Annotated in this window: 100 protein-coding genes (2 of these 100 running past the window's edge); 58 read left to right on the top strand and 42 right to left on the bottom strand. The window is 46.8% G+C overall.

All coding sequences use genetic code 11. The features are described from left to right. The 3 genes from cysM to HGH90_RS06790 form a co-directional block, all read right to left on the bottom strand. Positions 1–232, bottom strand: the 5' portion of a protein-coding gene (cysM, locus tag HGH90_RS06800; RefSeq protein WP_410493675.1) for a cysteine synthase CysM. Its footprint begins 683 nt before the window's first position; 232 of the gene's 915 nt are visible here — the first part of the coding sequence; it begins with the start codon at positions 230–232; its stop codon lies beyond the left edge, outside the window. After that, positions 204–1,016 carry a serine O-acetyltransferase gene (locus HGH90_RS06795; protein WP_168762395.1) on the bottom strand — a complete coding sequence of 271 codons (813 nt, stop codon included), beginning with the start codon at positions 1,014–1,016 and terminating at the stop codon, positions 204–206. The genes cysM and HGH90_RS06795 overlap by 29 nt, the downstream gene beginning before the upstream one ends. A gap of 109 nt (positions 1,017–1,125) precedes the next feature. Further along, positions 1,126–1,674: a GrpB family protein gene (locus HGH90_RS06790; RefSeq protein ID WP_211092863.1), complete on the bottom strand. Its 549-nt coding sequence runs from the start codon at positions 1,672–1,674 to the stop codon at positions 1,126–1,128. Positions 1,675–1,778: 104 nt separating this feature from the next. On the opposite strand from HGH90_RS06790, the gene HGH90_RS06785 reads away from it, so the two are divergent. The 5 genes from HGH90_RS06785 to HGH90_RS06765 all read left to right on the top strand — a co-directional run bounded on the left by HGH90_RS06785 (position 1,779) and on the right by HGH90_RS06765 (position 6,078). After that, the gene (locus HGH90_RS06785; protein ID WP_168762396.1) at positions 1,779–2,963 is read left to right on the top strand and encodes a sigma-54-dependent transcriptional regulator; all 1,185 of its coding nucleotides are present in this window, start codon (positions 1,779–1,781) and stop codon (positions 2,961–2,963) included. 7 nt (positions 2,964–2,970) lie between these two features. Continuing rightward, complete coding sequence (locus tag HGH90_RS06780; RefSeq protein WP_168762397.1) at positions 2,971–3,618, top strand: alpha/beta fold hydrolase; 648 nt, start codon at positions 2,971–2,973, stop codon at positions 3,616–3,618. 172 nt (positions 3,619–3,790) lie between these two features. Further along, entirely contained in the window at positions 3,791–4,987 is a 1,197-nt protein-coding gene (gene lepB, locus HGH90_RS06775; protein ID WP_168762398.1) for a signal peptidase I, read from the top strand. Between the two features lie 121 nt (positions 4,988–5,108). After that, positions 5,109–5,594 carry a cytidine deaminase gene (locus tag HGH90_RS06770; protein WP_168762399.1) on the top strand — a complete coding sequence of 162 codons (486 nt, stop codon included), beginning with the start codon at positions 5,109–5,111 and terminating at the stop codon, positions 5,592–5,594. An 88-nt stretch (positions 5,595–5,682) separates the two neighbouring features. Beyond that, positions 5,683–6,078, top strand: a complete 396-nt coding sequence (locus HGH90_RS06765; protein WP_168762400.1) for a tetratricopeptide repeat protein — start codon at positions 5,683–5,685, stop codon at positions 6,076–6,078. Between the two features lie 186 nt (positions 6,079–6,264). Here the strand turns inward: HGH90_RS06765 and argS are convergent, their stop codons facing one another. The 4 genes from argS to HGH90_RS06745 all read right to left on the bottom strand — a co-directional run bounded on the left by argS (position 6,265) and on the right by HGH90_RS06745 (position 10,906). Beyond that, a complete protein-coding gene (argS, locus tag HGH90_RS06760; protein WP_169190706.1) occupies positions 6,265–8,193 on the bottom strand; it encodes an arginine--tRNA ligase in 1,929 nt (642 codons plus the stop codon). 138 nt (positions 8,194–8,331) lie between these two features. After that, entirely contained in the window at positions 8,332–8,913 is a 582-nt protein-coding gene (locus tag HGH90_RS06755) for a porin family protein (RefSeq protein WP_168762402.1), read from the bottom strand. 80 nt (positions 8,914–8,993) lie between these two features. Then, positions 8,994–9,479 carry a GNAT family N-acetyltransferase gene (locus tag HGH90_RS06750; protein ID WP_168762403.1) on the bottom strand — a complete coding sequence of 162 codons (486 nt, stop codon included), beginning with the start codon at positions 9,477–9,479 and terminating at the stop codon, positions 8,994–8,996. A gap of 68 nt (positions 9,480–9,547) precedes the next feature. Beyond that, on the bottom strand, positions 9,548–10,906 hold the full coding sequence (locus tag HGH90_RS06745) for an OmpA family protein (RefSeq protein ID WP_168762404.1): 1,359 nt from the start codon (positions 10,904–10,906) through the stop codon (positions 9,548–9,550). A 274-nt stretch (positions 10,907–11,180) separates the two neighbouring features. On the opposite strand from HGH90_RS06745, the gene dnaK reads away from it, so the two are divergent. From dnaK to HGH90_RS06730, 3 genes are all read left to right on the top strand, one after another. Next, positions 11,181–13,085, top strand: coding sequence for a molecular chaperone DnaK (dnaK, locus tag HGH90_RS06740; RefSeq protein WP_168762405.1), 1,905 nt, complete (start codon positions 11,181–11,183; stop codon positions 13,083–13,085). A 114-nt stretch (positions 13,086–13,199) separates the two neighbouring features. Further along, on the top strand, positions 13,200–15,812 hold the full coding sequence (locus HGH90_RS06735) for a 4-alpha-glucanotransferase (RefSeq protein WP_169190705.1): 2,613 nt from the start codon (positions 13,200–13,202) through the stop codon (positions 15,810–15,812). A 68-nt stretch (positions 15,813–15,880) separates the two neighbouring features. Then, complete coding sequence (locus HGH90_RS06730; RefSeq protein WP_168762407.1) at positions 15,881–16,894, top strand: dipeptide epimerase; 1,014 nt, start codon at positions 15,881–15,883, stop codon at positions 16,892–16,894. Here HGH90_RS06730 and HGH90_RS06725 read toward each other — a convergent pair whose 3' ends face one another. The 3 genes from HGH90_RS06725 to HGH90_RS06715 form a co-directional block, all read right to left on the bottom strand. After that, on the bottom strand, positions 16,895–17,512 hold the full coding sequence (locus HGH90_RS06725) for a hypothetical protein (protein ID WP_169190704.1): 618 nt from the start codon (positions 17,510–17,512) through the stop codon (positions 16,895–16,897). 73 nt (positions 17,513–17,585) lie between these two features. Then, a complete protein-coding gene (locus HGH90_RS06720; protein WP_169190703.1) occupies positions 17,586–17,864 on the bottom strand; it encodes a hypothetical protein in 279 nt (92 codons plus the stop codon). Next, on the bottom strand, positions 17,845–19,398 hold the full coding sequence (locus HGH90_RS06715; protein ID WP_168762410.1) for a C25 family cysteine peptidase: 1,554 nt from the start codon (positions 19,396–19,398) through the stop codon (positions 17,845–17,847). Before HGH90_RS06715 ends, HGH90_RS06720 begins: the two co-directional genes overlap by 20 nt. 143 nt (positions 19,399–19,541) lie before the next feature. Here HGH90_RS06715 and HGH90_RS06710 point away from each other — a divergent pair, with 143 nt between their 5' ends. The 8 genes from HGH90_RS06710 (at position 19,542) to HGH90_RS06675 (ending at position 29,444) form a co-directional block, all read left to right on the top strand. After that, positions 19,542–20,756 carry a PmoA family protein gene (locus HGH90_RS06710; protein ID WP_169190702.1) on the top strand — a complete coding sequence of 405 codons (1,215 nt, stop codon included), beginning with the start codon at positions 19,542–19,544 and terminating at the stop codon, positions 20,754–20,756. 232 nt (positions 20,757–20,988) lie between these two features. Beyond that, positions 20,989–21,513: a hypothetical protein gene (locus tag HGH90_RS06705; protein WP_168762412.1), complete on the top strand. Its 525-nt coding sequence runs from the start codon at positions 20,989–20,991 to the stop codon at positions 21,511–21,513. A gap of 15 nt (positions 21,514–21,528) precedes the next feature. Further along, positions 21,529–22,584: a DUF3137 domain-containing protein gene (locus HGH90_RS06700; protein ID WP_169190701.1), complete on the top strand. Its 1,056-nt coding sequence runs from the start codon at positions 21,529–21,531 to the stop codon at positions 22,582–22,584. A 399-nt stretch (positions 22,585–22,983) separates the two neighbouring features. Further along, positions 22,984–25,428 carry an AAA family ATPase gene (locus HGH90_RS06695; protein ID WP_169190700.1) on the top strand — a complete coding sequence of 815 codons (2,445 nt, stop codon included), beginning with the start codon at positions 22,984–22,986 and terminating at the stop codon, positions 25,426–25,428. Positions 25,429–25,465: 37 nt separating this feature from the next. Then, positions 25,466–25,912, top strand: coding sequence for a hypothetical protein (locus HGH90_RS06690; protein WP_168739206.1), 447 nt, complete (start codon positions 25,466–25,468; stop codon positions 25,910–25,912). A 38-nt stretch (positions 25,913–25,950) separates the two neighbouring features. Beyond that, positions 25,951–27,321, top strand: a complete 1,371-nt coding sequence (locus tag HGH90_RS06685) for a DUF5458 family protein (RefSeq protein WP_168762415.1) — start codon at positions 25,951–25,953, stop codon at positions 27,319–27,321. A 129-nt stretch (positions 27,322–27,450) separates the two neighbouring features. Beyond that, entirely contained in the window at positions 27,451–28,350 is a 900-nt protein-coding gene (locus tag HGH90_RS06680) for a hypothetical protein (protein WP_168762416.1), read from the top strand. After that, complete coding sequence (locus tag HGH90_RS06675; RefSeq protein WP_168762417.1) at positions 28,347–29,444, top strand: transglycosylase SLT domain-containing protein; 1,098 nt, start codon at positions 28,347–28,349, stop codon at positions 29,442–29,444. The genes HGH90_RS06680 and HGH90_RS06675 overlap by 4 nt, the downstream gene beginning before the upstream one ends. Positions 29,445–29,461: 17 nt before the next feature. Here HGH90_RS06675 and HGH90_RS06670 read toward each other — a convergent pair whose 3' ends face one another. The 3 genes from HGH90_RS06670 to HGH90_RS06660 are packed head-to-tail and all read right to left on the bottom strand — an operon-like array spanning position 29,462 to position 32,808. Further along, positions 29,462–31,291, bottom strand: coding sequence for a type VI secretion system baseplate subunit TssF (locus tag HGH90_RS06670; RefSeq protein WP_168762418.1), 1,830 nt, complete (start codon positions 31,289–31,291; stop codon positions 29,462–29,464). A gap of 24 nt (positions 31,292–31,315) precedes the next feature. Further along, positions 31,316–31,747, bottom strand: coding sequence for a GPW/gp25 family protein (locus tag HGH90_RS06665; protein ID WP_168762419.1), 432 nt, complete (start codon positions 31,745–31,747; stop codon positions 31,316–31,318). 8 nt (positions 31,748–31,755) lie between these two features. Further along, positions 31,756–32,808 carry a PKD domain-containing protein gene (locus tag HGH90_RS06660; protein ID WP_168762420.1) on the bottom strand — a complete coding sequence of 351 codons (1,053 nt, stop codon included), beginning with the start codon at positions 32,806–32,808 and terminating at the stop codon, positions 31,756–31,758. Positions 32,809–33,048: 240 nt separating this feature from the next. Here HGH90_RS06660 and HGH90_RS06655 point away from each other — a divergent pair, with 240 nt between their 5' ends. From HGH90_RS06655 to tssD, 5 genes are all read left to right on the top strand, one after another. After that, entirely contained in the window at positions 33,049–34,011 is a 963-nt protein-coding gene (locus tag HGH90_RS06655; protein ID WP_168762421.1) for a hypothetical protein, read from the top strand. A gap of 109 nt (positions 34,012–34,120) precedes the next feature. Beyond that, positions 34,121–34,975, top strand: a complete 855-nt coding sequence (locus HGH90_RS06650) for a TssN family type VI secretion system protein (RefSeq protein ID WP_168762422.1) — start codon at positions 34,121–34,123, stop codon at positions 34,973–34,975. A gap of 10 nt (positions 34,976–34,985) precedes the next feature. Beyond that, a complete protein-coding gene (locus HGH90_RS06645; RefSeq protein ID WP_168762423.1) occupies positions 34,986–36,161 on the top strand; it encodes a hypothetical protein in 1,176 nt (391 codons plus the stop codon). 61 nt (positions 36,162–36,222) lie between these two features. Beyond that, entirely contained in the window at positions 36,223–36,747 is a 525-nt protein-coding gene (gene tssO, locus HGH90_RS06640; protein ID WP_168739187.1) for a type VI secretion system TssO, read from the top strand. A 153-nt stretch (positions 36,748–36,900) separates the two neighbouring features. Continuing rightward, on the top strand, positions 36,901–37,287 hold the full coding sequence (gene tssD, locus HGH90_RS06635; protein WP_168739185.1) for a type VI secretion system tube protein TssD: 387 nt from the start codon (positions 36,901–36,903) through the stop codon (positions 37,285–37,287). Between the two features lie 91 nt (positions 37,288–37,378). On the opposite strand, the gene HGH90_RS06630 is transcribed toward tssD, so the two are convergent. The 4 genes from HGH90_RS06630 to HGH90_RS06615 all read right to left on the bottom strand — a co-directional run bounded on the left by HGH90_RS06630 (position 37,379) and on the right by HGH90_RS06615 (position 40,846). Continuing rightward, a complete protein-coding gene (locus HGH90_RS06630; protein ID WP_168762425.1) occupies positions 37,379–37,825 on the bottom strand; it encodes a DoxX family protein in 447 nt (148 codons plus the stop codon). Positions 37,826–37,895: 70 nt separating this feature from the next. Continuing rightward, positions 37,896–38,480, bottom strand: a complete 585-nt coding sequence (locus HGH90_RS06625; RefSeq protein WP_169190699.1) for a Crp/Fnr family transcriptional regulator — start codon at positions 38,478–38,480, stop codon at positions 37,896–37,898. A gap of 3 nt (positions 38,481–38,483) precedes the next feature. Beyond that, on the bottom strand, positions 38,484–39,440 hold the full coding sequence (gene coaA / locus HGH90_RS06620) for a type I pantothenate kinase (protein WP_168762427.1): 957 nt from the start codon (positions 39,438–39,440) through the stop codon (positions 38,484–38,486). A 50-nt stretch (positions 39,441–39,490) separates the two neighbouring features. Further along, complete coding sequence (locus tag HGH90_RS06615; RefSeq protein ID WP_168762428.1) at positions 39,491–40,846, bottom strand: NAD-dependent succinate-semialdehyde dehydrogenase; 1,356 nt, start codon at positions 40,844–40,846, stop codon at positions 39,491–39,493. Between the two features lie 113 nt (positions 40,847–40,959). Between HGH90_RS06615 and HGH90_RS06610 the strand changes: the two genes are divergently transcribed. After that, positions 40,960–42,135 carry an MFS transporter gene (locus HGH90_RS06610; RefSeq protein WP_168762429.1) on the top strand — a complete coding sequence of 392 codons (1,176 nt, stop codon included), beginning with the start codon at positions 40,960–40,962 and terminating at the stop codon, positions 42,133–42,135. On the opposite strand, the gene HGH90_RS06605 is transcribed toward HGH90_RS06610, so the two are convergent. The 4 genes from HGH90_RS06605 to pfkA all read right to left on the bottom strand — a co-directional run bounded on the left by HGH90_RS06605 (position 42,125) and on the right by pfkA (position 46,777). Further along, positions 42,125–43,531: an MFS transporter gene (locus HGH90_RS06605; protein ID WP_169190698.1), complete on the bottom strand. Its 1,407-nt coding sequence runs from the start codon at positions 43,529–43,531 to the stop codon at positions 42,125–42,127. The two genes, HGH90_RS06610 and HGH90_RS06605, sit on opposite strands and share 11 nt — an antisense overlap. Before the next feature lie 36 nt (positions 43,532–43,567). After that, positions 43,568–44,134: a TetR/AcrR family transcriptional regulator gene (locus tag HGH90_RS06600; protein WP_168762431.1), complete on the bottom strand. Its 567-nt coding sequence runs from the start codon at positions 44,132–44,134 to the stop codon at positions 43,568–43,570. A 162-nt stretch (positions 44,135–44,296) separates the two neighbouring features. After that, positions 44,297–45,784 (bottom strand): pyruvate kinase, encoded by a 1,488-nt coding sequence (gene pyk, locus HGH90_RS06595; protein ID WP_169190697.1) that lies wholly within the window; start codon positions 45,782–45,784, stop codon positions 44,297–44,299. 12 nt (positions 45,785–45,796) lie between these two features. Then, positions 45,797–46,777, bottom strand: a complete 981-nt coding sequence (gene pfkA, locus HGH90_RS06590; protein ID WP_168739170.1) for a 6-phosphofructokinase — start codon at positions 46,775–46,777, stop codon at positions 45,797–45,799. 171 nt (positions 46,778–46,948) lie between these two features. On the opposite strand from pfkA, the gene HGH90_RS06585 reads away from it, so the two are divergent. Next, positions 46,949–49,042 carry a prolyl oligopeptidase family serine peptidase gene (locus HGH90_RS06585; RefSeq protein WP_248276970.1) on the top strand — a complete coding sequence of 698 codons (2,094 nt, stop codon included), beginning with the start codon at positions 46,949–46,951 and terminating at the stop codon, positions 49,040–49,042. A 160-nt stretch (positions 49,043–49,202) separates the two neighbouring features. Beyond that, positions 49,203–50,102: an SDR family oxidoreductase gene (locus HGH90_RS06580; protein ID WP_169190696.1), complete on the top strand. Its 900-nt coding sequence runs from the start codon at positions 49,203–49,205 to the stop codon at positions 50,100–50,102. Here HGH90_RS06580 and HGH90_RS06575 read toward each other — a convergent pair whose 3' ends face one another. The 3 genes from HGH90_RS06575 to HGH90_RS06565 all read right to left on the bottom strand — a co-directional run bounded on the left by HGH90_RS06575 (position 50,103) and on the right by HGH90_RS06565 (position 55,953). Beyond that, positions 50,103–51,047, bottom strand: a complete 945-nt coding sequence (locus tag HGH90_RS06575) for a hypothetical protein (RefSeq protein WP_169190695.1) — start codon at positions 51,045–51,047, stop codon at positions 50,103–50,105. Positions 51,048–51,206: 159 nt separating this feature from the next. Beyond that, positions 51,207–52,856 carry a TonB-dependent receptor gene (locus tag HGH90_RS06570; RefSeq protein ID WP_168762435.1) on the bottom strand — a complete coding sequence of 550 codons (1,650 nt, stop codon included), beginning with the start codon at positions 52,854–52,856 and terminating at the stop codon, positions 51,207–51,209. A gap of 19 nt (positions 52,857–52,875) precedes the next feature. After that, a complete protein-coding gene (locus HGH90_RS06565) occupies positions 52,876–55,953 on the bottom strand; it encodes a tetratricopeptide repeat protein (protein WP_168762436.1) in 3,078 nt (1,025 codons plus the stop codon). A 208-nt stretch (positions 55,954–56,161) separates the two neighbouring features. Between HGH90_RS06565 and HGH90_RS06560 the strand changes: the two genes are divergently transcribed. From HGH90_RS06560 to HGH90_RS06545, 4 genes are all read left to right on the top strand, one after another. Continuing rightward, positions 56,162–56,569 carry a DoxX family protein gene (locus HGH90_RS06560; RefSeq protein ID WP_169190694.1) on the top strand — a complete coding sequence of 136 codons (408 nt, stop codon included), beginning with the start codon at positions 56,162–56,164 and terminating at the stop codon, positions 56,567–56,569. Between the two features lie 41 nt (positions 56,570–56,610). After that, positions 56,611–57,033: an acyl-CoA thioesterase gene (locus HGH90_RS06555; protein ID WP_168762438.1), complete on the top strand. Its 423-nt coding sequence runs from the start codon at positions 56,611–56,613 to the stop codon at positions 57,031–57,033. Between the two features lie 4 nt (positions 57,034–57,037). Continuing rightward, a complete protein-coding gene (locus tag HGH90_RS06550) occupies positions 57,038–58,294 on the top strand; it encodes a CinA family nicotinamide mononucleotide deamidase-related protein (protein WP_168762439.1) in 1,257 nt (418 codons plus the stop codon). Positions 58,295–58,358: 64 nt separating this feature from the next. After that, positions 58,359–59,690, top strand: a complete 1,332-nt coding sequence (locus tag HGH90_RS06545; RefSeq protein ID WP_168762440.1) for a dihydrolipoamide acetyltransferase family protein — start codon at positions 58,359–58,361, stop codon at positions 59,688–59,690. A gap of 188 nt (positions 59,691–59,878) precedes the next feature. On the opposite strand, the gene HGH90_RS06540 is transcribed toward HGH90_RS06545, so the two are convergent. Next, on the bottom strand, positions 59,879–60,196 hold the full coding sequence (locus HGH90_RS06540) for an RNA recognition motif domain-containing protein (RefSeq protein ID WP_168739159.1): 318 nt from the start codon (positions 60,194–60,196) through the stop codon (positions 59,879–59,881). A 251-nt stretch (positions 60,197–60,447) separates the two neighbouring features. Here HGH90_RS06540 and HGH90_RS06535 point away from each other — a divergent pair, with 251 nt between their 5' ends. Further along, positions 60,448–61,167, top strand: coding sequence for a hypothetical protein (locus tag HGH90_RS06535; RefSeq protein ID WP_168762441.1), 720 nt, complete (start codon positions 60,448–60,450; stop codon positions 61,165–61,167). Here HGH90_RS06535 and HGH90_RS06530 read toward each other — a convergent pair. The 9 genes from HGH90_RS06530 to HGH90_RS06490 form a co-directional block, all read right to left on the bottom strand. Next, positions 61,164–61,781 (bottom strand): DUF4230 domain-containing protein, encoded by a 618-nt coding sequence (locus HGH90_RS06530; protein WP_168762442.1) that lies wholly within the window; start codon positions 61,779–61,781, stop codon positions 61,164–61,166. The two genes, HGH90_RS06535 and HGH90_RS06530, sit on opposite strands and share 4 nt — an antisense overlap. 50 nt (positions 61,782–61,831) lie before the next feature. Then, a complete protein-coding gene (locus tag HGH90_RS06525) occupies positions 61,832–62,335 on the bottom strand; it encodes a cupin domain-containing protein (RefSeq protein ID WP_168762443.1) in 504 nt (167 codons plus the stop codon). Between the two features lie 38 nt (positions 62,336–62,373). Beyond that, positions 62,374–62,826 (bottom strand): GNAT family N-acetyltransferase, encoded by a 453-nt coding sequence (locus HGH90_RS06520; protein ID WP_168762444.1) that lies wholly within the window; start codon positions 62,824–62,826, stop codon positions 62,374–62,376. Between the two features lie 56 nt (positions 62,827–62,882). Further along, positions 62,883–63,716: a DUF6597 domain-containing transcriptional factor gene (locus HGH90_RS06515; RefSeq protein WP_169190693.1), complete on the bottom strand. Its 834-nt coding sequence runs from the start codon at positions 63,714–63,716 to the stop codon at positions 62,883–62,885. Positions 63,717–63,949: 233 nt separating this feature from the next. Next, complete coding sequence (locus HGH90_RS06510) at positions 63,950–66,784, bottom strand: alpha/beta hydrolase family protein (protein ID WP_169190692.1); 2,835 nt, start codon at positions 66,782–66,784, stop codon at positions 63,950–63,952. 53 nt (positions 66,785–66,837) lie between these two features. Then, positions 66,838–67,728, bottom strand: a complete 891-nt coding sequence (locus tag HGH90_RS06505; RefSeq protein WP_168762447.1) for a DMT family transporter — start codon at positions 67,726–67,728, stop codon at positions 66,838–66,840. Positions 67,729–67,821: 93 nt separating this feature from the next. Further along, a complete protein-coding gene (locus HGH90_RS06500) occupies positions 67,822–68,562 on the bottom strand; it encodes a polyprenol monophosphomannose synthase (RefSeq protein ID WP_168762448.1) in 741 nt (246 codons plus the stop codon). A gap of 72 nt (positions 68,563–68,634) precedes the next feature. Further along, on the bottom strand, positions 68,635–69,408 hold the full coding sequence (locus tag HGH90_RS06495; protein WP_169190691.1) for a 3'-5' exonuclease: 774 nt from the start codon (positions 69,406–69,408) through the stop codon (positions 68,635–68,637). 36 nt (positions 69,409–69,444) lie between these two features. Then, on the bottom strand, positions 69,445–70,803 hold the full coding sequence (locus tag HGH90_RS06490; RefSeq protein WP_169190690.1) for a UDP-N-acetylmuramate--L-alanine ligase: 1,359 nt from the start codon (positions 70,801–70,803) through the stop codon (positions 69,445–69,447). 313 nt (positions 70,804–71,116) lie between these two features. On the opposite strand from HGH90_RS06490, the gene ytxJ reads away from it, so the two are divergent. From ytxJ to HGH90_RS06470, 4 genes are all read left to right on the top strand, one after another. Next, positions 71,117–71,449 carry a bacillithiol system redox-active protein YtxJ gene (gene ytxJ / locus HGH90_RS06485; RefSeq protein WP_169190689.1) on the top strand — a complete coding sequence of 111 codons (333 nt, stop codon included), beginning with the start codon at positions 71,117–71,119 and terminating at the stop codon, positions 71,447–71,449. Between the two features lie 74 nt (positions 71,450–71,523). Then, positions 71,524–72,099: a UbiX family flavin prenyltransferase gene (locus tag HGH90_RS06480; protein WP_169190688.1), complete on the top strand. Its 576-nt coding sequence runs from the start codon at positions 71,524–71,526 to the stop codon at positions 72,097–72,099. Positions 72,100–72,137: 38 nt separating this feature from the next. Then, complete coding sequence (gene aroQ / locus HGH90_RS06475; protein ID WP_168762452.1) at positions 72,138–72,557, top strand: type II 3-dehydroquinate dehydratase; 420 nt, start codon at positions 72,138–72,140, stop codon at positions 72,555–72,557. A gap of 106 nt (positions 72,558–72,663) precedes the next feature. Further along, positions 72,664–73,434, top strand: a complete 771-nt coding sequence (locus HGH90_RS06470) for a hypothetical protein (RefSeq protein WP_168762453.1) — start codon at positions 72,664–72,666, stop codon at positions 73,432–73,434. Positions 73,435–73,553: 119 nt separating this feature from the next. On the opposite strand, the gene HGH90_RS06465 is transcribed toward HGH90_RS06470, so the two are convergent. The 4 genes from HGH90_RS06465 to HGH90_RS06450 all read right to left on the bottom strand — a co-directional run bounded on the left by HGH90_RS06465 (position 73,554) and on the right by HGH90_RS06450 (position 77,672). After that, positions 73,554–74,654 (bottom strand): M42 family metallopeptidase, encoded by a 1,101-nt coding sequence (locus HGH90_RS06465; RefSeq protein WP_168762454.1) that lies wholly within the window; start codon positions 74,652–74,654, stop codon positions 73,554–73,556. A gap of 44 nt (positions 74,655–74,698) precedes the next feature. Continuing rightward, the gene (locus HGH90_RS06460) at positions 74,699–75,535 is read right to left on the bottom strand and encodes a UbiA family prenyltransferase (RefSeq protein ID WP_168762455.1); all 837 of its coding nucleotides are present in this window, start codon (positions 75,533–75,535) and stop codon (positions 74,699–74,701) included. A gap of 70 nt (positions 75,536–75,605) precedes the next feature. Continuing rightward, complete coding sequence (locus HGH90_RS06455; RefSeq protein ID WP_168762456.1) at positions 75,606–77,144, bottom strand: acyl-CoA carboxylase subunit beta; 1,539 nt, start codon at positions 77,142–77,144, stop codon at positions 75,606–75,608. Positions 77,145–77,231: 87 nt separating this feature from the next. Beyond that, a complete protein-coding gene (locus tag HGH90_RS06450; RefSeq protein WP_168762457.1) occupies positions 77,232–77,672 on the bottom strand; it encodes a hypothetical protein in 441 nt (146 codons plus the stop codon). A gap of 149 nt (positions 77,673–77,821) precedes the next feature. Between HGH90_RS06450 and HGH90_RS06445 the strand changes: the two genes are divergently transcribed. Beyond that, positions 77,822–78,805 carry an acyl transferase gene (locus HGH90_RS06445; protein WP_169190687.1) on the top strand — a complete coding sequence of 328 codons (984 nt, stop codon included), beginning with the start codon at positions 77,822–77,824 and terminating at the stop codon, positions 78,803–78,805. A 1-nt stretch (position 78,806) separates the two neighbouring features. Here HGH90_RS06445 and HGH90_RS06440 read toward each other — a convergent pair whose 3' ends face one another. Then, positions 78,807–79,523, bottom strand: a complete 717-nt coding sequence (locus tag HGH90_RS06440) for a hypothetical protein (protein WP_168762459.1) — start codon at positions 79,521–79,523, stop codon at positions 78,807–78,809. A gap of 233 nt (positions 79,524–79,756) precedes the next feature. Between HGH90_RS06440 and HGH90_RS06435 the strand changes: the two genes are divergently transcribed. The 14 genes from HGH90_RS06435 to HGH90_RS06370 all read left to right on the top strand — a co-directional run bounded on the left by HGH90_RS06435 (position 79,757) and on the right by HGH90_RS06370 (position 97,469). Further along, a complete protein-coding gene (locus tag HGH90_RS06435; protein WP_168762460.1) occupies positions 79,757–80,320 on the top strand; it encodes a sigma-70 family RNA polymerase sigma factor in 564 nt (187 codons plus the stop codon). Positions 80,321–80,322: 2 nt separating this feature from the next. Continuing rightward, the gene (locus tag HGH90_RS06430) at positions 80,323–80,601 is read left to right on the top strand and encodes a hypothetical protein (RefSeq protein ID WP_169190686.1); all 279 of its coding nucleotides are present in this window, start codon (positions 80,323–80,325) and stop codon (positions 80,599–80,601) included. 71 nt (positions 80,602–80,672) lie between these two features. Then, the gene (locus HGH90_RS06425; protein WP_169190685.1) at positions 80,673–81,017 is read left to right on the top strand and encodes a hypothetical protein; all 345 of its coding nucleotides are present in this window, start codon (positions 80,673–80,675) and stop codon (positions 81,015–81,017) included. Between the two features lie 76 nt (positions 81,018–81,093). Beyond that, a complete protein-coding gene (locus HGH90_RS06420; protein WP_168762463.1) occupies positions 81,094–81,921 on the top strand; it encodes a DUF692 domain-containing protein in 828 nt (275 codons plus the stop codon). After that, entirely contained in the window at positions 81,905–82,654 is a 750-nt protein-coding gene (locus tag HGH90_RS06415; protein WP_169190684.1) for a DUF2063 domain-containing protein, read from the top strand. The genes HGH90_RS06420 and HGH90_RS06415 overlap by 17 nt, the downstream gene beginning before the upstream one ends. A 3-nt stretch (positions 82,655–82,657) precedes the next feature. Then, positions 82,658–83,083 carry a DoxX family protein gene (locus HGH90_RS06410; protein WP_168762465.1) on the top strand — a complete coding sequence of 142 codons (426 nt, stop codon included), beginning with the start codon at positions 82,658–82,660 and terminating at the stop codon, positions 83,081–83,083. A 581-nt stretch (positions 83,084–83,664) separates the two neighbouring features. Further along, positions 83,665–86,646 (top strand): SusC/RagA family TonB-linked outer membrane protein, encoded by a 2,982-nt coding sequence (locus HGH90_RS06405; protein ID WP_169190683.1) that lies wholly within the window; start codon positions 83,665–83,667, stop codon positions 86,644–86,646. A gap of 17 nt (positions 86,647–86,663) precedes the next feature. Then, positions 86,664–88,148, top strand: a complete 1,485-nt coding sequence (locus HGH90_RS06400) for a RagB/SusD family nutrient uptake outer membrane protein (protein ID WP_169190682.1) — start codon at positions 86,664–86,666, stop codon at positions 88,146–88,148. A 12-nt stretch (positions 88,149–88,160) separates the two neighbouring features. After that, positions 88,161–89,297, top strand: a complete 1,137-nt coding sequence (locus tag HGH90_RS06395; RefSeq protein WP_168762468.1) for a carbohydrate-binding protein — start codon at positions 88,161–88,163, stop codon at positions 89,295–89,297. A gap of 11 nt (positions 89,298–89,308) precedes the next feature. After that, complete coding sequence (locus HGH90_RS06390) at positions 89,309–90,343, top strand: DUF5007 domain-containing protein (protein WP_168762469.1); 1,035 nt, start codon at positions 89,309–89,311, stop codon at positions 90,341–90,343. Positions 90,344–90,374: 31 nt separating this feature from the next. Further along, a complete protein-coding gene (locus HGH90_RS06385) occupies positions 90,375–93,629 on the top strand; it encodes a SusC/RagA family TonB-linked outer membrane protein (RefSeq protein WP_168762470.1) in 3,255 nt (1,084 codons plus the stop codon). Positions 93,630–93,650: 21 nt separating this feature from the next. After that, positions 93,651–95,114: a RagB/SusD family nutrient uptake outer membrane protein gene (locus HGH90_RS06380; protein WP_168762471.1), complete on the top strand. Its 1,464-nt coding sequence runs from the start codon at positions 93,651–93,653 to the stop codon at positions 95,112–95,114. Positions 95,115–95,132: 18 nt separating this feature from the next. Continuing rightward, the gene (locus tag HGH90_RS06375) at positions 95,133–95,831 is read left to right on the top strand and encodes a fasciclin domain-containing protein (protein WP_168762472.1); all 699 of its coding nucleotides are present in this window, start codon (positions 95,133–95,135) and stop codon (positions 95,829–95,831) included. A gap of 18 nt (positions 95,832–95,849) precedes the next feature. Beyond that, positions 95,850–97,469 (top strand): IPT/TIG domain-containing protein, encoded by a 1,620-nt coding sequence (locus tag HGH90_RS06370; RefSeq protein WP_169190681.1) that lies wholly within the window; start codon positions 95,850–95,852, stop codon positions 97,467–97,469. Here HGH90_RS06370 and HGH90_RS06365 read toward each other — a convergent pair. Further along, the gene (locus HGH90_RS06365; RefSeq protein WP_168762474.1) at positions 97,456–98,469 is read right to left on the bottom strand and encodes a LacI family DNA-binding transcriptional regulator; all 1,014 of its coding nucleotides are present in this window, start codon (positions 98,467–98,469) and stop codon (positions 97,456–97,458) included. The genes HGH90_RS06370 and HGH90_RS06365 overlap by 14 nt on opposite strands. A 132-nt stretch (positions 98,470–98,601) precedes the next feature. On the opposite strand from HGH90_RS06365, the gene HGH90_RS06360 reads away from it, so the two are divergent. From HGH90_RS06360 to HGH90_RS06320, 9 genes are all read left to right on the top strand, one after another. Further along, positions 98,602–99,483 carry an inositol oxygenase family protein gene (locus tag HGH90_RS06360; protein WP_169190680.1) on the top strand — a complete coding sequence of 294 codons (882 nt, stop codon included), beginning with the start codon at positions 98,602–98,604 and terminating at the stop codon, positions 99,481–99,483. A gap of 130 nt (positions 99,484–99,613) precedes the next feature. Beyond that, positions 99,614–101,305, top strand: coding sequence for a sodium:solute symporter family transporter (locus tag HGH90_RS06355; protein ID WP_169190679.1), 1,692 nt, complete (start codon positions 99,614–99,616; stop codon positions 101,303–101,305). A 274-nt stretch (positions 101,306–101,579) separates the two neighbouring features. Further along, positions 101,580–105,014 carry an RHS repeat domain-containing protein gene (locus HGH90_RS06350; RefSeq protein WP_169190678.1) on the top strand — a complete coding sequence of 1,145 codons (3,435 nt, stop codon included), beginning with the start codon at positions 101,580–101,582 and terminating at the stop codon, positions 105,012–105,014. A gap of 21 nt (positions 105,015–105,035) precedes the next feature. Further along, positions 105,036–109,556, top strand: coding sequence for a DUF6443 domain-containing protein (locus HGH90_RS06345; RefSeq protein WP_248276969.1), 4,521 nt, complete (start codon positions 105,036–105,038; stop codon positions 109,554–109,556). 11 nt (positions 109,557–109,567) lie between these two features. Further along, positions 109,568–110,032, top strand: coding sequence for a hypothetical protein (locus HGH90_RS06340; protein ID WP_169190677.1), 465 nt, complete (start codon positions 109,568–109,570; stop codon positions 110,030–110,032). Between the two features lie 343 nt (positions 110,033–110,375). Further along, a complete protein-coding gene (locus tag HGH90_RS06335) occupies positions 110,376–110,594 on the top strand; it encodes a hypothetical protein (protein WP_169190676.1) in 219 nt (72 codons plus the stop codon). A 542-nt stretch (positions 110,595–111,136) separates the two neighbouring features. Beyond that, entirely contained in the window at positions 111,137–111,652 is a 516-nt protein-coding gene (locus HGH90_RS06330; RefSeq protein WP_169190675.1) for a hypothetical protein, read from the top strand. 26 nt (positions 111,653–111,678) lie between these two features. After that, positions 111,679–112,014, top strand: a complete 336-nt coding sequence (locus HGH90_RS06325) for a hypothetical protein (RefSeq protein WP_169190674.1) — start codon at positions 111,679–111,681, stop codon at positions 112,012–112,014. Between the two features lie 480 nt (positions 112,015–112,494). After that, complete coding sequence (locus HGH90_RS06320) at positions 112,495–112,875, top strand: hypothetical protein (RefSeq protein WP_169190673.1); 381 nt, start codon at positions 112,495–112,497, stop codon at positions 112,873–112,875. A 357-nt stretch (positions 112,876–113,232) separates the two neighbouring features. Here the strand turns inward: HGH90_RS06320 and HGH90_RS06315 are convergent, their stop codons facing one another. Continuing rightward, positions 113,233–114,186, bottom strand: coding sequence for an NADP-dependent oxidoreductase (locus HGH90_RS06315; RefSeq protein ID WP_169190672.1), 954 nt, complete (start codon positions 114,184–114,186; stop codon positions 113,233–113,235). Positions 114,187–114,286: 100 nt separating this feature from the next. On the opposite strand from HGH90_RS06315, the gene HGH90_RS06310 reads away from it, so the two are divergent. Beyond that, the gene (locus HGH90_RS06310; RefSeq protein WP_169190671.1) at positions 114,287–115,174 is read left to right on the top strand and encodes an AraC family transcriptional regulator; all 888 of its coding nucleotides are present in this window, start codon (positions 114,287–114,289) and stop codon (positions 115,172–115,174) included. A 15-nt stretch (positions 115,175–115,189) separates the two neighbouring features. On the opposite strand, the gene trhA is transcribed toward HGH90_RS06310, so the two are convergent. Next, a protein-coding gene (trhA, locus tag HGH90_RS06305; RefSeq protein ID WP_169190670.1) for a PAQR family membrane homeostasis protein TrhA crosses the window boundary here: on the bottom strand, positions 115,190–115,343 show its 3' portion. The gene runs 491 nt beyond the window's last position; the window shows 154 of its 645 coding nt (coding positions 492–645); its start codon lies off the right edge, out of view; the stop codon is at positions 115,190–115,192.

Below are 115,343 nucleotides of genomic sequence, written 5' to 3'. Positions count from 1 at the left end.
CTTCAATCAGCTTCATGCCCGGCTTAATATCCCCTCTGTCAAGCGCTCCCTTAATCATGCCATAGGCGGCCCGGTCTTTTACACTACCTGCGGGATTATTACCTTCCAGTTTGGCGAATATCTTCACTTCCGGGTTTTCCGAAATGTGCTTTAATTCTACCATCGGCGTGTTGCCGATCAACTCTATGATGGATGCCATGTGATTAATCTTGGTTTGTATCTGAATATTTATGTTCTGCTTTGTAATAAATGCGGGAAAACGGTTCTACGCTTTTAATCAACCATACATTCCCGCCAATAACGCTGTGGTGGCCTATTACGGTGTCGCCCCCCAGGATAGTGGCCCCGGCATAAATCACTACATGTTCTTCAATAGTAGGGTGTCGTTTGCTGCGCGCCATTCCTTTTTCTACGCTCAACGCTCCCAAAGTAACTCCCTGGTATATTTTTACATGAGGTCCTATGATGCTGGTTTCCCCGATGACAATACCAGTGCCATGGTCAATGCAACACCAGGGCGCAATAACGGCCCCTGGATGTATGTCCACGCCCGTGCGGGAATGGGCCAGCTCTGTAATCATACGGGGTAATACCGGTATCTTCAGGTTATACAGGGCATGCGCAATGCGGTAAAAGGCAATCGCATAAAAACCGGGATAAGCGCGGATCACCTCATACATACAGGATGCTGCCGGGTCGCCCTGGTACATAGCGCTGGCATCTTTGGTCAATTCGTCGTAAATAACCGGCACCTTGCCCATAAAGGCCTGGCTCAGGGAAGACGCATCGGTGGGCAATTGGTTGGCCATGGAATGCAACAGTTGCTGCAACTGCGTTTCCAGCTGAACGCTGTATTGCTCCAATACCTGCGGATCAGCAATTACCTGGCCCTTATGTTCCGGAAATAACCAGTTCACCAGGTTGCTGACAAAATTATCTACTGCACCGGTCGCGGGATAGGCATTAGCTGCTGCCAGCTGATGCCGCCGTTTCAACTCTTCTAGAAACTCATTCATATGCGGATGTAATTACAGGGATGGGCACTTTATATATATTGAAATTACGCATAAATCCTGTAAAGGTAGTAGACAAGCGGGGAAATGTCAAGTCAGTAGCCAGATACTATTACAGCCTTGTTCCGCTCCACTCATAAGCGCCTTCCATAATGAGGTCAAACACAGGATCTTTGATGTCGTAGTAAGCGTCTGCATTGTTCGGGAAATACCTGGCCAGTTCCTGTTTGATCACGCCATACGCCTGTGCGGCGAGCGGATGGGAACGCAGGTAATCGCGGCACAACAGCGCATAGCGCTGGTTAAACCGGCCAGCTACCCGCACATGCAGGTTGATCCGCCGTTGTTGTTTGAAATAGAAATGTTTTTCCAGCTCCCCGTCGGCCAGGTCTGTTCTCCCTGGCGGCCGGTGGTCGGCCAGGTCATATTTCCGCTCATACCCGAGTTGCTCCAGTAAGGGCTGGATAGGCTGGTCCAGCGAGGCCACCGTTACCTGCACGTCTATAACATCTTTGGCAGGCATTCCCGGCACACTGGTGGAGCCAATATGGTCAACAGCCAGGGCATAATTACCCAATACTGCTTCCAGGTTAGCCGCTATCTCCTTAAATTCTTCCGGCCAGCGGGAGCTGTACGGGGTCATCTCAATTTTATCCGACATGTTAAATGATATGATATATCCTGCAATTTTAACTGATTAATCTTTATTTTTGCCCGTTGTATAAATGGCAGGTATTTGCCGGTCGTACAAAATTAAACCTGATTATGGCTAATATTTTAATAATAGACGACGAAAAAAGTATTCGTAAAACACTCACGGAAATTTTAAGTTACGAGGGGTATAAAGTAGATGAGGCAGCAGATGGAATGGAAGGATTTAAAATGTTCCAGGCAAAGGCTTACGATGCCGTATTATGCGACATCAAAATGCCTAAAATGGATGGCCTGGAGTTCTTAGAAAAAGCCCGGGAAGTGAATGCGGATATTCCTATCATCATGGTATCGGGGCATGGTAATATCGATACTGCCGTTGATGCCGTGAAAAAAGGCGCCTATGATTATATTTCGAAGCCACCAGACCTGAACCGCCTGCTGATCACGCTGCGTAATGCGATGGATAAAACCACACTGGTGACCGAAACCAAAACCCTGCGCCGCAAGGTGAACAAGGTGCCGGAAATGATTGGTCAGTCTTCTCCCTTACTGAAGATTAGGGAAACTATTGAAAAAGTAGCACCTACCGATGCCCGCGTATTGATTACCGGTGAAAACGGGGTAGGAAAGGAGCTGGTAGCCCGATGGTTGCACGAACGCAGCAACCGCGCAGGTGCACAGCTCGTAGAGGTGAACTGTGCAGCTATTCCCAGCGAACTGATAGAAAGTGAATTATTCGGTCATGAGAAAGGGTCCTTTACTTCTGCTGTAAAACAGCGCATTGGTAAATTTGAACAAGCCAGCGGCGGCACCCTTTTCCTCGACGAAATAGGTGATATGAGCCTCAGTGCCCAGGCCAAGGTACTGCGCGCCTTACAGGAGGGTAAAATTACCCGCGTGGGCGGCGACAAGGAAATCAGTGTAGATGTACGCGTGGTAGCAGCGACCAATAAAGACCTGCTGCAGGAAGTGGAAAGCAAAAACTTCCGCCTGGATCTGTATCACCGCCTGAGCGTGATTCTTATCCATGTACCTTCCCTGAACGATCGCCGGGAAGATGTGCCATTGCTGGTAGATAGCTTCCTCGACAGCGTTTGCAGCGAATACGGTATTGCACGTAAAGCCATAGATAAAGATGCGATGAAAGCGTTGCAAAATCATAACTGGACCGGTAACATCCGTGAACTGCGCAACGTAGTAGAAAGATTGATCATCTTGTCCGGCAAAACTATTACCGCAGAAGATGTAGACGATTTTGTAGTGCCTAACCGCGATAAGAAAAAAGTAGGTTCTTAAAAGAAATATGCAGAAGCAATTGTACCTGATCAGTGGGCTGGGGGCCGATGAGCGCATTTTTAACAATCTGCGCTTTCCGCCCGCCTACCAGGTACATTACCTGCAGTGGATCACCCCATTGCCGGATGAACCCATCGGTCAGTATGCCGCCCGCATGGCGAAAGGCATCCGGGCCGATGGACCAGTAACGCTGCTGGGCGTTTCCTTTGGAGGTATTATGAGCCTGGAAATTGCCCGGCACATACCCATCGCCAAAAACATCCTGGTATCCAGCATCAAGCGTACCGCTGAAAAACCACCTTATTACAACTGGGTGAAACGCCTGGGCATTCATAAACTCCCCGACCAACTCCTCTACCAGCGCAGGAATATGATAGTGAAAAAGTTTCTCGATATTGAAACTGAGGCAGAAAGGGTACTGGTAAATGAATATCTCGCTAAAAAAGATTATGCCTATACCCGCTGGGCAGTAAATGCTATCCTGCACTGGGAAAATGAACAGGTACCCGAAGGCCTGGTGCATATCCATGGTGCTAAAGACCATCCTTTCCCTGCTAAATATCTCACCCCAACCCACCTGATCCCCGATGCCGGCCACTTTATGGTCCTCAACCGCGCTGATGTCATTAACCAGATCCTGGAAACGGTATTGTAAACTTATCCAGCCAATAAATACTGGTTATTTGATGTGTGGTATATTACATATTCGAAAAATATAATAAATTGTCTTTTAATCTATTTTTAAGAAAACTTTTGTAGCGGAATAGCTACTGGCAAACGGCAGAATATTATATTTGCCTTTTTAAGCATCTAATAAGCGAAACTGAATGAACCTGGCATTTTGGAAAAAAAACAAAGACAGTCAGCCAAAGAAGAAGAAATCTCAGGCTAGAGAATGGTTAGACGCTGGTATTTTCGCTATCATAGCAGCCACGCTTATCCGCACCTTCATTTTTGAGGCATATACGATCCCTACTCCATCTATGGAAAAAACATTGCTGGTAAACGATTTCCTGTTTGTCAGCAAGATCAGTTACGGGCCCCGTATTCCAATGACGCCGCTGGCAGTACCTTTTGTACATCATACCCTTCCCTTTACAAAGTCTACCAAAGCTTATTCTGAAGCCATAAAATGGAAGTACAGACGTTTACCAGGTTTCTCTGATATTAAACGCTACGATGTAGTGGTATTTAATTTCCCGGAGGGAGATACTGTAGCGATAGACTCGCCGGATCCAAGTTACTATAACATGGTAAGACAGAATGGCTGGCAGGCGGTTCATAACTCCTACCAGATCATTCAACGCCCGGTGGATAAACGCGAAAACTATATCAAACGCTGTATGGGGCAGGCGGGCGACACGCTCCGGATTGTTCATGGCGCCGTATATATCAATGGACAGGCAGCGCCGGTACCTCCGGGCAGTCAACACAAATATGTAGTTGAAACCACTGGTGATCAGCTGAATCCCAGCAGGCTCGAAGAATTGGGCATTGCTACTACTCCGCCGGATTTTTTCCAGATCGATGCCAATAAATTTCTCTATAACCTGACACCAGACAATGTAGCCGCCCTGAAGCAGTTTCCTATCGTGAAGAATATTACAATGTATGAAGCATCTGCTTTCTCGGATTTCAACTATAACGATATCTTCCCGCATGACTCTGCGCATTTCAAATGGACAGATGAAAACTTCGGTCCTATGTACATTCCAAAGAAAGGTGCTACGGTAAAACTGGATGAAAGCAATATTGCGTTGTACGATCGCATTATCCGTGTGTATGAAGGCAATACGCTGGAAAGAAAGGATGGTAAGTTTATCATTAACGGCCAGCCTGCCGACTCCTACACGTTTAAAATGAACTATTACTGGATGATGGGGGATAACCGTAATAATTCCCTGGATTCCCGCTTCTGGGGCTTTGTTCCGGAAGACCACGTAGTAGGTAAAGCCTGGTTGATCTGGATGAGTTATGGAGAGGGTGGTATCCGTTGGAGCCGCATCTTTAGAAATATCAAGTAAGTAATTGCCCTGAATATAATTTAAAGTAAATTACGGACCGGCCTTTTGCCGGTCCGTAGTCGTCTTTGCCCCGGCCTGCCGTCAGGAAAAGACCTGCCAGTAACCCTTTACAACTGCTCATATGGAAAAACAACAGCTGCATATCGATTACATCGTATACAATGATATTAATGGTTTGGAAGATGCGGATGCCTGGCTGCTGAAAGAAGCGAGAGAAGTAACCGCGCATGCGTATGCACCATATTCGCATTTCCAGGTAGGCGCGGTGATCCGCTTAGCCAATGGAGAAATTGTGGCAGGTACTAACCAGGAAAATGCATCGTTCCCTATTGGTCTTTGTGCAGAACGGGTGGCGCTGGCCTCTGCCGCCTCTGTATATCCCAACGTAGATATAGATACTATCGCTATCAGCTATCATAATCTTAAGGGTGATAGCGGGCATCCCATTTCGCCCTGCGGTATGTGCCGCCAGGCGTTGGCTGAATATGAAATGAAACAGGAAGGTGCTATCCGGCTTATTCTCGGTGGTTTATCCGGCAGGGTATATGTGATCAATCATGCCAATGACTTGCTCCCACTGTCCTTCAGTGGAGAAGAACTGGGTTGAGCAGCCCTTAGTTATCCTTCATATTAAAAAATATTATTTATAATTATTTTATTATATACATTTGCCGGGTATCCTTAAATGCCCGGACATGAAACCCTGTCAGCTTTTAGCCACCTGCAGCCTGTTATTGCTGTTTACTGCAGCCAGGTGTGAACCGGTAATACGTTACTTTGATACAAAAGCAAACGCCTGTCACTATCCTTTACGGTTATACGTTGATAAGGATACGCTAAAAAGTGTGTGTCATTATCAACAATTGGCACACGACTTGTACGGAAGACGGCGCTTTAAAAAAGCCATTGTACAATGGAAACGGGTATTGCACTTGCAACCTACAAATGCTTTTGCTATGTTTATGCTCGGAAAATCGTATATGGGTGCAGGTGAGCAGGAGCGTGGAGCGGCGATTTGCGATGAAGCAATTATATTAAGTGAAGCCTCAACGGCCGACAGACATATTTGCCACAGTGTAGATGGTTTTTAAAAACAGCGCATAAAGGATAGGCAAGCTCCTTTTTCGCTGCGCTGCCTGCTGTGGTATTTTCTTCGGCAACTTTCGCCACGGTGGCGGTAAGTTGTCAACGCTGCGAGCCGTCAGGCTCGCAGCGTTTTTTTATGCATAAAAAAACCTCCCACTACAGCGGGAGGCCTTCCTGTCAAATAAAATATCTTACATCCTCTCCGGTACCCGGATACCCATTAATTTCATGCACTGCGCAATGGTATGTGCGGTAATCATGATAATCTGCAGCCGTAATTTTTTCTTCTCTTCGGTGGCGGCACGCAGGATAGAGTAGGTAGGTACGCCCTCTACTTTCTCTCCATAGAAAGAGTTAAACGCCTGCGCCAGTTGGAAGGCGTAGTTGGCAATTACCGCGGGACTCAGCTCCCGGTAGGCTTCTGCCAGTACTACAGGGAATTGCTCATTCAGAATGATCAGCTCTTTCTCCAGTGGCAGCAATTCGCCGCTATAGTTAAAGGACGGTAAGTCTGCTACAGCGCCTACTTCCCGGATAATAGATTTTATACGCGCATAGGCATATTGCACAAAGGTGGCGGTAAACCCGGTCAAACTGATAGATTCTTCCGGGTTGAAGATCATTCTCTTCCTAGGATCAACCCTTAGCAGGAAGAATTTCAATCCGCCCAAACCTATTGTTTCATATAAAGTATGGAGTTCCTCTTCTGAGAATGACTCCAGTTTTTTTCCCAGTTCGCTGGTCTGTTTGGCAGCTGTTTCCACCATTTCTGTAATCATGTCATCGGCATCTACTACCGTACCTTCCCGGCTTTTCATACGGCCATGGGGTAATTCCACCATGCCATAGCTGAGGTGCAGGATGCCCGGAGCAGCCGGTTCGCCCAGCTTTTGCAGGATCAGTTGCAATACCTTGAAGTGATAGTTTTGCTCATCTGCCACTACATACACGCTTTGATCCATATGGTAATCTTCGTACTTCAGGCAGGCAGTACCCAGGTCCTGGGTCATGTAAACGGAAGTGCCATCACCACGTAGCAGTAGCTTTTCATCTAATCCATCGGCGGTAAGGTCTATCCAAACGGAATTATCTTCCTTCTTAAACAGTACGCCTTTCTCCAGCCCTTCGGCTACGATGTTTTTACCTAACAGGTAGGTTTCACTTTCATAGTACATCTTATCGAAATCGATGCCCAGGCGTTTGTAGGTTTCATTGAATCCTTCATATACCCAGCCATTCATAGTCGCCCATAATTCCCTTACTTCATGGTTGCCGGCTTCCCATTGCTGCAGCATGATTTTCGCCTGCTGCATGATCTCTGTTTTATTACGTGACATCTCTTTGATGTCGTCCATAATTTTGCCGGCCTTGTCTTTATCGTCCTTTACTTCCGGCTTGTGCAGGGCAGTTACCAGTTTCTCCAGTTTTTCAGCTTCGTTGGCGTCGAAGTCCTGGAAGTCTCTTTCCAAGACCCGGTCAATGATCACTTCCGCCTGTTCTTTTACGACCGATTCAAATTTTACGTAGTAGTCACCCACCAGGTGATCGCCTTTAATACCGGTAGTTTGCGGGGTATCACCATGTGCAAATAGCTGCCATGCCAGCATGGATTTGCAGATATGAATCCCACGGTCATTAACCAGGTTGGCTTTAATCACTTCAAAACCATTTGCTTTCATAATTTCTGCGATAGAGTATCCCAGGAAATTATTACGCAGATGCCCTAAGTGCAACGGTTTGTTGGTATTGGGAGAGGAATATTCCACCATGATCTTTTTACCATTGGCAGGTTGTATCCCGATGTTGGCGTTACTGTAGTTTTGCTGTAAAAAACGGGTCCAGTATGCATCATTAATGCTCAGGTTAAGAAACCCCTTTACCACATTGAATCGTGTAATCAATTCAGGATGATGCGCCACCAGGTATTCCCCTATGCGCTGTGCTGTTTCTTCCGGTTTTTGCCGGCTGAATTTTGTGAAAGAGAAAACTACAATGGTATACTCGCCTTCGAACTCAGGTTTGGTGGTATTTACCGAAATATCGGCTACCGTTAACGACTGGTCGTAAAGCGATTTAATGGCGGCCACTGCGGCCGTTCTGATAGATTGTACAACACTCATGCGGAAAATGATTAATGCGAGGGGCAAAGATAGTCAATTAGCGGAAAGCATAAAGCTATTGAGGAGAATGATCAATGCGAATAGATATCCGCTTATATCATTCTCCTCAATAGCTTTATGCTTTACGCTTTCAGCTTTCTAAAAAGTATAAAACACGCCAATCTGCGCTACCGAGTTCTTACTGTCTACTTTATCGGAGTCGTATACATTAGTTAATCCGAAGTTATAACGGCCGCTGATACCCAAGCCCATATCGAATTTATAGCCAAAGCCAAAGCCCAGGCCGAAATCTACCGACTTCATCTGGTCTTTTACATCCAAGGTAACGCTACCGGATTTTACTTTGGCAGCGGTGAGGATGCCCAGTTGTGGGCCGGCTTCCAGGTAAAATTCAGGAACGATGGAATATTGTACCATTACAGGGATATTCACATAGTTCAATTTGGTAGTACCGGAATTGCTGATCAATCCCCAGAAAGCGCTATGTTCGAACTTAGTTCCCTGGGTGGAGTACAACACTTCCGGTTGGATCGCCCAGTTTTTATCCAGTTCAAAGTTGACCAGTCCACCGGCATTAAAGCCAGCCAGGGTTTTAGACCCATCCGTATTCGTGAGTTTCGAAATATTCAATCCTCCTTTTACACCAAATTTTACGTTTTGTGCCTGTACTGCCAGCATCGTTCCTATAGCTAATACACCAGACAGAATAAATTTTTTCATGATATGTTATTTATGTAGCCGCATTTGGCAAGAAGCATGCCGGTTTGAGTACTACCGGAAAAGCCAAGCATACCGAAAAGCTATAAATCCTTGAGCATCCAGCTGTCACAGCCAAAATGGCCGGTGTTGCCCATGGGGCCTGTCAGGTACCTGAAGCCAAATTGTTCATATACTTTCCGGGCACGGGCCAGCTCGGGACTGGTTTCCAGGTAGCAATGCGTATAGCCGTGCTGTTTAGCATAGGAGAGGCACATCGTGATCAGCTTTCCAGCCAGTCCTTTCCCGCGGGCCTCGGGCAACAGATACATTTTTTGCAGTTCACATACCGTGTCGGGGCCGCCATCCAGCGGGTGAATACCTGCCCCGCCAATGATCCTGCCATCCATTTCAGCGATGTAATAAATGGCGCGTGGGATGTCGAACAATACAGATAAGTGGTCTGTAGTCGGATCTGAAAAAGCGGTGCCCTGCTTGTTCATGCCAAATTCTGTTAGGGTAGTTTTTACGATGTTGGCAATAATCGGGTCGTCGGCAGATATGATGGTTCTGATAGAGATGGATTCCATAAAATAAAAATAGGGATTTCGGCTTTAAACCGAAAATCCCTATTTGCTTTTATTATTAACAACTATTGCTAGAATATCGTAAACTCAACCCTACGGTTCTTCTGGCGGCCGGCAGCGGTTTTGTTGCTGGCAATCGGCTGCGTCATACCATAGCCAACAGCTTCAATTTTAGACCCATTTACGCCTTTACCCACCAGGTAAGCTTTAACGGATTCGGCTCTTTCTCTCGACAGGGCGAGATTTCTTGCCTTGCTGCCTACATTATCCGTATGGCCACTCAGTTTGAGGTTCAGGTTCTTGCGTATCAGCAGGTCGGCCACGCGGTCTAATGCCGGGTAAGAATGTGGCTTGATACTGGCTTTAGCAAAATCGAATTCCAGGTTCTGGATGGCTTCTTTTACAATACGGTTATCCTCTTCCGTAATCACTACTTTTTCTTCTTTTTTCTCTACCACCGGTACAGGCAGCGGGCAGCCGGAACCATCCACTTTGGTGTTGGCAGGTGTACCGGGGCATTTATCGAAGAAGTCGGAAACCCCGTCGCCGTCGCTGTCTTTTGTCAGTTTATCTACGTCAGCCGTCAACCTGGCATTGTTTTGATTGGCAGCGTCCAGGGAAGCCGCCAGGGTAGTCTTTTGCGCCTCCAGTTCGTCGTACATAGCCTTGGCCGGGTTATGCCATTGCAGCTGCTTTTTGCCTTTCTTGCCCAACGCAAACTCCAGCCCTGCATAGCCGTAGGAATATTTATCCTTGTTAGGACTACGGTAATACCCATCCAGGTTATCTCCATCAGTATAATACATGGTATAGCCTAAATCGAGGTTCACAACTTCGGATAATTTGAACTTCAGTCCCGCACCTACCGGTATAATCAGCTCTTTAATAGCCTTGTTATCGGCCTTATAATCCATTTTAGTCCCATCGTTCAGTTCCAGGGTAGGCTTATATCCGGCTAAACCGCCTCCTACAGAAGCATAGAGTTGTACAAAGTTTTCCCGGAACAGCCAGTTCACCGTCGTAATATTAAATACTGCATTCAGGGTAGCTGACCATGGAAGCTTGGTTTCATAAGATTTGTAAGGACTTGCCAGGGAAGCACCATTTCCCAGGGCTTTGCTGTTGTCGGCCTGTAATTTACCGCCTACATAATCGGCACGCAGGGCCAGGAAATGAAGTAACTGGTATTTAACATAGGCGCCATAGCCGAAAGAACCTTTCCACTTGGTGAAGTCGTTACTGCCACCGGTCGCCGCCACAGGTGCCAACATGCCACCATTCACCCCAATTGACCACGTTTTATAGTCGCTGGGGCCCTGGAACAGTCGAACGGAAGGTGTGGCGCCGGCAGGTTGGTTCTGAGCCTGGCTCATCATCGGGGAGAGTGCTAACAGCAAGCATGCTGACCTCCATAGAATGGATTTGTTCATAAGATTAACGTTAGGTTACACAATTTGCATGAATAAAAATGGGTAGGCCGGGAATAAAATAGGGCAAAGGAAGGCGAGGTTATGAACAATTTGTCGCTTATTTTATTTAGTTATTGGACGTTCTTACAGTATCCAATTGGTTGAACCACTAAATATTACATCAAATATAGGGGACCTGACTGACATAATTTCATATTTTTTTGCTTGGCATAATCATTGACAAACCAACGACAAACAGAAAACAACTTACAACTAAAGGATAATCTTTAATACTATGGGAAAAATAATAGGCATTGACTTAGGAACTACCAATTCATGCGTTGCCGTAATGGAAGGTAACGAACCGGTAGTGATTGCCAATGATGAGGGAAGGAGAACAACCCCATCTGTAGTGGCTTTTTTGAAGAACGGAGAAAGGAAAGTAGGTGACCCCGCAAAGCGTCAGGCTATTACCAACCCCGTAAACACCATTATGTCAGTAAAACGTTTCATGGGCCGTCACTTTGATGAAGTAACCAACGAACTGACACACGTTACATATAAAGTGGTAAAGGGTGATAATAATACTACCCGTATAGATATAGAAGGCAGATTATATACTCCACAGGAAATTTCCGCTATGGTACTTCAGAAAATGAAGAAAACGGCGGAAGACTACCTGGGACAGGAAGTAACCGAAGCGGTAATTACCGTTCCTGCTTACTTTAACGATGCACAGCGTCAGGCTACCAAAGAAGCAGGTGAAATCGCCGGCTTAACAGTTCGCCGTATCATCAACGAACCTACTGCTGCTGCCCTGGCTTATGGCCTGGATAAAAAACATCATGACAGCAAAATCGCCGTATTTGACCTTGGTGGTGGTACCTTCGATATCTCCATCCTGGAACTGGGCGACGGTGTATTTGAAGTAAAATCTACCAATGGTGATACACACCTCGGTGGTGACGACTTCGATAAAGTGATCATGGACTGGCTGGCAGATGAATTCAAAAAAGATGAAGCAGTAGATTTACACAAAGACCCCATGTCATGGCAACGTTTGAAGGAAGCTGCTGAAAAAGCAAAGATTGAACTGTCTTCTTCACAGGAAACAGAAATCAACCTGCCTTACATCACTGCAGTAGACGGCGTTCCTAAACACTTAGTGAAAAAATTAACCCGTGCTAAATTTGAGCAACTGAGCGACAGCCTGGTGGAAAGAACACTGGAGCCTTGCCGCAAAGCGCTGAAAGATGCCGGCATGAACACTTCCGAAATCGATGAGGTAATCCTGGTAGGTGGTTCTACCCGTATTCCTAAAATCCAGGAAGTAGTAGAAAAATTCTTCGGTAAAAAACCTAACAGAGGTGTAAACCCCGATGAAGTAGTAGCGGTAGGTGCTGCTATCCAGGGTGGTGTACTGACCGGTGAAGTAAAAGACGTACTGTTACTCGATGTTACGCCACTGTCACTCGGTATCGAAACCATGGGCGGTGTAATGACCAAACTGATCGAATCCAATACCACCATTCCTACCAAGAAGTCTGAAACCTTCTCTACAGCAGCAGATAGCCAGCCTAGCGTGGAAATCCATGTACTGCAAGGAGAAAGACCAATGGCTAACCAGAACAGAACACTGGGCCGCTTTATTTTGGGCGATATTCCTCCGGCTCCGCGTGGTGTTCCACAGATCGAGGTAACTTTCGATATCGATGCCAACGGTATCCTGCACGTAACTGCAAAAGATAAAGGCACCGGTAAAACACAGAACATCAAGATCGAAGCTGGTAGCGGTTTGAACAAGGATGAAATCGAAAAGATGAAAGCCGAAGCGAAAGCCAACGAATCTGCCGACAAAGAACAACGCGAAAAAATCGAAAAGCTCAATAAAGCAGACAGCCTGATCTTCCAAACTGAAAAACAGGTAAAGGAATACGGTGATAAACTGCCTGCTGATAAAAAAGCAACCATCGAAACTGCGCTGAACAAACTGAGAGAAGCACACAAATCACAAGACAGCGCACAATTGGATACAGCTACAGCTGAACTGGAAGCTGCCTGGACAGCTGCATCTGAAGAATTGTACAAAGCTTCTCAGGGCCAGCCGGACGGCGGTCAGCCAAACGGTGGCGAGCCACAAGGCCAACCTAATGCTGGCAATGATGGCGTAACCGACGCAGAATTTGAAGAAGTGAAGTAAGCGAAAGCTGAAAAATATATAAACTAATAAGCCGAAGGCCGGTGCTTCTATGCACTGGCCTTCGGCTTATTAGCTTCATCCTTTGCCTGCTTTTTCTTACTTTGCAGGAACCAGATGAGCTACAGATTACGTTTTTATCTCCGTTACCGTACCTATTACGGGCAGAATCTTTATCTGCTTGGTAACCTGCCCGCATTGGGCAACGATGTGCCTAAACACGCATATGCCATGCGCTGGCTGAATGAAGACTGGTGGTACACTGATATTCAGCTGGCCCCAGGTGAAACGTTTACCTTACAATACCAATACCTGGTCAGGGAACTGGAAGAGGTGCGTTATGAAGGACAGGTAAGAGCCTGCATGGTGACCCCCGGCAGCCACCAGGAGATTGTTTTTACGGATACCTGGAACGATGCCAGCCGCCCGGAGAATGCCTGGCTTACTGCTCCCTTTTCCCGCGTTTTTTTTAAAAGGCAGGTGGCATCGGTGACAGCGTTAAATACTGCTACCCATATATTCCGTGTACAGGCGCCCCTCCTGGATGCCGGCAAAACGATATGCCTGCTGGGAAGCAGTCATCAAACCGGTAACTGGAATACAGCTCAACCTTTGTTATTGCAGTACGACGCCCAGGGCTGGTTTTTTCTGGCCCTCCAACTTTCTGGTGTGCCCGTACCACTTTCTTATAAATACGGGATCTACGACCTGGAAGCCAAACGATTTCTATACTATGAGGACGGTGAAGACAGGCAGCTGCAAACGGTAGCCATTGCCGGTCGCCAGGTAATATTGCACGATGGTATCCTGCGTATTCAACATACTCCCTGGAAAGGGGCCGGTGTAGCCATACCCGTATTTAGCCTGCGCAGCGCTGAGGGGTTTGGTACAGGCGAGTTCGCGGACCTGCCACAGCTGGCAGCCTGGGCACAGCGCCATCACCTGCAGCTCATACAAGTACTCCCCGTAAATGATACCATCCAAACCAATACCTGGAAAGATTCTTATCCGTATGCGGCTATCTCCTCCTTTGCCCTGCATCCGCAATACATACGGCTCCAGGAGGTAGGCGTATTGCCGGATCAACATCCGTTACAGCGGCAATTCGGCCGGTTACGGCAATGGCTCAACGAAAAAGAAACCGTCGACTATGAAACGGTGATGTCCTTTAAACTGGCCTACCTGCACGCTTTATATGAACACATGGGCGCGCAGCTCCAGACACCTGATTACTGGCAGTGGTTTGCAGCCAATGAATACTGGCTCCTGCCTTATGCAGCCTTCTGCTATTTAAGGGAACAATATAAAACCAGTGATTTCAGCCAATGGCCGGAATATAACGTATACGACTATACAGCCATCAGCCGGCTGCTGGCCGGCAGCGACGCGGCAACCAGTGCGGCGCATTACCATTTCTTTGTACAGTATCATCTGCATCGTCAGCTGGCGGCAGCTACTGCCGCCATTCACCAGCATGGGGTAGCCCTCAAGGGAGACATTCCCATCGGGGTAGCCCGGCATAGCGTAGATACCTGGATGCATCCGGCATACTATCACCTGGATATGCAGACCGGCGCTCCACCAGACGGGTTTACCGCCACCGGGCAAAACTGGGGGTTTCCTACCTGGAACTGGAAACAGATGGCCACCAACGGCCTCGAATGGTGGCAGCAACGCCTGCGGCATATGTCCGTTTATTTCGACGCCTTCCGCATCGATCATATCCTCGGCTTCTTCCGTATTTGGCAAATACCTGCCGATGCCATACAGGGACTGCTGGGATATTTTCATCCGGCCATCCCCGTTAGCCGCGAGGAAATAAGACAACGAGGCATCGACTTCGACGAAGACCGGTACTGCCAGCCCTATATCACCCAGGCTATACTGGAAGAGGCTTTCGGTAACTATGCGGGCATCATGAAAGATAAACTGATGGTTCCCCTGGGAGACGGACGCTATCAGCTGTTGCCGGAATTTAATACCCAACGTAAAGTAGCCGCAGCTGCGCTGCCAGAAGCCGTGAAACATATACTCTTTCATTTGATCGCAGACGTACTGTTTATCCGGGTCACCGACCGGAATAGAACGTTGTATCATCCCCGTTATGACATGGCTGCTACCCGCTCTTTTGCCGCGCTTGGCAAAAAGGAACAAGACAGCCTGTCGGCGCTATATCACGACTACTTCTACGTACGACAGGAGAGCTGCTGGCGCAAGGAAGCCATGCATAAACTTCCCCTGATCAAACGGGCTACCAATATGCTGATCTGCGGGGAAGACCTGGGCATGGTGCCCGATTGTGTCCCCGGCGTAATGCAGGCACTGGGAATATTAAGCCTGGAAGTGGAGCGCATGCCCAAGTCGACAACAGACAATTTCACTGATTTAAATAAGGCGCCCTACCTGTCGGTACTTACGCCCGACACACACGATATGAGCACCCTCAGGGGTTGGTGGGAAGAAGATCGTACCCGCTCCCGGGAATATTACCTGGAACAACTACGCCAGGCCGGTACTGCCCCCGCAGTGGCTACCCCGGCGCTGTTGCAACAAATTATTACCCGGCATATACAAGCACCTGCCATGTGGCGTATTTTTCAATTGCAGGACCTGCTGGCAGCTGCAGGACATCATGCGGAGATACATCCGGATGCAGAACGAATTAATATCCCTGCAGTAGCGTCGCACTACTGGCGGTATCGTATAGCCAAACCCATCAACGACTACTGATCTTCTTTAAAAATGTATGCCGCTTAATCCGTAATTTGTTATTTCATCAAACGGAATAGCATCCTATTATGAACCTGTCGCTTTACCCTTATGAACTAAAGTTTCGTTATACTTTTACCATCTCCCGTAAATCAAAGAATGTGCAGCCCCTGCTGGTCGTAAAGCTGGAACAGAACGGTATCAGCGGCCTGGGAGAAACCGCCGATAATGCCTATTACAACATGACGGTGCCCCTGTTAATGCAGGCGATCGAACAGCATCGCCCATTTATTGAAAGCTATCAGCTCACCACCCCGGTAGCATTCTGGCAGGATATGTACCCGCTGCTGCAAGACAATATGTTTGCGCTTTGCGCCCTCGATATTGCCGCATGGGACCTCTACGCCAAACAACAACAAAAGAAATTGTACGAAGTATGGGAATTGGATATCCGTCATAATCCGTTAACAGATTATACAATTGGTATAGATACCGTGGAGAATATGGTGCGTAAGCTGCAAGAGTTTCCCTGGCCCATCTATAAGATAAAACTGGGCACCAAAGAAGATATAGCCATCATTAAAGAGCTCAGAAAGCATACCGATGCTGTTTTCCGTGTAGATGCCAACTGTGCCTGGGGTGTGGAAGAAACTTTGCGCAATGCCATCGCCTTAAAGGAGTTGGGCGTTGAATTTATAGAGCAGCCGATGGCTGCGGCCGACAAAGCAGGTATGAAGCGGGTATATGAAAACGTAGTACTGCCAGTAATAGCAGATGAAAGTTGTATCGTAGAACAGGATGTAGCTCAATGTATCGGCTATTTTCATGGCATCAATATCAAACTCACCAAATGCGGTGGTATCACCCCGGCGCTGCGTATGATTACCGCCGCTAAACGGGCAGGCATGAAAGTCATGACAGGCAGTATGAATGAAAGCACTGTTGGCACTTCGGCGGTGGCGCACTTGCTTCCCCTGTTGGATTACGTAGATATGGACGGTCCCTTGTTGCTGGCAGAAGATACGGCCGACGGCATTAAAATGGAACATGGCCGTATTATATATGCCAATAGAACAGGAACGGGCGCGCTGTTATTAAATTAATTATAACGCAGGATAACCGGGCCATAGCACGCTGGCATAGTCGCCCAGGGACGCATTTACCGCGTCCCGTACAGCTGGTACTCCACAACGGGGATAATCCCTGGTAACAACAATTCTGTCTGCATATGCCTGCAGTAGTGCAGGCGATGAAATGATGCCTGTCAATGATCCTTTTGCTGCCAGTTGCATACCAGTAGAAGAAAAGGGCCATTGCATGGCGGTTTCCCGTATATGCATGACCAACGCATCCTGTGCATCCAGTTTCCTGGTTAAGCAAAGCAGGTCAGGCAAATACCTCAGGCAGAGATCGGCGCTGTAAATGCTGCTGGCATTGATATCGCCGGTGTAAGGGGAAAGTCCCGGCAGAACCTTGTCGGGCTGTATGGTGCGGAGCATAATTAGCCGCACTCCCTGGTAGATATAGGTTGCTGCCCACAGGGCGGCATCCGGATCAAATTCCGGTGGGGTAGCGAACATTTCCAGTTTGTCGTGGTGATAAAAATCTATCAGTGCCTCCAGTGCACCTGCGGATGCAGCTGGCAAAAGGGGGGAGAGATCATCTACTACAGCTATTTGTCCTTCGCGTACAAGGTGGTTAATAAACGCTGATAAGTTCATAGGTTAGCATTTGGCCGTTTTCCACGATGCGGGGCAGTGGATAACGTTGAAACGACAAAATAGCAAAAAATAGTTATTCTTCCTCTTTCCAGGTTTGTGCAAGGAATACGTAATCTTCTATATACCCGGTAGCGATGATGGTTTTTCCTACGAGCGGCATCAGGGCATCGGGCATAAATGGGTTGGCGCCTGCCGGGCGTATGAGATAGTCGCCCTGATCGGAAACCAGGTATACCGCCAGGTGCTCGCTTTTGCTATGTCTGCCAAATGTACGCAACACCAGGCGCCCTGTAAGCGTCACAAAAGGATTGTCTTTATCATCCCGGTTTGTTTTACCTGCTGACATATTCACGATATCCCAGTATTTGATTGTTTTTTTCTTTTACCACCAGGACCTTGGTTAGAGGTGTGTCCCCATTGGCTGTTGATTCCGAAAATACATGAAATTTTACAGATGGCATGGAGCTATGGGCTTCTTCTTTGCCCATGTCTTTATTTTTTTTGTTGACATATATTTGCTGTGTGCGTGTTTTAGCGAAGCTTTTTTCATCGAGTAATTGATGCAGGGCGGTGTGCAGTGCGGGATCTGTGGCATGCCCGTTGTCCGAGGGCTGAGGTACAGCAATAAAATCGTCGAGCATTTTGCCGCGGGCTTCGAGGTTATCGCGGCGGTTTTGCAGGGCATTGACAAAGGGCGCCTGTGTGCCGGTGGCGCTGGGATCTTTGTCGTTGATAACCGGTTGCAGGGAAGGGTCGCCCAACAGGTAAAACTGTGCGGCTGTTTTCAGTTCATAGGGGTCCAGGGTAGGGCCCATTTCATGAAGGAACCGTTGCCTTGCTTCCAGCAAGGCCCTGCCGGTAGAGGCGCCGTTCAGCACATTGATCACAAAATACTGGGTGAGCAGGTCTGATAGTCCCTGCCCGGTGGGCGGGCCATACGCGATATTGGTAGCGCCTACAAAGGCCAGTGCATGGTTGAGCAGGTAGCTATTGGCCATACTCATCCGCCGGGCGCTGTTTTTCTTCGGGTCAAACAGTTGTCCGCCATAGCAGCATTCCGCCGCTACGATGGTGCCAAATGCAATTTTGTTGTTGAGTATATCCGACCGCAATGCCATCGGGAAATCAGGAATTTTTTGCCCATAGTAGGCAGGGTTGTTGATGGCGCCATGACAGTTGAGGAAATGCGTTTTAGCCTGTAATTGCTCCGCTGTCCAGTTGGTACCGGTAAAACCGGGGTCGCCGGGAAACAGCTGCAAGCTGCTATGGTTGCCGAAAATGCTTTGCAGGCTGTTTTGTGTTGAATCCTGCCAGTCAAAGGTGCTGAGTGAAAAGTAGGGCAGATATTCGCTCCGGCTGGAAGGAACAGCTGTTATGATATTATTGATCAGTGTATGTAAGTATGTGGGATCCCCTTGTGCCGGTACATCCGGTAAGCGCCCTACCACACGCGTAGGTGCAATGAATTTACCCGGATCTGTGTCGTACGGTGTATCACAAGCATAAGGCAGGTCGCTGGGAATAACGGCATCCGGATCGTTTTCACCTGGCAGCAGATTTTTCAGGCGTTGTAGCGGAATAATATCGGGCGCGCCCAGCAGCAGGAGATATCCAGGTGAAAAAAAACGGTACAGGTCATCAATCGCTTTCTTATGCTGGGCGTCATCATTGACATCTGTTACCGCTGTGGCCTGGTAGGATTGCATTTGTACCGCATCATCCAGGAAAATAACATGCGCATCCAGGTGACGACTGACATCGTAGGTCAGTAATGCGTTAATGTCATCCAGTACCTGTTGATGTGCATCACCATATTTAGCCTGCAGCGCTGATTTATTGGTTATTATGAGTTTGGTAGTCAGCATATTTGTATTGGGGGATGCCATTTTATCCTGATTAATCAGTCAAAAATAGGAATTAAAAGATAATAAGCTATACACCGTTATCACAATATTACCGGTGCTGTACGCAAGGTATTTGCATACTGAAAAAGTAAACCGTATTTTTCTGCAAATCTATCCACGGGCATATGAAAAAAATCCAGTTATCCATTACGTTGTTACTTTTCATGTATACAGCTATTCGGGCGCAAACGATCCGGCTGGCGGTAAAGGCCGGGGATATTATCCGGTATAACAGTATCGTATATACGACTCTTCCGGAGGGCGTCGGGGAAGTAATCATGGAAGAGGTGAGTAATGGAAAGCGTATTCCCGTTAACGTTAGTGTGCAAGACGGCCAGCTCTGCTGGATAATGACCGGTACTACGCCCGCCGGTGCAGAGCGGGTATACGAACTCAGGAAAGGCTATGCGCCCGGAGCTCCTCTTCTGAAAGCGGTGAAACAGTCGGGGCATCTGCTACTGGAGGAAAAGCAATCTCCCATTCTTCAGTATAATTACGAAACGGTGGCAGCGCCTGCGGGAAAAGACACGGTGTATAACCGCAGCGGATTTATTCACCCGCTATGGGCGCCTAATGGTGTCATCCTGACAAACATTTTTCCCAATGCAGGACATCTCCATCACATGGGAATCTGGAATCCATGGACACATACGCTTTTTGAAGGAAGGGAAACAGATTTCTGGAATGTGCAGAAAAGAGAAGGGAAGGTGCGTTTTGCCGGTCACCTGGAAACTTTTTCCGGCAATGCCTGGTGTGGCTTCAGTGCCCAACAGGACCATATTGCTTACGGGAAAGACGGAACGGAAAAAACAGCGATCACCGAAACCTGGGTGGTGAAGGCATATCCCGCTACAGATAAGGGGTCCCGCCGTTTATGGGATTTTACCAGTATGTTTACCCCCGCTTCCCCCAATGGTATTACCCTGTTGCAGTATCGTTATGGAGGCGGATTTGGCTTAAGAACCACGGCCGACTTTACCGCGAAAACCAGCCAGGTGCTTACCTCGGAAGGCAACACACGCAGGAACGCCGACAGTACCCGGGCCCGCTGGGTAAAAATAAGCGGCACCACGCCCAAAGGAAAGGCAGGATTGTTAATTATGAGTGATCCTGATAATTTCGATTCACCCGAACCGCTGCGGGTATGGCCGGAAGATGCGGAAGGCGGCGAACTCATGTTTAACTATACACCCACCCGCATGAAACCATGGCAGCTCTATGCCGGGTCGCGCTATCAGCTGAAATACCGTATCATGGTGTTTGACGGAGATATTACTGCAGAAGAAGCAGAGTCCGCCTGGCAAGATTATGCGCATCCGCCACAGGTGAACTATCGTTAATTTGCATTTGGAGAATTATCGCTTTTTCATTTATTTTATTGCCGTGAATGATCGGGCTTTCACTCGGTTAACCTCGGAGAAGCCTTTTATAACCCTTAACCGCCATCCTTCATGAAGAACTTATATGTAGAGAGAAATCAGCACCGGATGAGAACGATGTCCCTTTTCAGGGGAAGTGTGGTGGGCTAAAATCCCATAGTCATTTACCACTTTATTCTAAATACATATACTGATGAACAACCTCGCTGAACTGAAAACAACATTGCTGGAAATCCATGAAAGGGATAAAAAGCAAACCATTACTGCCCTTATCACTGCTGAAGTATTTGCTGTACTCGTTTTTGGCCTGATTGGCTATAGCATTTTTTCCGGCAGCAGTACGGAAACCCCGAAAGCGATTCTCTATATTTTATTATTTCTGCCAGTAGGGGTACTCATCCCGTATATTGTGATGCTCATACAGGCAAAGAAACGCCCGGAGAAAATCATGGAATTTGTAAACCGCCTGGAAAAAGGGGAATCTGTTAATAACGTGGACACCTATACGGATTATAAACTGACATTACCCCTGCGCATTGTCAGGATCCGCTTGTTTCCCATGGAATATGCCCACGTGAGAGTAGGCCAGAGCCGCTCTTTCTTTAAGCTGCCACTATCGGCCGAAAACGTACAACCTTTTAAAGCCCTGATCAGTCAGCCTGCCCTTCACAATGTGAGTAGCATTGGAGGCAGCTCTGCCAACTGGTCATCTAACTGATAATGAATACCGGGTATGAAGACACTGGAAGAATTTAATACCTTCCTGGATCAGCGGCTCCAACAGGAGCTGCTGGACCTGGAAAAGCGCCGTATTGCCGGCCGTAACTGGATGCGCCGGATGTGGGCAGCCATCCTGGTACCGTTTGCTGTTTTTGTTTTTTTCCTGGTGAGATATAGTCTGCATACGGCAGCGGAAACTGCCGCTACGGGGCACAATGGTTCCGGCAGCCAGATTATCCTCATGGTAGCGCTGGTAACCTTGTTTACACTTGGAGGATACGCAGTACGCTATTTTATGATGAAACAAAAAGGCGCTACGGCTGCGGTTGATTATGGACCGGATTTTAAAGAAAAGATCGTAAGGCCGGTAATTGGTTTCCTAAGCCCGTCGTATAGCTACCAGCCACTCAATTATGCCAGTTACGATGAATTTACCGAAAGCGGCCTGTTTGCCCGGAAAAATTACACCATTACCGGCAATGACCAGGTGTACGGTAAACTGGGGGATATGACTTTCCAGTGCTGTGATCTCACGGTAACGCATATGCCATTGGTGACCTTGCGGGGACAAGGCCCCGACATTGTTTTTTGTGGTAGCTATTTTATCGGCCAGTATCCCCGCTATTTCAGTACCCCGGTATATATCCTGTCGCGCAGCACCGCGCTGGAAAGCTGGTTTGGCTCCGGCGCCGCCGACAATGGATTTATTGAAACCTGGAACCTGGGTAAAAAAGTATTACCCGCCGACAGCACTTTCAACAAACTGTTTATGGTATATGCGAAAGACGAAAATGAAGCGCAACAGTTGCTCACACCTGTATTAATGGAGAAATTAACCCAACTACAGGAGCGCTCTGGGGCTAAACTGTTCATCTCGTTTTATAATAACCGGGTGTACGTGGGCATCAGCCATGGAATGGATTATTTTGAAACCACCTTGCATAAATCACTGGAAGACCGACAGATGCTGAAGAACTTTTACCTGGATTTTGTATCCGTGTTACAGCTCGCAGAGGAGCTTCAGCAAAATACCACTATCTGGACCAGCCATACCTTCTCCAGATCCTAGCCACCCGCAGCCATTATGCCTGCAATAAAGCGGCAGGAATATCTTTGTTTTTAAGAGATAGTAAGTCGATGACCCGTTAATAGGTAGATGTCCTCCCCATATTTTCCTGCCAAAGGAAGCAGCACAGGGCATCGCAGTTGTCATTTTTAAAATTTAAATAATATGTTTCGGTATTTTTTTATATTCGCTGTAAACCTTTACTGTAGTGTATTATAGGCGATGGTGCATACGAATAATATATGAGTAAGGGTTAATTATTCCATCTTATGCGAGTTTTTTTTAAGTTTGATTTCGCTGTATAGGTTTTCGCTGTATCTTTACCACGCCACGTAAGAGATGGCACCCAGTATAGAATTTGTAATTGTTAACTTAATATTAGAAAAACCTGGTATCACCCAAATGACCCTGTCAACATTGACCATATTCGGCCCTGCATTGCAATCTGCCATTAGGATAGCAACAGCCATTGCAAAAGAGTATCATCATCCGCAGTACACACCTGCGCACCTGCTGCGTGCCTGTTTGCACCGGGAAACAGGATTAACAGCTGCTTTACATGAAATGGATATCGATGTATACTACCTGGAAGAGTGGGCAGAAGTGCGTTTGGACGAAATGCCCAGGGCTTCCCGCATTCCCGATGAACCGGAACCGGATGAAGCGGCAACGGCCGTATTACAGGAAGCCATCAATATAGCGCAGGAAAGTGATCAGGCTGAGGCCGATGCCTGGAGCCTGCTGATCGCGCTCTGTACGCCTGGAGTGGGTTTTTCTTACGAGCAACTGAAAACATTTCCCTTCACCCGCGACCAGCTGAAAGCAGCCGGGAAGAAGGGAAAGGAAGGGACCCCGGCTATTTCGGCCAATGGCAACAGCATTAAGCCAGGGGCACTGAAATATGTATACCGCATTACAGATCCCCAGCTACTGAAAACTTTCCACCCGGTCATTGGCCGCGACGGCGAAATCAGGAGCATCACGGAAGTGCTTACACGAAAAGACCGGGCCAGCGTATTAATCATAGGAGAGGGAGGAGTAGGTAAAACCTCGCTGGTTGAAGGCCTGGCACGGGCTGTTGTACAAAAACAAGTTCCTTTGTCTTTACAGTCCTCCGATGTATATGCGCTGGATTATGGCGCATTTATAGCGGGGGCAGCCTATAAAAATGAATTGGAAGATCGCCTGTTGCAGGTAATTCAGCAACTGAAGCAAACTGGCAGGCATATACTTTTTATCGACAACCTTCATAGCTTGCTGGACAAGCAATCCGGTGGCGGAATGGCCAACGTGATGAAGGCTGCTTTGGGGAAAGGCGAAATTATCCTGATCGGTGCTACCACGCCGGAAGGATTTCGTAAACTAATAGAACCGGATGCCATCCTGCGGCACCGCTTTGAAACCATTGCCTTGTCAGAACCGGATGAAACCCTGGCTACCCGCATGATACAGGTGGTAATACCTGTGTACGAAAACTTCTATCAACTGAAGGTATCACCTGAAAGCATACACGAATCTATCCGCTTGTCACGCCGCTACCTGAAAGAAAGATGTCTGCCGGACAGTGCTATTAACCTGCTGGACCGCACCATGGCGGCTATACGAGCCATGCACGATACCGGCGCTACGTTATTACAAACATTACAGGCAGAGTTTACCTCACTAACTGGTAACGATCCTTTACAAATAGCCGACCTGCAATGGTTCTACCGGCAAATGACAGAACGCCTGGGTGCGCTGTTATCTGCCCGTTTATCTGCATCAGCCGATATAAGCAAGATAACCACCACGCCGGAATTACAGGCCGCTCTGCAACAACTGCTGGACCAACTGGCTACTATCACCAGCGCTCAGCAGGAAGAAGTTACCCCGGTGGATCTGGCTACGATGATAGCTTCCATTACCGGCATTCCTTTAGGGAAAGTACAGTCGGAAGAAAGAGCGCGGCTGGTAAGTATGGAAGAACACCTGCGTAAACGGGTAGTTGGCCAGGATCATACCCTCAAAGCAGTGGCAGACGCCATCCTGGAGTCCAGGTCCGGTCTGAGCAGACCAGGGCAGCCCATAGGCTCTTTCTTTTTTCTCGGACCCACAGGTACCGGTAAAACAGAACTGGCCAAGTCGCTGGCGGATTTTCTTTTCCAGGATGAACGCAGCATGATCCGCTTTGATATGTCTGAATTCAAGGAAGAACATGCCGCAGCCCTGCTGTATGGCGCTCCTCCGGGATATGTAGGCTATGAGGAAGGAGGATTGCTGGTAAATAAAATAAGGCAGCAACCTTATGCTGTAGTGCTGTTTGATGAGATCGAAAAAGCGCATCCTTCAGTGTTTGATATCTTCCTGCAGATCATGGATGAGGGAAAGCTGCACGACAGGCTCGGAAAGACTGGCGATTTCTCAAATGCGCTGGTATTGTTTACCTCCAACATCGGTAGTGAAGCCATTGCAAAATCTTTTCAGCAAAATATTATTCCCGGATCGGCGCAACTGATGGAGCTGATGGCCAAACACTTCAGGCCCGAGTTCCTGGGCAGGCTCACGGAAATTGTTCCCTTTGGCCCTATCCAGCAATCGAACGTGGAAAAGATATTCGATATCCATTTACAACATTTATTACAATTGTTACAACAGCAGGAAATTAGTTTAACCGTTACCGAAGCGGCCAGGCGCCAACTGGCACTGATGGGATATTCACCTCAGTATGGCGCACGCCCATTGCGGGAAGTGATACGGGGACAGTTGCGCAAACCGTTGTCACGCATGATTATTAATGGTAGTCTCCGGAAAGATATGTCGGTAACCCTAGATATAAAAAATGATCAGTTAGACTGGACCATAAATTGATGATTGTCAGATTCCAAAAATTTAAATTTTATCTCAAATGAATGACAACTACGGAATTGGCGGCACAGAAGTGAAGCTGGACGCCAACGAAGCCATCGCGGAAATTTCGCATAACCGTACCTTGTTTGCTGAAAAGTTAACCCAGCAGGCACCTGTTAAACCTGAAATAGTGGAAGGGCTTACTTCTGTAGAGGCTGTTTTTGAACATTTCAAACCAGCTGTGAACGTAAGCTTCCATGATGCAGAAGGCCGCACCGTGCCCGAAAAACTGCAGTTTCATCACCTGGGGGATTTTGGTGTAAAAGGTATCACCGCTCAAAGTGCTTTCTTAAATGACCTGGCTACTGAAAAAGAACAGTACCTGAAAATTATGAAGCAACTGAAAACAAACAAGATCCTCAAATCGGCCCTGGCAGATCCCGATGCCCGCAAAGCGATACTGGGAGCCATTCGTGGCATGATGAAAGACCTTAATACCAAATAATTAACAGTTCCCTATCCAGGAACATAACTTCATTGATTATGGCAGAATTACAGAAAAACCAGGAGCCGCAAAACGAAAGCCTGTCTTCACAAAAGCAGGAAGTTAACCTCGTAGAGAATATTGAAGAACTGGCAAAATACGGCGGTTTCGACCTGTTGGAAGCTGCAATTGAAGGCGCGCAAAACCTTAACCCCGATCGTAAAGCGCGTCGTAATATTTTTCTGACCGAAGCAGGAAAGAAAACAGAAAGAGATAAACTCAAGAAAGTACTGTCACTCTGGGAAAAGGTATTGTCTGAAACCAATGAGCTGCCTGAAATGGTAGACTATTGTACCTCCCATGCGGAAGAAGCAGAGAAAGTATTGTCCACCAATCTCGGGGAAGCCGTAGATGCTACCCGCGAACTGGAACAGTCTTACCGCAATGTGGCACTCTTCTTCAAAAATACAGAGTCCGACAAGGTAAAGAACGTATCGTTTATCAACGTGGAGCTGGAACAGCTGAAAGACCTGGATAATACCCGGTTTATCGATGCCGTGAGCACAGAGCTGGTCAACAATTACGATCGCCTGGATCTGCGCAGCAACTATAGCCTGCTCGTGATACCAGGATACCTCGGTTCCAATAAAGTAATAGAAAAATGGGCGAAAATAGCCCATGAAAATAAAGCTATGCTGGTAACAGATTTCGCACACCTGGATGCTCCGGATGATGTGATGGAAATGTTTGAACTGGCTAACCTCACTGGTGGTGAAATTCACCGCTCCAATGTGATCATGGCTTGTAACTGGCTGGTAGGCCGCGGTAAGTTTGACGAAGTAGGAGAGCAGGATCATCTCTATGTACCGCCATCCGGCGCACTCGCAGGAAAAATTTATAAAACCCTCATGTCGCAGGTAACTGCCGGTAAAAAATTCGGTGGTATGAACGAAGTGGATGGGGTGAAATTTGAACTGAAGAAAAGTGAAATCGCCAGCCTCGAAAAAATGGGACTGGTGCCCATGGTAAAGGAATATGGCAAGGTAATGGCCTTCAGCGCCAAAACACTGTTTAACGGCGATAACCTGGGCCTGCAAACCTATTCCGTAGTACGTGTATTCGACTTCGTTACCAAAGTGCTGATGGACTTCCTGAACCGCCGCGCTTTTGAAAACTTTAATGCCAATACACGTAAAGACCTGATGAAACAGATTATCCGCTTCCTGGATGGTATCACAGGTCCCGATAAACTCATAGAAGACTTCAACATCCGCCGTTTTGAACAGGATCCGGTACAGAAAGACCGTATCCACCTGGATATCCATCTGAAGCCCTATTTCCCCGCCAAGAACTTCCTGATCAAAATGGAGGGTCAAAAAGGTGATGAAGCTACAGATTGGGATACTACCTACGAACAGGATGGCAAATAGTCGTCAACGGTCAGCTTTAGGCTTTTGACGGCATTTTTAGGAGCGCCTGTTGACTGCCGGAAGCTGACCGCTGAAGAATCCCTAAATATGATTCAGTTAATATCTTAAGGCTAAAATGCTGACGAAACGATGAAAAGAGTGTTGTGCAGTTTACTGCTTTGTTTGTTAATTACCGGGACTGGTTTCACTGTCATGGCTCAAACGGGCACAGACAGCATCCTGACCACAAAAGGCGCTGTTACCCTTATTACCTCCGGTGCTCCCATCAGTACTTTCCAGATCGGAGATGGAAAGAACGCAGATTATGACTACCGCATTGTAGATGGAAATATGGTATTCCTGCGGCCTATTACCGCTACACCCCGGCCAACTAACCTGATTGTCAGGGAAGGAGAAAATATACATTATATGATCATCGCCTTCCGCGATAAAGTAGACCTGGCCCGGCTGAAATATACCCTGTCCGGCAAGGTCAGAACTACCGGAGCTATCACCACGCCGGAAGCCGCTCCCCAGGAGCCCCGTCCTGGTAAAGGCGAGAGGTTGTCAGATGATCTGGCCAACCTTCCGGAAGAAAGCGGCGTGAGCCTCATCAGCGTGGATACGGTGACTGTGGGCAAAATCGCGGACGACTTCGGGCACGATCATAAAGTAAATCACCAGTACGAAGTAAAAGTGGATGGCGTCAGCGTAGGCTATGCCCAGGCCATGACACTGAATAAACTGAACTATTTCAGTTTCCGTATCCGCAATAAAGGAAAGGAACCTTTTGAAATAGTGAAGGCCAGCCTGCTACATAAGGAAAAGAAAGACACTTCCCTGTTACATACCATGCCTATCCTTTACCGGAAAGGCCCTTCCGTTATCGCGCCTAAAGAGGAGGCCAGCGAAGTGTATGTGGTGCCATCCAAACAGTTTAGGAAGGAAGATGAAGTGATTGTGGTATTGCAAACCACAGAAGGCAAACAGCAACTGGTGTTATACATTCCTGTGACCGTACTTCCGAAATATATGTTGGCCAAACAATGATACAGCGGTTTGTTCTGATGATATTGTTGCTGCTGGGTATAGCAACGCCGGGCATTGCCCAGCAGATTGATTTCTGTGGAGAGGTGGTGCCCATGGAAAGAGACTTTGTTTCTTTCCGGCTGATGGATATCATTAAACGTAACCTGCGCTATCAGGGCTATCTTCCTGCATTACGCATGAAGGCAGAATTATATTTCCCGGTTATAGAACCTATTCTTCAGCAATACAACGTACCGCTGGACTTTAAATACCTGCCCATTGTAGAAAGTGGGTTAAGCAATGCTACCTCCCCGGTGGGCGCCCAGGGCGTATGGCAGATCATGCCAGGAACCGCGACAGAATTGGGACTTACTGTCAGCCCCGGGTATGACGAACGTAACCACCTGATTAAGGCCACTCATGCAGCTTGCCGCCTGCTTCGCCAACTGCATCAGCAACTAAACTCCTGGACGTTGGCTGCAGCAGCCTATAACGCCGGACCGGGCAACATCTCCAAAAACATAAAACGGCAGGGAAGCAGCGACTATTACCAGTTGGTGCTCAATAACGAAACGGCTCAGTATATCTACAAAATCATTGCGATTAAGCAGCTGTTTGAAAGTCCGGAGTTATACATGCCGGGCTTTGGCTATAATGTATTTGCCAAATCCACCAACAACGGATCCGTGTTTGCTACTCCTGCGCCAGTTAGTAAAGCGGGCGATAAGGATTTTAATAATATTCGTATTGCTATTGGCCGGTCAGCAGCTGCTCCGAAACAGGGAGTAACCGTATACGCCGCCCGCTTACAGCATTATACCACTTTCGAAGACGGGCAACTGGTCAGCATCCAGTTGCTCGATGATTTACAGGCCAACGGCGTATACATACGGAAAAATTCCAGTCTCTCCGGCAAGGGTTGGTTGGTAAGCAACCGGGTTTATGTAGATCTTGGTTTCGGTAATACTGTCGTGCTTTGTGCGGCAGACGGAAAGAAGGGTGTTCCTGCCGATCTGCTGAAAACCGGCGGTAGTGTACAGTTGCGTAGTGCAAATGATAACAGGAATTTTAGCCGGGTGAGGGATCATGCTACGGCTGTCTTAGCGGTGCGATAATATCACCTGTAAAATAATTACGGCATCAATACTTCGTTGATGAAAACCCGGTAAGGGAAAGTATTAGTGGATTTCTCTTCCAATTGTAACAGTAACTCCTCTTTCATATATTGAAGATTGGCCGCAGGATACCTATTGGTCGGTTGTGCCAGGGAAATGCGGATATCCAGGGTGCGGTTGTAACCTGCGCCGTTGCCGGGTTGCAACGCTACACCTTTGGTGATGGTGGCCGTTTTCATTTCCTCGCCATAAATGGTGCGGCACAGTGCCTTCATATCTTCCGGCGTTACAATGCGGTTGTGCGATAGCAGGTGAGAGCGGTAAAGATTTATTTTTTCATCGATATTTAACCGGTCTTTTCCTCCCTGTGTATTAGTGAGCAAAGTAATACTATTGGGACGGGTATGAATATTTCCATATTCCAGCAAGCGGGTACCCATACGGATGTTGTTGGCAGCGGTACCATTGGTGGAATAAAATTCCAGGAAAATGTATTCCGCGTTATCTTTTGGTTTTACCATCACATAGGGAATATTCCCCTTGTTGGCGCCGGGCTGCAATTGTTCTTCCAATGAAGCAATCAGCTGGTGTAGTTCCCGCATACGATTGGTTACATAGTCGTTCTTCACTTCTTCAAACAGGGAGCTTTCATCTCGGATCACTTCTACCAGGTAGGCGATCACTTCTTTGGCTTCGCGGGTGTCGAAGCGACCAATGCCGCTGCTGCGGATAACCAGTTCTCCTTCCTGCATCTGGCCGGCAGTAGAAAAATTGCGTATGTAATAATCGGTGCCTTCCAGGTCGTATACTCTTTTAATATCGAAGAAGATATCCGGTGTTTGCAGGGGGATAATATTGAGATAACGATTCAGCTTCATGGACTGCTCGTTATTTTTTTTATTGATCACCGGGAAGCAGTTGATGCTGCAGTAGAGGTCTTCCATCAGGGTATGATGCAGTGCCTCGGGGAATTCTATGCGTAGCCAGTAAACATCTTTTTGTACGCGTTGGCTGTCGGTTCCGAATATTCTGCCGAGTTGTTCCGGCAAGCTGGTGGCAACCGGGGCCTGTGTGTCCGTGATAGTTACAAAGTGGCGGCGAAACCGCTGGAGAATGTGCTGACTGTACCTGGCGTTGTTGTTGACCGCTACCTGCACCATGTTGTCTACATCTTCTTCTGCCATATTACGACTATGGGCGTAACCGCTTTTGATGGTTAGCTCGCGGTTATTGGCAAATATCCTGGCCAGGGGCAGGTAGTGATAAAACATTTCCTGCTGGTGGATATTACGAAGGTCAAAGAAGAGTGACATACCTTCCCAGGAATGGGGGACATCTTCCATGGTGAGGCCTATCCACAGGTGGTTGGGCGGGGTGTCGGGAGATAAATGTCCCTGTAATACCTGTTCCTTAAACCAATGGTCGCGGGTTTCAAATAATTTATTGCCGATGACGAGGTATTGTACCTGTCCCCGGAAGAGGCGATGATTAGTAACGGGGGAGAAGAAGATATCCCGGGTGTGGCTGCCGTTTTTGGTATGATGGTAAAACTGGTGATCGGCGTGAATGTCGGCTACTGCTTCCGTGGCCATGGCATGCAGAATGCCATAGGAGGGCTGGGCGCTGGTAATAGGTTCCGGCATCATGATTTGCGCCAGTCTTTCCACGAGGCGTGCATGTGATACGTCTACTTCGCCGGAAATTTTTTCCAGTTCGCTGGCGCAGGTTTCCAGCAACAGCTGCACAACCGGATCAAAAGAGGTTTCCACTTCCGCATCAGGATATCCCCACAGGCGGGCGGCGGTTTTTAACATTCTATCCTTTATTCGTTCTTTCTTTTCTTTCATGAGTGGCGGTTAATAAACAAATGATCAATCGTAGGATAAGGGGCTGATGTAGAAGAAACTGCTGTACTGGAACGGGTTGTTGTTTTTGCTGATGCTGCCGGAAACAGTCACGCGTATCTTCTTTTTCATTTTGCGGGTAGCCGGCAGGAGTAATTCTTCCTGGTTTACAGCGGCTACCACCCTTATCTGTGTGATTCTTTTTTCGTATCGTACAATGGATGCTTTCACTGCGTTTTCTATCTGTTCCTTCACTTCGTTGTTGGAGGCTTTGATATCAAAGTCGCTGTCCCACCACTGGCAGCCATACTGGGGATCATCTTTATTTTCTCCCAATACGGTAGTGATCAGCAGGTGGATATGCTGTTCGATAGATTCTTCCAGCGTAATGGCAGGCATGTCTTTTTTCTGCAGCAGCTGCGAAAAATCTATCGGAAGTTTATAATATTTTCCTTTCATGGATGGCATTAGAATATACCCAGTAATTTTTTACGGTCATACATGATTAGGATGCCATTTACGCAACCGTTGGCATCTTTGGTCAGGTTCACCCTTTCTATCTTGAATTTTTTCTTACCATAAATACGGGAGCAGAAGTGTTCAAAATTATCCTGGTCGTTACCGTTGAGTACCACTTTGGTACCGAGGTTATTACAGAGATACTGTGCAAAGTCTGCTGCTGTTTTTTGTTTGGTGGTTACCTGGGTGAGCAGGTATTTAAATTCGTCGTCAGAGATAGAGGGTTTAGGCTTTTCCACTACTGGCGGTGGTTCTGGTGCTTTAGGCTGTACCGGTTCGGGGTTGAATGGTACATCCTGCGTATGCTCCGGCGTAGTGGGGCGTGCGGGGAATACGGTAATGTGTTTGAGCACCATGTGAGCGCTATCGCCGTTGATGATAAGCGACAGTGTTCTTTCTCCGGGAGACGAGAATGTGTAGGTAACGGTAGCGCCTGAATGTACTTCTGCATTATCCTGCAGGAGCCGCCAGCTCCATTGGGTAGCGGAAGATGTTTTGTTGGTAAAGGTTACAGGCCTGCCGGCAAAGGCTTCGGACGGCCCCTCAATAACCGGGAAAATATCGGGCTTGCCACCGGTATTTTCCACGGGCATGGTTACGAGCACTTCTTTTGTCCAGCTGCATTTGCCGGAACTGAGGGTAACCATGTAGCTGCCAGCTTTATTGAAGGAATGGTACACCTGTTGGCCGGTGGCCCTATTGCTGGAATCGCCAAATTCCCAGGTGTAGTTGTTAGTTTTTTTATCGTGACTGGACGCGTTGAAAGTAATGACTTCGCCTACCAGGTAGGCTTTACTGTTGGTATTTTGAACATGACTCAATATAATATCGGTGTTGCTGCAATCTTCTTTGGTATCAAGCTGAAAGGCCAGCAGTGCGCCGCTGATCAGGAAGAGGGCAAAGAAAGTCCACAGTACCATGGGGTCAACATGACTGGCAATTTTTCCAAAAGGTCTGAATGAGTTAACCTTACGTTCATTTTCGGGTTTACGGGGCGCCATCGGTTTTTCAGGTTTTTACAATATTGCAATTTTAGTGTTTTTTTGGATAAATTGCTAAACTTAAACTGGCGAAAAATTTTTTCGGGGCATTAAAATTTAAGCCGGAATAATGGAGAATAATAAAAGCAATCCCCTATTTTTGCTGCTAGTTGTTAGCCCGGAACCATAGTTGAATGAACGATAGTTATGCTAACAGTCATCAGCAAATAGCAGGATAAGGAGAACCTAAATCAACACCTTATGGTAAACAATGCACAGAAAGCCGCCGTGCTGGAGGAAGTGATTGACCATGTCGATGCTTTGCCCTATGATGTGAGGGCGGAAGTAGTAGTAGGGGAATTGCTGGATAACTGTGTACGGGAAGAAGAAGTGGTAGTACAGATGCAGAATGTATTCACCCGTTCGTTTACCACAGATATTACGCAGGTAAAGCTGGATGATAGTCAACCCTATCAGCCGTTTATTAATTTAACCCTTTCCCGCGATGGTATCTATGACCGCCTGCCGCAGGGGATTTTTCATGAATTCAAGCAGGAGCCTTCTTCCAGGCAGATGGGGGTGGGAGAGATGGTGGCGCGTTATAAGCGGCAACAGCAACAGCAGCAGCAGGCCCGTCGTTTTTTTCAGCCGCTGGAGAATGAATTTTTCCTGCAGCGGGTATACCTGGAACAGCGGGAGAAGCATTTGTTATTTGATGTATTTGGTAAAGATGCCGACCAGTTGTTCCATGCATTTTGGAACCTGCCGGCGGGATTACCGGATGTGGGCGCTAACAGGCTGGTGAAACTATTGCCTTATGTGCATCGCATTGCTGGCAACAATTCATTGATTAAGCTTTGCCTGGAGCAGATATTTGAAGAAACCGTAAGTATTACGATTGACCGGAACCCGCAGCTAGTGGAAACGGGGAATGGCGTTCCCCTGGGAGAGTGTGCCCTCGGTGTAGATGCGATGGTAGGCACTTCCTGTTATATAGACATGCCTGTTATCACAGTGAGCCTTGGGCCGGTTAAACACCAACGGTTATACGATTACCTGCCATGGCGGCCTTATGGGAAGCTGCTGGAGGTATGTTACGGATACCTGTTCCCCGCCGATGCGGAAGTAAAAACTTTATTGCTACCGCCTGCCGGCGAAAAAACGGTAGTCATGGCCGATAAGCAACCTGATCAGGGATTAATGGGTTATAATTTTTTTCTGTGAGCGATAGATTCATTATATTATGGAATTATATTTGCTGTTACCCGGCATCTGAAAAACCGAAAACATGTTAGTACCCAAACCCGAAAAACCTTGACATATCATCAGAGCTATGAGATACACTGCTAAGTTTTACATTATGCTGGCCGGCGTTCTGGCCGTGGGATCTTTCATAGTGGCTTTGCTCAGCAGATACATTAAAAATTTCAGCCTTTATAAAAAGAAAGCACTGTTGTATTTAGTGTGTATGACGCTGGTATTTGCCGTTATCAGTTCTATCCCTTTCCTGTTTACCCATCAAAACCTGATGAATCAGTATTTCTTTTATGAGGTATGGTTCCTGGGACTGGGGGTTGTTCACTGTCACTTTATGTATACCCGTTTCTGGGCCAATGAAACCACGCTGGTATCGGAGCTGGCTTTTATCCTGGCCATATGGTTATTTGGCGGCGCCGGGTTTGTACTGGTCAACCGGTTTCTTGACAAGGATACTTTCCTGTATTATCCGATGCTAACCAGTATGTTCTCTTTTGTACTTCCCACATTTGTATATAAAACTTTTGAGCGGATGATGGCTATCCCGGTAAAAGTGCATAAATGGTGGCAATACCCGATGTATAAGGAAGTGCCGGAAGTAAATGAAGACGAGATGCGGGACCTGATTGTAATCGGGCTGGAAATGGAGAAAGGGCTTAAAGATAGCACCCGTACTTATTTCCGTGCAAGAACGCCAATTAAAATGGACCTGGGTGATTTATTTTATCACTTTATTAATGATTATAATGATCGTTATCCCAATACCCCCATTGATTTTGTAGATAACAACGGGCAGCCCTACGGATGGGTGTTTCACCTGAAGCCACGCTGGTTTGGCGGCGCTAAAACGCTGGACCCTCATAAGGCGGTGTTTATGAATGGCATCAAGGAAAACAGTGTGATCATTTGTAATAGAATAATGTTATCCTAAAAGCAGTATTATGGCAGAACCGTTAAAGCATTTTCCCGTTAACTGGGTAGATGGCATGAAGATAAAGAAGCAGCATTTTATTGATACGGAAAATGCGCTGCTGGATCAGATCAGGGATGCGCTGGCCTGCGGCATTCATGCACTCAACTATGGCTTATTACCTCCCAAAGGAGAAAATAAAGAATCGCTGCGTTGCTGGTTTGTGAGCGACAACCAACAGCAGTGGCGTATTAAACTGACAGAATGCAGGGCAGTAACGCCCGGTGGCGGCAGGATTGAAGTACCCGAACATACGGTACATTCCCTCAAGTACGCTACCACCTTCCCAGAAGCCACTTATACCTGGGACCCGCAGCATACAGAAAGTACCTATTACGTACTCATGCAGGTGAATCCTTTTAACCGCCAGCCCAGTGGGGAACCGTTGCTGGAAGAAGATCCGCCAAGATTGCCGTATGCTACGCCGGAATATAGCCTATACGTAGCCCCCGCGTCCCAACTGCCTTCCGGACAGTTAGGCAGCTACCAGATGGTGCTGGCACGTATCAACGTAATAGATGGCCGCCCGCTGATGGACGATGATTATATTCCACCCTGCAGTATTGTAAGTGCCCACCCATCGCTGATCGACCTGTATCACGAGCTTGATCAGTTTCTCGGACAAATGGAATTGTATGGCGTGCATATCGTGCAAAAAATTTATGGCAGGAACCAGAATAACGACCTTGCGCTGGTAGTACTTTATACTACGGAGAAAATGGTACAGTTCCTCGGTACGCGTATCACCCAGTTCAGATGGCTGGCCATGAACCAGCCGCCGGCACAAATGCTGGAAATCATTGCAGGACTGGCCCGCACCATGAAAAATGCTATTGATCAACGTGCCGGCGCCGGTAAGGAAGAGCTGCTCAACTATTTATCTGAATGGTGTGAACTCAGGCAAGGCGAACTGGAAACCCTCATGATTAATTGCGCCAATATCCGTTATAAACACCTGGATGTACGCGAATGCCTGCAACCCATGATTCCTTTCGTCAGAGCAGTGAATAAACTCTTTGAAAGCCTGAGCAGGCTGGATTATATCGGACGCAAGCAGGACAGCAATATTTTCGTGAAAGAAGAATCACAGGAGGATTCCGAGTACCTGCGTAAACATAAAGCCAAGCGTTGGTTTTTTACCGATTAAGCGCGCAACCGTTATGCGCACTTCGTTATATGATCAATTTGTAAAAGAATAATTCTGAAATATGCAAGTATTGAACAGGCAGGAAAGAAATGTTTCCTTTATTTGGTTCCTTTTGTTTTTTATCATCACCGTAGGCTTGTTTGTATTAGCCGTATTTTTTAACTACCAGGTGCCAGCCAGGGAAAATGCTGCGTTGCGTAAGGAATTGACTGCTTTCCGGGAAGAACAGGCGTTTCAAGCCACCTTTCTGCAAAAGCTGGATAAGGTGAAGCATAATCTCGATTCTATTAACCTGCCCAATCAGAACGCTACGTATATGGACCAGATCATCGCCGCTTCCCTGGCCGATATGCGCAACTCTATCCCAAAAGAAGCGGTGACGCATTTTGGCTTATATGATAATATTGTGCAAAACTGCTTGTCGCTGCAGCAAACCAAACAACAGCTGCGAGAGCTACAAAATGCGCAACAGAATATAGCAGGATTAAAAGAACAGGTAGCAGATCTCAACAGGCAGCTGGAAACCAAGAGCAGGGACCTTGATAACTGCCGCCAGATGATGCTGCTGAATAGCCGCGCGCACTAACCCAAAAGTCTATATTATCTTTTAGATATGGGTATAAAAATTATTCGTTAGGACTCTTAATTATTGAAAATTTCATCCTATATTTGAGACTTATAAATTCATAAATAAATCTTAGGTATTTTTCTTTATTGTAACCTTAAAAATTAACCCAACATGTCCTTCAAAGCAAAATTTGAAACAGGCGGACAAGAGTACAACGTACAGCACGTCGCCTACGACCTCACACAGGAAACAGATGCTACCGGTCGCCCTTCAGCCATCACCCGTGGCGGACGCATTAAGCTGACAGTAGAATCTACCGGAAAAACAGATCTCTTCGAATGGATGGTCAACAACTTCGAAAGAAAAGATGGTTCCATCACTTTCTACAAAAGAGATACTGATTCCAAATTAAAAACCCTGGACTTTAAAGAGGGTTACCTGGTTAAGTTTGAAGAGTCTTTTGACTATGAAAACAAAAACCCAATGGTAATCTCCTTTACCATTTCTGCCCGTGAAATTAGCATGGGTAATGCAAAACATGTTAATGAGTGGGTATAATAACTCCTTACATTATGCAAAAGGGCCGTCTCTACTCCGTAGAGGCGGCCTCTTTTTTTAATGCCGTTATTACTGCGATATATTCGCATGATTAATGAATTACCCACCAGATCCACCAAATATACAGCGGTTGAAATAGCAAGCGGCTCCATGTATACCAGGGCTTAGCAGGCAATCCGCCCGGAGCAGGTAATTTTTTTACTGCCACCTGGATATTAGCCGGGAACATGGCAATTAGTAATATCATCAGGCCCCAACCCGTGTAATATTGGATGGCAGGGATCAGCAAGCCTGCTCCCAGCAAGATTTCCAGGATGCCCGTGAATATTACCAGGGAGAAAGGAAAGGGCAACATACCCTCAATCATATATAGCAGTTTGCGGGGGCTTACCAGGTGCATCACACCAATCAGCACAAACATTAGCGCCGCTGCTATCCGTGCATCCATAGATAATGCCTGTAGCGATGAAACACCCAGCAGGTAACCCATCGCCCATAGCAACAACATTATGCTGCATAAACCAGAGAAAAATGCCATGCGTATAAATTTATACCGCAAAGGTCCATATCTGGTTTTGTTATCACGCTAACAAATGTTAGTTAATTCGCTACTCCGTAACACTCCTGTTTTTCCGGATACGGCTAAGACTTTCGGGCTCAATACCCAGGTAAGAAGCAATTTGTTTGATGGGAATATGTTGTATGACCTCCGGATGCTCCTGGAGTAGTTGCGCATATCTTTCCTGGGCGGAATATTGCAGGAAGGATAACTCCCGGTTGTATTTGCGGAGATATTGTTGTTCGGCTATCAACCGGCCTATTCGCTCTGACTGATGAGATGCGTGATATAATTGCTGCAGATCGGCGTAATGAAATGCATAACCTGTTACAGGCATAATGGCCTGTATATTTACCGCAGCGGGTTGCCGGGTAATAAAAGAGGCATAAGAGGCGCAGAACGACCTGGGAAACAAAAAATCCAGGCTGATTTCTTTCCCGTTATGTAAGGTGTACACCCTCACAATACCCGTCGCAATAAAATAAATTGCATGCGATGTTTTACCGGCTTCAGAAAGTAATTCCCCCGTTTTATAACTCACCGGCTGCAGGATGGCTTCAAAGGCATTCCAATCCTGGAGCGGCTCCTGGAGCAATGCCTGCAGCTGTTGTTTTATGTGTAGGGTATCTGTCATCTGCTACGTTTTTCTCAGTTGTATAGACTGTACAAAGTGATGGTGACCTTTTTCCAGGATCAGGCTGGCCCGGTAGCGGGTAGGTGCAATATTCTGTTCCAGGTTAGGTTTATTGATGTCTTCCCATATCTGTGTGGCCAGTTCCACGGTGGCAGTATCGGAGAGGTGGGCATAGCGGTGGAAAAACGATTCCGGGTTCTGAAAGGCGGTCCTGCGGAGCGATTCAAAGCGTGCGATATACCACTTGCGGATATCTTTTTCTGCGGCATCTACATAGATGCTGAAGTCGAAAAAGTCGGATACGAAAACGGCCGGATCTTTTTGTTGCTGACGTGGACGTACCTGTAACACATTCACGCCTTCTACAATCACGATATCGGGTTGTTCTATCCATTGCAATTGCCCGGGTAATATATCATATTCCAGGTGGGAGTAAAGTGGCGCGGCCACTCTTTCTTTGCCGGATTTTACATCTGCCAGGAAGTGAATGAGCCGCTTGATATCATAGCTTTCAGGAAAGCCTTTACGGTTCATGATATTATTGGCTTCCAGTATTTTGTTGGGATACAGAAATCCATCGGTGGTTACCAGGTCCACCCGGGGGTGATTGGGCCAGGCTTGCAGCAGTTTTTGCAGTACTCTGGCGGTCGTACTTTTTCCTACGGCCACACTACCTGCAATGCCAATAATATAGGGCACTTTATGTACATGACTGCTGAGAAAGTTGCTGGTAGCGGTATGTAGTTGTTGAGATCCGGTAACATATAAATTTAACAGGTGTGCCAGTGGAAGATATACCTGTGTAATTTCTTCCTGGGTGAGTGGTTCGTTCATGCCATGGAGTGCTTCCAGGTCATAGTCCTGCATTTGCAGCATAGCATCGCCGCTTCTTTCTGCCCATTCCTTACGGGAGAAGCTGATATAGGGAGTATAGCGGTCGCGTTTCAGAGAAGTGGTCATTACAAGTTTAGCTTTTAGCGACCCGTTGTTGAAATAGCAACAGCGGGGGCCTATTGTTGTATGTATACAGTTTTAACGTTCAAGAATTCGTGTGTGCCTTCCAGTGATAGCTCACGTCCATAGCCCGATTGTTTAACGCCGCCGAAAGGCAGGCGGGCATCGGATCTGACCATGGCATTAATAAATACGTTGCCGCTTTCTATCTGGGTAGCCAGGTGGCTGGCTTTGTCCAGGTCGCTGGTCCAGAGGGCAGCACCCAGTCCAAAGTCAGTTTCATTGGCCAGTGCAATGGCTTCGGCTTCATTGGCAGCCGGTATGATCACTGCCACGGGACCAAATGTTTCTTCTTTAAAAACGGTCATGTTGTTGGTCACCCCAGTTAGCAAGGTCGGCGCAAAGTTACAGCCTTCATGCGTGCCGCCCAACTCCAGTTGAGCGCCCTGCCGGATGCTTTCCTGCAGCTGTTTGTTCAGTTCTTCGGCCAGGTCGGGACGGGCCATAGGGCCCATTTGTGTAGTTTCGAGTGTAGGATCGCCCTGGCGGAGATCCTGGAGAATACGTTTTACTTCGGCGGTGAAGGCAGGCACAATTTCTTCTTCCACAATCCACCGCTTGGCGGCTATACATGACTGACCGGCATTTTGCATACGGCCTTGTACGGCGGTTTTGGCGGCGGCTTCCAGGTCGGCGTCTTTCAACACAATAAATGGATCGCTGCCACCCAGTTCCAGTACTGTTTTTTTGATGTATTTGCCTGCCAGCGCAGCCACACTTTTGCCAGCCGGCGTACTACCGGTAAGTGTTACCCCCTGTACGCGCGGATCTGCAATAATGGGTTCTATATCTTTGGATGATACCAGTAACGATTGAAAAGTTCCCTGCGGAAAATTACTGGTAGCGAATAATTTTTCAATGGCCAGCGCACAGCCGCTTACGTTGCTGGCATGTTTTAGTAAACCGGTATTACCTGCCAATATATTAGGAATGGCAAAGCGGAATACCTGCCAGTAAGGAAAGTTCCAGGGCATAATGGCCAGAACAATTCCTTTGGGTTCATAGGATACATAGCTTTTATAGGCATCAGATTGAATCGGTTTGGGGGCTAACATGCCGGCAATATTTTCTGCATAATATTCCGCAGAGGTAGCGCATTTCAACACTTCAGCCCTGGCTTCTTTCAGCGTTTTGCCCATCTCCTGTGTGATCAGGGCGGCATGCATATCTACATCATTTTTCAATGAGGTGGCTACTTCCATCATCCACTGCCGGCGCTGCTCCAATGGCACCTGTAATAATTCGCGGTAAGCCTGGTGTCCCAACGCTAATTTATCTTCTATCTCTGCCTGTGTATGCGCGGTGTATACTGCAATGGTTTCCTGTGTAAACGGGTTGATGCTTGTAAACATGGCTTTAGCTTTTGGCCGTTAGTGAATAGTCCTGCAAATTTACCGTTTTCCACTAAAAGCCAACTGCTAAAAGCGAAATGCTATCTTTGCAGCGTTTAAACCAGCACAACTTTATGACACTTAGCAGATGGAATATTTTAGTGATGGCCCTTTGTACTGGCCTGATCGTAGCCAATATTTATTACAGCCAACCTTTACTGGTGTTGATGAGCGAGGAATTTGGCGTAACGGAAAGCAACGCTGGACAAGTAACTTTCTTCACACAATTGGGATATGCCCTCGGGTTGTTGTTTTGCGTACCCCTGGGCGATAAGCTGGAACGTAAATCACAGATTGTAGTGATGACGCTGGCGGCTGTTATAGCATTGGTGGCTGCCGCAAAGTCGGTTAACATCACCATGCTGAAAGTAACCGGGCTGATGATAGGATTTACTTCCGTTGTGCCTCAATTAATTTTGCCGCTGGCGGCTAACCTTTCGGATCCTGCCAGCCGGGGTAAAGTAATTGGTACCATCATGAGCGGCTTGCTGGTAGGTATTTTATTATCGCGTACGCTCAGCGGTATGGTCGGACACCACTTCGGCTGGAGAACGATGTTCTGGATTGCTGCAGGCATCAGTGCTTTGCTGGCCGTGATCATGATTACCTCTTTTCCGTCGAGTAAGCCCAGTTTCAATGGTACTTACGGGCAACTGATGAAATCATTACTCACACTGATCAAAGAACAACCGGTGTTGAGGGAAGCATCTGCGATCAATGCCTGTTGCTTTGCGATGTTTGGCATGTTCTGGACCACGGTGGTATTTTTATTGTCGGCGCCCCCCTTTAAGTATACGAGTGAACAAATTGGTTTAATGGGGCTGGCTGCTGCTGCGGGCGCCCTGGGTGCGCCATTGGTTGGCAGAATAGCCGACAAAAAGAATCCGCGTATTGCGATAGGATATGGTATTATTTTTCTGTTCTTCGGTTATTTCCTCTTTTATGCATTTCAAGCTAGTCTCATTGGCATCATCATCGGTATTGTGGCGATAGACCTGGGCTTACAAGGTATTCATGTATCTAATCAAACCAGGATTTACACCCTTTTACCAGAAGCGAGGAACCGTTTAAACACAGTGTTTATGACCACCAGTTTTATTGGTACCTCGCTGGGCTCCGGTATCGGGTTGTGGGTATGGTCGGTGGCACAATGGAATGGCGTATGTATAGCTGGTACGGGCCTCATTTCCATTGCGTTGATTATTTACCTGGCTACCTATAAAAGATCAGGTAGGGTGGCTAGCGCTTAATACGGTTGAGTACCAACACTACGATCAACAGGTAGCCCATCATACAAAACAAGGCAATTTTGTAGGCAAAGTAATAATGTCCTGAAGTGCGCGCCAGGTACAGGAAAACACCACCCAATATGCTGATGCCTAGGGCAGAGGAAATCTGTTGTATGGTGGAATATACGCCACTGGCAGCTCCTGCTTTATCGGCCGGCATATCCCACATAGCTACTTTCAATAAAGAAGGCATCATCAGGCCTGAGCCAATGCCGTAGATGATCAGGCAGGGAAGAATATCCCAGGGCGTGATAATCTTCTCCTGGAATAATACCAGTTGACAAATAAAGGAGAGGATCATCAGTCCTGCAGCCACCTGTAGCAGGCGGATACGATATCGGGCGGCATTTTTAATGGACCATAGTGATGCCAGTAAAAAAGCGACTGTTTGAAACACGAAATAATTGCCGGCAGTAAAAGGAGGGATGTTAAATCCACTTTGAAAAAAGATGGATACTGCAAAGATGTAAGCGGTATTAACCCCGAAGAAAAACAATACGCAGATGACCGCGATGTTGAAGCTCCGGATTTTAAAAAGCGACAGCGGCACCAGCGGATCTTTTTTTTGCTGGCCCAGTTTCCGCTGATATCCCACAAAAAATAGCAACAACAGCAATGCCACTACCAGCATGGCTTTGGTCCATAATTGCCAGCCTAGCTCTGTACCCTGGATAATAGGATATACCAAGAGAGATAAGGCGGCAGTGAGTATAAAGATGCCAGGAATGTCGAAACGGGTGGATTTGTTTTGCTGTGATTCGGGTACAAAATAAAACGCCAGTACCATGGCGATGGCTCCTACAGGCAGGTTTACGAGGAATATGAGCCGCCAGCTGTCGGTAATGAGGTGAGAGGAAATAAAATAGCCTCCCAGGAATTGGCCCAGCGTGGCGCCGGTGCCCAATGCCATGCCATACATGCCATAGGCTTTGTCACGGTCGGTGGGTGATTGAAAGTTGAGTTGTATCAGCGTAATGGTTTGTGGTACTGTAAATGCAGCAGCGACGCCCTGCAGGAAGCGGGAAACGATGAGCATGGGCATCGATATCGCAAAACCACAGAGGGCGGAGGTGATCGTAAAGGCGGCCAGTCCGGCGATAAACACTTTCTTTTTGCCAAGGTAATCGCCGGTACGACTGCCGGTAATCAGGAATACGGCGTATCCCAGCAGGTAAGAAGCTACCACCAGTTCCAGCGCAGCGTCGGAACTATGAAAATATGTCTTGATAGCGGGTGTGCTGATATTGACGATAAAGATGTCGACTACCGTGATCAGGGGAGCTAACAGGATGATGGCCAGCGACAGCCAGGGGCTGGTGCTATAGTTATTGATATATACAGACCGGTCTGTTTTCATGTAGATAAAATTTTTGTAGTGGTAAATAAAATGGTTTTATAAAGTGGCCAGTAGTTTCTCTACGATGTTGATAGTGTCTTCCAGCGGTTTGGGTGATTTCAGGAGATATCCCTGTAAGCCGGCGCCTTCATAGAGATGGTGCAGCATATCGGTCCATTCGGCTAGTGAGGCTTCGGGGAAGGGATTTTTGATTGCCTGTAGCTGGCTGTTGATCAGCGCTTTGATGGTTTGATTGTGGGTATTGATTTCCAGCTGGGCGTCTTCATTTAAATGAGGCAGCTCATAGGCGATGCGTATAAAAGCGCAGCCGCGGAACTGGTTTTCCAGCATGTGTTGCAGGCGATATTTGAACAGGCCTATTAGTCTTTCTTTGCCCGGCACCAGTTGTTCCAGGTACTTCATCCGTAGTTCGTGGTTACCCACCCGGGTGTTTTGCAAGTAGGCGGTGAGCAGCGTTTCTTTGGAGGAGAAGTGCTGGTACAGGCTGGCTTTGGCAATACCGGCATCTTCGATGATCTGGTTAATGCCGGTAGCCTGGTAGCCTTGCTGGTAAAACAGCTCAGCCGCCGTATGGAGAATTCTTTCTTTTGCGCCTTCTTTCATAGCACAATATTAGGGTATTTTAATAAAACAGACAAGTCTGTATGTTTTTTGAAAGAAGAGTGACAAAAAGTACAAAGCCCCCCGTTGTAACGGAGGGCTTTGTTGATAATATTACTAAATGCATTTAGGGAAAGTACCTAAGCTACGGTGTCACCGGGCTTATTAGTCAACTTTCGTAATCTTCAGCATATTAGTTGGCAGGTGTTCTTTAACGGGTGTACTACCGGTGTTTACGCACACATCGCCAGCTTTGATAAAGCCTCTTTCTTTCAGGATATTGATCTGATCGAAAACGATATCATCGAGACTTTCTTCTTCTTCGTAGTAGAAGGCGCGTACACCCCAGCTGAGGCTCAGCTGGTTTACGAGCGATCTTTCTTTGGTAAAGATATAGAGTGGGCTGCGTGGGCGGTAGCTGCTCAGCATAAAGCCGGTGTAGCCGCTTTGGGTCATACCGATGAGGGCGTCTGCATCCAGATCTTCCGCAATTTTACAGGCGTTGTAGCACAGTGCATCGCTGAGGAAGGTAGGAGAGTGGCGGTGAGGGATCAGGTTACGGTTGTAGATGATCGCTTCTTTTTCCACTTCCTGGATGATTTTATTCATCGTTTGGATTACCAGTTCAGGGAACATACCGGTAGCTGTTTCACCGCTGAGCATTACAGCATCGGCGCCTTCCAGTACTGCGTTAGCTACGTCGGTGATTTCGCTACGGTTAGGGCGGGTGCGGTCCATCATGCTTTCCATCATTTGTGTAGCCACAATAACGGGTTTTGCACGGTGAATACATTTGCGGATTATATCTTTCTGGATCATTGGGATCTGCTCTACTGGCAGTTCCACGCCGAGGTCGCCACGGGCAATCATTACGCCATCACTTTCCCAGATGATTTCTTTTAAGTTCTGAATGGCTTCAGGTTTCTCAATTTTAGAGATCACCTTAATTTTTGAATTACGTGCTTCCAGGCGCTTACGCAGTTCGGAGAGATCTTTTACGCTTCTCACAAAAGAGAGCGCTACCCAGTCGCATTCATGATCAATGATGAACTCCAGGTCGATAATATCTTTTTCAGTCAGCGCAGGGAGGGATATTTTGGTATCCGGGAGGTTAAAGCCTTTTTTAGAAGACAGTACACCTGGTAAGGAAACTTCGGCTTTAATTTCTCCGTTGGCAGTGATTTCTTTTACAATGGTTTCAATTTTACCATCATCCAGCAGGATTTTCTGGCCAGGTCTGAGATCTTTGTACAGGTCAGGATAGGAAACGTAAATTTTTTCCATATTACCCACCAGTTTCTCGTTCACGAAGGTGAGGATATCTCCTTTTTTCAGCGGGAGGGCATTGTTTTCGATTTCACCCACGCGCAGTTTAGGACCTTGTAAATCGGCCAGGATGGCTACGGTATAAGGTTCTGTTTTATTGATCTGGCGGATATATTCAATAATCCGCAGTTTATCTTCATGCGAGCCGTGTGAAAAGTTGAGGCGGAAAACATTAACACCGGCTTTTACCAGTGTAAGCAGTCCATCATAGGTATCACACGCAGGGCCAACAGTGGCCACAATTTTTGTTTTGTGCGAAGAGTGCTCTCTACCCGCAGCATTATCCATCTGCTTGTGATAGTATTTCGAAAGATCCTTTGTACTCATAAGTCTGATTTTTTAACTCGCAAGAATTTTAACAATCTTAAACCATTCAGGGTCGATTTCCTGTTTGGCTTTAACAGCTTTATCAAGAGGGGTGTAATGAATTCGGTCGTTTACTACGCCAATCATTACATTGTGAATGCCTTCCAGCAGGGCATCTACAGCTGCATAGCCCAGGCGGCTTGCCAGAATGCGATCTGTGCAGGTAGGAGCGCCGCCACGTTGAATATGCCCGAGGATACTCACCCGGGTATCGAGTTGAGGACATCTCTCTTTAATGATGCGCCCAACTTCCTGTGCGCCACCGGTTTCATCACCTTCGGCTACCACAATCAGGTTAACCAGTTTTCTGCGACGTTCGTTCGCCTGCAGTTCTTCAATAATGTCGTTTACTTCCGTTTTGCGTTCCGGCATCAATATGTGTTCCGCACCAGTGGATATCCCGCTGTGTAATGCAATGTAACCGGCATCACGGCCCATTACTTCAATTACAAACAAACGGTCATGCGCATCGGCGGTGTCCCTGATTTTGTCTATCGCTTCTACTGCTGTATTTACAGCCGTGTCAAATCCAATAGTCGAGTCAGTCCCTGCAATGTCCTTGTCAATAGTACCAGGCAAGCCTATACACGGAATGTCAAATTCCTGGCTGAACTTTTGCGCACCATTAAACGAGCCGTCACCACCTATTACTACCAGCCCGTCAATGTTGTGTTTCTTCAGATTTTCGTAAGCCATTTTTCGCCCTTCATATTCATAGAACTCTCTGCAGCGGGCGGTCTTCAATATCGTGCCCCCGCGCTGAATAATGTTGGCAACAGATTTTGATTCCATCGGGAAAATCTCGTTCTTCAACATTCCCCTATAGCCGTACATTATGCCGTACACATTCAGCTGATGATAAATGCCCGTTCTTACAACGGCACGAACTGCTGCGTTCATGCCAGGAGCATCTCCCCCGGATGTAAGGACTGCAATGTTGTTGAGTTTTTTCATATAAATTGCTAAAAAAATATCTTAAAGGCGCACAAAAATAACATTTTGCAATTGTTTTCTAACTGTTATCTGATGAAATAACCTAAATTTTTAATTTCCATCAAACAAAGTAGCTAAAAATTTCAAAAAATATTATGCATGCCAAAAAAAAATAATAGGAGGTGGATCTTTATGAGCGCGAGTTTAATAGCCGGACAAGCAATGGCGCAACAACCAGCTATCATTTACCCGGAAACAAAAAAAGTAGATACAGTAGATGATTATCACGGTACAAAAATAGCTGATCCGTACCGCTGGCTGGAAAATGACCATAGCGAAGAAACCAAAGCATGGGTAGCAGCAGAGAACAAAGTTACGCAAGACTATCTCTCTCAGATCCCTTTTCGGGATAATATTAAAAAGCGCCTGGAAGTACTCTGGAACTATCCTAAAACCGGCGCCCCTGTTAAGCACGGTAAATATTATTACTATTATAAAAATGATGGGTTACAGAACCAGGCAGTACTCTATCGTTCCGCCACCCTGGGAGGCGCCCCGGAAGTATTTCTCGACCCCAATAAACTATCCGCCGCCGGTACCACCGCCCTGGGTGTTATGTCTTTTTCAAAAGACGGCAAATATGCCGCCTACCTGTTGTCTAAAGCCGGTTCCGACTGGCAGGAAGGTTTTGTAATGGACGTGGAAACCAAACAGTTACTGTCGGATAAACTGGATTGGGTAAAATTCAGTTCCCTCGACTGGCGGGGTAATGGCTTCTACTATAGTCGCTATGATGCGCCCATCGAAACCAGCAAGCTTTCTGGCAAAAATGAATTCCATAAGGTATATTACCATCAGCTGGGCGATCCACAGGAAAAGGATGCATTAATATATGTGGATAAAGCGCATCCACTGCGCAATGCCGGCGTATCTGTTACGGAAGATGAACGCTTCCTGATCCTGTCTACCTCCGAAGGTACCTCTGGCCGGGAGCTCTGGTACCGCGATCTGCAAAACCAGGCACAAACTGATTTTGCCCTGTTGATAAAAGGTTTTGATTATGAACCCGATGTTATCGACAATGATGGCGACAAATTACTGGTGCGCACCAACCATGATGCGCCCAACTACAAGGTGGTGCTGATTGATCCCCTGCATCCCGAACTCACCAACTGGAAAGTGATTGTACCGGAAAAGAAAGAAGCGCTGGAAGGTGTAAGTATCGCCAATGGCAAAATGTTCCTGTCTTACCTGAAGGACGCTGCTACCCGGGTGTATCAATATGACTATAAAGGAAAATATGAACATGAGGTAAAGCTGCCCGGCATCGGTACTGCCAGCGGATTTGGAGGCAAGAAAGAAGATAAGGAGTTCTTCTATACGTATACCTCCTTTGTAACGCCGCCGGCTGTATATAAATATGATATCGCCAGCGGCGCTTCCAGTTTATATAGCAAACCGGATGTGAAATTTACACCTGCCGACTACGAAACCAAACAGGTATTTTTCAAAAGTGCGGACGGCACCAGCGTGCCGATGTTCCTCTCTTATAAGAAAGGTATACAGCTCAACGGCAACAACCCCGTGCTGATTTATGGTTATGGCGGTTTTAACATCCCGATGACGCCTGGTTTTGGCGTATCCAACCTCTATTTCATGGAACAGGGAGGTATATATGCGGTAGTAGTACTGAGAGGCGGCAGTGAATATGGAGAAGCCTGGCATAAAGCCGGCATGCTCGATAAGAAGCAAAATGTGTTCAACGACTTTATCGGCGCAGCGGAATACCTGGTACAGGCTAAATATACTAATAGCTCGAAGATCGCTATCCGTGGCGGTTCTAACGGCGGCTTGCTGATAGGCGCCTGTATGACTCAGCGTCCGGATTTATTTAAGGTGGCTTTACCGGCAGTGGGCGTAATGGATATGCTGCGTTTCCAGAAGTTCACCATTGGCTGGGCCTGGGCGGTAGAATATGGCAGCAGCGACCATGCTGACCAGTTCCCTTACCTGCTGAAATATTCGCCGCTGCATAACCTGAAGCCAGGAACATCATATCCCGCTACATTGGTGACCACGGCAGATCATGACGACCGGGTGGTACCTGCACACTCTTTCAAGTTTGCGGCTACCCTGCAGGCAGCTAATGCAGGACCCAACCCAACACTCATCCGTATTGAAACACAGGCAGGACATGGAGCGGGTAAACCCACCTCCAAACTGATCGATGAAGCCACGGATGTATGGGCCTTTACGATGTTTAATTTGGGGATGCAACCGAAGTAAGGAAGAGCGGAAAGCTTAAAGCAGAAAGCAAAAAGCTATTGTGGAGAGGGATTAAAGCGAATTATTCAATACTCGCTAAGTTCTTCTCCACAATAGCTTTTTGCTTTCTGCTTTATGCTTTCTGCTTTTTTCCTTATCTTTAAAAATACCCTAAACGAACATGAAGGTACTTATAACTGGAAGTAACGGATTATTGGGACAGCATTTGATCCCACTTTTTCTGCAAGATGGAAAATATGACGTGATAGCAACCGGCAGGGGCCCGAATCGTTTTCCTTTGCGGGATAAATACACCTATGAGGCGGTGAATCTCCGGGATGCCGGCAGCGTAAAGCAGCTGGTGGAAAAGCATCAGCCGGATATTATTATTCATGGCGGCGCTATGTCGCAGGTAGACGACTGTGAGAAAAACAAAGACGCCTGCTGGGATACTAATGTTGGCGCTACCCGTTACCTGGTGCATGCGGCAGAAAGCTGTAATGCCTTCTTCCTGTTTTTATCTACCGATTTTGTGTTCGATGGTTTGCAGGGGCCCTATGGGGAAGATGCTACGGTAAATCCTATTAACTATTATGGTACCAGTAAAGTAGCGGCAGAGCGTTTGGTGGTAAACAGCAAACTGCAATGGGCGATTGTACGTACGGTGCTGGTATATGGCGTAGTAGCTGACCCGCATCGCAATAACATGATTACCTGGGTGAAAAATAATTTACAGCAGGGCAAGAAAGTGAAGGTAGTAGATGACCAGTGGCGTACGCCTACGTTGTGTCATGACTTGGCTAAAGGTTGTTTGCTGATTGCAAATAAGAAAGCCACCGGTATCTTCAATATTTCCGGAAATGAAATTTTGACTCCTTATGATATGGCTATAAAAACGGCCGAATTCTTCAAGCTAGACACCTCCCTGGTGGAAAAGATCAGCGCCAAAACCCTGGCCCAGCCGGCTGCCCGGCCAACAAAAACGGGATTACTTATTGATAAGGCGGAAAAAGAGCTGGGATACCAGCCCCGTACTTTCGCAGAGGGGCTGGAAATAGTGGCCGGAGAAATGAAACCCTGATTATGGGAACTCCAGGTAGGCCCTGTTAAATGTTTCTTTTACTTTATTGAGTTGCTGCGTAGTATCGGCTGCAACAGAATGCAATGGCAACGCCAGTTTGAACATGCCATCTTTTTTATAGATCACCAACTCCAGTTTTCTCCAAGCGCGCTGCCGTTTCTGGTTAGATACGGCGTTGCTGCTGTCCTTGTATTTATCTATCACTGCATAATAGGTGATTTCCTTACTGGCATTGGCTATAGAATCAGCTATGGCCTGTTGTGCTGAATCTACTGCAGGAGCTACCGGTTGCTTAAGGGTAACGGTATCGGCATTGGTAGAAGGGGCCGACGACGAAACAGCGGGCGATATGCCCGAAACGTACCACCATACCGCTATGCCTATGATGAGAGCGGCAGCAGGAATAGCGGCCCACCACCATTTAAATCCACTTTCTTCCGTTAATGCTTCCAGTGTTTCCTCCACTTCCGGAGTCATGATAGGTTCTGTAGCAGATACCGGTGGCTCAGGTAGAGATGATGGCGGCGGCGCCGATTTCTGATCGGGACGCGACAATGGCACAATATCGAGCGTATCGCGGGATATTGGTAATTCTTCCGCATGGAAATGAATATTGCCGGCAAAGTCGCCCTGGAGCTGACCTATCCCGGGTAGTACCAGGGGAGTGCCTGACTGCAGGCTGGCTTTCAGCTCTTCCAGGTATTTTTCAAGCTTACGCTGGGCCACAGCAGGTACCAGGTTTTCCTTCAGGGCAATCCATTCCAGGCAGGAACCGTCATCTTGCCACTGTTGCGTAAACATTACCTGTTCACGGGGAGGCGTCAACGTTTGTGTGCCGGTATTGTAGTGTGCCGGGAAATGTTGTACGGAAAAGGTGCCCAGGTGGGGTACTACGCAAACCCGTTGTTTAAACAGCACTTCGTGTATGTATTGCTGAAGGATCATTATAGTGCTTCGCTTTGGGCCTTAAGCTACCGATATGTCGGGCAGCTTAAGGCTGTTAAGAATCATTGGTGTATTTGGCTATTCGCTTAAACAAAAATGCAGCGAAGTGTATGTCCGCTGCATTTTTGTTTAGCTAAAAGCCAACGGCTGATAGCTAAGTTAAAACTTTATTAGCACCCCACCCACAATATTGAAACCATAAGTTGGATAGAGGTAATAACGTTGATAATGTGAATTAAAGATATTATTGGCATTCACCCACAAGCCAAAGTTTTTACTGATATCATAAGAGGCGCCGGCATTGAGGTCCCAGGCACCCTTGGTTTTACCGAAATCTTTGTTCGGGAGCTGATAATAGCTGCCGCTCAGCGCAAAGAGGTCTGCATTCAGGTGTAGTTTTTTAGCGAGGGTGTATTGTACATACAAGTCGCCCTGGAATGCAGGCAGGTGCCAGGGTTGTACTTCTGTTTCCTGCTTGTTATAATTATACCAGTCGAAGCTTACCCTTGCCTGGAATTTCTCTTCTTCGATATACCCGATTTCGCCGTGCAGTTGAAAAGCGCGCAGCATTGTTTCGTTGCGGGTAGTGAATTTTTTGGTATCGGCGCTATCGTTTACAAACAGCGGCAGGTTGTACCAGGTAACGGAAGCGAATTTGGTGTTATAGTTGAAATGGCTGCCCAGCGTACCTTTGATACCGGTATATTTTTCTTCCACGCGGGTATTCAGCATTTCTCCGGGTAATCCGGCCAGGAATGGATTTTTGTTGGCCAGGTTACGGTAAGAATTCTTTTCAAAGTAAGAGATCCATCCACTACTCAGGATCAGTTTTTTGCGGATCAGGTGCGACTCATTCACGATGTCGGGCAACAGGTAAAACTTGCTGTCAGACCAGGTAGGGTTTACGCCGGCATGGAGTACAAAGCCCGGCTTGATGATGTCTACTGCAGGGTGGATGGCCGCAATGTTGTTGTTGATAGCGCGGTTGTTGTCTTCTTTGTAGGTCGACAAATCGAATACGCCTTCTACGCCAACATAGATATCTTCAAATACTTGTTTTTTCACAGGTACTTTCAGCAGGAAAGTATTTTCGGTGCGCTTATAGGAGTCGTTAAACAGGATAAACTTCACTGTAGGTTGAAAAGTAAAGGCCCAATCGTTCTGTGGGCGGTTCTGCATGCCTACAGAAGCGGTTACCTGGTTGAACGTTTGCTCTATATCTTTCTTTTTATAGTTGGCCGTATCGTGTCCATAGCCATAATAATGCACGGTATTGCGGTCGTATCCTATGCTTCCGTCGAAGCGGAGTTTGGGCGCCAGATAAGTACCGGCTGCCAGCACGTTGAGGTTGCTGTAATCCTGGTCGGGAATCTCTTTTCCTTTGGAGCCGGTATAGTTTACATACAGGCCGTAGTTATAGAGGTTTTGCCTGCCGCTTCCGAATCCTGCCTGTACATAAGGCGTTTTATAGTTGCCATAGCCCAGTTTCACAAAATTATTCTGGAGATAGGAGAGCGAATCTTTTCCCAGTGCAAGCGGTTTCAGGGGCATGGCCTGGTACATGAAGTTCAGGTTCAGTGCCGGTATCTGGTATTTCAGCGACGGTCTGCTGGTATCAATGCCTGGCAGGGAAGCTGTGAGATTGAGTTTATAGGCATCGCGCAGTTTAGGCTGGTTAGTGGAAATGATGTCGATCGTTTCCTGCTTCAGCGGTTCCTGGGCCAGGACCTGTTGCGACGACAACAATCCGGCTAATCCCAGCGTGGAGATGATGAAAGTACGTTTACTATATGTTGTTGGAATGTTCATGCTTTGTTGCGCTTAAATGTTATTTCTTCGGTTTCTTACCCGCTGCTTTTTCTTCTGCTTCCACTTTGGCCAGCTTATCTTTTGCTTCCTGTTTCAGTTCAGGAATGGTACTGTTGGTAACAATACTCTGGTAAGTGGCTTTAGCGTTGAAAAAGTCTTGCTGACGGGCATATACATCACCCAGCAGGATATATGATTTAGCCACCCAGTATTCGTAGGAGGGCGTATTTTTAATCACATCAAAACCGGCTTTCTCAGCGGCATCCAGTTCATTTTGTTGCAGGTAGCAATCGGCGATACTATAGCGGGCTTCCGCGCCAGTTTCAGACTTGGTCATGTTGGCTACCGTTTTGAATTCGGTGATAGCGGCAGCATAGTCCTTTGCCTGTTGTACCGCTTTACCGCGATAGAAGTGGGCAATGATCTGGTCGTCTGTACTGATGTTGGCGGCAGCCAGCAACATTTCGGCGTAGTTGGATACTTCATCCCAGCGTTTCAGCTGGTAGTTACTGCGGAGTAATCCCCTGGTGGCGGCGAGGCTGTTTTCCTTGCTGGTGGCCAGATCTTGCAGTTGCAGGTAGTAGTTCCGCGCCTTATCATAATTTTTAACCTGGTAGAAGTTGATATTGGCGGCCTGGAGTGCAGATCTTTCTGCATACAGGCTGTTGTTGCGTGATAACACAAATTCGTAGGCAGGCAGTGCAGCCGTATAGTCTTTGTTGTTATAGGCGCATTCAGCTTTATAGAAGTAAGCTGGTAAAATAAATTGTCCGTTAGGATACTTCTGGATATAGCTATTGAAACCTGCTGTAGCGCCTGCGCAGTCGTTGGCCGTGAATCTTGCTTCTGCAGCTGCGTAGGAGATGGAATCTTCCGCGGAGGCGGTAACTGTTCTGCCGTTGGCTTTCAGGAAGGCTACATAGTCGTCTGTTTTACCCTGGCTTACATAGATAGATTTGATGCTTTGCAGCGCTTCATTTGCTTCCGGAGATCCGGGGAATTTTTCCACTACCTGGCGGTAGTAGGACATTGCCTTGCTGTCGTTGTCTTTATTGTAATAGCTCAATCCCAGCTTCAGCAGCGCTCTGGGGGCGTTGGGACCGTTGGGTTGTTTTTGCAATACATTTTCCAGGAAGGGAATCGCTTCTGTATATTTTTCCTGGGAGAGATAGGTATTGGCTATTTCTATATCTGTTTCGTTATTAAAGCCGGAGCTGGGGAACTTGTTGCCCAGTTGTTTGAGCAGTGCCAGTTTCTCACTTTGTTTGCCCTGCAGGCCGAGGATTACCGCTTTCTGGTAAGTGGCGTAGTCGGCGCCGGGTTCATTATTGCTGATGATCCGGTCGTAGAGCGAAAGTGCCTTAGGGAATTGGCGGAGCATATAGTAGCAATCGGCGCTGCGGAGGGCGGCGTCGGTGGCAATGCGTGCGGCATTCGGGCCGCTGCTTTTCTGAGCTGATTCAAAGTAAGGCAGTGCTTCTGTGTATTTATTTTGTTTCAGGAGGCTATAACCGAGGTTGTAGCTGGCTGTTTGTGCATTGGCTTCGCCGGATACAGGCGCGGTATTGCTCAGATAGGCGTTCAGGTTAGTGATGGCCGGTTCTGTTTTATTTTGGCGGAGGGCAATTTCTGCTTTCCAGAAGTGCGCCAGTTGTTTGATTTGTGGATCATAAGGCTGGCTGATGGCGATGTCCAGCAGGCGGTCGGCTTCAGCCAGTTGTTGATCGTTGATCAGCTGGGTGGCGCGTCCATAGGCTACTTTCTGGTAGGCTTTCAGCACCGTAGGATTTTTATCGGGAATCATCTCAATGGTAGCTAAACCATCTTTGTAGTTGTTGCTGTTCATGAACAGGTTCACGAGTATTTCCCTGGCTTCCTTGTTGTAGGCCGATTGTGGATATGTTTTAACGAACTGGGTGAGCTCATTAAGGGCCGCATCGGGATATCCCAGTTCATAGGACAATTTACCATAGTTAAATCGGGAAATTTCCTGTTGGGCAGCATTGGAGCTGTTGTTGGCGCAGAAGGCAAAGGCATTGCGGGCATTTGCTTTCTGACCGGTGCGGAGATAGCAATCGCCCAGCAGGTACATAGAGTTCTGTCCAAGTGAGTCTTTCGAGCTACTCAGCTGTTTAAAGCCGCTGATTGCTTTCGTCAGGTTATTGGTTTGATAGTAGGCGTAAGACAGTTGGTAGATGTCTTCATTTCTTACTTCGTCTGCGTTGTCCTGGAAGTCCTGCAGGTAAGGGAGTGCTTTTTTGTACTCCTTTTTTTCGAAGTATGCTTTACCCAGCAGTTGTTTCAGTTCGGCTTCGTAATATTGTCCGCCTTTTTGCAACAGTGGTTCTGTATAGGCAATCAGCTGGTCTGTTTTGCCCTGGAAGTAGTAAATTTCAGCAATATAGTAAGGTACTACGTTGCTGTATTTAGGTTCGTTCACTACTTTCTGGAAGCTGCTGAGGGCTTCGCTGTACTGGTGTTTATAGTAACAGATGAAGCCATAGTAGTAGTTGGCAGGAATGCTGTATTTGCCCGGTACCTCTTTGATGGAAGCAAACAGGGGCTGGGCTTTGTCGAAGTCTTTCAGGTTGAAATAGCAATAGGCCAGTTCGAATTTAGCTTCTGCGATTTCTGCGTTGGAGAGATTTTCGATATTGGCTTTTTCGTAGAGGGGAATGGCCTCTTTGAGTTTATTCTGGCGGAAGTAGTATTTAGCCAGCTGGTAGCTGACCAGTTCTTCACGGGCATTGTTGTTGGCTAATTTCAGGAATTCCAGCGCCTGTTTTTCTGCGTTGTCCTGTTGCAGTTTCAGGGTGCAGATGGTATAATAATAGAAGGCATCTGCTTTAACCAGGTCACGGTTGGTTTCGTGAAAGTAGTCGATGTTATCGATAGTTTGCTTGAAAAGCTGCATGGACACGGCATATTTCTCTTGTTGGAAATATTGCTGTGCGTCCTTGAATACTTTTTCCGGGTCTGTATATACGCGTGTTTGCTGTGCCTGTGCAGCAGGCATCCCCGCCAAACCCGCACCGGCAAACGCCAGGATAGATAAGTACAGATGTCCGGGAATAAAAACTTTTCTTATAAATTGCATGCTATAGCTGTTATGTCTTGAATATGCGTTTAAAACGATTCTTCTGGTAAAATATTTCCCACAGGTTTCCTTTGCGAGCCAAATATAAAAGTTATATCCTTTCTTTTCCCATCGGGTTTCCAACAATGTGGATAACTCCGGAAGCGGGGCAAAGTGTATTCATTTATCTTGCGAAAAATAAATTACAGGCACAAAAACCTTACCTACTATGAGAAAACTGCTCTCGACCGGCTATACAAATGGCGCCGTTAGTTTTTCCATGCTGGTGCTCCGGGTGCTTTCCGGAGGACTGATTTTATTGCACGGATGGCCCAAGCTGATCAATTTTACTGCCAAAATGAATTCTTTTCCGGATCCATTGGGAGTTGGGCATAAATATTCACTGGCCATGACGGTGTTTGCAGAGGTATTTTGTGGGGTGTTGCTGATCATGGGATTGTTGACCAGACTGGCCACCATACCGCTGATCATCTGTATGAGCGTAATTATTTTTATGATTCATGCCAAAGATGCCATTTCCGAAAAAGAATTGCCTATTATTTTTCTGGGAGCCTTCGTAACATTGCTGTTTACGGGTCCCGGTATGTTTTCGCTGGATGGGGCTATTGGTAAATAAAATTTTCGAGTAAACGTTTGGGTATAAAATAGTAAGGAACCATGTTTAGCAGTATTACAACGATCAGGGTACGTTATGGGGAAACAGACCAGATGGGATATCTTTATTACGGTAACTATGGCCTGTATTATGAGGTAGGAAGGGCAGAAGCCATCCGGGAGCTGGGATTTACCTATCGTGAGCTGGAGGAGCAGGGAGTGATTATGCCCGTGGCGGAGTTGAATGTAAAGTACCTGCGTCCGGCGTTTTATGACGACCTTATAACGGTGAAGACTACACTCCGGGAAATGCCCAAGAGTTCTAAGATACAGTTTCACAGTGAGTTGTATAATGAGCGGAACGAGTTATTGAATGTCGGGGTTACCACGCTGGTATTTATCGATGTGAAAACCAAGCAGAAAGCCGGTTTACCGGAGGAGCTGAAGAAACGATTAGCACCATTCTTTCAAGAAACCAGTCATTAGTATCATGGATAAGATCACCACGAGTATCATTACCATTGGCGATGAGTTGCTGATAGGACAGACAATTGATACCAATTCGGCCTGGATAGCGCAGCAGTTAAATGCCATGGGGATATGGGTACACCGGCGTGTAGCCATTGGGGATATCCGAGAGGATATACTGGACACGATGGCCCGCGAGGCGGCCGTATCGGATATTGTGTTAATTACCGGTGGGCTGGGGCCTACCGCTGATGATATTACCAAGCCAACTTTGTGTGAGTATTTCAACACGCACCTGGTGCAGGATCAAGGCGCCCTGGAAAATGTGCTGCATATTTTTGAAAGCCGGGGATTACCTCTGCTGCAGCGTAATTTAGACCAGAGCATGGTGCCGGCATCGTGTACGGTGATCCGGAACAGGCGGGGTACTGCACCGGGGATGTGGTTTGAGAAGGAGGGGAAGATCTATGTATCTATGCCCGGTGTACCGCATGAAATGCAGGGGATCATGGAGCACGATGTATTGCCGATGCTGGGGGAGCATTTTAAAACGCCGGCGGTGGTACACCAAACGCTGATTACTTCCGGGATGGGTGAATCTTTTATCGCGGAGCGGCTGGTGGCTTTTGAAGCGAAATTGCCGCCGCATGTGAAGCTGGCTTACCTGCCTAGCTACAGCCTGTTGAAGTTGCGATTAACCGCTTTCGGCCTGGATAAAGTATCGGTGGCGGCAGAAGTGAGTACCTTATTTCATGAACTAAAAGCATTGCTGGCAGACATTACTGTAGCTGACCAGGATATTACGATAGGCGAGGTATTGGGGCAGTTATTGAAAGAAAGGGGGCAGTCGGTGGGTACAGCGGAAAGTTGTACCGGTGGACTGATCGCGCATTGGATAACGTCGGTACCGGGCAGCTCTGCCTACTTTAAGGGCAGTGCCGTAGTGTATGCCAACGAAATGAAAGTGAAGCTGTTAGGTGTAAAGCCTGCCACCTTACAGGTACATGGAGCGGTGAGCGAGGCGGTGGTGCGGGAAATGGTGACCGGTGCGTTAGCGTTGTTGCAAACGGATTATGCCATTGCCGTATCCGGTATTATGGGCCCCGATGGGGGCACGCCGGAGAAGCCAGTGGGCACTGTTTGGATTGCCGTTGCGGCGGCCGATGGCCGGGTGGTAACGGTAAAGCATCAGCTGAGATACGACCGGGAGCGGAACACTCAAATGACGGCCGTTTATGCACTGAATGAGTTGCGCAAACTCATTCTGCAAAAGGGATAATGCCCTGGTTTGAATTGGTACAATTCCCTTATTTTTGTTGCGCACTAAAGCAAAAATCAATCTTATGGCCATTATAGAATTGGTAATGCCAAAAATGGGTGAAAGCATCATGGAAGCCACCATCCTTCGTTGGCATAAAAAGGTCGGCGATCACGTAAAAGTAGATGAAACCGTACTTGAAATTGCCACCGATAAAGTGGATAGCGAGGTTCCTTCCACGGGAGAAGGAACGATCACAGAAGTGCTTTTCGCTGAAAACGATGTAGTGCCAGTGGGTACTATCATTGCGCGGATCAACACCAATGCTGATGCCGCAGCTCCGGCAGCCCCGGCGGCACCTGCAGCTCCGGCAGCGGAACCGAAGTTTACTTCAGCGCCTGTACCTGCGGTGGCAGCAGCAACTACTGCACCTGCGCCCGTTTCCAGTGGGGGCGCCAAATTTTACTCTCCTTTGGTGCTGACTATCGCACAGCAGGAAGGAGTTAGTTTTGCCGACCTGGAAAAGATTCCCGGCTCCGGTAATGATGGCCGTGTTACCAAAAAAGATATTTTACAATATGTGGCAGACCGCCGGGAAGGCAGGGTGATCCCCGATGTAACACCGGAACCGGTGTCTACTCCGGCTCCTGTGGCTACCCGTGCTGCCGTAGTAACCAATACCACCGTAGCCTCTCCTACCTATAACGGCAACGTGGAAATCATTGAAATGGACCGCATGCGCAAGCTGATTGCCAACCACATGGTAATGAGCAAGCAAACAAGTCCGCATGTGACCAGCTTTGCAGAAGCAGATGTTACTAACCTCGTGAAATGGCGCGAACGCGTGAAAGGTGATTTCGAGAAACGTGAAGGGGAGAAGCTCACTTTTACACCCCTTTTTATAGAAGCCATCGTGAAGTGTATCAAGCGTTTCCCGCTGATCAACTGCTCCCTGGACGGCGATAAGATCATTATCAAGAAAGATATTAACATAGGCATGGCGACTGCATTGCCTTCCGGGAACCTGATCGTGCCAGTGATCAAAAATTCAGATATGCTGAACCTGGTAGGGCTGACCAAGCAGGTAAATACCCTGGCCAATGCGGCCCGTCAGAATAAGCTGAAGCCGGAAGATACGCAAAGCGGTACTTTCACGCTGACCAACGTAGGTACTTTTGGAAGCTTGATGGGAACGCCTATTATTAACCAGCCCCAGGTAGCTATCCTGGCGGTGGGCGCTATCAAGAAACGCCCGGTGGTAATAGAAACAGAAGATGGAGATACCATTGGTATCCGCCATATGATGTACCTGTCTATGTCTTACGATCACCGTATCGTAGACGGCTCCCTAGGCGCTACTTTCCTGACGGCTGTAGCCCAGGAACTGGAAAGTTTTGATCCTAAGAGAGCGCTGTAGAAAAGCGAAAAGCATAAAGCACAAAGCTATTGTAGCGAATGATCTAAGCGGGTAATAATTACTCGCCCCGGTCATTCGCTACAATAGCTTTGTGCTTTATGCTTTATACCCTTCCGGGCATAAAAAGAGCGCCCCATTGAAAGGGCGCCTTTTCAGTTCCTTTGTGCCGAATAAAGGGAGATTATTTATTAATAACGACGGTCGCGGGAACCATATCCTCCTCCGCCGCGGTTGCCACCGCCACCTTTGAAATTATTATTCGGTTGTTTAGGTCTTGCTTCGTTTACCATCAATTGTTTTCCTTCGATTTCGCTTCCGTTCAAACTATCCATAGCCTTTGCCCCTTCTTCCTGATTAGGCATTTCCACAAAACCGAATCCACGTGAGCGGCCAGTTTCGTGGTCTTTGATAACCTTAGCGGAGGTAACCTCTCCAAAATCACTGAAAATCTGATGGAGATCCTCATCGGTCAACCTGTAGTGCAGGTTGGCTACGTAAATGTTCATGATAACTGAAATTAAAAAAATGAAATAATATACTTGAAGTTATGAAAATTAGTCTAATAAAAAAGTTAGCATTAAATTTTTTTTGGTATTATCTATGCTTTTATCATTGCACTATGATACAAGATCCTTTGTAGTAAACAGTTTTCCCAACATAGAAATATTATTTAAAATGCCCCTTTATACCCGCAAAACCCTCCTTTTTACCGGTTTTTTTCGTAAATTCAGGATAAGATCCATTAAATTTAATTCATATGGGAGCGTTAAGTGAAACCTGGTTTGCAGACGGGTATATCGATTTTGAACTGAAGAAATATACTTTGCTTGCTTACCTGCAGGATATCAACCATTACTTTACCCAGAGCAAGCTGTACCCCCAGCTGTCAGACATTATCTTTCATTACAACAACCTGGTGGCTTTCCGTGACAACAAGCAGTTTTTGCAGCAGCAGTTTCCCAAGCGTCTTACTGCGGTAAATTTGCAGAAACTGGAGTTGCTGTACGAACAACTGATTGCGGATGATGAGTTAATGGCCGAGTTGGAGAATATTATTCAATATTCCCTGCCACAGCTCAATAGCACAATTAAAGAAGGGACAGAAATTTACGAGTACGTAGAAGAAAAACTCAATATTTTCCCGGTAGGATTAGTCCCGCTGGATACGGGGGAAGGCTATCTGTTGCTGTGTGACGGCAAATGTAATAACACGCTCGTATATACTTACCGGTTAACGATTTTTGAACGTCACGATGAAAAATTCCGGGGTATTCATACCCAGTATGTACAGGAATACCGGAAAGACCTGGTAAATACCATTGGGCATATAAAAACCACGTTGATCCGGGAACGGAATGCACTGCCCAACCCGGCGGTTTATTGCATAGAAACGCCGCTGGTGGTGCCGATAGACGAAACTTTGCTACCCATTGCCAAGCGAAGCCTGGTAAAATATATCGCGGGTCAGGCTGCCTAATTCAGGGTAGGGGCTTTGGTATCGCCATCATACACAATTTCCAGGGTATGATTTTTCAGGAATGGTGCATAATACTGTTCCAGTATCTTCTTTATTTTTTCTTTCGACTGCTGGATATACAGGGCATTGTTTTCCAGTTGCCCGCGGGAAGTTTGATACAGCTTTTTCTGTACATCGGTATAGGTTTCATCGTTTTGGGCGAGCAGCCAACCTTTGCGGTTGGCGGTTTCCATGCGATCCATTTTCAGTTCGTAGCTCAATAGGCGGGGCGCCGGCAGGTGAATGGTAATTTTCTTTTCGGTGAGTTGTACTTTAAAGGATTTATCATCGATGTTAATACCATATTTTGCCTCATAGGGAACCGTCACCCAGACTGTATTTTCCAGGAATGCTTTTTTCAGGTTATCCGTCCAGTCGCCACTTTCCTCAATATTGCTTCTTTTGATGCTGGCGGAGCCCTGCACATCCAGGCTGGCCAGTTCTGCGATCTCTTTTACAATAGTGCTGTTGGAAATTACCTGCTGGCTCATATCCGTGCTGCCAAAGCGTTTGCCCAGCCAGAAAACCAGCACAACGATGAGTACCAAAGTGACGAGGTAAATAATTTTTTTCATGACTGCAATTTAGTAAAAAGCGGGTAGCTAATGGCGTATGTCCGTTACCGTTACCTGGTCAAACTGTCGATCAGGGAAGCGTGTGCAGGGTAGGCTGCTTGCAGCGGCGCTTTTTCTGCCAGTTCAAAGTCGGCGAAGTCGAAGCCCGGGGCTACGGTACACCCGGTGAGGGCATATCCCCCGGGAACTTCTACCCGAGAGGCAAACCAGTTGCCGGCGGTGATAATGACCTGTAGATTTTCACCGTTAGCAATATCGCGTCCCAGTTTATGTACCAGCAGTCGGCCTCCAGGGGCTATTTCATAGATGGTAAGCGTATGACCATCGTAAAAATGCCAGATTTCATCGGCGGCAATACGGTGAAAAGCGGAAAATTCGCCCGCTTCCAGCAGGAAATAGATACAGGTAGATGCGTTTCGGTTACCACTCATGCCCGCAGGCAGGGTAGTCATATCCAATACCCAATCAGAACGATAGGTTTCGCGGAAGGCGCCGCCTTCCACATGTGATTGTAACTTCAGTTGTTTACGCCAATGGGCGGCAGAATATTGCATGGATGCCTGTTGTGGTTGATTAATGAAAAGCAGGGGCGCTACTCTTTTTTAGTATAGAGATCAGCGATATGTACCTGCATGTATTTTTCCGGGTTGGGAATTTCAGTAAACCCAAACTGCCGGTACAGGCCGTGGGCATCGGAAGTAATCAGCAACAGCCGTCGCAGGCCCTTTATAACAGGGTGGTCCATGATGGTGCGCATCAGTAGTTTTGACAATCCTTTGCCGCGGTGCGGCGTTAGTATATATACATCTGCCAGGTAGCCAAATAATGCATGATCGGTAATGACCCTGGCAAAACCTATTTGTTGTTGACCATGATATACGCCAAATGGTATGGAGTTTTCAACCGATTGCTCTACAATATCAAATGGAATGTTTTGCGACCAATAGGATTCGCGCGACAAATAATCATGTATAGCGTTGATATCCAGCCTGGACCGGTCGGTAGACAAGGTATATTCGCCTTCGTGTATTTCAATGGTTTCCATATTTCAGTGGATGTTGTATGCACTAAAATACGGGAATATTTTCTATTGGTTCCGGCTTAACTGGCAACAGCTACCTGGTGCAGGCCAGCCACAGGCAGGTGTGCAATGGTGGCAGCACCAAAGTAAGAAGGCGCCTGGTGATTAAACTGCAGATAGTCTTGTATAAACATCGACTGGTTATAGTAGGCGGTAGTAGCCACCGGTGATTGCCATTCGGGCAGGTTGAGCTGCCGTAGCGCACTAAGGGCCGTTTTATACCGGATCATACGGGCATATAATTGCGGAGGAATACCTACGATAGCACTGAAGATGCGCTCCAGCGTGGGGCGGGAGAGGTGATAGCGGGTAGAGAGCTCTTCCACGCTGACATTGCCCTGCATAATCAGCATATAATCTACCATATCATCTACTTGCCGGAGGGTGCAGTTGCGTGCAGCCAGGGCTTTGATACAGGCTTCGTCCAGCAGGGATTCTATCTCCCCTGGATCCGTTACCTGCTTTAAAGCAGCCGATAGTATCTGCCACTCAGGTTGCCCTGTCATGGCCAGGTTGCGGTAATAGTTGGTGAAACCTGCTACTTCCAATCCCAGTAAACGGTAACACCCATATGCATTTAACTGTACTACGGCCACTTTTACTGGTCCCTGTACCTGTAGCTGACAAGCGCAGGTGAGGTGCCCCAGCACCGCATTGGCAGGCAGTATAAATGCCTTGTGGTTGGTAGGTTTGATTTCAGCTTTACCCTCCAGGATAAATACCATGTACTGATCACCCAGGGCAAATAAATTCTGTGGGAGCTGGATAATACCACGGGTATCATCTTCCCAGAAATAATATTGCTTTACAAAAGGACGAAGTGCATCCGCAGGATGACAGATATGGAAGTTCATAGGTACAATAATGAAGTGTGTTTAAGGATATCGCTATCGCTGCAAGTCACACCATACGCTAAAGTGGCGATGTTGTTGTAAATATATGTTAAATAGTTTATATTAAAAAATGTTTTTATGGTAGAAAGCGTAAAGCAGAAAGCAAAAAGCTATTGTGGAGAAGAACTTAGCGAGTATTTAAAATTCGCTTTAATCATTCTCCACAATAGCTTTTTGCTTTCTGCTTTACGCTCCTACTTTAGCTCCCAGCCCCAGTTAATTCCTTTTTCGGTAGCAGGTACACCGCTTTCCAACCATTGTGGAGGGGGCGCCCCCTGGAGGAAGTGGTCGAAAAATTGCTGCTCGCGGCGCTGTATATCTTTACGGTTTTGGCGTTGTACCAGGTTATGTGCTTCGTTGTTATAGTTGAGTAGCCAAACAGGCTTGCCTAAACGGCGTAAGCCGGTAAACAGCTCAATGCCCTGGTACCAGGGTACGGCCCCATCGGCATCATTTGCCATAATCGCGATTGGCGTGGTAACGCGTGGAAGGCTAAACAGCGGGGAGTTTTCCAGGTATAGTGCTGTTTTATCCCATAAAGTGGCACCGATACGGCTCTGGGAATGTTCATATTGAAACTGCCTGTTCATCCCGCTTTCCCAGCGGATGCCGCCATAAGCGCTGGTCATGTTGGCCACTGGCGCGCCCGCCCATGCAGCTTTAAACAGGTTGGTTTGTGTAACCAGGTAAGCTACCTGGTAGCCACCCCAGCTTTGTCCCTGTATACCCATGTTTTTGCCGTCGGCCCAGGGCTGTTTAGCCAGGTTTTCCGCCGCGCTTACAATGTAATCGTAGGCGCTTTTACCTGGATATCCATCTTCATAGCTGATATCCGGCGCAAACACCAGGTAACCGCGGCTTACAAAGAAGGAGATATTCAGGCGGGAAGGCGTGGGAGCAGGGGCCTGGTAGCTGTACAATCCATCGGTTAGCTTCTCATAGAAATAAAAGATCACCGGGTATTTTTTAGTACTGTCGAAGTTTTCCGGTTTGTAGAGAATGCCTTCTGCAGGCTTACCACTGAAGGTGGTCCACTTGTACAGGGAAGCGGAGCCCCAGTTATAGCTTTGTTGCTGTGGATTGGTATGACTCAGCTGCGTAGCTTTTACTATTTCTTCACCAGCATACACATCGGGCGACATTTCATAGCGGCTTTTTACAAAAGTAAACACAGGGGCGGTTTTAGCCTGTTGCAGGTCGGCATATGCATAGGGGCCGAGTATCAATTGCTGAGGCGCTTTAAGAGCCCGGTTCTTAGGATAATCCTGCATATAGAAGCCGTTATACTTCGTGTTTTCCTGGAAGGCGGAATATACCAGTGGTGTGCCGCCGGGGATATACTTCAGGTCAGGGTTGAGCCGGAGGTAGCGAAGACGGATCTTTTCCTTACGGCCCAGTCCCTGAGTGAAGTTGGAAGGCGCTTCTTTACCGGAAGGATCTACTTTCCAGATATCGTAGCGGTCGTAGATTAGGAGGCCGGCATCATTAGCCAGCCATCCGGCGGTGCCATAGGCTTCGGGTACATCCGGATGATCGTCTTCTTCATCGTATACTTTGGTAGGAATTCCCTGGCTAATGTTCACAATAGCGCCGGTAGCGTTGTTGTGGCTAAACCAGTTTTTGTTAACCAGGTCGTACCAGATAATATATTTTCCGTTGGGAGAAATAGCCAGCTGGCCGTCCAGCTTTTCTACAATTTTTTTGCGGGTGCCCTTGCTGATATCCAGGAGGTACGCGGTTTTCAGGGTACGGCCTACCCATTGCAAGGGAATACGTTCTCCAATGTCCGTATAGCCGAGCGCGTTAGTACTGTTTTCTTCTGCCGGAAAGAGTACGGTTTCCAGGTCTTTACCGCCCAGCTGCGTAAGTTGTTTGGAGGCCAGGTGGTATACTGCTGCATAGCTTCTCTTCAGTTCCTTGTCCGCATTTTTCAGCTGCATGGGCTGCAGGTAGTCGTCTTTATAGTTCCAGATATCTACTTTGGCTACTTCAAAATCTACCAGGTTGGTATCCTTCACGGGTAGGATGGGCGCGGTACCGAAAAACAGGTGTTGTCCATCTTTGCTGAAGCTCAGTGAGGCATTGGGACTGATGGCCCAGTTGGCCGGGATGCCATGACTGTTTTTATCGGCAATTATCGCAGCACTGTCTTGTCCGGGTTTGAAGTAGTAGAGTTTAAAAAAAGGCTGCAGGGCTTTTTCCGCATCGGCGGTGGCCACCCAGGTGGCTTGCTCTCCTTTTTCGTCGAAGGCAAATTGTTTATAGTCGGTGTTGCCCTGACTGAGTGTATCTGCTTTCCTGGTAGCGGTATGCCATAGCAGTACGGCATTGCGGGAGAGGGAATCTTTTTTATCGGCGCCGGTTTCTATCAGTAGTTGGTTACCGGGTTTGCTAAAAGCGTATTCTTTCACGTGTTTTACGCTGTCCTGCAAGCCGGTTAGCAGCTGACGGATCACGAGGGTACCGCTTTCAGCGCCGGCATTGCCGGCTTTGTCGTCGTCGGCCGGGTCGTTGTCGCTGGCGGCAGGCTTTTTATTGCCTTTGGCCTTGCTGGTATCCGCGGGTGTATCTTGCAGGTAGGCGAGTATGCCGCTACCTTTTTCCGGTGTTTTAAAAGATTTTACGGAAGATATTTTCAGGATACCGGGTTGACCGAGGGCGATGATAGCTATAGAATCTTTGGGCATTTCGGCCGCTTTTTTCTTTTTGATTTTGGCCGCCCGGGTATCCTTAAACAGCGGCTTGATGCTGCAAACCAGGTAGCGGGCATCTTCTGTAATGACAGGACTGCTGCCTCTTGGAATGATAGTCGACTGGCCGGTTTTGCGGTCATAGATAAACAGGTTGCCATCTCCCTCCTGTGGTATAACTGTATATACCACCCATTGTCCGTTGTTGCTGATCAGTTTAGAGCCAATACTTTGCCAGCTGTCGTAAACGTTGTGGTCCAGCGGTTTTTTGGCAGGTTGTTGTGCATAGGTAATGAGGGTTGCTCCCAGAAGGGACAACCCTAAAAAAGCTTTTCTCATAAGCGCTAAAGTAATTAATCCAACGCTCAATGTACGAAAATACGCCTGATTATCTAGTGAGAAACGTTATCAGCGGCTGTTTTCCCTTTTGCCACGCGCAACATTTGCAGTCCAACGGAAAGGATGATGCAGCCTAACCCGGCATAGAAGGCATTGTTGAGGAATTTGTTTTCGTGAAACAATACAAAGGCCATTACGATGCTGTATACAGGTTCCAGGTTGAAGCAAAGATTGACGGTGAATGGTGATATTTTTTTCAGTGCGTTCATGCTCAGCAGGTACATAAGCACGGTGCAGAACCAGGCCAGTACCAGGAGGTAAAGGAAATCCATACCGGAGGGCAGGAGGCTGTTTACGGGCGAGAAGTGCAGGTACAGGGGCAGGGCCATGGTTAGCACCACGAAGCCGGTAGACAGTTCATAGAATGTGATGGTGGAAGTATCGAACCGTTTGATGAGTCGTTTATTGAACACCGTGAACAGGGCGGCAAACATGGCGGAAATAATGCCCAGGATGATACCGAAGCGGTACTGTGTATCGAAATGAAAGATGAGGAGGATACCTGCCAGTGTAAGCAGGCTAAGGAGCATTTCGGCCACATCGAAGCGGCGCCGGTTGATCAGCGGATCGAAGATGGCGGTAAAGAGGCTGGTGAGTGAAAAGCAGATTACGCCGATAGATACGTTGGAATACTTGATACTGCCATAGAAGAACAGCCAGTGGAGGGCAACTACTACGCCGGTGGCGCCTATGGGGAGAATATCTTTCCAGGGAAGCTTTTTAAAGGTGCCCTGGAGGCGGAATAATACGTATAAAGTAACTGATGTAAGTAAGAGCCGGTACCACACTAATAATCCCTCGTTTAAGGTGATTAATTTTCCCAAAATACCGGTAAATCCAGCTAAAAATACAGAGAGATGTAGCTGGAGAAATGCTTTTTTCATGACCCATTTAATGTATTTAGGGATTTGTTCCTTTTCATACCTGGATATAAAAAGGAGCAAATCCCTAAACGCAATGCAAATTATTAGATTAAGTTAGTTCTGCACCCGTCGTTTATAGTTGCGGAAGAGGCTTTGCCATTGTATTTTCAGTACTCCCAGGATGCCTTCTTTCACAATGCCTTTGCTCATTTTGGAGTATCCTTCTTTCCTATCTTTGAAGGTGATAGACACTTCCTTGATTTTGAAGCCCAGTTTCCAGGCGGTAAATTTCATTTCGATCTGGAAGGCGTAGCCTACGAACTGTATCTGGTCGAGGTTGATGGCTTCCAGCACGGTATTGCGGTAGCATACGAATCCGGCAGTGGGATCTTTCACTGGCATCCAGGTGATCATACCTACATAGATGGATGCGCCGTAAGATAGTACGGCACGGTCCCAGGGCCAGTTTTCGGTTTTACCGCCTTTTACATAGCGGGAGCCGACAGCTACGTCTGCTCCTTCTTTGGCGCAGGCGTTGTACAGGCGTACCAGGTCTTTGGGATTGTGCGAGAAATCGGCATCCATTTCAAAGATATACTGGTAACCTTTAGCCAGGGCCCATTTGAAGCCATGGATATAAGCTGTGCCCAAACCTTGTTTGCCGGATCTTTCTTCCAGGAATAATTCATTGGGATGTTGCTGTTGTAAAGACTTTACAATAGCGCCGGTACCGTCGGGTGATCCGTCATCCACAATGAGTACATGAAAGTTCTCCTGTAAGGAAAATACTGCGTCAATGATGTTCCGGATGTTATCCTTTTCATTGTACGTAGGAATGATAACGAGCTTTTCCAATTCCTGAGATAATATTTTTGGACTGCGAAAATAATTCAATTCCGCCGCAAGATATGATCTTCAGCGTTAACATTACATTTTTTTTAACATCATATTATGGAAGATCTCTGACAGTTTTTGTTTTGTATTAAGCGGGAAATCGGCTTTCATCATCCAATCGTAGTACTGTGGCTCGGCCTTGAGTACTTCTCTGACAGAGCGGCCTTTGTATTTCCCGAAGTTGAAGACCTCTTGTCCACCCTGCATAACGAGGCGTCTGGCGAAGTCGATATAGTCTTCTTCTTTGGTAAATTCTGCCAGGGCATCCACGTCTTGTTGCAGGTGTTCATAGCGTCCGAGCTGGGCTTCCAGTATTTCGTAGGTAGCCAGAGCGTCGGCTTCTGCGCTGTGGGCGTTTTCCAGTTGTTTGTCGCAATAGAACTTATAGGCAGCGGCGAGGGTACGTTTTTCCATGAGGTGGAAAATCCGTTGTACATCTACGAATTTGCGTTTGCTGACGTCGAATTCAATGCCGGCGCGGAGGAATTCTTCCACCAGCAGGGGGATATCGAAGCGATTGGAATTGTAACCGGCGAGGTCGCAATTGTCCATGAATTGTTTGAGTTCATGTGCTGCCTGTTTAAAGGTAGGGGCATCTTTCACATCTTCGTCCTTGATACCATGAATTGCTGTAGATCCTGCAGGGATCGGCATTCCGGGGTGAATACGTTTTACTTTGGACTGGGTAGTTTTGTCCGGAAATACTTTAATGATTGCAATTTCGATGATACGATCAGAAGCTACGTTAGTACCGGTAGTTTCGAGATCGATAACGGCCAGCGGCCTTTTGAGGAGCAAAGAAGGCATTATATAATGTTTATATTTTTGTGATTGGGAGATTTATTAATTGGGTAAAAGTTCTTTCAGCTTGGCAAAATCGAGTCCATCGTATGTGCCGGAGCTCATCAGGAGCAGGTTGGTGTCCTGGTATTGCTGGGCATGAAGGAAAGTTTCCAGGTTTTCCCGGTCAGAGAAAACGTGGAGGTCGTTGCGTCCAAAGCGCTGCTTTACCAGTTCAGGCGCCAGGTCGGGCATTCTTTTGATTTCCAGGGCATGTTTGCTATAGAACACGGCGGCAATATCGGCGTTGTCTAATGCGCCCTGGTATTGTTCCAGGAAGTCAGCGTTGAGGCTGCTATAGGTATGGAGTTCCAGTACAGCGATGAGTTTCCGGTTGGGAAACTGGTGCCGGGTGGCTTCCATGGTGGCTTTTACCTTGGAGGGGGCATGGGCGAAATCGCGGTAAATGACGCAGTGTTCGTTTTTTGCCACAAGTTCCAGTCGCTTTGCCGCGCCTTTGAAGCTGGCAATAGCGGCGAGGAACGCCTCGTCGGAGAGTCCCAGCTGATTGCATACCAGTTTGGCGGCGTGGAGGTTGAGCAGGTTATGGTCTCCGAACACTTCCAGGTTAGCATGGTGATCCCCGAAAGACACCTGTGTAACCCCGTTAGTAATGCGGTGTTCTGGCAACGCGTAGGGGATCAGGGTGAGGTGTTGCCCGGTGGCGGTAACCAGTTTGGACAATTCGGCATCGGTGCTGTTATAAATCAGTACTTGTCCGGGTTCCATCTGGCGTATAAATATGGCAAATTGTTCTTTATAGATCTCGTAGGTGGGAAATACGTTAATATGATCCCAGGCAATGCCGGTTAATACGGCAATTTGCGGGTGGAGGAAATGGAATTTCGGTCTTTTTTCGATGGCAGAGGCGGGGTATTCGTCTGCTTCACAAACAATGACCGGGGCGTTGGTAATGTTTACCGACTGGGCAAATCCTTCCAGTTTGGCGCCTACGAGGTAGTCGAATGCCTGGTGCTGGTATTGGAGGGCATGCATGACCATGGCGGTGGTGGTAGTTTTGCCGTGGCTGCCGCCGATGGCTACCCGTGTTTTATTTTTACTTTCCTGGAAGATGTATTCCGGGAAGGAGTATATTTTGAGTTGTAATTCCCTGGCTTTAATCAGTTCGGGGTTGTCTTCCCGGGCGTGCATACCGAGGATAACGGCGTTGAGATCGGGCGTTATGCGCGTGGCGTCCCAGCCGGTATGGTCCGGCAAGATGCCTGCCAGCCGGAGGTTTGACAGTGCGGGTTCGAATATTTCGTCGTCGCTGCCGGTCACCTGGTAGCCTTTATTTTTGAGCGCAATGGCCAGTTGATGCATTACGCTGCCGCCTATAGCAATAAAATGTACTTTTGTCATAACGCTGAATATTTTCGGGCCGCCCGAAAATGACATTGTTGTTTTTTTTAATGTATTTTCTATATTTGCAAAATAACGTCACAAAAGACGATTAAAAAAGTTGTCGTATCATATTCCTGTGAAAAATTCGTTTTAGTTATAATATTTTAAATCTCCCAGTATGCAATCTTTTGTAAGAATTTTGGGCTACACCGGTATGGTTTGTATCTTTGCGCTGCTCTTAACGTCCTGCGCAACGCACCAGAAACTAGGATGTCCGATGAGAGGCATGGCGAAGACGCACGCGACAGCACCTAATAAAGCATGTTAAAAAATGAATTGGAAAACGTTAACCAGCGAGGAACAACTATCTGAGATCAATACCGCATCTGCTCATCAGCCGGTAGCAATTTTTAAGCACAGCACGCGTTGTTCTATCAGTTCGATGGCAAAAGCGAGATTGGAACGGGCAGGTGAGCCGGCAGGGTTAACGTTTTACTACCTGGACTTACTGTCTTATCGTCCAATATCTGATAAAATCGCTGCACTATACCAGGTACCTCACGAATCTCCACAGGTACTGCTGATCCGTAATGGCGTTTGCATTTACAATGAGAGTCACAGTGGCATCCTGATGGATGAAATTGCTGCCCAGGCAGGGTTATAATCTTCGGTTTTACAAAGAACTGTTACCCGGTAACGGATAATAGGCTAGCTTTGTGCCATCAACAGCATAGCCAAATGAAACATCGTATAGTAGTAGCAGTTACCGGGGCAAGTGGTTCCATCTATGCCCGACAGTTGTTACAGAAGCTACAGGCTGCGGAGGCGCAGCTGGACCAGGTAGCCGTTGTAATGACCGAAAATGCCAAGACTGTATGGGAAACAGAACTGAGAGACGAAGATTATAAGCAGTTGCCTTTCCGCTTTTATACCCAACAGGATTTCCATGCACCTTTTGCTTCCGGTTCCGGGAGGTTTAATACCATGATTATCTGCCCTTGTTCTATGGGGACGCTGGGACGCATTGCCACTGGCATTTCGAACGATCTGATTACCCGGGCAGCCGATGTGGTATTGAAAGAGCGGCGGAAACTGATCTGCGTGGTCAGGGAAACGCCCTATAACCTGATACATATTAAGAACATGGAAGCGGTAACGATGGCCGGTGGCATCATTTGCCCTGCTACACCTTCCTTTTACAGCGTGCCCGCCACCCTCGAAGAAATGGCCGCCACCGTGGTAGACCGGATCATTGACCTGGCGGGTATTGAACAACAAACCTTTCGCTGGGGTAGTGATAATAAAGAGGATTAATTATCTTAGCCGCATTCATCAATTTTATAACCATTATCATGCAAATAGCTATTATTAACGGGCCTAACTTAAACCTGCTCGGGAAGCGTGAAACAGGCATTTACGGCAGCGAATCTTTCGAACAGTACTTTAAGCACCTGCAAAGACATTTCCCCGATATCACCTTTACTTATTATCAAAGCAATGTGGAAGGGGAGCTGGTTAACTATCTGCATGAAGTGGGCTTTTCGTACGATGGTATCCTGCTTAACGCGGGCGCCTATACGCACACTTCCGTTGCCATCCGGGACGCTATTGCGGGCATTAAAACACCGGTGATGGAAATCCATATCAGCAATGTTTATGCCCGGGAAGAGTTCCGGCATACCTCCCTGATTGCGCCTAAGTGCGTAGGCTGTATCTGTGGCCTGGGTTTGAAAGGCTACCAGTTGGGAGTGGAGTATTTTGTGAATGATTAGTTCTTGAAGCCTTTGGCTTTTTTTTGTTTATTCCCTTGAAATACATATACTTGCAGCGCTCGAAATAATCAATATTTTCATCACCGTTATCCAGAAAACCACTTCTATGAAACACTATCACCTCAATGGCCAGGCGCTGCTGGCACTCTTTTTAATGGCCACTCTCGTTTTTACAGGTTGTAAAAAAAACGATGATCCCATACCACCACCTACTCCCAGCTTAGCGCAGTTGTATGCCGAGGCTGTGCAGGATGCCATGGTGGCGGATAGCAGCGAAATTACCGATCAGCTGTGGCCCATTACGCCCACCAACCCGGATTTGCAATGGAAAACCATTAATGGACAGTCGTATGTGCTGATGGGCACCTTTATGCGTTATCCTTCCAGTTATCCCGCCGGCGACTCCATTACCACAGTATGGGGGGATGCCTGGCTGTTTATTCCCAAACAGATGAAAAACAAGATTGGTCCTTCCTTTACGGCCAGTTCTGACACCATTCAACGTATTTGCCAGCTGTTAGGACTTCCACCAGTGAATGCCAAAACCAATACGCATATATCCACCATGTGGGTGAAGGCTGATCGCCTGTACCGGCCGGCCGGCAACCCTGCGATCGACACCAAAACTACCGGCTCTGTGCTGGTGAGCGGTGTATCGGCTGATTATACCACCTGGTTTAACAACTACATTATTTTTGCTTATTATCGTCCGCTTACCTCAGCTACGGATTATCACTATCCCTGGACGCGGATGGGATATACTTACGATTGGGCGCCTGGCGCCAAGCATGTGGGATTGAGCGAGTATGTGATGCAGCCTAATTCAGGCGCCTGGGTAGAGCAGACCACCAGGGCACAGGATTTCTTTAAAAATTAGCAGAAAGCATAAAATATAAAGCAAAAAGCTATTGTGGAGAACGATTAAAGCGAATTTTAAATACTCGCTAAGTTCTTCTCCACAATAGCTTTTTGCTTTATACTTTACGCTTTCTGCTTTTACAGATACTGAAAATTCGTCTTAGGCGTAATATTCAGCAGGGTATGATAAATAAGGTGAATGGTATTTTCAATATCATCTTTCTTCACCATTTCCACGGTAGTGTGCATATACCGGAGTGGAAGGCTGATGAGGGCCGAAGGTGTGCCATCGTTACTGTATGCAAAAGCGTCGGTATCGGTGCCAGTGCTGCGGCTTACGGCGTGCAGCTGATGCGGGATATCGTTCTTTTTAGCTGTTTTAATGATCAGGTCGCGGAGGATGTTGTGTACCGCCGGACCGTAAGTGATGCTGGGACCATTGCCACATTTGATTTCTCCTTCGATGTTTTTATTGATCATCGGCGTGGTGGTATCGTGGGTTACGTCGGTAATGATGGCCACATTGGGTTTAATGCGTTTGGCTATCATTTCTGCACCTCTTAAACCAACTTCTTCCTGTACGGCATTGACGATATAAAGACCGAAAGGCAATTCCTGTTTCTTTTCTTTCAGCAGGCGGGCTACTTCTGCGATCATGAAACCGCCGATACGGTTATCTATGGCGCGGCAGATATAGTAGTCGTAGTTCAGTTCTTCAAATCCGTCTTCAAAAGTACATACACAGCCTACATGGATACCCAGGTCTTCTACTTCTTTACGGGAACGTGCGCCGCAGTCGAGGAAGATATTTTCTACTTTAGGTTGTGGTTCTTTACCGTCGCCGCTGCGGATACGGGTATGTATGGCGGGCCAGCCGAATACGGCTTTCACCACGCCTTTTTCTGTATGGATATTTACTCTTTTGGAAGGAGCAATCTGTTGATCGGAGCCACCATTGCGGATGACGTAGATCAGTCCTTCCGGTGAGATATAGTTTACAAACCAGGAAATTTCATCGGCATGTGCTTCAATAACTACTTTAAAAGGTGCTTTGGGATTGATAATACCGACCGCGGAGCCATAGGCATCTACGAAGTGTTCGTCGATATAAGGTGTAAGATATTTCAACCAGAGTTTTTGTCCTTCTTTTTCAAAGCCGGTCGGAGAAGGGTTATTCAGGTAATTGGCGAGGAATGCCAGTGATTCCTTAGTAAATATTGATTTCTGTTTTTTAGACATAATGTTCCAGATTGAGACCGGACAAATGTAAGGAAAATAGCTTTTTAGAGATTACCCATCAGGTATAACAATGCAGATAGTGCCATAAATCCGTCGAGTACGAAATAGAAGAGGTAATCGGAGTCGGTATGCTGGGCTTTACGGGTGATGAGGGCGGTAGCTATCACCGGCGCCATCAGTGTCATGATGGCGGGCAGGGTAGAAAAAGGGCCCATGAGTCCTGCTGATACTGCTGCCATGAGCAGGGAGAAATAGTATAGCCTGTTGAGATTTTTTTCGTCGAGATAGGTGATGAGGCTGCGGATGCCTTCTTTTTTATCGGATTCGAGGTCGCGGTAATCGAACAAAATGCAAATCGCATAAATCAGGAAGAAGCGGTGGAGGGAGAGGAATACCAGGGCTTCTACCTGGAACTTGCCGGCTACCAAGGCAGGTAATATGGTAGTAACGTAGGTCCATACAAACGTCAGGAACAGGGTTTTACCGATGGCTATTTTGCTTAGCCAGCGGAAAGCAGCATGGGGCACTTTGGGTGCTGAGTAGAGGAAAGTAAGGATGGCGCTGCCGGAGAGCACCAGCCAATGTTCCCTGAGTTGCCAGAAGAACCAGAGCGAGCCGATGGCGCCTATACCACAGAGCAGGAGCATGAGGATACGGTGGCGGTTGCCCCAGCGAATTCTTTCTGATGAGGAGTAGGTACCGGGCGTAAGGTACCAGTGGAAGTTATAGCTGCAGATGGTGGAAAAGAAAACAAAGAGATAGAAGGTGTTTTCCGGGTATTGAAGGTCCAGCAGTTGATTGGTTTGCCAGATCATCAGCAGTGCACACAGCGAAATATAGATCGATGTGAAGAGGATAAAGTTGAAAATTTGTCGAAACATAGTAACGGGTGTGCTTTTAACTATCAGCGGTTGACAGTGGAGCGCACTGTCAACCGCTGATTCCCAGCCACTACAAAGGTATGTTGCCGTGTTTTTTTCTCGGCATATTTACTACTTTATTTTCCAGCATTTTGAATGCTTTGATCAGTTTGATCCTGGTTTGATCCGGGGAGATGACTTCATCGATATATCCCTTTTCTGCTGCCAGGTAAGGGTTCGCGAATCGTTCGGTATAATCGGCCACGAGTTCATTCATGCGTGTTTCCGGATTGGGGGCGGCATCAATTTCTTTTTTGAAGATGATTTCCACCGCGCCTTTAGCGCCCATCACGGCAATTTCGGCCTGGGGGAAGGCGAAGTTGAGGTCGGCCCCGATATGTTTGGAGTTCATCACGCAGTAGGCGCCGCCATAGGCTTTGCGGGTGGTGACGGTTAATTTGGGTACCGTAGCTTCGCTGAGGGCATACAGCAATTTGGCGCCGTTGGTAATGATACCATTCCACTCCTGGTCGGTGCCGGGGAGGAAGCCGGGTACATCTACCAGCACCAGCAGGGGTACGTTGAAGGCATCGCAGAAGCGGGTAAAGCGGGCGCCTTTCACGGAGGCGTGTATATCGAGTACGCCGGCCAGGTGTGCTGGCTGGTTGGCCACGATACCGATGCTTCTGCCGGCGATGCGGGCAAAGCCTACGATCATGTTTTCTGCAAAGTCTTTATGTACTTCGAAGAAGCTGCCTTCATCCACGATCTGTTCAATCGCCTCTTTCATGTCGTAGGGCTGATTGGGATGCAGCGGGATCAGGGTGTTGAGGGCTTCCCTGCGTTCATTGCCTGGTTCGTAAGGGTATACGGGGGCGGTTTCTTCGCAGTTTTGCGGGATATAGCTCAGCAGTTGCTTTACATATTGGATGCATTCCACCTCGTTGGCGCAGGCGAAGTGCGTTACGCCGCTTTTGGCGGCATGGGTTTGGGCGCCACCCAGTTCTTCCGAAGTCACTTCTTCATGGGTAACGGTCTTTACCACGTTAGGTCCGGTCACAAACATATAGGAGGTTTGTTCCACCATGAGGATAAAGTCGGTGATAGCAGGGGAATATACGGCTCCGCCGGCGCAGGGGCCCATGATGGCGGATATCTGGGGGATAACGCCGGAAGCCCTGGTATTGCGGTAAAAGATATCGGCATAGCCACCCAGGCTTACCACGCCTTCCTGGATGCGGGCGCCTCCGCTGTCGTTGAGCCCGATGATGGGGGCGCCATTTTGCATGGCCAGGTCCATAATCTTACAGATCTTACGGGCATGGGGTTCGGAGAGGCTGCCGCCGTAAACGGTAAAGTCCTGGGAAAATACGTAGGTGAGGCGGCCATTAATAGTACCATAACCGGTTACCACGCCATCGCCGAGGAATTGTTCCTGGTCTGCGGTCAGGCCCCGGTTGCGGTTTGTTACCAGCATATCCAGCTCTTCGAAGGAGCCTTCATCCATTAGCAGTTGTATCCTTTCGCGGGCGGTGAGTTTACCTTTTTTATGCTGGGAAGCGATACGTACTTCGCCGCCACCCAACATGGCTTCGGCTATCTTCGACTGTAATTCCTCTAATTTGTCCATATGCTAGAAATGAGTAGTAAAACTAAAAATAAAAGGATTCCTTTATTAAAGGAATCCCTGCAATATCGTAAATGTAAGATATTTTAGTTATTGTGCATTGTAAGGAATGCCCCTGGTTCCAACGGTATCGCTGAAGTTACCGGCATTATCCTTTATGAATACTACAAAGTGAATACTGTCGTCTGCAACAAAGGGGTGTGATATTTTAAACTCTGTAGGCAGGAGGTTGATATATACGTCGGCGTTTACGCTATTGCCTTTGTTGGCGCCAATGCTGCCCATTTGTTTAACGGAATACAGGGTGTCGGACGTACCAGAATTTCTATACCGGGTAGCAATCCACAGCGTGTCTTCAATATCTCCATCTCCATCGCGAACATTCATAATAACAGTCATCTTATCCAGGTTGCTGGTAACGCTGTCTACTGTATATCCTTTGAAGGTGAGAATAGGTTTGCTACCTATCTTATCTTTTTTACAGGCGTAAAGTAATCCGGCCACCAGGAACAAAAACAGAATTTTCTTCATAAAACAAACCTACATTAATTTAGGAAATATACAAATATTCAGCTATCTCTACCCTTCTTCCTAAAAACGTTTTTTCATGCCAATTGTTACTTACTGGCGTTAGATTTATTCTTCTCCCTAACTTTGTCAGATTTTAAAGCCAGCTATACATGACTGTGGTATCACCGGACACTATTTTTTCACTGCAGGACAACGGACTGGAAGCCGCCGCCCTGGAGCTTTTCCGTTACCAGTACCGGGAAAATGACCTGTACCGGGCCTATACGGATGCCTTACACATTGCACCGGCTTCCGTGAAGAGCATCCTGGAAATTCCTTATCTGCCGATACAATTTTTTAAATCCCATACGGTGGTCAGCGGCATTTTTGAGCCGGAGCTGCTATTTGAGAGCAGCGGTACCACTCAAACGATCAACAGCCGTCACCTGGTGAAGGAATCCGCCATTTATACCCGTAGTTTCATGACGGCCTTCGAACAGTTTTATGGCCCGGTAGACGATTATGTGATCCTGGGGTTGCTGCCTTCCTACCTGGAGCGGCAACATTCATCGCTGGTGAGGATGGTGCAGGAGATGGTAATCCGCAGCGGTCATCCGGAGAGCGGCTTTTATCTGTATGAACATGATAAGTTGTATCATCAGCTACGGGCGCTGGAGGCCAGGGGACAGCGGGTATTGTTAATTGGGGTCACTTTCGGGCTGCTGGACTTTGCCGAGCAATATTCCCTGGATCTGCGCCATACCATTGTAATGGAAACGGGCGGAATGAAGGGACGCCGGGAAGAATGGACCCGCCAGGAAGTACATGCCTTCCTGCAGGAACGTTTGGGCGCTTCCGTTATTCATGCCGAATATGGGATGACAGAGCTGTTATCCCAGGCCTATTCCAAAGGGAATGGTTTGTTTGCTAGCCCTCCCTGGATGAAGATTTTGCTGAGAGACGAGAATGATCCGTTTCAGCTAAGCGCCGGTAAAGGCGCCGGGGTCATTAATGTTATTGACCTGGCCAATATCTATTCCTGTGCATTTATCGCGACTGAAGATATTGGACGGATACACGCCAATGGTTTGTTTGAAGTGCTGGGTCGATTGGATAACTCGGCGCTGAGAGGGTGTAGCCTGATGGTGAGTTGAGTTATTCGCTCATGGCGGCCATTTGCAGTAGTGCCGGTAATTTAGCCGGTTCATGCATCATGGCAGAGATCGCTGACATATAAGGAAAGGAGTGATGGTCCATCCCAAATTTGTGTAAAAGATATACATCCAGTTGTTCGGGGGAGCTATGTCCCTGGATATAATCGCTGAGATAGAACAGGAAGCGCTGTCTTTCCTTCTGGGAAATCAGTACCAGGGCCACTTTATCTTTCAGGCTGTCGTGATGGTGCGACCGGAAGATTTTCAGGGCCTGTTTATAGTCTGTGAGTGTTAACTCCTCAAAAGAGGCCGGCAACAGCTGGGTGCAGAAATAGTCAACCGCAATGTCGTTAAAGAACGAAACTGCTTCCATATCCGGTTCATTATGCCAGGTAGCCCACTGGTACAGGTGGGTGGGTGTTATGAAGCCGGTGAGGACGGCTTCCAGCTGGTGGATGACGCCTTCCCGGGTGGGAGCGGTATCGGTAGCATGGGTGATGGCGCTCACGATATCCTGGTAGAAATTTTCATTTACCTCATTAGCGGCCTGAAACAGCAGGCGGCTTACTTCGGTATGTATATTTTCCTCTTTTTCCTCCCATGGGGTAACACCACGCAGCTCTTCGATCAGCTCCTGTCTTGTTTTAGTACCACGTAGATACGCTTTTAATAGTGTAACAAAGTAAGTGTACGTTACAGGCGACATTTCATTTTTCATGGGCCGAGTTTAATTCATATTTCATTGGGTACTTGTCAAAATTACTATAAAACGCCGAATAGTAGTAAGGCCCCCTATTGCCTTTTACCATTCCTTTGGCGCCGGTTATCCGCCTTTAACATTTTTTTGGGTGCAGGAGAAAACCAAAACAGGTATATTACCGTAAGCTTTCTTTAGCGATATAGCAGGTGTATAAGGAGGCAGAAAGATCGCAGTCAATAGTACTAAAAGTTATGACAACCTGTAATCCAACGGTGTGGGTGAAGTTATATGCAGACGAATTGTTTAAATTTGCCTGTAGCCGGGTATCAGATACCGGGCTGGCACAAGACCTGGTACAAGACACTTTTCTTAGTGGTTTGCAGGCTATGCACCAATTTCGTGGCGAGAGTTCAGAGAAGACCTGGCTGCTGGCTATTCTTAAGAACAAAATAAATGATCACTTTCGTATGGCAGGTAAAGCTGCAATAACAACCCTTGATATGGAAGCCCGTGATCAGCAGCTGATTTTTTTTAATGAGAAAGGACATTGGCGTAAAGAGATGGCTCCCCGACCATGGACTACTGATATCAATGACAAAGCAGAACAAGCCGATTTTTTCCGGATATTACGCACCTGCATGGATAAATTAACCAGTTTAGGCAAGGCGGTTATACAACATAAATATCTCGATGAAAAAAAATCCGCGGATATCTGTAAGGATCTTTCGCTTACCTCGTCTAACTACTGGGTGATCATTCACCGGGCCCGGTTACAATTAAGGGCATGTCTTGAAAAAAATTGGTTCAGTAATTGACAATGGGAAAACATTTACATCACCTGATGCCCTGTTGTAAAGATGTGACGATGCTGGTAGAGAAACGTTTACAGCAGGAGCCGCTTACCTGGATGCAACGATTGGGGTTAAAATTCCATTTGCTGCTATGTGTGTATTGCAGGAGATATGTAAAGCAGACAGCTATTATGCACCGGCAATTACAGGAATACAGGGAAGCTTTTACTGCTCCTAACGAGCAGGTAAAGCAGCAGTGGGAGGCATTGGTGGCAGCATATTTAAAAAATGATAAGGACCTGTAAGGAAGATTTCAGCGCTACGTCTAAACAACATACATACTTTTTTCACTCCGTTTTTTAAAAATTCTAAGATCATGAAAAACAACAAAGCGATCAACAAGAATGTACTGTTTTCCGGTTCACTGGTAGCCGGCGCTATCATGGGTTTAGCATCCCTGCAGGTATCTGCCAAACCCGTTAGTTACACTAACCTGGGTTCTGGTGCAGCTGTTAGAAATGCATTAACGGGTACTTCCGGTACAGCAGCCAATGCTATTGAGCTGAACTGCGGCGCAAAGAAAGACAGTGCATCTGCCGGTAAATCAAAAGACGGCAAATGTGGTCAAGGCAAATGTGGAGAAGGTAAATGCGGTAACAAAAAGGGCGAGAAGAAAGGCAAGGACAAAACCAAGCCTGACACAACAAAGTCTGGCCAGTAATTTTTACGGGTAGGAAAGGCTGATATAACATTTAGTCAGCCTTTCCTCATTTTTGAACACCCTAAATCGTATAGTCATGGTAGGTGTTGGTTTCAGGAGAGAATTTGCCGAGGAGCTTATCAGCGGGGAACATATCAGGCCTGATTTTGTTGAGTTGGCGCCGGAGAACTGGATGAACATAGGAGGCTATTGGAGGAAGATATTACACCGGGTGGTGGAGAAATATCCTGTGTTGTGTCATGGGCTTTCATTATCGATTGGTAGCCCCGATGCCTTAAATAAGGAGTTCCTCGCGTATGTAAAAGCATTTCTCCAGGAGTATAAAGTACAGCTGTATTCAGAGCACCTGAGTTATTCCAAATGCGACAATGCACACATGTATGACCTGTTGCCCATCCCTTTCCGGATGGATGCGGTGCGGCATATTGTATCGCGAATACAGCAGGTACAGGATTACTTGCAGCGTCCGCTGGCGATGGAAATTGTTTCTTATTATACGCCGGTAGCTGCAGAAATGAGTGAGATTGATTTTATCAATGAAGTGGTAAAGCATTCCGGCTGCCAGTTATTGTTGGATGTAAATAATATTTATGTAAATGCTTTCAACCATCAGTATGATGCAAAGGCGTTTATTCAGCAACTGCCGCTGAGCAGTGTAGCCTATATACATATGGCAGGGCACGAACAGGTAGCCCCCGACCTGATTATCGATACACATGGGGAGCCTATTATAGATCCGGTGTATGACCTGTTTGAATGGACCCTGGCGCATCTGCAACCGGTACCGGTGTTACTGGAAAGAGATTTTAATATTCCGGAGATGATCGAATTGCAGGGCGAACTCTCAAGATTGAAAAGTATTTGTCACAAACAATGGAAATTGAAAGATGAACTTGTTGCCTGACACTTATCATATACAGCAAACTTTTTCTGACTGGTGCAGAACCGGCAAAAAAGTACAGCTGCCTGGCGTAGTTGCCGATAGGTTGGTACACTACCGGCGCCTGGTATTCAACAATATCCGGGATACCATGGAAAATGCTTTTCCTATTGCCTTTAATAACATTCCCTCGCGCAAGTGGGATAAGATGGTGAAGGATTTTTTTGCGCACCATGCCTGTCAATCGTACCAGCTTTGGAAATTGCCATTGGAGTTTTATACCTATGCGGTAGAGCATAGCTGGGATGAGCAATACGATATTCCTTACCTGAATGACCTGCTGGCATTTGAGTGGGCGGAAATGGAATTATATAACATGGAGGATATTCCTGCGCCGGCGTATCTTACGGAAGGCAATTGGTTGGATACACCACTGGTATTGAACCAGGAGCACCGGCTGCTATCATTTAGCTGGCCTGTTCACCTGAAAGCAAAGCGCAGGGAGCTGATGACCCGTAAAGGTGTTTACTTCGCCTTATTATACCGTCATCCGGAAACAGGCAGCATCCAGTTTACGGATTTATCGCCCTGGCTGGCATTTTTAACAGAGCAGTTGGCCCAGGGAATAACGGTAAGGGATATACTGGATTATGCCCCGCAGCTACATATAACGGAAACGGACACACTGGAATCGGATACACTGGCATTTTTGAAGGAGATGCAACAGCAACATTTTGTATTGGGATTTCAATCATAATTTATGCGTACATATGCCCGGATGGCGCGCCGTTTATCGGTGATCAGCGATCTTCCACTATTATTTATGCGGCTGGTGCTGGCTTATGGTTTTTACTTGCCGGCCAGGATGAAGTGGAGCGATATACATGGTATAGGGGATTGGTTTAAACAATTGCATATCCCTTTACCTTATATCAGCGCTTACCTGGTAGGATGTACCGAGGCGGCGGGCGTGGTATTGTTAACCCTTGGTTTGTTTGTGCGCTATATTACACTGCCGCTTATGTTTAGTATGGTGGTGGCTATTGCTACCGTTCACTGGAGCAATGGGTTTGCCGCCGGGGACAACGGCTATGAAATACCATTGTATTACCTGGTGATGTTATTTACCCTACTGGTATTTGGTGGGGGAAGGATAGGTGTTGACTATTTCTTAGAGCGTTCTTAGCTGGTTACTTGATTTCAGATATAACATCGTGATGACCCCTTTTAAAAAATAGGTGTGGCGACCTTCAATATTTTTTTTAAAATAAATTGAAAAAAGCTATGAAAAATCCATTTAGCTAATTACATTTGAAAAGTAGCGTTTGTAGCGACAACCAAAATTTAAAGAGCATTGATAGTACTGATAGACGGAGAGACCCTACGTTTGCGACAGTTACCCGCGGTGTCTTGGTATTAGCAATTATTGAAAGCCAGAGCGACAGATTGTTTAAAATTTCACGTTAAATAAAAATTCCCATGAGTCATTATTCATTGCAACCTGTCCGGGTAGCCCGATGCCCCTAGCATCCTGGCGCGGTGTTTCCACAGATTACTAGTATTGCCCTGTTGCGCGTATGCGATGTTTTGCATGCGGGCTGACGGCTATTATCCTGTTGTAGTCACTGTTGGCGCATTCATTTAGCGGTGTTAGTCCTTTCCCTGCAAAGGGAGTGGGCAAGTTATGCCTGTTTATGTATTTGAAAACTATTGTTGGTGCAAGAATGATTTTGCGCCCTGGAAGTCGCATTCCTAAAAATTGCTTGTATGAAATACATTTACCTTTTGTTTTTCTTATGCCTGTGTACTTTGGAAATACAGGCCCAGCGCACGTTGTATAGGAATACTGGCAAAGACTCCAGTAGTACGGCCAATGCTGATTCCATTATTCTTTCAAGGGTAACCAGCACCAAACGGGATACGATTGGCTACCTGCCTAACAACGAACTTTTTCTGTCACGTAGCATCAATGGCGCGGTGTCCAACGTGGATGTCGGCGAGGTAAAGAAATTGCCTTATGTGAGCGTAGACCAGATGTTAGTAGGAAGAGTAACGGGAGTGGATATACGAACACCGTCTGCCGAGCCAGGTAAGCGCAACAGCGTATTTATCAGGGGGACGTCTTCGCTGTTGCTGAGTAACCGGGATATCTTTTATGCACAGCCGGCCTACGTGGTAGATGGTGTGCCTTTAATCATGGACCATGCCTTTGCCTATGATATCCAGCGCTTCGACTTTAACCGGATGGGAACGGAAACCAACTTATTATCGTTCCTGGATGTAAATGATATTGAGCGGATAGAGGTGTTGAAAGACTTTGGCGCCAGCGCGCAGTACGGGCCTAATGCGGCCAACGGTGTTATCAGCATCACCACCAAAGCACCGAGGGTAGGGCAGATGCAGGTATCTGTAAATGCTTATGCCGGCTTGTCGCTACGCCCGTCGGTAGATGCTGTGAACGGAAAATACGAGAGCGATTTCAGGTTACCGTTTTATCAAAAGTATGCGAATGAAACACAGTGGCGCAGCTTTCCACGCTACCTGGCCGACTCGTCACAGGCGAGGTATTTTGGCCCTGCCAACTGGGATGACTTGTTTCTCAGGAATGCCTTTACAGATGGTATACAGGCATCTGTAAGCGGTGGTACGCCCCTGGCTAACTTCCGCTTTAGCATAGGGCAATCATCGCAACAGGGCGTATACGACAAAACGGGTATCCGGCGCTATGATGTAAACTTTGGTATCAACATCCAACCGCTGAAAAACCTGGTGTTTACCACACAGGTAGCCGTGGCTAACCTGAACCGCAAACGCAATGAGTTTATCCGGGACCGGGCCGGCGATGAAGATTACCTGTTTAACTACAGCTCGCCGCTATCACCCAACAAAGCCTACCTGCAACAGTATTACACAGCCCTGGATAATACGATTAACCGAAATAAAAATAATTCCGCCCGTATTATCGCCAATGTGAAATACAGCTTTGCCAGTCATTTCACTTGGAATACACGTTTCGCCATTGACTATGGGCAAAATTTCCGCGACTATTTTGTACCCACCTCGCTGGGAGAAGGAAATAGTTATGTGTCCAACTTCGACGGATTAAACAAAAGGTTGGTGCTGGACAACTCGCTGCGTTATGAAAATACTTTTTCAGGGAAACATCACCTGGAGGTGACATTAGGGCAATACGGGCAATGGGACAAATGGCGCTATGACTATGGTCGCGCCTATAAAGGTTCCAGCGATTATATTAAGATATACCAACCCGGATCAGACGATCAGAAGGAAGGGCGCTTTGGCAATTTCCGGCTAATGTTTAATACCAAAGATTTTACGCAGTCGAGGCTTGCCTCTTTTTACAGCAACATCGGCTATAACTTTGATGGTAAATATTTTGTGTCCCTGTACGTGAGAAGGGACGGTACTTCTTACCTGGATGCTGCTCATCGCTGGCTGGTATCTCCTACCGTATCTGCTTCCTGGAAAATATCCCAGGAAGATTTCCTGAAGGATGCAACCTGGCTGAGTAACCTGCAACTAAGGGGCAGTTGGGGCCGGGTGGGCCGTTTGCTGATGGATGAATTTTACAGGGGAGGGCCGGTATACAATGTAGACGCGGGCTGGAATGGGGTGCCTAATATGTCGACCTACAACGCATTCCCGGTAATCAATGCCGGCTATACCACGGGGTATATCGTTCCCGGTACTTCCTGGCCGGTAGTAGAGCAACTGAATGGTGGTATTGATATCGGCTTATTCCACGACCGGGTAAGAGCTTCCCTGGATGTATATGCTAAAACAGACCGTAACCTTGTATTGAAAATTCCAACGCTGGAAGAGGAAGGGTACACTGGTATCGTGAAAAATGGGATGACCATACGTAACTATGGCTATGAGTTATCGGTGGAAGCAGATGTGATACGCAGAGAAAAGTTCCGCTGGACAACCGGCATCAGTGCATATACCAACCAAAATAAATTACTGGCATTGCCCGATGGCCTTACCGACCTGGTGATCAGCCAGCGCCGCTTCCTGGTGGGCAAACCCACCGATCGCTATTGGCTCTTGATCAACGAGGGCATTTACAACTCAGATGGAGATGTTCCTGTAAATCCTGCCACCGGTAAGAAGATGACCTACCAGGGTGTAACCTTGCGCAAAGGCGATCCCCGTTGGAGAGACCTGGATGGCAATTATGATATTAACGACAAAGACCGCGTCATGAAAGGGCGTTTATCACCTGCGGTGACGGGGGGCTTTACGAATACTTTTTACTATCGTGACTGGGAGTTGAATGCACTGGTGAATTATGCTTTTGGCCGTAAAATTATAAACCAGGCGTTAGCCAACCGTTTCGATTTTGCCAACAGGGAAGGGATAGATGATCCCAAGGCCATTAAAGAAATCAGCTGGTGGTCGAAGGTACAGGGCGACTATAGCAAGGTACCGGCATACAATCCATGGAGCGCGGTATATGCTTATCAGCCTGACCAGACCTTATTCCTGGAAGATGGTTCGTTTGTAAAACTGCGGGCGGTTACCCTGGCTTATAACCTGCATTCTGCCTGGATGAAGCGGTCGGGTATAGATCACCTGCGCATTTATGCCACAGGCAACAACCTGCTGACCTGGAGCCCTTACAAAGGCGGAGACCCGGAAGCGGTGAGTTATTTCGGCTATGATGAAGGCTATTATAACTGGGCGGCTCCCCGCACATTTACCCTGGGCTTCAATTTTCAATTCTGATGTTTAAAACCAAGACCATGAAAAATATTGCTGTTGCCGGAATGATCCTGTTCCTGGCGGTAGGTATGCTGTCATGCAAAAAGATGCTGGATGTGCCTTCGCACCGGGCGCTGACAGAAGAGAATATGTGGCAGACCAAAAATGATGCGCGGGCTGGTTTATCTGCCTGCTATGCGTTGATGCGGGCGGCCATGGCCAATGAAAACGCTCATTGGGTGTACGGTGAATTACGTGCCGGCGATTTCCAGGTGACGAAGCGCGGCGACCTGCAGGCGGTCGTAGAAAGTAACCTGAATGCGAGCTTTTCCACCATGGATGAATGGCGCGACTGGCGCAGATTTTATACTGCCATTGCGCAATGTAATCTCACCATCGCTAAACTACCACAGGTGACAGTGACCGACTATCGCTATTCAAAAAACGATATGCAGTTGGATATTGCACAGGCCATCTACATCCGTGCTTTCCTGTATTATTATATGGTGAGGATCTGGGGAGATGTGCCACTGGTAACGGCGGCAAGTGATGGTACTGCCAAAAGTATTACTCGGGAAAACTGGCAGAAGGTGCTCGACTATGCAGCGGCAGAGGCGGAGCGCAGTATAGACGGGCTACCCTGGAAATACAACGGGAAATCGCCGGAACAACAAGGCGACTACCGGGGACAGGGAGAGTCGCATCATATTTCCATCACCATTACTAAAGGGATGGCCTATACGTTGTTAGCGCATATTTATACCTGGAAAGGCCAATATGACAAGGCACTGGAATATGCCAATACAGTGATCAATAATCAGTCGAATACCGGCTACGGTTTTGTTAGCGTGAATGATTTGACCCGTTTGGATGGCGCATTCCGTGGCCGTATTCCGGCTAATATTTTCCAGATAGATATGAACTTCGACCATGCGGAGATATCGTCTACCGGTCAGCTGGAAGACTGGACCCTTCGGGATCCATATATCCCCAAGCAGGAGTCGGAGATTTATGTTCCCCGCGACAGTATCTTAAAAATTTATGGAGAGCCCCATGAGCAACGTGCTGATTATTTCTTTACCAAGTTGGATGATGCCTATCCCATCTTCTACAAAATAAAACAAATCAATACCAGTGTGAAGGACCCTGTATTGAAGATGTATTCGTCCTGCATTATTGTATTCCGTTATGAAGAGTTATACCTGCTGCGTGCAGAAGCCAAAGCGCGTTTGGGTATGACAGCAGATGCGCAGAAAGACCTGAACCAGGTAAGGGGTAATCGCTCGTTGAAGGCGGTGAATGCCGGCTTGGCGGGAGAAGACCTGCTGGATGCGATCCTGCTGGAAAGGCGGCGAGAGCTGATGGGCGAAGGCTGGTATTGGTATGATCTCATGCATTTTAAACGGATTCCCCGGTTCACCAAACTCACACAGGCAGATGTAGACCGGGGCGTGGCTTTCTGGCCTTTGTCGCAGGAAGCGCTGTCCAATAACAAATCCCTGACACAAAATAGTTTCTGGAAATAATCAATTACGGCCATGAAAAATTATTTATTACTACTGGTATTGCTGGGGTGCTTTGCCTGTAAGAAAGGGCTGCAGGATTACCGGAATGCCAAGCCGGTATCTGAAGTAAAGGTAAGTACCTACGACTTTCTGCAGCAACAGAACGGGCTATATGATACCCTGTTATTACTGATTAACCGGGTACACCTGGCAGACCTGCTGAAAAATGATAAGGTTACTTTTTTTGTGCCACAGGATATCAGCATCCAAACGGCTATGCGTAACCTGAATTTTGCGCGGGTTCGCCTGGGAGATGCGGGCAACTGGACATTGGACAGCGTGCCTGATATCGTTTGGGATAGCTTGTTACGCCGCTACATGCTTGCCGGCATCGTAGATGCCGACTCGCTACGATATGCCGATGGCAGTGACCTGGTATCGCTGTACAAGCATGGGATGAATGGGAAAGTGGCCGGTACCAATGCTTCGGGGCAGGTAGGCGGCGGTACAGAGGTGATACAGTTTGCCGACCGTAATGAATCCCGGTTTATAAAAGACTGGTCGGTAGCCTTAACGCAAAACGTAGATATCACTTCTAAAAATGGCATCATGCATATTCTGGAAAGCAGGCATGTGTTTGGATTTACTTCCTTTGTGGGCAAGGCTTATCCACGTTCCCTGGAACCTATACAGGGACCGTATTTAGGCTACCCGGTGGAGATACCCGGCATTGTGAATGCGGCTGACTATGACGAAGGTCCTAAAGAGGTAGCGTTTCACTATAATAATCCCAATGGTAATCATAACTATCGCCCTGATGCTCCCGGTACAGAAAACTGTTCGCAGGGCGATAACCAGGTCAGCGCTGGCGGCAACTACAATATTGGCTGGACCAGCGATGGCGACTGGGTAAGGTATACTGTGAATATTAAGGCAGCCGGCAAATACAAAGTGGAGCTGCGCATTGCCGGTAACGGCGGAGGAATTATTTACCTGGAGATAGACGGGGTAAAAGTATCTGATGAAATTCCGATCCAGGGTACGGGGGGCTGGCAAAGCTGGCAGGGCGCCTTTGGTACCGCAGACCTGCCTGCTGGCATACACCAGATGAAGGTACGGATCAAGAAAGCGAACCTTAACCTGCACCGTATCATTTTCACGAAATTATAAACCGATCAGCAATGAATACGCAAGTATATAAGTATATCGTGGCCATAGGACTGTTGCTGGCAGCCAGCAGCTGTTACAAGGCCATGTTGCCAAAAGAGAAAGCTCATTTCAGCAATAACTGCAATTTCGATGGAGATACCTACGTGGCTTATTTTGGCCGTGCCAACGTATCCTATGGGAAATTCAACCCCGACTATTCCACACAGCCGCTCACTTTTGAGTTACAAAACATACAGCGCCCCGATGGTGCGCAGGCGCCTGAATTTAAGCAGGAGGTCAATACCTGGCAGTGGAAAACCTATTACAGCGGCACCGAAAAAAGTGTAGATGAAATCAATGCCAAACGTATACAGGTAAAACGCCCGCTGATGGACTTGCAGGCCAATTCAGGCAACCTGGTATTCTGGTCAACGGATACGACAGTATTAAAACCGGGTATTTATACTTTTGATATCCTTGTAAAGAATGAAGGGGGACAGAAGCTTTTTCAGAAGAGAAAGCTGGACCTCCGCCGTCCCCGCCCCTATGAGCCTTATGAGTGGGATGCGGTGACGGGCCTGCCGCTGGCGGCGGACCAAGGAGGGATTATACACCCTTCGGTATCCGGCATCAAAGATCAGCTTAACAACGAGTTGAAAGCGGAAAATATCAATGTTTATTTCCGGAAAACAGGTACGGCAAAGAATACTATCTCCTTTAAATTTTTTGATAAAGACTCTCTGCCTATCCGTTTGCCTGCTTTCAATATTACTAAGTGGGACAGCCTGGCTTACCGCAGTAATACCATTGATGCGCGGGTATATTTTGGCTTTAACCGCAAGATGACAGCAGATAGTACGGTGGTGACCTGGGATATTCCGAATCCCTTCCCGGTGCTGGCAGATGTGGGGATAGATGAGAAAGCGAGCATCAACTTTTCGTATGAGCGTATTTCTTACGGCGTACGTACCCAGGCTTCTCTGGGGCTCACCTTTGCCCTGTTTGAAGCCGGTAGCTGGGATGTGATCATCAAGTTTAACGTGAATCCACGGTTTAGTAATGATTAACCTATTCTGCAAACATTAAAATTTCCGTTCCATGAATAAACGGTACATCATAAGGCTCATTTGCCTGTTGCTATTGCTGGCAGGCAGCCGGAGTATGGTATATGCCCAGCAGGCGGTTACCATTAAGGGCAGGGTTACAGATGCCACATCCAGGGAAGGTATTCCTGGTGTAACCATTATCGATATCAAGAACAATAAAGGCTTGGGTGTTACCGATGCCAGTGGCCGGTTTACGATTACTGCCGATCCAGATAAAAGTATCCAGTTCCGCTATATTGGCTACCGTTTTGAAACCGTGAAAATTGGTAAGGCAACGGTGTTGAATGTGATATTGTCGGCCGAAAATAAATCGCTGAAAGAAGCCGTGATTGTGGGTTACCAGAAGCGCACCAAGGAAACGGTATCTGGTTCGGTAGCTGTTATTTCCGGCAAGGAATTACAGGATGTACCTGTGTCTAACATACAGGAGCTGCTGCAGGGAAAAGTGGCGGGGCTGAATATCCAGAACAATACCGGCGCCCCTGGTTTTCGTGGTACCATGTCCGTTAGAGGGGTATCGCAATTGAATGTAAGCGGCAGTGGCGACCAGGCCTACCTGACGAGCAACAACCCGTTGCTGGTGATCGACAACGTGCCGGTTGATTTTGACGGCGGTATTTCCCAGTCCATGTTACAGCCTGGCGCTGCCACAGGGCCATTGGCGTTGATCCCACCGGAAGATGTACAATCTATCGAGGTGATGAAAGATGCCCAGGCAACGGCGTTGTATGGCTCCAGGGGCGCTAACGGTGTAATTGTGGTTACTACCAAGAAAGGTAATTCGCCTACGCCGATCATAGATGTGAACAGCAGCCTTTTCATTAACCTGCCGCCTAAGCTGCGGCCTACTATTGGGGGCAACCTGGAACGCCGTTACCGCATCAGCTCCATTTTGCAGAATGCGATGAGTATCGACGATGCGAGAGATATCCTGTCGCAGATAGGTTCGCTCAAATCCACTGATGGCAGCCAGTTTCTGACAGACAGCCTGAATCCTTTCTACAACAATTCCACCGACTGGCAGGGATTATTTTACCAGACTACCCTTAACACCAATAACAACGTACAGATCAGCGGGGGCAATGTGAAGATGAACTACAAGGCCAACTTTGCCTACCAGATGAACCAGGGCGTATTAAAGAACACCGGTTTTAATAAGTATAGTCTCAATATGCAGTTGAACATGCAGCCAACGCCGCGGCTGCGTATAGGCGCGCAGTTATTCAGCGCACTGGGGCAAAAGCAACGGGGGAATGGCGGAGGCCTCACGGGTAATGGGGCAGGGAACTCGTTTACCTCGTCGCTATTGCCGGGACCTTCCAAGTTTATAGGGAATCCCCAGCTGGACGGGTATGAAAATAATGTTGACGATAATAACACGGTGAACATACGCGGTTTCCTGGACGTGGATTACGAGTTGTTGAGCGGGCTGCGGATTAATTCCACCACGTCGTATGATTATTATACAGATACACGCGACCGGTTTAATATGTCGTTTTCCAACAACAATGCCACGGGATTATATGGCTTCGTGGGGCGGCATGATGAGCTCAATACCCGCAATGGCGTTAACTACAGCTATAGTACCAATAAGCGGGACCAGGAAAAAGGGCATAATATTTATGCCAGCGTATTTAGTGAAATCAACCTGAAATCAGATGATCAGCATGTGAGGGATGTACGTAATGGCCCGAATGATTATTACTGGGGGCCGAGGGGATATTCGCCTCGTTTTTACCCGGGCAATCCGTGGAATAATGCGTCGGAGGTGAATGTGAATGGTACGCCGGTATCGTATGTTTATCACGCTGCGTCGTGGGCAGGATTCCTGTCTTATAACTTCCGTACCAAGTATAGTATAGACCTGGCTTACCGGTTAGATGGAAGTTCTGCCGCGGGTATCAATAATCCCTATACGAAGAATCCGTCTGTAGGCCTTCGCTGGAATTTCAATAAGGAAAACCTGATGCGGCAATGGAGCTGGCTGGACTATGGGTCTGTTCGCGTTACCTATGGCGTTAACAGCCGGCCTTCGGCCACCCTGTTGAATTCCCTGGGCGTATACAAAGGCACCGGGGCTTACAACAACAGTACTTCCATTATTCCCGAATTTTCGGTGCTGGCCAATCCTTCCATGGAGCCGGAAAAATCGTCCCAGTTTAACTTCGGCGTGGATCTCGGATTGTTTAAGGGTCGTGTGGAAATCATCTACGATACTTACTACAAAAACAATTATAACATTGTGCGGGATAATTTCCTGCCCAATTCACTCGGGTATGACAAGATACAGGTGAATGGTGGCGCTATTGTGAACTACGGCCACGAGCTGGCGCTAACCGTACGCCCTATTGTGCACGTGAACCCACAAGCTTTCCAGTGGACCGTATCGCTGAACGGCGCGTACAACGACGGGGTGTTGACCAAGTTGCCCGGCGGTTCGCAGTTTTACCTGAATAAAGACGATGCGTACAACCAGGGCATAGCATTGAAGGTTGGTAGAAATCCGCAGAGTAACTACCTGTTCCAAACGCTGGGTATCTATAACTCCACAGCTGATGTGCCGGTAGACCCGGTAAGAGGCGTACGTTTCAAGGCCGGCGGCGGTTTCCTGCAGGCTGGCGATCCTATCTGGAAAGACCTGAATGGCGATTATTCACTGACCGATGCGGACTATGTCATTATGGGTAACCCTGAGCCCAAGCTGGTAGGTGGTTTCAATAATACGTTCAGTTACCGGAATTTTTCCCTGAGTGTTTACTGCAGCTACCTGTACGACCGCAGTGTGTTGAACAACGCCATTGCCGCGAGGATCAACCGTTTGCTGTATCCCTATGTGCAGTATACACCTTCCAGTGCAGGCGTGCAGGGACCGGTCAACCTGTATGATATCAGTCTCATTGATTACTGGAAGGCCAATGGTGGCAACGCTACGCACCCGGCGATCGTGAGCTCCTTTTACCGCGATGCGATGGTGCAGCCCAACCGCCTGAACCAGAGCCTGTATATGGAAGATGGTTCTTATTTCAAGATCAACCAGATTTCGCTGGCCTACCAGTTCAGGGGTTTTGATTTTATGAAAAAGCTCCGCCTCCGCTTGCTGCGTGCTTATTTCACCGCTTATAATGTGGCGATGTTTTCGAAGTATACAGGCCCTAACCCTGAAACGGTTACCTCGCTGGGAAGAGATGACATCAACGGGTATCCCAATGCCAGGAGTTTCACCATTGGTATAGGCGCTCAATTCTAATGACCTTAAAATTATTTTCAGATGAGAAAATGGTATATCATCGGCGCGCTGGCCTGTTTGCTGATTGGGGTGGGCGCCTGTAAGAAATTCCTGGAAGTAAAGCCACTGGATACCTTATCCGGGAATGACTTCTGGAAAACGAAGGGCGATGCGCAGAAAGCCATCTCCGGCGCGTATAGCATATTGCTGGGCAAGTTTACCGCCGGCATTTTATACAACGTAGGCGATTTCAGGGCGGGCAACTGGAACTGGTTTTCCAAGAATAACCTGCGGGCAGTAGGCACCAATAAAATGCTGGGTACCGGTAACGGTGATGGCGCCGACAATCCGCAGGACTGGAAGGAATTTTACCAGGCCATTGCAGCGGCCAACCTGTGTATCGATAGAATTCCCGGTATTACCGATCCTAATTTTGCCACCCGCGATAAAAAGGCGTTGGTGGCCGAAGCCAGGTTTCTGCGGGCCTTCATCTATTTTTATATGGTAAGGTTATATGGAGATGTGCCCTTGCAGATAGACCCTTATGATACCCAATTAAAGCCACGGGAGCAGATGCTGACCGTACTGGATTTTTGTTTGAAGGACCTGGCTGCGTGCAAAGATGACCTGCCGCTGGCCTATGAAGATCCCACCAACCGCGCGGTGAGAGGCACGCAGGGCGCTGCATTGGCATTGATGGCGCATATCAATATGTGGGCCGCCGGATTTGATAAAGGCAAGGAGCAGCAATACTGGCAACAGGCCGCAGATCTGGGGAAAGCGGTGATGGACCTGAATGTATACAAGCTGCTGCCTTATACCAAAGAAACGTTTCAAACCATTTTCAAAGGACGTTCTGAAGAAGGGATTTTTGAATTATCGCTGGATGCCAACTATGGCGGCAAGTTCCACTCATTGATTTGCCAATGGACCTTGCACGAGCCTTATATCCATGACTACCTGAACGGCGGTAGCGAAATAACGCCCATGGTAAAACACCTGGATCGCGTTTACCCCCGGGGCGAGCCCGATAAGCGGCTGGACCTATGGTTTTACAATCCTTACAGCAATGATCAGACGCCGATGTTCCTGAAATTTTCTTCCATCACCGATCCTATCAGCAGGGATTATGATGCCAATTTCATCTTATTCCGTTATGCCGATATTATCCTATTGAGGGCAGAAGCGCTGGCTTACCTAGGGCAAACAGCCGAGTCGATTAAGATGCTGAACATGGTACGCGACAGGGCTGGCGCCAAGTTGTATACCGGCAGTGGTGGCAAGCCTTTGCAGGATGCCGTATTCTATGAACGGGAAAAAGAGATGATGGGTGAAGGGCATCTATGGTATGACCTGATACGTACCGGCAGGGTGATGGATAAGAATGTAACGGAAAATTCGCTGACGCCCGAACAGATGGAGCGCAGGGCCTGGACTTATCCCATATCCAATAATGCAGTGGCTAATAATCCGCTCATTACCCGCAACCAATACTGGATACAATAACTGTTAAACTAAGTATGTATGCGAAAGCTGTTATTTATAAATGCCATCCTGCTGCTGGCGGGGCTGTTTATATCTTCCTGTAAAAAAGATTATTATATCGATGGAGGGCTGGCCGATCCTCATTATAACGGAACCATCTATGATTACCTGGTAAACAATCCGTACCAGTTTGATACCCTTGCCTTTGTGGTAGAAAAAGCAGGATTGAAAACGACGTTACAGCAGGATTCCGTTACTTTTTTTGCGCCTACCGATGAAAGTATCGGCCGGGCACTGGCCGACCTGAACTATTACCGGTACCGGAATGTGGAAGACAGCGTGCAACTGGCGGACGTTCCCGGAAGTGTATGGAAGAAGTACCTGCAGCGGTATATTATGAGGGGAAAACATCCGGCCAAAAGTTTTGCACGTATCGACCGGGCTAACGTATACGCCTATCCGGGGATCAACTACGTGATGGATAACGGTTATATTATGAATATAGGACTGGTATACCAGAGCTATAACAACGTAGAAGCCGTAGGCGCCAGGATATTGCTGTTGACCGACATCACGTACGACCCGGTTAATTTTATCAACAATCCTTACGCTTATGTGGCTTCTTCGGATATACAGCCTACCAATGGCTATATCCATGCACTTGCCTACAATCATGTATTTGGTTTCCGGGCGGGCGATTTTTTATGGACTGCGGAGCAGGCATTACAGAACCAATAATCCAATAATGCATTTTATATGAAGAGATATATTTGTTTTATCGCATTGCTGGCAGGGATGGTTGCCTGTAAGAAGGAGACCGTTCGTAAAGGCAATGATCCTTACCAGGAAACAGTGTTGCCGGCTATTTATATTAACAAAGATGGTATTAGTCCCACCCGTGCCAGGGTAGGAGAAGAGGTGCTGATCAGCGGAAAGGGGTTTGAGAAGAATAAGGATAAGTTGGCTATTCTTTTTAATGGAGTAAAAGCGGAAGTAATATCACTAACGGATACGACTGTACGGGTGAAAGTGCCTGCGCAGGCAGCTACCGGTAACGTGGCCGCACAGGTCGACCAGCAATATTTTTTCGGGCCGTTTTTCCGGGTAACAGGCGTATTTGAAATGGATACCCTGTATCCCAGCCTGGTTGGCGCCAATGGGGCCATCAACAGCATCATTCCGGTGGAAGACGGGAAATACCTGGTGGTGGGCGACTTTACCGATTACGGCAATTCCGGCAAAAAAGATAAGTTGAACCGGGTAGCGAGGATTAACCATGACGGTACAGTAGATGGCACTTTCGGCCCTGACGCGAAGAATGGCACGAACAACACCGTAGCCAGCGCTGTAGCGTTGCCGAGGTCGGTGAACGGTTATCAGTACCTCGTAGCTGGCTCTTTCAATAATTATGAGGGTGTGAGTTATGTAAACAGCATAGCGTTGTTGAATAATAATGGTTCGCTGTCGGCCAACCGGATACAATCGCCCAATGGCAAGGATATTACCGTTTCCGCTCTAAAGGGCGGCGTATCGGGTGCTGTGGAAAATATACATGTGCAGCCCAACGATGGTAAAATACTGCTTACGGGTAATTTCCGGTTTTATGTGCAACCTAATTTTAACCTGAAAACAGTCGGTACAGCGTTGGACTCCGTGCACCTGGATTCCATCCAGGTGAATGGGCTGATCCGCCTGATGCCGGATGGAGGAATAGACAGTACCTATAACTACGATTTGGCAAAGCATATGGGAAAAGAAGGGGCTAATGGGTTTATCTATCGTTCTATATTATTACCCGACGGGAAATTACTGATAGCGGGATCTTTCACCAAATACAATGGCCAGGCAGTGAACCGCCTGGCACGGTTGAATGCCGACGGGTCGCTGGACGCCAGTTTTACGCCCGGCGCGGGGGCCGACCAGGTTATTGGCAGTATGGAGCGGCAGCCCGATGGTAAGATCATACTTACAGGCAGCTTTAACATGTATGGAGGAGTGAAGGTGCCGCATATTGTGCGGATTAATGAAAACGGCACGATAGATCCGGGTTTCAATGTGGGAGAAGGAACCGATGGATTTATCTACAACGTGGGTATTATGCCTGGCGGGCAAATTATCTTAAGTGGTGTGTTTACCCAGTTTAATAAGCTACAGCGCAACAATATGATTGTGCTGAATGCCGATGGTTCCGTGCATGCTACCTACAATAGTTTCGGAGGATTTTCGGCCGTGGGCGATAACGGGGCGAACGGGAATGCGAACAGTGTAAACCGGGTGATACCGCAGGCGGGGGAAAAGTCGCTGCTGGTAGTGGGTAGTTTTACGAAGTTCGATTTCCGTACGGCTAACCGCATCGTACGTATTACTTATCCTTAGCCAGGGTAGAGTTCCTGGCGATGAGAGAAGAGGGAATAACTTCCTGTTGCTGCTGCAATGGGAAGTTATTGCTTTTTAGGGCGCGAAACAGCAGGGTAGCTGCCGCTTTGCCCATTTCAAAAGCCGGCTGGGTGATGGTGGTGAGGGAGGGGTGGAGGAAGCGGGCGGTAGACAGGTTAGAGAATCCTATCACCTGTAAGTCGTCCGGGATGCGCCATTGCAGGGCTTCGCATACCTCGTATACCGCGGTAGACAGTTTTTCTGTGGTGGCAATAATGCCATCGTAGTTATTTTCCAGGAAGGCTGTTTTCAGTAGCTGGTGGTTAGCGGCGCTGTCGTTGGTGCAGTAGGTAATGGCGTTGGGCAGGAGGGGGAGTTGATGATCGAGCAGTGCCTGCTGGAATCCTTCTGCGCGTTTATTACTGATAGATAGCTGCCGGGAGGCCGATAACAGGCCTATACGGCGGCATCCGCCTGCGATGAGGTGGTTGGTGGCCCGGTAGGCTGCTGCGGCATCGTCGGTGGTAATTTTAGCGGCTTTTACTTCTTCACAGACCCGGTCGAAAAATACCACGGGTTTGTCGCGCACCAGTTGTTCCAGCCCGGCAGCCGTGGTTTCGGTGGTTACCGAAATCAGGACCCCATCTACGCGGCCGCTCTGGAAATCTTTCAGGATGGTTTGTTCTTTCTGGCTGTTTTCGTGGGAGAGATAGATGAGCACATGATATCCTTTTTCCTGGGCTACGGCTTCGATGCCGTTGATCGCTTCGGCAAAGAAGCTATCGGCTACTTCAGGGATCACCACTGCGATGGTGTTGCTGGCCTTTTTCCTGAGGCTGCTGGCATATGGATTGGGCACGTAATTGAGCTCGGCAGCCAGTGCCAGCACCCGTTGCCGAGTTTCCTCACTGATTTCGTGGCTGTTATTCAATGCTTTCGAAATAGTGGCGGTAGACAGTTGCAGTCGTTCTGCCAGCATCCGGATCGTGACATTCTCCATATTTTACCCCGTGTTACTTAATCGGTTAAGTAAATAAAGTTATTCTATTATGCGGAAGATTTTTAAAAAGATTGCATATTTAGCAAAGGAACTATTCCTGCTTTTCCACGAACTTTTTAAAAACCTGATATTATGGATAACGTTAACGGGCAGCCTAATCCTGCACCTCTTCAATCACTGGACCAATGGGAAGATGACTTATTGGAGCGCTATCCCGATCCTGCCAATATCAACAAGGAAAAAAGCACCAGTGAATTCCGGAATTATGATACGCCTCCCCGGGATACCGTACGTGAATTTTACCGTCTGAATCATACTTACCAGTCATATGCCTTTGTGCGGCAGAAAGAACAGGAGTTTCTTTCTTTCAACAAAAGAGAGATGTCGGTATGGGATGCTTTTGACTTCCTGAATCAGCTGGTAGATGACTCTGACCCGGATACCGACCTGGATCAGTTCCAGCATTTACTGCAAACATCAGAAGCTATCCGTGCGGATGGTCACCCCGACTGGATGGTGCTAACCGGTTTATTCCACGACATGGGCAAGGTACTGTGTTTGTTTGGCGAGCCGCAATGGGCAGTGGTAGGAGATACTTTCCCGGTGGGCTGTGCTTTTTCCGACAAGATTGTTTTTCCTGAATTCTTCAAAAACAACCCGGATATCAACAACCCGGATTACAATACCAAATACGGTGTATACGAGCCCAATTGCGGACTGGATAACGTGCATATGAGCTGGGGGCACGATGAATATATTTACCAGATCATGAAGCCGCACCTGCCGGAGCCGGGGCTGTATATGCTGCGTTATCACTCTTTTTATCCGCAGCATAGGGAGCATGCCTATGGTCACCTGATGAATGCGCATGATGTGGAAATGTTTAAGTGGGTGGATTTGTTTAATCCGTATGACTTGTATTCCAAGAGTCCCAACCCACCTAACTGGAAAGAGTTAAAACCATATTATGAAGACCTGGTGGCGAAATACCTGCCATCTACTTTAAAGTTCTGATTAATCAGCAAATGTCAATATTATCGGGTATGGGTGCCATTACATCCAACCCGATAATTTTTTAAGTTTTCCACGCCGGAATTGGTTATATTCAGTCCAGGTATTTTATACCCACGTTATCGATCCACTTATGAGTTATCAACTTGTCCTCAAGGACTACCTGGTGTTTGCATTGTACTTTATTATTGTTGCTACCTATGGTTACTGGATTTACAAGCGGAAGAAGAAAGGTGTAACGAGTGCTTCCAAAAATTTCTTTCTTGCAGAGGGTTCACTGACCTGGTGGGCCATTGGCGCATCCATCATCGCGTCTAACATTTCGGCAGAGCAGTTTATTGGTATGAGCGGCGATGGTTTTTTTGTGGGCATTGCCGTATCCGTGTATGAATGGGTAGGGGCGGCGGCGCTGATCATCGTGGCCATTTTTCTCATGCCGGTATATATCAAAAACAAGATCTACACTATGCCGCAGTTTTTGAAAACGCGGTATAATGAAACGGTGGCATTGATCATGTCGATATTCTGGTTGTTCCTGTATGTATTTGTAAATCTCACTTCCATTTTATACCTGGGAGCATTAGCCATTAATGGACTTTTAGGCGGTGCTTATTTCCATGAGGTGATGCTGGCATTGGCTGTCTTCTCCATAATCATTACACTGGGAGGTATGAAGGTAATTGGTTATACTGATGTAATTCAAGTGGGCGTATTGATTATAGGTGGCCTGGCCACCACGTATATGGCGTTGACCGTGGTGAGTGAAAAATTTGGAATGGGGAAAGATGTGCTGGCAGGTTTTAATATCTTGATGAAAGAAGCGCCGGATCATTTTCATATGATGCTGAAGAAGCCGGCTATCAATGCACCACAAGACTATGTGAACAAGTACCTGATACTACCTGGTTTCGGGATGTATATAGCGGGGCAGTGGATCAGCAATCTGAATTACTGGGGTTGTAACCAGTACATTACGCAACGTGCCCTGGGGGCGGATTTACAGACCGCGCGCACAGGTATTTTATTCGCAGGGCTATTAAAGATATTGATGCCGGTGATTGTAATGCTGCCGGGTATTGTAGCGTATGTGTTATACCAGCACGGGCATTTACCGCAGCTGGAAGGAGGGCATAAAGATGGCGCCTATGCCGCCATTCTCACCTTGCTGCCCGCAGGTTTAAAAGGGCTGGCCATCGCCGCATTGACCGCTGCTATCGTGGCTTCGCTGGCGGGCAAGTCGAACAGTATCTCTACTATTTTTACGTTAGATGTTTATAAGAAATATATCAATACGCAGGCCGACGAAAAGCAGCTGGTGTGGATCGGCCGTTTGACCATCATCGTAGCCATCGTTATCGGCGTGTTCTTTACCTGGAATGATGTACTAGACATTGGCGGCGCAGGAGGATATACTTTCGTGCAGAAATATTCCAGCTTTATCAGTCCGGGCGTATTTGCCACGTTTATACTGGGCATGTTCTGGAAGCGCACCAGTGGCGCTGCTGCCATTGCCGGTATCATCACCGGTTTTGCGGCTTCGCTGTTCTTTAACCAGATAGCCGTAAAAGTATTTGGACCGGAAACCATGTTGTATTCCGCGTTCCACAATGCCAGCGGCGTGTATGAGATACCGTTTTTTATCAGCCTGGGATGGTCGTTCCTGACCACGGTGCTGGTGATGGTGGCTATTAGCCTGGCAGGGCCGAAAGTGAGTGCCAAGGCGTTTGCGCTGGATTATGAGATGTTTAAATTAAAGCCGTCGTCTGTTATATTGGCGGTCACTATTTTGTTGCTATTATCGGTGATTTACGTGCGGTTTTGGTAGGCGGGTATATACTCTAAATCTATTTGTTGTTTGCTTGTTATGGTTGGTAGGAAGACCATGGCTGTTTTTTTCGTGTGCGCATGTAGGGTGCGTGGCGGGAGGGTATTTTAGTAAAAATTTGAGATTAGTTTTAAAAATTGTATACCTTAGTCAGGTAATTTGTTTGTCAACATTTTCGTAACCCGTAATAAAAATTGCTGTACTTATGAGCATTTGTTTAATGTATTTGACTTAGTCTGTGAATATTTAGCAAGTATTTAGCATCCCCAAACATATGCAGCAGGAGTCTCCTGGTGTTATTTTCCTTATACCAAAATCGCCGTCAATGGTAATTGTAAATTCAACTGATAATAGAGCAATGGCTATTTATCCCGGGCATAATGACAGATTAGGTGGTTTGTCTTTTGTGTGGAAATCTATTTTGTTCCTGAGTATTTTTTTAGGAGTGATGAGGGGGGCTTTTGCCCAGACGTCGTCTGATGTGCCCAACCTGGAGCCCAATCGAATATTGTTACCTTCGCCAAATGCCGCGACCATTAACAAAGGAGCTGATGCGAGCGTGAATCTCTCGACTGGTACACCGAGTGTGGGTATTCCTTTTCATACTATCAATTCCAGGTTCCTTAATTTGCCGATATCGATCAATTATGCCTCCAATGGGATCAGGGTGAATGAGTTGGCGTCGAATGTGGGATTGGGCTGGAGTCTTAATTGTGGTGGGGCGATTTCAAGGATCGTATTGGGGAAGCCAGATGAGAAGAGAGCGGAATGGGGGCAGGTACTTGATAATTTTAACACTGATTTCCATTTGCTGAACAGAGCAGTTTTTGACTTTGCTATGGAGCAAACTCTGGCTGATAGAGAGTCCGATCTTTTTTCCATTAATATGAATGGGTTAGATGCTAAATTTATAATGGATGCGAATAATGAGCCTGCGAGTCTGAATACAACAAATCTTCGGATAAAGAAGCTTGGAGCCACGTTAACAAGCGGGTTCCAAGTTACAGATGAAAATGGGATTGTCTATACATTTGACGCTGTTGAAACTAATGCTACTATTGAAAGTGGGTATCAAGGCCCCAAGCCATTTCCTGATCCGCTTCCTACTTCTTGGTACTTGACATCGATCATCAAGCCGAATCAAGATACAATACAGTTGAGCTATAGCTATTATACCCATACCTATCTGGCGAATTTGAGTGAATTATTTACTATCCTGTGGGATAGCAAAGAAACTGGCGGACCTTGTTCAAATCCGCCTCCACCGTTGAAGACAAATACCTACACCTGTGGGATTACTTCAAATAAAATAGAAGGTAAGGCCTTGAGTCACATTACATTTACTAATGGAAGTGTTGATTTTGGTTATGCCAATAGAAAAGATGGGGGCGGGCTCGCATTAAATGGGATTTATGTTAAAAATAATCAGGGCCAGATAGTAAAGCAAATGGTGTTGGAACAGGACTATTTTTCAAGCACTGATATTAATGACAGCTTTCTCAAAGGAGAGAAAAAGATAGGGTCTTTGGATACGACGCTGAAGTATAGGTTATATCTGAGTGAATGTAAAATTGCTGGAAATAGTTTGGCAGATACCAGTAAGTTGTTGAGATATAAGTTTGATTATATTCATGGTAATGATCTGCCAGTGCGCATGTCAGGAGCCCAGGATTACTATGGTTATTACAATGGTAAGCTGTCAAATGAATACCAGATGCCAGATGTTAGCTATCAGTATCCGGGGATTTACAATAATATGCCTGCTGGAAAGCCAAGGTTTGGCGATCGCACACCAGATACAACGTTAATGACTTATGGGTTATTGAAAAAAGTAACATATCCAACGGGAGGCTATGATTCGATAGGATATAGTTATAATAAAGGACCTGATACTAAAGTAGTCCACCACTTTCAGCATGAAAATCTGATAACCCATGGTACAGGCTTCACAGGAACTGTTACCATTACCCAAAATATAACTATTCCATTCTATCAGCCAGTAATAGCTTATACCAATGTTAACTTCGATACTTATAACCCGGATTGTAATTATGATCCCATTCATCAGAAAGCTACTTTTACCATTAAAGACGCTGCAACTTTGAGTGTCATTGCAACGAGAGGTGTTGGTATTGATAAATCAGATTCACTATCATTATGGCTCAACCCAGGGCAATATATTTTGAGTCTGACTGTCGTAGGTGGTTGCACAATTGGATCGGTAGACTTTGTCTTGGAGAATCAGGAAGCAGATATTATTCCGATAATTGTACCTATTGGAGCTGTGAGTGTTTCCTCTATCACTTCTTATACAGATAGTGGAGCCAAAGCGCTCAAACGATCATTTAGTTACATGAATCTGAAAGATTCTTCTATTTCTACTTTTGGAGTTTACTTCAGCAAGAATATGTATGAAAAAGTAAAGACTCCATTTTTTCCTACGTGTTCAGGTGGAACTCCCTGTTCTTCATTAGCAAACTTATGGTATGTAAATATTGGGAATAACATTGTAATGCCTACCACAACTATTGGGGGATCCAGTACATATCACTCTTCAATTATTGAAACTATCGAAGGATTGGGTGAAGTACAGACAACCGAGCATATATTCTCGTTCAATGGTATTCTTAATTCCAGTATTGTATGGAATAATAGGATACTGGGGACACCGCGATGTGCATATGGTGATTTTATGATAGGAGAAACCAAAACAAATATGTATAAGCGGATTCTTTCCCCGGGGGTTGACTCCCTGCAGCTAATAAAATCCATTGAAAATGTTTATGATTTATTGATTAAAGGAAATGTATTCAATTACAATGTCAGAAAGTTAGCTTCCCCACCATGTAAAACTCCAGAGCCCAATGATCAAGACCTTATAAGTCTGGATATTGAGAAATATCCGCTTGTTTTCATGCGGAAAAGGTTACAGTCAACCACCGAGAGAACATACGCCAGTGATAACTCAGGCAAGCTGGTGGAGAAGATGCTGACCTATTCATATATCAATGATACGAATCGCGTTATGATCCGGGATGTGTCGGAAAATCAGAGTGGTGGAAAAGTACAGTCAATGGCTTATACTTACCCGCTGGATCTTAAAGGAACCGGTGCAGTATATGACAGTATGATTAACAGGAACATGATTGCGCCAATTATATCATTGACCAAAAAAGTGGGAACAGGGCAGATGGATCAGAAAACGGTGTCTTATATGTTTACCAGGTCCGATAAGCAGATCATTGCCTTTCAAAACCTGAAAGAGCAGATTATTAGTAATCCGACAGAAGACCGGGTGAGCGTGATCAGTTATACATCTAAAGGAAATATACAAGAGAAGGCTAATGCCAATGATGTACGCGAGGTATATCTGTGGGGTTATAATGAGCAATTCCCTGTGGCTAAGATTGTGGGCAGCACCTATGATACTGTGATGAAGTACATCGCTCCTGCTTATTTAACCAATACGGATAGTTATACTCCTGATCAGTTAAGAACAGCTTTAAATGGTATTCGTACGAGTTTACCACAGGCTTTGGTAACTACTTTTACCTATACTCCTTTGTTTGGTATGACGAGTGAAACCGATCCTTCTGGTAAAACGATCTATTATGAGTATGATGAAATGGGAAGGCTAAAAGTGATCCGTGATCAGAATAAAAGCGTCCTTAAACAATTCGATTACCAGTATCAATCCCTGTTGCGTTAATCACCCCTTAATGAATGTAGCATGAAAAACATCCCTATTTTAAATAAAAAGCTGGTTGCCATTTTCCTTCTGCTGAGTGCGGGAGGAATGGTTACTGCGCAAACTCCTACATCTACGACGCGGCCTGCGGCTACGCCGGTAGCTGTGCCAGCGGCCTATACCAATACTACCATCAACTACGTACGTACCTGGGAGCCGGCGGTATCTACTACCGATACCGCCTATGTTGCGGCGGCTGCCCGTACCGTAGACCAGGTGCGGCAAACCACCCAATACTTTGATGGCCTGGGGCGGCCGTTACAAACAGTATCCAAAGCCGTTAGCCCGGCAGGTAAAGACCTGGTGGCGCCGGTTATATATGATGCCCTTGGGAGAGAGCAACAGAAGTACTTGCCTTATGCTGCTCCCGGAACCGCCGATGGGAAGTTTAAGACCGATCCATTTAATGCGCAAAATACTTTTTACTTATCCCAAACGCCGGGTGAAAAAGTGCACTACAGCAGTATTGATTTCGAAGCATCTCCTTTAAACCGGGTGCTGAAGACGTATGCTCCTGGCGCCACCTGGGCAAAGAACAATCCCGCTGCCATAGAACGAGGAGGGAATAAGTATGTAGAGAATCGGTATCTCGTGAATGCTGTCAGTGACTCTGTAAGAATTTGGGACTTCGCAAATGGGCAGGTAATACCAACCAGTGCAGCAGGTCGCACCTATGCAGCTGGGCAGTTATATGAGAATGTAGCTATCGATGAAGCTGGCAACCAGGTAGTAGAATATAAAGACAAGGAAAACCGGGTAGTGCTCAAGAAGGTGCAGCTATCCGCCACGCCTGGTACCGGGCATATGGGATGGTTGTGTACTTATTATGCCTATGATGACTTGGGAAACCTTCGTTTTGTGATTCCTCCCAAAGCTGTGGAGGCAGCTCTTGCCAGCAATTGGGTGATCAGTACCGCTATTGCAGGGGAGCTTTGCTTCATATACCGCTATGATGGCCGCAATCGCATGATAGTTAAGAAAGTACCTGGTGCAGACTCTACTGAAATGGTGTATGATGTGCGGGATAGGTTGGCGTTTAGCCGGGACGGTAATATGAAAGGGAGAAATTGGCTGGCTACTTTTTACGACGGGTTGAACCGGCCGATAATGACTGCTTTATATAAAAATGCCAGCGCTACCCGTGAATCTCTACAAACCACATTGAATGGAGTTAATGGCAGCAGTAGTCAGACTATCGCTTACAACTTTCCGGTGCCGGCAGATCTATTCCTAGATAATTTCGATCAGCAACCGCTGTACCAGGCAAGTAACAGCATTGCGGTAGTGGATGGATTTGATACGGGTGCAGGTGCTGCTACAGAAATGGTAATTAACCCTGCGGCTACCAGCGGCAGCGGTAATGTTGCAGTCAGTAGTACGTTATCGGCTATTCCAACGGATTCGCTGACGCCATTGACCTATACTTACTATGATGACTATACTTTCCCAGGAGCGCAAAGTTATTTCAGTAATGACATTGGTAAGCCGCAGGCGGATGGCAGTCTTAATTCGGAAGCACTGTCACCTACCCGCAGCAACATGACGAAGGGATTGGTAACTGGCACCAAAGTAAGAATATTAGGTACCCAGCAATGGTTAACCACCACCAATTGTTATAACGATAAGGGGCGGGTGATCCAGGTATTGGCAGAGAATATTAATGGAGGATTGGATATAATGACCAGTCTATATGATTTTAACGGGAAGGTGCTCAGCACTTACCTGCGGCATAAAAACCTCCGTAGCAGCCTTTCTCCGCAAACCACGATATTGACGATGCTGCACTACGATGCTGCCGGCAGGCTCACCAGTGTTAAGAAGCGGCTCAATGACGCTAGCCCTACTCTGGATAAAACCGTTGCTGTGAATACCTACGATGAGTTGGGGCAACTGAAAACAAAGCGTTTGGGCATTGCCGGTAGCTCGCAGCTGGAAACATTAACGTACGATTATAATATCCGCGGTTGGCTGACCGGTATTAACAAAACTTACGCAGGTACCGCTGGAAGCACGGCTAACTGGTTCGGTCAAACGCTGGCTTATGACTCTGGTTTTACTGCATTGCAATACAATGGGAACATTGCAGGAAGTACCTGGAAGAGCAAGAGCGATGGTATCGCACGCGCCTATGGCTATAGCTATGATAAGGTAAATCGCCTGGCATCGGCGCCTTTTTCACAGCAAAACAGCGGTAGCTCCAACTGGACTATCGATCAGAAAGATTTTTCCGTGAGTAACCTGGGGTATGACGCCAATGGTAATATTACGGCTATGAACCAAATGGGTATGGTAGGCACTGGTAAAACGATGATCGATCGTCTTACCTACATCTACCGGGCCACCAGTAATAAACTGGCTGCCGTAGCCGATACCGCTAATACCGCCAGCGCTAAATTGGGAGATTTTATCAATGGTACCAACAGTGGAGATGATTACGACTATGATGCCAATGGTAATTTGATCAAAGACCTCAACAAAAACATTACGGCCATTACTTATAATCACCTGAACTTGCCGGATAGTATTGTAATCACCGGCAAGGGAAGGATCAAATATCTGTATGATGCCGCGGGTGTAAAGTGGAGAAAGATTGTAACGGATAAAACCACCAGTACGGATAAAGTGACTATCACCGATTATATTGGTGGTTTTGCTTACCAGAATGACACGTTGCAATTCCTGGCGCATGAAGAAGGCAGGATACGACCTATATTCAAAACAGGACAAGCAACCCAGTATCCTTTCGATTACTTTGTGAAAGATCATTTGGGCAATGTACGTATGGTATTAACGGACCAGACCGACTTTACCATGTATGCTGCTACGATGGAAGCCCCGGCAGCAGCTACAGAAACCGCTTTGTTCAGCAACATCGATAATACCCGTATCGATAAACCGGTAGGTTATCCCGCAGATGAAAGTGCCGGACAGAATGTCTCCGTAGCAAAACTCACTGCCACGGGCGCGGGTAAAAAAATCGGCCCTTCCATTGTGTTACGTGTAATGGCCGGCGATACTATTCAGCTGAGCGCCAAGGCGTTCTACAAATCGAATGGGCCTAAAGAAGGTAAATCAGCCGTAGCCACGGCGGAAAACATGGTAGCCGACCTGGTGCAGGCATTCGGCGGAAATGCTGGACAGAATAATGGTGCACACGGAGAGGCCGCATCAGACCCATTGACGCCCTTTAACAGTAATTTCTATAACAATGACTACCGCCGCCTCAAAGAAAAGGAACCGGACCAACCCAATACCGATCGCCCGAAAGCGTATCTTAATTTTGTACTTTTCGACGATGAGTTTAAATTAGTAGAAGAAAATAGTGGGGTAAAACAGGTAAAAGCAACACCAGATGAGTTGCAGACGCTGGGTCAGGATAAGATGGTGATTAAGAAGACGGGGTTCTTGTATGCTTATACTAGTAATGAAAGCGCGGAGCCAGTGTTTTTTGATAATATTATATTGGGGGTTAATTCTGGGCCTTTATTGGAAGAAACGCACTATTATCCTTTTGGGCTGACGATGGCGGGGATTAGTAGTAATGCGTTGAAGGGGGCGAATTATCCGGAGAATAGGAAGAAGTACAACGGTATAGAGTATACGAGTGAGTTAGATCTGGATATATATGATGCGCAGTTGAGGAATTTAGATCCACAGATAGGTAGGTGGAACCAGATAGATCCGAAGATTGAGAATATGGAAACCTGGTCACCGTATGCCTCTAACTACGATAATCCAATTAGGTATAATGACTTTTTAGGAGATGAAGGTGATGACCCGAATAAGAAAGGGTTTTTTAATGGTGTTAAAGTCGGATTTGGCGGATTTTTTAGAGGTATCGGTAATGTGGTTGCCCATCCTGTTGAAACGGTGAAGGCAGCTTTTTCCCCTAAAGCCTTAGCCAATAACATACTTAATGCTACTACCTTTGGAGTTTATGGATCTACTAAGACTTTAATTGATAATACTCGGACTATAATTAATGAAGGAACTTATGGTGCGGGGAAGGTGATTGGAGAGAAAGCAGCGGAGGCGGTTTTGTTGGTGGCAGCAGAGGGGGCTGGGAAAGCAATTGCAGAATTAAAGGGTGTTGGAAAAGGTGCGTTAGGCGATCTTACAAAGACAGAGGCTAATTCAGTAGGGATCAGTGAGAGCGTTAATACTGCCGAACAGGCAACTACAGGAGGGGAAGGATATATCCCTAAAACTCCCTTGCCGCAACAAGTTGTAGGAGGGATAGATATTCCTTTGCCAGATCCTCTCGCAGGACAGTATCCTCACACAACTTTGGGAGGTAAAATGGGAAGTGATGGAACCTTGTATAGACAATCCGCAACTTTTACTGGAGGCACTTGGCCGCTGGCGAACGGGAAAATTGTGCCATGGAGTAGAGTTGATTGGTCTACTCATGGGCGTCCTATAGTTCATCCTAATCCACACCAACATATTTATAATTTTAATGGAAAGCATTGGCAAACGGGAAGCGCTGTTCCGTTTCCTTAAAAAAACATTTTATGGACATTGGTTTCGAAATTTTATTACCTGTAGAATCAAAAATATCAGCTATTAATTTTAAACAGCCTGTTTATGAATGGCAAGGAGAAAAATATCCTCAAGGCCAGGAAGAAGCGAGCTTCCGTTATTTTAAATTAATTAAATCAAACGTACCAGAACATATTATACCGCTATTGCCAGATAGATTTCGAAAATGCCAGTGGCAATGTATTTCGATAGTTGAAGGGGTGAATGATTTGATGGATGAACTTACTACGGATACGTTAAGTGAGAATGAAGTGCTATTAAATTTGTTGTCTTCTTTGACGGAAGGGGAAAAAAAATGGGTTGTTGTTTTTGAACCTGATTATGATCGCATAGATGAAGTGTTAGAAGGGAATCTTGTTGTCGCCTATCGTAAAATTGTTGATTCACTGGTAGTGAAAAAAAACGGATTCGTACTTTGGGTTGAAAAAAAGATTTAAAAGAAGTTCATATAATTCTAATCATAGATGTAGAGGAGAATCATCCCAATAGTTGCAGGGAATATTTAAAAGCGAAAAATATGTATTCTGAAGAAGAAGTAAATGAGAAGGCTATAACCGAGGCGGGGATAGATACAGATTTGTATCTTTTAGATGACAATTTTCAAATTGCCATAGTAGCTTCCGCTGGCGGGCCATTACCAAAATCTGTTTCATCAGATTTACCTAGGCTAGAAAGGATGATAGCATATTTTCGATCACTCCTGTATCCAGTGAAGTTATTCTTACTGATGATGTTTGTAAATTGATCGATGGATATAGTCAGCAGCAAAAAGATACATATTTGAAAGATGTTCATTACATGACCTCAAGAGGTTTTTATTATTTTGATAAGGTGGTAATGAATGCTTATGATGACTTTAAATATTTTTTAAAAGCTAAACCAGTTAAACCGCTGATAATAGATGGAGAAGATAATGCTATTAAGGAGCTACTTCCATTTCCTCGTTTTAAAAGTGAATTTGGGAACTTAGCGCAGTTAATGGTTAACGGAATTGAATAGAGGTTTTTACTGATGAGTTTTTCAAAACATTTGACAAATGTGCCACATAGAACCGATTAGAAGAGGTTATTAAATATTTTATAAGTACAGACCTAGTCTGAGGAGTTACTAACTTAACCATGTAGGCTAGCAATGACTGTGATCTCGAAGTAACCGTTAGTCCAACTCCTATAGATTGCAAATACCGAATTATAAATGAATGCGTCATATATGGCAAAAGAACCTTTCGCGGCACGACTCACTTCTATTTGGATAGGAGCTTTTTTTTTCTGGATATTAAGAGGAGGGAGGGAGAGTTTATCTGAAGAGGCTGCAAATCACCCAACTCGGAATATGTGGACTGGCTATATTATATCGCTGCTCATTCTTCTACTAGCCTTGTATTTTTGGGCGCATCTGTAGTTTGATCAAGTCTTAAAAGATTTATGGATGAAGGCGCAGTAGATTGAAATGTGCGGGAAAGAAAAGCTGGCAAGTATATATGCTCTTGAAAACTAGTGTTTTATCATTCACGTAATGAATTCGTTATTGTTATAAATAATATGAGGGAGGAGTTTCTCAATGAACTAATCAGCTATATCGAAAAAGAAGGTATTTCATCTCCTAAGTTCAAGTTTGAAGAAAGCGGATTAAGTATTAGCTCGCCGGTATTCAACTATAACAGCATTACTACATTGGTTTTACTGCCATTGATCATAGTCCTGATGCAGAAAGCCAATTTTTTTATAGGATTATTGTTATTAGGGGTAGCACTCTTTTCTCTATGGTACGACTTCGAGTCAGTTAACGATTTTAAGGTCAATTTTGACAGTGATTGCTCAATAATAAAACGGAGAAATCCAATTACACGGCTCCTCTTTTTTACGAGCCAGGAAGTGAAATTTGCCGTTTCTGATATTGCCAGATTCTCCTATAGGTCAACTCAGCAAAAGCCGTCGTTCAGAAGATATCGTCTGTATGTTACCCTAAAAAACGGGGATGAGTTTTTATTTTCTGATATTGGATCGGAAGCAAGGGCAAAAGAAATTGTGCTTCTTTTGAACAGTGTATTCAAATAAGCAATTTTGCTGAAAAAGGATAGCAAATGAATCGACTAAAGATAGTCTTGATATTTATTGTAATCATAGGCGTCATTACTGGTGCGCTGTATTTTATTTCCGAGTCCGCAAATAAGTCAAAATCTGCCAAACTGGAGCTGATAAATAAGCGCTACGGCTATTCTAAAGGAATTATTATACGACAACAGTCTTACAAGGGTCATGGTATTGAGGTTAAGTATCAGATTAAGGGCAAGGAATATAAGTATGCTGGAGGATGGGATACTAACCCACGTGATTTGAGAGAAGGAGATTCAATCAACTTTCGGTATGCCTTAGATGCGCCGGAAATGATAGTGACAGAGTTAGATAACGGATATTAAGAGTTGTATTATTGCCATAATAGGCTGCAAAAGCCTGAAATTTACACGAATAAATTATAAGAAGTTATTGAACTTGATCCCTTTTCTTATACTGCTTGCATTTACAATTGTAACATGGATAGATATTTTGACTGTAACGCATGCTGGAAAAATCAGGCATTTCATTGGTGGAGGCTTAGTGCTAATGAATGCAGTATTATATTTCTTTAGCTTTAGAGTGGGCGTTTTGTTGACAGGCATCACGTTGTTACTCGCCGTAATTAATGTGGCAGCATTCACTATAAGTATCAATACCTGGCAATTTTCAATAGGCTCCTTGAAGTTTCCTGTTTTTCAGCCGTTGGCATTACTTTTATTCACATTCTTTTTGATATTGAATTTGAAATATATCTTCGTTGTGTTTGGAGAAGAGAAAGAATGAGGATTTTGTGTGATTGTTACAATTACTGAGACATTCCTTTGATTATAGATAATTGACCTATGAATTTTGATTTTGATGACTGTTATTGGCATGACTCCGTCCTCGAAAGCATCTTTATCGATCGGAGTAGTCCTGGTTACAACGACAGCGTGGAAATGGTGATTGACTGGTACGAAGAGCAGCCTAAGTCAAGACTTATTTTCAAAAAAGCATACCTTTTTAACGCTACCATGAATTTCGGAATTATTGCCAGGGAATCCATCGATATGGCCTACATCGCACCGGCTGATGATCCGGATTTATTATTCTTTTACCAGAGATGGAAGGGTTTTTTTGATCACGTTAAATTGAATTGTTACGTGATAAAAACTTCTTCAACAGGAGGTGAGATAAAGATACTTGCCGAAGGAGTAGAGGCGATAGAGATAAAAGAGCTATGAACAAGCTAAAGAGTATATCGACAATTATTACCCTTTTACTGATATTTGGTTATATCTTTTATAATATAGGGAAGGTGGAGTTGACAAAGTATTTATTAAAACATGCTGCACAGCGAGCCAGGGCGGTAATTATTGACGATAAAAATTATCAGGGGAACAGTCCCGTAAGTCATACCTGGTCTTATTCCTATCTTTTTTATGTTAATGGAAAAGCATATGACAATGACTCCCATGACCCAACGCTTCAAATTGGAGATTCTATAGATATCCAGTATGTAAAGGACTGGCCCTTTTTTAATAAGCCAGTGCGGAAATGATACATCCGCAGGCAATGTCTGCGGATGTATGTATTATTACCTACACCCTCACCACCAATTTCCCCCGCGTTTTCCCCGTGGCTACCTGCGTATGCGCCTTGTCCATCTCTTCAAATCCGAAGGTCTGCGCTACAATTGACCGCAACACGCCTTGCTCCATCAGCGCTGCAATAGACTTCATATCCTCGCCATTGGAATGCACTAATAAGCGATGTGCGTATACATTCCTCGCGGCGGCTTTTTGCTGAAGGGCTTCATCGACATTGCCAAGTAAGGCAATCAGGCGACCTCCGTCTTTTAATACAGACAGGGAACGTTCCAGGTGGCCGGGAACGGCTTGTGTATCAAGTACCAGGTCTACGTCTTTTACAACGGTTTCAAACGGTTGCTGGGTGTAGTCGACATGTTCATCGGCGCCCAGTTCCAGTACGGTGGCTTTTTTGGCGGGTGATGCGGAGGCGATCACGTAGGCGCCGAAATGTTTGGCGATCTGGATGGCATAGTGACCTACCCCGCCAGCGGCGCTGTGGATGAGCACTCGGTCGCCTTTCTTTATGTGGCCATAGGTTACCAGGGCTTGCCAGGCGGTGAGGGCGGCCAGGGTGGCGGCGGCAGCTTCTTCGAAGGAGGTGCCGGCAGGTTTCAGTGCCAGCTGGTCTTCGGGGGCAGCTACATATTCGGCGTAGGCTTTACCATGACCGGGAAAATTGACCATACCAAATACGGTGTCGCCGGTTTTGAGGTGGGTAACGGCTTTGCCGGTGGCTACTACTTCTCCGGCGATGTCCCATCCGAGGATAATGTCTTCGCCAGCGGCGGGGCGAACGTAAGCCTTCAGGGCTTCCTCTACAGCGCGTACGTAGTTGTCTACCGGGTTGATGCTAATGGCTTTGTTGCGGATTAATACTTCGTTGTCTTTGATAGCGGGGGTGGGCAATTCTTTGGTGACCAGGTTTTCTACGCCGCCAGTCTGTTGTAATACGATTGCTTTCATATAAGTAGTTTGTTTTTTGTGATTTGATGAGTCAAAATTCCAATAAATTTGTAGTTACCCCCTTGTATCAATTGGGGTTCATTTTGTACAAATTCAGGTTATGCAGGTAATAAATCTTTATAAACCATTCGACATCATATATGTGGAGGAGGAGGTGTGCCCGATGGGACAGCACCGGAATAATTTCTTTGAGCTGGTATATATATTAAAGGGTACAGGCACTTTGCACCACAACCAACATGTATACGACTACACAGAAGAAAATCTTTTCCTGATGATGCCGCAGAATACCGTGCATACGAGGGTGAGTACCCGGACCGCTTTTGTATTCATCCGGTTCAATGGGATCTACCTGGAGGCGCAACGTGCCGGCAATCCGCATAGTAACCTGGGCGACTGGGCCCGGAAATTGGAATACATTTTCCATAATAATCATCATTATCCGGGTTGTATCCTGCAAAATAGAGATGACAAGCCGGTGGTGAGGGCGCTGATGAATGCTCTGATACTGGAGTATTCCCGGGAGCAGTCCATGCGTAATGAGGTGGTGCAACAGCTGGTGAACACCATCATCACCATTGTGGCCCGCAACGTATCGCTGATGCAGCCGGAGCCCGCAGTGACGGGGAATAGCGAGGTGTCCAATGAAATTATCAGCTATATACATCAGAACATCTACTACCCGGAGATGTTAAAGGCGGAGAAACTGGCGGCGAAGTTTAATATCTCCCAAAACTATATCGGGGAATATATTAAGAAGCTCACCGGCAATACCATACAGCGGTACATTACCAATTATAAGCTGAAACTGGTGGAAACCCGCCTCCAATACAGCGATATGCGGATGAGTGAAATTGTGGAGGAGCTGGGCTTTACAGATGAAAGCCACCTGAACAAAACCTTTAAGAAGTATAACGGGATCAACCCTACGGAGTACCGGAAAAAGATGTGGGCGGAAAAGAATTACCAGCCGGGTATGAGCGGCTGATAATTCCGCGATCCACTACATGGTCATCAACACCGCTACATAATGGCAGATGGCCGCCATCAACACCAGCAGGTGCCAGATGGCGTGGGTATATTTGTATTTATCCCAGATATAAAAAATAACCCCAATCGTGTATAACCCGCCGCCAATAGCCAGCATGATCATCACC

This window comes from Chitinophaga sp. Ak27 (genome assembly GCF_012726295.1).
GTDB lineage: Bacteria > Bacteroidota > Bacteroidia > Chitinophagales > Chitinophagaceae > Chitinophaga.
The sequence above is the reverse complement of the archived record's forward strand: the minus strand, read 5'-3'. Positions and strand labels throughout refer to the sequence as shown.

Bases quoted from the DNA above. Each gene is read 5' to 3' on its own strand.
- HGH90_RS06795 (WP_168762395.1), bottom strand. From the start codon at position 1,016: ATGAATGAGTTTCTAGAAGAGTTGAAACGGCGGCATCAGCTGGCAGCA.
- HGH90_RS06790 (WP_211092863.1), bottom strand. From the start codon at position 1,674: ATGTCGGATAAAATTGAGATGACCCCGTACAGCTCCCGCTGGCCGGAA.
- HGH90_RS06785 (WP_168762396.1), top strand. From the start codon at position 1,779: ATGGCTAATATTTTAATAATAGACGACGAAAAAAGTATTCGTAAAACA.
- HGH90_RS06780 (WP_168762397.1), top strand. From the start codon at position 2,971: ATGCAGAAGCAATTGTACCTGATCAGTGGGCTGGGGGCCGATGAGCGC.
- lepB (WP_168762398.1), top strand. From the start codon at position 3,791: ATGAACCTGGCATTTTGGAAAAAAAACAAAGACAGTCAGCCAAAGAAG.
- HGH90_RS06770 (WP_168762399.1), top strand. From the start codon at position 5,109: ATGGAAAAACAACAGCTGCATATCGATTACATCGTATACAATGATATT.
- HGH90_RS06765 (WP_168762400.1), top strand. From the start codon at position 5,683: ATGAAACCCTGTCAGCTTTTAGCCACCTGCAGCCTGTTATTGCTGTTT.
- argS (WP_169190706.1), bottom strand. From the start codon at position 8,193: ATGAGTGTTGTACAATCTATCAGAACGGCCGCAGTGGCCGCCATTAAA.
- HGH90_RS06755 (WP_168762402.1), bottom strand. From the start codon at position 8,913: ATGAAAAAATTTATTCTGTCTGGTGTATTAGCTATAGGAACGATGCTG.
- HGH90_RS06750 (WP_168762403.1), bottom strand. From the start codon at position 9,479: ATGGAATCCATCTCTATCAGAACCATCATATCTGCCGACGACCCGATT.
- HGH90_RS06745 (WP_168762404.1), bottom strand. From the start codon at position 10,906: ATGAACAAATCCATTCTATGGAGGTCAGCATGCTTGCTGTTAGCACTC.
- dnaK (WP_168762405.1), top strand. From the start codon at position 11,181: ATGGGAAAAATAATAGGCATTGACTTAGGAACTACCAATTCATGCGTT.
- HGH90_RS06735 (WP_169190705.1), top strand. From the start codon at position 13,200: ATGAGCTACAGATTACGTTTTTATCTCCGTTACCGTACCTATTACGGG.
- HGH90_RS06730 (WP_168762407.1), top strand. From the start codon at position 15,881: ATGAACCTGTCGCTTTACCCTTATGAACTAAAGTTTCGTTATACTTTT.
- HGH90_RS06725 (WP_169190704.1), bottom strand. From the start codon at position 17,512: ATGAACTTATCAGCGTTTATTAACCACCTTGTACGCGAAGGACAAATA.
- HGH90_RS06715 (WP_168762410.1), bottom strand. From the start codon at position 19,398: ATGGCATCCCCCAATACAAATATGCTGACTACCAAACTCATAATAACC.
- HGH90_RS06710 (WP_169190702.1), top strand. From the start codon at position 19,542: ATGAAAAAAATCCAGTTATCCATTACGTTGTTACTTTTCATGTATACA.
- HGH90_RS06705 (WP_168762412.1), top strand. From the start codon at position 20,989: ATGAACAACCTCGCTGAACTGAAAACAACATTGCTGGAAATCCATGAA.
- HGH90_RS06700 (WP_169190701.1), top strand. From the start codon at position 21,529: ATGAAGACACTGGAAGAATTTAATACCTTCCTGGATCAGCGGCTCCAA.
- HGH90_RS06695 (WP_169190700.1), top strand. From the start codon at position 22,984: ATGACCCTGTCAACATTGACCATATTCGGCCCTGCATTGCAATCTGCC.
- HGH90_RS06690 (WP_168739206.1), top strand. From the start codon at position 25,466: ATGAATGACAACTACGGAATTGGCGGCACAGAAGTGAAGCTGGACGCC.
- HGH90_RS06685 (WP_168762415.1), top strand. From the start codon at position 25,951: ATGGCAGAATTACAGAAAAACCAGGAGCCGCAAAACGAAAGCCTGTCT.
- HGH90_RS06680 (WP_168762416.1), top strand. From the start codon at position 27,451: ATGAAAAGAGTGTTGTGCAGTTTACTGCTTTGTTTGTTAATTACCGGG.
- HGH90_RS06675 (WP_168762417.1), top strand. From the start codon at position 28,347: ATGATACAGCGGTTTGTTCTGATGATATTGTTGCTGCTGGGTATAGCA.
- HGH90_RS06670 (WP_168762418.1), bottom strand. From the start codon at position 31,291: ATGAAAGAAAAGAAAGAACGAATAAAGGATAGAATGTTAAAAACCGCC.
- HGH90_RS06665 (WP_168762419.1), bottom strand. From the start codon at position 31,747: ATGAAAGGAAAATATTATAAACTTCCGATAGATTTTTCGCAGCTGCTG.
- HGH90_RS06660 (WP_168762420.1), bottom strand. From the start codon at position 32,808: ATGGCGCCCCGTAAACCCGAAAATGAACGTAAGGTTAACTCATTCAGA.
- HGH90_RS06655 (WP_168762421.1), top strand. From the start codon at position 33,049: ATGGTAAACAATGCACAGAAAGCCGCCGTGCTGGAGGAAGTGATTGAC.
- HGH90_RS06650 (WP_168762422.1), top strand. From the start codon at position 34,121: ATGAGATACACTGCTAAGTTTTACATTATGCTGGCCGGCGTTCTGGCC.
- HGH90_RS06645 (WP_168762423.1), top strand. From the start codon at position 34,986: ATGGCAGAACCGTTAAAGCATTTTCCCGTTAACTGGGTAGATGGCATG.
- tssO (WP_168739187.1), top strand. From the start codon at position 36,223: ATGCAAGTATTGAACAGGCAGGAAAGAAATGTTTCCTTTATTTGGTTC.
- tssD (WP_168739185.1), top strand. From the start codon at position 36,901: ATGTCCTTCAAAGCAAAATTTGAAACAGGCGGACAAGAGTACAACGTA.
- HGH90_RS06630 (WP_168762425.1), bottom strand. From the start codon at position 37,825: ATGGCATTTTTCTCTGGTTTATGCAGCATAATGTTGTTGCTATGGGCG.
- HGH90_RS06625 (WP_169190699.1), bottom strand. From the start codon at position 38,480: ATGACAGATACCCTACACATAAAACAACAGCTGCAGGCATTGCTCCAG.
- coaA (WP_168762427.1), bottom strand. From the start codon at position 39,440: ATGACCACTTCTCTGAAACGCGACCGCTATACTCCCTATATCAGCTTC.
- HGH90_RS06615 (WP_168762428.1), bottom strand. From the start codon at position 40,846: ATGTTTACAAGCATCAACCCGTTTACACAGGAAACCATTGCAGTATAC.
- HGH90_RS06610 (WP_168762429.1), top strand. From the start codon at position 40,960: ATGACACTTAGCAGATGGAATATTTTAGTGATGGCCCTTTGTACTGGC.
- HGH90_RS06605 (WP_169190698.1), bottom strand. From the start codon at position 43,531: ATGAAAACAGACCGGTCTGTATATATCAATAACTATAGCACCAGCCCC.
- HGH90_RS06600 (WP_168762431.1), bottom strand. From the start codon at position 44,134: ATGAAAGAAGGCGCAAAAGAAAGAATTCTCCATACGGCGGCTGAGCTG.
- pyk (WP_169190697.1), bottom strand. From the start codon at position 45,784: ATGAGTACAAAGGATCTTTCGAAATACTATCACAAGCAGATGGATAAT.
- pfkA (WP_168739170.1), bottom strand. From the start codon at position 46,777: ATGAAAAAACTCAACAACATTGCAGTCCTTACATCCGGGGGAGATGCT.
- HGH90_RS06585 (WP_248276970.1), top strand. From the start codon at position 46,949: ATGAGCGCGAGTTTAATAGCCGGACAAGCAATGGCGCAACAACCAGCT.
- HGH90_RS06580 (WP_169190696.1), top strand. From the start codon at position 49,203: ATGAAGGTACTTATAACTGGAAGTAACGGATTATTGGGACAGCATTTG.
- HGH90_RS06575 (WP_169190695.1), bottom strand. From the start codon at position 51,047: ATGATCCTTCAGCAATACATACACGAAGTGCTGTTTAAACAACGGGTT.
- HGH90_RS06570 (WP_168762435.1), bottom strand. From the start codon at position 52,856: ATGAACATTCCAACAACATATAGTAAACGTACTTTCATCATCTCCACG.
- HGH90_RS06565 (WP_168762436.1), bottom strand. From the start codon at position 55,953: ATGCAATTTATAAGAAAAGTTTTTATTCCCGGACATCTGTACTTATCT.
- HGH90_RS06560 (WP_169190694.1), top strand. From the start codon at position 56,162: ATGAGAAAACTGCTCTCGACCGGCTATACAAATGGCGCCGTTAGTTTT.
- HGH90_RS06555 (WP_168762438.1), top strand. From the start codon at position 56,611: ATGTTTAGCAGTATTACAACGATCAGGGTACGTTATGGGGAAACAGAC.
- HGH90_RS06550 (WP_168762439.1), top strand. From the start codon at position 57,038: ATGGATAAGATCACCACGAGTATCATTACCATTGGCGATGAGTTGCTG.
- HGH90_RS06545 (WP_168762440.1), top strand. From the start codon at position 58,359: ATGGCCATTATAGAATTGGTAATGCCAAAAATGGGTGAAAGCATCATG.
- HGH90_RS06540 (WP_168739159.1), bottom strand. From the start codon at position 60,196: ATGAACATTTACGTAGCCAACCTGCACTACAGGTTGACCGATGAGGAT.
- HGH90_RS06535 (WP_168762441.1), top strand. From the start codon at position 60,448: ATGGGAGCGTTAAGTGAAACCTGGTTTGCAGACGGGTATATCGATTTT.
- HGH90_RS06530 (WP_168762442.1), bottom strand. From the start codon at position 61,781: ATGAAAAAAATTATTTACCTCGTCACTTTGGTACTCATCGTTGTGCTG.
- HGH90_RS06525 (WP_168762443.1), bottom strand. From the start codon at position 62,335: ATGCAATATTCTGCCGCCCATTGGCGTAAACAACTGAAGTTACAATCA.
- HGH90_RS06520 (WP_168762444.1), bottom strand. From the start codon at position 62,826: ATGGAAACCATTGAAATACACGAAGGCGAATATACCTTGTCTACCGAC.
- HGH90_RS06515 (WP_169190693.1), bottom strand. From the start codon at position 63,716: ATGAACTTCCATATCTGTCATCCTGCGGATGCACTTCGTCCTTTTGTA.
- HGH90_RS06510 (WP_169190692.1), bottom strand. From the start codon at position 66,784: ATGAGAAAAGCTTTTTTAGGGTTGTCCCTTCTGGGAGCAACCCTCATT.
- HGH90_RS06505 (WP_168762447.1), bottom strand. From the start codon at position 67,728: ATGAAAAAAGCATTTCTCCAGCTACATCTCTCTGTATTTTTAGCTGGA.
- HGH90_RS06495 (WP_169190691.1), bottom strand. From the start codon at position 69,408: ATGCCTTCTTTGCTCCTCAAAAGGCCGCTGGCCGTTATCGATCTCGAA.
- HGH90_RS06490 (WP_169190690.1), bottom strand. From the start codon at position 70,803: ATGACAAAAGTACATTTTATTGCTATAGGCGGCAGCGTAATGCATCAA.
- ytxJ (WP_169190689.1), top strand. From the start codon at position 71,117: ATGAATTGGAAAACGTTAACCAGCGAGGAACAACTATCTGAGATCAAT.
- HGH90_RS06480 (WP_169190688.1), top strand. From the start codon at position 71,524: ATGAAACATCGTATAGTAGTAGCAGTTACCGGGGCAAGTGGTTCCATC.
- aroQ (WP_168762452.1), top strand. From the start codon at position 72,138: ATGCAAATAGCTATTATTAACGGGCCTAACTTAAACCTGCTCGGGAAG.
- HGH90_RS06470 (WP_168762453.1), top strand. From the start codon at position 72,664: ATGAAACACTATCACCTCAATGGCCAGGCGCTGCTGGCACTCTTTTTA.
- HGH90_RS06465 (WP_168762454.1), bottom strand. From the start codon at position 74,654: ATGTCTAAAAAACAGAAATCAATATTTACTAAGGAATCACTGGCATTC.
- HGH90_RS06460 (WP_168762455.1), bottom strand. From the start codon at position 75,535: ATGTTTCGACAAATTTTCAACTTTATCCTCTTCACATCGATCTATATT.
- HGH90_RS06455 (WP_168762456.1), bottom strand. From the start codon at position 77,144: ATGGACAAATTAGAGGAATTACAGTCGAAGATAGCCGAAGCCATGTTG.
- HGH90_RS06450 (WP_168762457.1), bottom strand. From the start codon at position 77,672: ATGAAGAAAATTCTGTTTTTGTTCCTGGTGGCCGGATTACTTTACGCC.
- HGH90_RS06445 (WP_169190687.1), top strand. From the start codon at position 77,822: ATGACTGTGGTATCACCGGACACTATTTTTTCACTGCAGGACAACGGA.
- HGH90_RS06440 (WP_168762459.1), bottom strand. From the start codon at position 79,523: ATGAAAAATGAAATGTCGCCTGTAACGTACACTTACTTTGTTACACTA.
- HGH90_RS06435 (WP_168762460.1), top strand. From the start codon at position 79,757: ATGACAACCTGTAATCCAACGGTGTGGGTGAAGTTATATGCAGACGAA.
- HGH90_RS06430 (WP_169190686.1), top strand. From the start codon at position 80,323: ATGGGAAAACATTTACATCACCTGATGCCCTGTTGTAAAGATGTGACG.
- HGH90_RS06425 (WP_169190685.1), top strand. From the start codon at position 80,673: ATGAAAAACAACAAAGCGATCAACAAGAATGTACTGTTTTCCGGTTCA.
- HGH90_RS06420 (WP_168762463.1), top strand. From the start codon at position 81,094: ATGGTAGGTGTTGGTTTCAGGAGAGAATTTGCCGAGGAGCTTATCAGC.
- HGH90_RS06415 (WP_169190684.1), top strand. From the start codon at position 81,905: ATGAACTTGTTGCCTGACACTTATCATATACAGCAAACTTTTTCTGAC.
- HGH90_RS06410 (WP_168762465.1), top strand. From the start codon at position 82,658: ATGCGTACATATGCCCGGATGGCGCGCCGTTTATCGGTGATCAGCGAT.
- HGH90_RS06405 (WP_169190683.1), top strand. From the start codon at position 83,665: ATGAAATACATTTACCTTTTGTTTTTCTTATGCCTGTGTACTTTGGAA.
- HGH90_RS06400 (WP_169190682.1), top strand. From the start codon at position 86,664: ATGAAAAATATTGCTGTTGCCGGAATGATCCTGTTCCTGGCGGTAGGT.
- HGH90_RS06395 (WP_168762468.1), top strand. From the start codon at position 88,161: ATGAAAAATTATTTATTACTACTGGTATTGCTGGGGTGCTTTGCCTGT.
- HGH90_RS06390 (WP_168762469.1), top strand. From the start codon at position 89,309: ATGAATACGCAAGTATATAAGTATATCGTGGCCATAGGACTGTTGCTG.
- HGH90_RS06385 (WP_168762470.1), top strand. From the start codon at position 90,375: ATGAATAAACGGTACATCATAAGGCTCATTTGCCTGTTGCTATTGCTG.
- HGH90_RS06380 (WP_168762471.1), top strand. From the start codon at position 93,651: ATGAGAAAATGGTATATCATCGGCGCGCTGGCCTGTTTGCTGATTGGG.
- HGH90_RS06375 (WP_168762472.1), top strand. From the start codon at position 95,133: ATGCGAAAGCTGTTATTTATAAATGCCATCCTGCTGCTGGCGGGGCTG.
- HGH90_RS06370 (WP_169190681.1), top strand. From the start codon at position 95,850: ATGAAGAGATATATTTGTTTTATCGCATTGCTGGCAGGGATGGTTGCC.
- HGH90_RS06365 (WP_168762474.1), bottom strand. From the start codon at position 98,469: ATGGAGAATGTCACGATCCGGATGCTGGCAGAACGACTGCAACTGTCT.
- HGH90_RS06360 (WP_169190680.1), top strand. From the start codon at position 98,602: ATGGATAACGTTAACGGGCAGCCTAATCCTGCACCTCTTCAATCACTG.
- HGH90_RS06355 (WP_169190679.1), top strand. From the start codon at position 99,614: ATGAGTTATCAACTTGTCCTCAAGGACTACCTGGTGTTTGCATTGTAC.
- HGH90_RS06350 (WP_169190678.1), top strand. From the start codon at position 101,580: ATGCAGCAGGAGTCTCCTGGTGTTATTTTCCTTATACCAAAATCGCCG.
- HGH90_RS06345 (WP_248276969.1), top strand. From the start codon at position 105,036: ATGAAAAACATCCCTATTTTAAATAAAAAGCTGGTTGCCATTTTCCTT.
- HGH90_RS06340 (WP_169190677.1), top strand. From the start codon at position 109,568: ATGGACATTGGTTTCGAAATTTTATTACCTGTAGAATCAAAAATATCA.
- HGH90_RS06330 (WP_169190675.1), top strand. From the start codon at position 111,137: ATGAGGGAGGAGTTTCTCAATGAACTAATCAGCTATATCGAAAAAGAA.
- HGH90_RS06325 (WP_169190674.1), top strand. From the start codon at position 111,679: ATGAATCGACTAAAGATAGTCTTGATATTTATTGTAATCATAGGCGTC.
- HGH90_RS06320 (WP_169190673.1), top strand. From the start codon at position 112,495: ATGAATTTTGATTTTGATGACTGTTATTGGCATGACTCCGTCCTCGAA.
- HGH90_RS06315 (WP_169190672.1), bottom strand. From the start codon at position 114,186: ATGAAAGCAATCGTATTACAACAGACTGGCGGCGTAGAAAACCTGGTC.
- HGH90_RS06310 (WP_169190671.1), top strand. From the start codon at position 114,287: ATGCAGGTAATAAATCTTTATAAACCATTCGACATCATATATGTGGAG.